Below are 95,980 nucleotides of genomic sequence, written 5' to 3'. Positions count from 1 at the left end.
ACTGTAAAATCAACGTTTCGCGCTTCAAACTTCGCTGCGTCTGCAGCAGAGAGGCCGAACTATACCCACCTCCCAAATACTCGTCAACACCCACACCGCAAAATTCCAACCCAAAAACGCTAAACCCCTGTTTTTAAACGCATCAGCCAACTCACCCCTTTTGCATCCCCCGCAAACTCCCCGATTGCATCACGTATTCAAACAGGCGGCATTCCAGCGCTCCGTTGAATAATGGCGTGCGGTGCGATCACGATATCGGGGATTAGCGATGGCACGGAGACCACGCTTGGCATTACCGGAAGACAATCCGGTTATTTGGATTCTTTTGAATAATCCTGGCGGTAAAGCTCGTAATAGGTCGTGGTGGAATACAGGACGCCATCGCACACCAACTGGTACTGTGGCACCGGATTACGGGCCACGACCGTAGTGTCAGGTTGCGTATCGTGAATGCTGCACGACTGGTAACTGGAATCTGCCTGAAACAGCTGCAAACCATGCGTTCGGGCAAATTCATCCAGTGCAGCTCGATCACCGGACTGAGTCAGTTCGGCAAATTGCTGGTACAGTGCCTCGTCATCCGGGACAGGTGGTACATTCTCGGTCGGCGCCATCTCAAGTCCTTATCTGCATTAGTAGTCAATGATCAAGCTTTCCGTATTGCTCGCCAATGTAGCCGATTTCCCGCCGGATTGGCTGGAGAAAATGTCGTTTTCGGCATCCAGTCAGCAACGCTTGGCGCAACTGAGCCAACCGCATCGACGCGTGCAATTTATGCTTGGACGCTGGCTGATGGCACAAGCGGCAGACTGTTCACCAGAGGAGGTCGCGGAAGGGGCGCATTTCCCATGTTTTGCTGAACAAGCACAATGGCAAGCCAGCATTTCGCACAGCGGGGATTATGTTGCAGTGCTTGTGAGCCACGGATTCCGTTGCGGGCTGGATATTGAGCATCCGCAACGTCAGCGTGACTGGCCTGCACTGGCCGAGAGAGCCTTTTCCTGCAAGGAAACCTGCTGGATCGCCGAAGCCCCGCCCGCAGAACAGAGTGAACGTTTTCAGCGTATCTGGACCTTGCGCGAGGCGGCATTCAAAGCGGGATTGGTGCCCGGCGTCGTCGGGGAAAAGGTGATGTTCGACCCGGCCACCGGCACGGGCCCTCAAGACTTGTGCTGGCAGTATCTGCGCCAAGGAAACTTGCACGTGTCGGCCGTAGCCAGCCAACCGTTCCAGCTCAATATCCGGCCAATCAGACCGCCACACACATAAATGCAGTTCAGTGTTCTGCGCCCGGAGCAACCCAATGCTGCTTGACCCAGCGCAAGCCATAAATCAGCCCACCACCCAGCCAGATCCAATGCGACCAGACCGGCCAGCCATTGCGCCAGAGATCCACTGCCAGCAAACAGCTTGCGATCAGCACAAAACGCCCGAGCCGATACTGCGCTTCGCTGATCTTTCCTGCAGGCACGATCAGATTTTCTGCCTGATCGACCGTGGCAACCGACAGATCCGCCACATTCACCCTGAATGCCCCTGCCAGCGCCAAACGCGTTTCTGCTGAAGCCTTGCCTTCGGCCTCAACGCGCTGGACGGTGCGCAAACTTACTCCAGCAGCCGTGGCCAGATGCTCTTGCGACCACGCCGTGGCTTCGCGCATTTGTCTTACTTGCGTAGCATTCATATTGATGTCATCCATGACTTACCTCCCTTTATCAGACACGCTTGAAGCGTGGCCGAGCCAGGCAGGGAAGATGATGCCAAACAGCCGTCAAATGGCCGCCAACAACATGCCATCAACGATTCATCAACCAGAACACGCCGGCAATTGTCTTGGAATCGGTAATTTCATTGGCCAGAATGCCTGCCTTCAAGGTATCGAGCGACATGGGCACAATTTCGAGAAATTCCTCCTCATCACGGTTAGGTTGGCCTGCGGTCAACCCTCGCGCCAGGAAGAGGTGGATCACTTCGCTCGAATAACTGATCAGCGGGTGGAATACACCCAGATATTCCCACTCCACTGCACTGTAGCCGGTTTCCTCCAGCAGCTCGCGCTTGCCACAAGTTAGCGGATCTTCGCCCGGATCAAGCTTGCCGGCCGGAAACTCAACGAAGACCTGATGCAGGGGATAGCGATACTGGCGCTCCATCAGCAGGCGACCATCATCCAGTACCGGGATCACCATCACAGCGCCCGGATGCTCGACATATTCGCGCTTGGCCAGCTCGCCATCAGGCAAGCTGACCGTATCACAGTTGATTTTCAGCAGATGGCCTTCGAAAACGCGCTGGCCACTTACCTTGGTTTCAATCAGGTGCGTATCTTTTTCAGGAGATGTCATAGTTTTATGGGCGTGGTGTGCCAGATACGTTCGGCGTATTCGCGAATCGTGCGATCCGATGAAAAACGCCCGATGCCGGCCACATTGAAAATGGCTTTTTGGTCCCAGAGCTCGCTGCGACGATACAGCGCATCAACCTTGCCTTGCGCGGCCACGTAATCTTCGTAATCCGCAAGCAACTGGTAATAATCGCCCCAGTTTACCAGCACATCGTAAATCACCCGGTAGCGTTCCGGATCTTGCGGCGTAAAGTAGCCGGTGGCGATCTGGGTCAGCACTTCATGCAGTTCAGGATTTGCCTCATAGATAGCGCGCGAGTTGTAACCTTCGCGACGCAGGCGTTCGACATCTTCGGCTCGGTTGCCGAAAATAAAGATGTTATCCAACCCGACCGCTTCAGCAATTTCGACATTGGCACCATCCCAGGTACCGATCGTCAGCGCCCCGTTCAGGGCGAATTTCATATTGCCGGTGCCGGAAGCTTCAGTGCCAGCCGTGGAAATCTGCTCGGAAAGATCCGCCGCCGGAATGATGATCTCGGCCAGACTCACACTGTAGTTCGGGACAAACACCACCTTGAGCTTGTTGCCGATGCGTGGATCATTGTTGATCTTGAGCGCGACATCATTGATCAGATGAATGATGGTCTTGGCCATGCGGTAGGCCGAGGCCGACTTGCCGGCAAATATCACCACACGCGGCACCCAGTCGGCGCCCGGTTTTTTCAGAATGCGGTTGTAACGCGTGATCACATGCAGCACATTGAGCAATTGCCGCTTGTATTCGTGGATACGCTTGACCTGCACATCGAACAAGGCATTCGGATCGATGTAGCAACCCAATGTTTTGGCCACGTACTGCGACAGGCGCTCCTTGTTGGCCAGCTTGGCGGCACGGAACTCGGAAACAAATTGCGGGAAATCGGCATAACCGCGCAGCTCCGCCAACTCCTCAAGATTCACGCGCCAGGTCGTACCGATGGTCTTGTCAATCAGCGCGGATAGCGGCGGATTGGCAACAGCCAGCCAGCGACGCGGAGTAATGCCGTTGGTTACATTGGTAAAACGTTCCGGCCACAGCCGGTAAAAATCGGCAAATACCGACTGTTTCATGATTTCCGAATGCAGCGCCGATACGCCATTGATGGTATGGCTGACCACCACAGCCAGCCAGGCCATGCGCACCTTGCGCTCGCCGGATTCATCGATCAGCGAGACCCGGCGCATCAATTCCGTATCACCCGGGAATTTCTGGGCGGCTTCCTTGAGGAAAAGCTCATTGATATCGAAGATGATTTTCAGATGACGTGGCAACAGTCGCCCGATCATACCGACCGGCCAGGTTTCCAGGGCTTCGCTCATCAGCGTATGGTTGGTGTAACTGAAAATTCGTTGTGCCTGCGCCCACGCATCGGCAAAACTGAGCTGGTAGTCATCCATCAGGATGCGTATCAGCTCGGGCACAGCCAATACCGGATGGGTATCATTCAGGTGCAAGGCTATTTTTTCAGGCAGCAGATCCAGTGTGTCGTGGCTCAGGAAATAGCGGTGCAGGATGTCTTGCAAGCTGGCAGAGACAAAGAAATACTCCTGGCGCAGGCGCAATTCCTTGCCGTGATAGGTGGAATCATCCGGATACAGCACGCGAGACACGTTCTCGGACTGGTTCTTTTCTTCTACCGCAGCGAAATAATCACCCTGGTTGAATTTGCCCAGATTGATTTCCCGACTGGCACGCGCAGACCACAAGCGCAAGGTATTCGCCACCCCGTTCTGGTAGCCGGGAATGATGTAGTCATAGGCCACTGCCCGGGTTTCATGCGTATCAACCCAAGTTGCCTTATCGCCCTGGTATTCGAGCCGGCCGCCAAAGCGAATCTGGTAATGCACCTCATCCCGCGGAAATTCCTGCACATTCAGGGAGGAAAGCCAATAATCAGGGGTTTCGACCTGTTGGCCATCGATAATGTTCTGCTTGAACATGCCATAGTCATAACGGATGCCATACCCCATACCCGGGATCCCCTGCGCCGCCATGGAGTCCAGAAAACAAGCAGCCAGACGCCCCAAGCCTCCATTTCCCAGTGCGGCATCCGGCTCTGAACCAATGATTTCTTCCAGAGAAATACCCATCTGGTCCAGCGCGGTGCGTACCGGCTCATACAGGTTGAGCGAGATCAGGGCATTGGATAATGCCCGCCCCATCAGGAATTCCATCGACAGGTAATACACGCGACGACCATCCTGCGAGTAGCCGGCACGCGTGGATTTCATCCATTGCTCAACCATGCGGTCACGCACAGCCAGAAACGTGGCGTTGAACCAATCCTTGTTCTGCGCAACCGCTGGTGTCTTGCCTATCGAGAATGCCAACTTGTCGGCAATCGATTCGCGCAAGGCGTCAACTTCATTCTCGGGGGAGTGGAATACGAACGAAAAAGACATGTTGGCATCTCCGGTTAGGTTCTACAGGCCTCGATACAACGACACATACTGTCGTGCCGCCACCTCCCAGCCATAATCCTGTTGCATGCCGTGGCTACGTACGGCTTTCCAGTCTTTGGGACGTGCCCATAGCGCAAACGCACGACGTACTGCCAGCGTGAAGCCGTCGACGCTGAATTCATCGAACACCATGCCGCTGGCCTTGCCTTCAGCCAAATTTTCCAGGCTGCAATCGACTACTGTATCCGCCAGACCACCGACACGGCGCACCAGCGGCAAAGCTCCATATTTCAGGCCATAGAGCTGCGTCAATCCACAAGGCTCGTAGCGACTGGGCACCATGATCACATCGCAACCGGCCATGATCTGATGGGCAAAGCCCTCGTCATACCCGATCCTGACGGCGACGTTAGCCGGATCAGCTACCGCGGCATCACGGAAGGAATTCTCCATCCAGGCATCGCCACTACCCAGCACAACGACTTGTCCGCCTCGCGCCGTAATCTCACCCAGGCCAGCCAGAATCAGGTGCAGCCCCTTTTGCTCAGTGAGACGACTCACCACGGCAAACAGCGGCTTGTTATCGCTGACTTCCAGCCCGGTCATATTTTGCAGTGCGGCCTTGCACTGAACCTTGCCCTCCATTCTGACCGGCGAATATGACGCGGCAATGGCGGTATCTATCGCAGGATTCCATACCGCGTCATCCACACCATTGAGAATACCGGACAGAAAAGCACCGCGCTCTCGCAACAGGCCATCCAAACCGCAGCCCTGTTCATGCGTTGTGATTTCACGCGCATAGCTGGGAGATACCGTTGTAATGCGATCAGCATAAAAGATGCCAGCTTTCATGAAGTTCAGCTGGCCATGGTATTCCAGGCCATGCAGGCTGAAGAAATCAGCCGGCAAACCCAGTCCATCAAAGCAACGCGCCGGAAACACACCCTGATACGCCAGGTTGTGAATCGTGAATATCGACGGCACCTTGCGTCCCTGTGCGGCCAGATAAGCTGGTGCAAGACCGGCGTGCCAGTCATGACCATGCACCACTTCGGATCGCCACCAGCCATCCACGCCATCGGCCAGTTGTGCCGCCATCCAGCCAAGCAAGGCAAAACGCAGATGATTGTCGGCATAGGGATGCTGCTGGGCATCGTGATAGGGGTTGCCGGGGCGGTCATACAATTGCGGCGCATCGATCACATACAGCGCAACACCGGCGTCAGTGTGACCAAACAACAAACGCGCCGGGCCGGCAAAGGTCTGAAACTGCGCCACTTCACCGGCTTGGCGCAGGCCTGCCAGCACCGAAGGAAAGCCCGGCAGCAGCACGCGCGTATCGCATCCCTGGCCATTGAGTGCCAGCGGCAAGGCACCCGCCACATCTGCCAGGCCACCGGTTTTCAGCAAGGGGAACAGTTCGGCACAAACGTGGAGAATACGCATGAAAGCTCCGGAAACAAAAAACGAACGAGCATTACGATAGCACCCGTTCGTTTCAATTGCGAAAAAGCATCAATTACGCTTGCAGTTTTTTCAACATGTCCGGCGTGATCAGCACGATGCCGCCTTCACTGCGCTCAAAACGGCGGCCGTCTTCTTCGGCATTTTCACCGACAACCATCCCAGGCGGAATTTCGCAGCCGCGATCAATCACGCAACGCCGCAAGCGGCTGCCCCGGCCGACCGTCACGCCCGGCATGATGACGGCGGAATCGATGGTGCAGAACGAATCGATGCGTACCTTGGAGAACAAGACAGAATTGATCACCAGCGAACCGCAGACAATGCAACCGCCGGATACCAGCGAATTCAGCGTCATGCCGTGCGAGCCATTGATATCCTGCACGAACTTGGCCGGCGGCAACTGCTCCTGGTGCGTCCAGATCGGCCAGTTCTTGTCATACAGATCCAACTCCGGGGTAACGGAGGCCAGATCAAGGTTGGCAGCCCAATAGGCATCGATGGTACCGACATCGCGCCAGTACGCTGGCGCATTGGGGCCGCTCGAAACGCAGGAAAGGCCAAACGGGTGGGCGTAGACCTTGTCCTCAGACACGGCCTTCGGTATCAGATCCTTGCCAAAATCATGGCTGGATTTTTCATCGGCGATATCCTCATCCAGCAGACGGTACAGGTAATCCGCGTTGAAAACGTAAATACCCATCGAGGCAAGCGCGATATCCGGCTTGCCCGGCATGGCCGGCGGATCAGCCGGCTTTTCGACAAAGGCAGTCACCTTGCGGTTTTCATCGATCGCCATCACACCAAAACCGGTGGCATCCATGCGCGGCACTTCGATGCAGCCCACGGTGCATTCACCGCCGGATTCGACATGATCCAGCAACATGCGCGAATAATCCTGCTTATAGATATGATCACCCGCCAGGATCACGACATATTCCGGCTCGTAGCTACGGATAATGTCCATGTTCTGATAGACCGCATCGGCAGTACCACGATACCAGTGTTCTTCATCCACCCGTTGCTGTGCGGGTAGCAGATCGATGAATTCGTTGGATTCGCTGCGCAGAAACGACCAGCCACGCTGCAAGTGGCGCAACAGGGAATGCGATTTGTACTGTGTGATGACGCCAATACGGCGAATGCCAGAATTGATGCAGTTTGATAGCGCAAAATCCACAATTCGGAACTTGCCGCCAAAGTAGACTGCTGGCTTGGCCCGGTTATCGGTCAATGCTTTCAGGCGACTGCCGCGCCCGCCTGCCAACACCAGCGCCACAGTACGTTTCGGCAACTGGCGTGCCAACATCAAATCATCCATGCTTCCTCTCCTTTGCGTGTTTCTCCCTTCAAAGAGTAACAGCTCGGATGGGATTTTGCCGAACTCGCGGCAAAAACATGGCGAAAGTGTGGTTATTCTTCCTTCCAGCTGGATGCGAAGCGCATCTCGGCCTGCTTCAGATGGCGATGCATGGCCGTGCGTGCGGCCTTGGCATCCCGCCGCTTGACTGCTTCGAGAATTTCTCGATGCTCCAGGATGGAACGTTGCCAGACTGTTTCCGTATGGAAATGCTTTTCCAGGCGCATGTATACCGCTTGCTCCCGCGGCATCCACAACGCCTGCACCGCAAGCAGCAAGGCGCTGTTGCCGGAAGCTTCAGCCAATCCGAAATGGAAACGCCGATCATGTACCACATGCATCGGGTCATCGGCCGAACAGCAAACCATATCGCCCAATGCTTTGGAAAGTTCGGCCAATTGTTCAGCCGTGGCATGCTTGGCTGCCAGCGCGGCAACATCCGGCTCGATCAAATCGCGCGCAAACAGGACTTCGAACGGACCGGGCGTGATGGTGACCCCACCTGCCACCGGGGCTGGAACTTCCGTTACTGCAGACACCACCGCGCGCTCCAGCACAAATACACCGGCACCACCGCGAATTTCCACCCAGCCTTCAACTTCCAGTGCGATCAATGCTTCACGCACCGTAGGCCGGCTGACGTTCAATTTCTCGGCCAGCACTCTTTCCGCCGGCAGGCGTGAGCCGGGCGGATACTCGCCGGAATCGATCAGACGGCTGATCTGATCGGCAATCTGGCGATAAAGGCGACGGTTATCAATCGATTCAATGGGCATACGTAGTCTGTCGGCGGTAAGCGTGGGCGAAGTTTACTCTTCCAGTTCCTGCCAACTGGAAACAAAACGTGTCTTGATGTTCTTGAGGTGACGCTGCATCACCGTCCGGGCAGCCTTGGCGTCGCCCCGCTTGATGGCTTCAAGGATTTCGCGATGTTCGATGATTGCGCGCTGCCAGATCGATTCATTATGGAAATGATCCTGCAAGCGCAGATAGAGAGGATCGGTACGCATCGACCACAAGGTATCGACGGTTTGCACCAGTGCGCCATTGCCGGTGGCCTCTGCCAGGAAATGATGGAAACGCCGGTCGTATTCGACATTCATCGGATCACTGGCCGAACAGCACACCATCTCGCCCAAGGCTTGCGCCATGGCGGCAATATGTTCGGGCGTAGCATTTTTGGCGGCAAGCGCTGCAACGTCCGGTTCGATCAGATCTCGCGCATACAATACTTCAAACGGGCCCGGCGGCGGCAGGTTGCTGGCGGCCTGGCCGGATGGTGCGTGCTCGCTGATGACCGACGGCTCCGAGCGCTCCAGCACAAACACCCCAGTACCGCCACGGATATCCACCCAGCCTTCGACTTCGAGTGCAATCAGCGCTTCGCGCACAGTCGGACGGCTCACATTGAGCTGGGCGGCCAGCGTTCTTTCAGGTGGCAGACGACTGCCAGGCTTGTATTCGCCGGATTCGATCAACTGCGAAATCTGCTCGGCAATCAAGCGATACAGTCGGCGGTTATCAACAGATTCTATGGGCATGGCGCACCGTTACCTCGTCGTTATTATCCATGGAAGGCCAATTCCCCATGCAAGCCGGCTGCAGCGGCTATCCTTGCAAACAATTTGGCCTTATGGTCTTACCAGATCAACTGGTATATGAGGTGATCATAGCGACACATGCGCTAAAAAAAAACATGTACATGCATTTTTACATTGTGACCGGTAAACAAATCGGCTTGGCCATCTGGATGTGAGGTGTGAGGTGTGAGGTGTGAGGGGATGTTCGAGGATTTTGATCCTCGAACATCCCGGGCGACAGAAGCAGGGCGTCAGGCAATCACATCCGGGCCGCTGCGGCCGGTACGTTCGCCGATACCGGCAAGCTCACGCGCAATGGCCACCAGGCCAGCCAGTTTCTCCTGCACCGGCACGACATGACCGGCTGGGTCTGCTTCGAACCATTCCAGATACACACGCAAGGTAGCACCCTCCGTACCGGTGCCGGACAAGCGATACACCACGCGCGCGCCATTGTCGAAAATTACCCGGATACCCTGCTGGCGTGAAACCGATCCATCCACCGGATCGTCATAGGCAAAATCATCGGCCTTGGCCACCATCAGCCCATTGAGCGTTTGTCCAGCCAGGGAATCCACACGCTCGCGTAGCGCCTGCATCAAGGCATTGGCAATTCCGGTATCGAGTGCTTCGTAATCATGACGGCTGTAGTAATGACGGCCAAAACGCTGCCAGTGCGCCTGCACGATCTCTTCCACGCGCTTACCCGTGGCAGCCAGCAGATTGAGCCAGAACAGCACCGCCCAGACACCATCCTTTTCCCGCACATGGTTGGAACCAGAGCCATAGGATTCCTCGCCACACAGCGTGGCCCGGCCAGCATCGAGCAGATTGCCAAAGAATTTCCAGCCGGTCGGCGTTTCATAACACGGCACACCCAAGGCCTTGGCCACGGCATCGGCAGCACAGGAAGTCGGCATCGAGCGTGCAATGCCGCTGATACCGCTCTTGTAAGCAGGAATCAGCGTGGCCTGCGCAGCCATGATGGCAAGGCTGTCCGAGGGAGAGACCAGGAAATTGCGGCCGACGATCATGTTGCGGTCGGCATCTCCATCGCTGGCAGCGCCAAACTCGGGTGCATCAGGCGCCGCCATGGCTGCAATCAGATCTGTGGCATGGGCCGGATTCGGATCGGGATGGTGCCCGCCGAAATCCTCCAGCGGCACGGCATTGACCACGCTGCCGGCCGGCGCACCGAGCAAGTCTTCCAAAATATGCTTGGCATACGGCCCGGAAGCCGCCGACATTGCATCGAAATGGATGCGATGTCCTTGGGCAAACCAGGCACGGATCGCATCGAAATCAAAGATCTGCTGCATCAGTTCGGCATAATCAGCCACCGGATCGATGACATCGATCTGCATGCCGTCCAGCGTGTAGCGACCACACACATCGAGCAGGATATCCGCCGCATCACTGATGCGGTATTCCTGCATTTGCTGGGTAGCCGCAAAAATTGCATCGGTGATTTTTTCCGGAGCCGGGCCACCGTTGCTGATGTTGTACTTGATGCCAAAATCGCCATCCGGCCCGCCCGGGTTATGCGAGGCGGACAGGATAATGCCGCCGGTGGCGGCATGTTTGCGAATCACACAACTCGCCGCCGGGGTCGAGAGCAAACCGCCCTGCCCGACCAGCACGTGCGCCACGCCGTTGGCGGCTGCCATTTTCAGGATGGTCTGCACGGCCACGCGGTTGTAAAAGCGCCCATCCCCGCCCAACACCAGCACCCCGCCTTGCAGCGCCGGGACAGTAGCAAAAATCGACTGGACAAAGTTTTCCAGATAATGCGGCTGCTGGAAGACAGTAACCTTCTTGCGCAAGCCCGACGTGCCGGGTTTCTGGCCGGCGATCGGCGCGGTTGAAATAGTCAGAACGGTCATTTACCTGCTCTCTCTCGTTTTTTTCATAATGAGTGGTACAGCCTTCGAATTATTGGCCAATGCCTGCCGATCCGCCAAACAAAGCACGGTCACACTGCGCGCGGATGCAACAAAATCCTCGCATCCTTGCGCTGGATCATCGGCACTGGTCAGCCGCAAACGCCAATCGCCCTGCGGCAGATGGAAATGCACCTGATGTGCGGAGGCATTCACCAGCAGCAACCAGCTGCCGCCGAGCCTGATCATCAAGGCCTTGCCAGCCGGATCATTCCAGTCATGGGGCTCCAGCACAGTACCGGATGGATTCAGCCACACCACATCGGCCACACCCGCCGCATCGGCCTTGCCATGCCACCATTGATCCAGATTAAGCACGGGTATCGCGCGTCGAATTGCCAGCAACTCGGCCACAAAATGCGTCAATTCGGTGTCCGCCGCGGCCCAGTCCAGCCAACTGATGGCATTGTCCTGGCAATAGGCATTGTTGTTGCCCTGTTGTGACTGGCCGATTTCATCACCGGCCAGCAGCATCGGCGTGCCCTGCGCCAGCAACAGACTGGCCAGCAAGGCCCGGCGCACATGGCGGCGCAACAGCTTGACATGCGGATCGCTCGTCGGACCCTCTTCACCGCAGTTCCAGCTCAGGTTATGACTATGGCCATCGCGGTTATGCTCACCGTTGGCCAGATTGTGCTTGTGGTTGTAGCTGGCCAGATCCGCCAAAGTGAAACCGTCATGCGCGGTCAGGAAATTGATCGAGGCAGCCGGCGTACGGCCGGCTTGTTCAAAACAATCAGACGATGCGGCAAAACGGCGGGCGAACTGGGCCCGGCTGGCACCATCATGCAACCAGAATCGACGCAACGTATCGCGGAACTGATCATTCCATTCGCTCCAGCCTGCGGAGAATCGGCCAATCTGATAACCGCCGGGGCCGATATCCCACGGTTCGGCAATCAGTTTGCAGCCGGCCAGCAATGGATCCTGCTCGATAGCCGCGAATAGCGCGGCAGCCGGGTCAAAGCCGTGCAAAGTCCGCCCCAGGGTCACGGCCAGGTCAAAGCGGAAGCCATCGACATGGCATTCGCCCACCCAGTAGCGCAGGCTGTCCATCACCAGTTGCACTACGCGCGGATGCGCAAGATTCAACGCATTGCCACAGCCGGTCCAGTTTTCATATTCACCAGCAGCGGTGCGCGCGTAGTACACGGCATTGTCGATGCCGCGCAATGACAGGGTTGGCCCCTCTTCATCGCTCTCGGCGCTGTGGTTGAACACCACATCCAGGATCACCTCGATGCCGGCGGCATGCAGGGCTTTGACCATCTCCCGGAATTCGGACAAGGGCGTGGTGCCGGCACGACCGGACCAGTACCGCGCTTCCGGGGCGAACCAGGCAATCGGGTTGTAGCCCCAATAGTTGCGCAGCCCCAGGCGCTGCAGGCGCGGCTCGTCCACAAAGGCAAAAACGGGCAGCAATTCCAGCGTGGTAATACCCAGCTGTTGCAGGTGTGCCAGCATGGCCGGATGCGCCAGTGCGGCATAGCTGCCGCGCAGGTCTTCCGGGATAGCCGGATGCAGGCGCGTCAAACCTTTGACATGCGCTTCGTAGAGGACTGTCCGCGCCCACGGAATACGCGGCAGCACATCGCCTTGCCAGTCGAAGGGCTCGTCGATCACCCGAGCCTTGGGCGCCTGCGCGGCATTGTCAGCATGCGAAGGTAGATGAGGCGCAGCCGGATCGAATCCGTAGTGAACTACATCATCGTGAAACGCTCCGACCAGCGCACGCGCACAGGGGTCGAGCAGCAGCTTGGCCGGATTGAAGCGGTGCCCGCGCGCAAGGTCATACGGGCCATGCACCCGGTAGCCATAGATCAGGCCGGGCTGCGCGCCGGGCAGGTAGCCATGCCAGACCCCAGCCGTTTGCGCATTCAGGGAAAGTCGCTGCAATTCCTGCCGACCTTCGGCATCGAACAGGCACAGCGTCACAGCCTCGGCATGCAGGGAAAACAGGGCAAAGTTGATCCCCTGTCCATCGAAATGCGCGCCCAGTGGATACGGTTTTCCGGGAAGCAGGGTATTTGCCATATCGACCTCAATCAATCGGATGCCGCAGCGCCAGCGATTTGCGCATGCGGCGCAAACCATACGCCACGAAACCAGCCACGAGCGGAATGGCAATGCCGGTGACCAGCTCCGGCTCGACATGCACGCCGGCCACCTTGATACCCTTGGCCGCATAACCCACCAGCCCGACGGTGTAGTAGGTAATCGCTGCCACCGAGAGCCCTTCCACCGTTTCCTGCAAACGCAGCTGCAGATGCGCGCGCCGGTTCATGGAGGCCAGCACTTGCTGGTTCTGCTTTTCGCGCGACACATCGACGCGCGTGCGCAACAGGGCCGAGGCACGGCTGACGCGTTTGGCCAGAATGCGCTGACTGCGGGCGACCGATTCGCAGGTCTCCATGGCCGGATGCAGACGCCGCTCCATGAACTCCGAGAAAGGCTGCGTGCCGGGAATGCGCAATTCACGCAGTTCGCGAATCCGCCGCTGCACGATTTCAAAATAGGCGCGCGCGGCGGAAAAACGCGAATCAGTGCGCGAGAGCGCGCTTTCGATCCTGGCCGCCAGTTGCGTAAGCCGATCCAGCAGCATGGGTTCGTCATCCTGGCGCGCATCGGGCATGGCGGTCGTCAATTCGGTCAGTTCCTGATCGGTCAGGGATAATTCAGGCTGCAAGCTCTTGGCGAGCGGCAAGGTCAGGCAGGCCATCATGCGGTAGGTATCGACTTCGAGCAGGCGATGCAGCATGCGGCCGGACTGGCGCGGCCCCATCTGTTTGCTGACCAGTACATAGCGCGAACATCCATCCGGGTGGATGCGGTAGTCGGTATAGGCCAGCCCGGCACCGTCGGCCAGTTGTGCGCCGATCAGATCGTTGCCGGCAAAGTAGCGACTGGCCAGCACTTCGACATCAGCCGGCAGATCTGCTTCCTTGCGCACCACTGCTTCAACAGCCAGCAATACATTGCGCGGCAACTGGCCCAACCAGTCGGCCGGCATCAGGTTACGCGGCGAATCGGTAAACGGCTCGTTCTCATCCTGATCCCGAATCCAGGCCAGTGTCGAAAATTCGCCATGGCGCGACCAGCGGAAACGCAGCTGCGGCCACAATTCGCAATCGAACTGAACCATGCCCGCTTGCGGCGGATCGCAATCGAAATGCGCGCATAACTGGCCCAGCAACCAGATTTCCTGCTCGGCACTCAGATTGCGGTTGAGGTAAACGAGATAGCTGACGGCACACGGCGCTGGTAAGGGCAGAAACGGGCGCGCCAGAATGACCTCATTGAGCTCGTGGCGCAGGGGATGATCGACCAGCATGGCGGTTGGGTTCGTCATTGTGATCCTCCGGTAAGAAGCTGCCCAAGGAGACCATGAGCAGGCTCTAAGAGCATGATCACCAGATCATACCTGCCTCTGTACCAGACTGCGCATCAGCGAGAATGTGTATTGTTACACTCGGCAATCCATCGGATTGCAACAATCCACCATGACGGCTACATGCGCTCCAGCCGCGGGGTTTCTTCTTGTTCGGACGGGGTTTGCATATGCCAGGGACCATAGCGCATCTCACCCACGGACATGGTCATCATCTTGCCAAAGCCCACCGCCACCAAGACCACCAGCAGCACCGTCAGGCCGACGGCAATGACCTGGTGCACCGTGGAGTTCGGCGGATTCGGGGGTCCGTATTCATTGCTGCCCTTGCTGCCAGGCCAGACCAGCAGTACCAGCCAGATCAACCAGCCAATAAAGGGGACGAAGCTGAGCAGCACCAGCCAGCCGCTGTAACCCATATCGTGCAGGCGCTGTACGGAATAACGGAAACCATAGAACATGCTGGCCAGGAAAAGCAGGCCAAGCGGAATGATGGCCAAGAAAGCAAAGGTGTCGCTGAACATGTTCGACATCATGGAACCCGCCATCATCGATCCCACCAGCAGCAGCACCGCCACGATCAGAAGGGCATACAGGGCCAGACCATAAATGCAATAGCGCATCCGGTTGAGCCGGCCGGAGAAGCTCAAGCCGAAGATGCCGGGCAGAGCCTCTTCCTCTGACTGGGGATACGTGGGTGCTGTCACCTTCTTGGCCTGAGGCGGCACGGGCTGCGGCGCGTCGCGCAATACAGCCTGGGCCGCCGCGTAACGCGGCATATCGACACCGCACTCGCGGCAGAGCGTTCGCTTGGGCTGCTTCGCCCCGCACTGCGGGCACACCATCTGCTCGAATTCTACCGGCGTTGCTGCCGGCTCCTTCAGGTCTGCGGCGGCAGACACCGAGGCAACGGCTTCATCCTCGACGTCGACACACAAGCCGGTCTTGGCCAGATAGTCGAGGTAGGCAGCCAGCCTGGATTCGGGCAAACCGCGCTTGATGACGACCGACCCACCCAGGAACAAACCTTCCACCTGCTGGGCAGACAGTTTCAGGGCATCCGGCAGGCCGGCCTTGACCTCCTGCAGGCTGCGACCGGGCTGCAACACCCCGTTGAACACCAGCCTGACTGTCTTCTCCTCAGACATTTTCTTTCCCGTGATTGACAAAGAACCGAATCCTAACCGAGTGGTTGCAGATACACCACCGCCAGCGGCGGCAAAGTCAGGCCCAATGAATGGCCATGCCCATGGCGTGCCAGCGCTTCACTGTGCAGTTCAGTATTGCCGGCATTGCTGCCGCCGTACCAGTTCGAGTCGGTGTTGAGAATCTCCCGATAGCTGCCGGCTTGCGGCACGCCAATGCGATAGTTGTGGCGAACCACGGGGGTGAAGTTGCACACCACCACCACGAACTGGCCGTTGTTGTCATAGCGAACAAAGCTCAGGATGGAATTATCGTGATCGTCCGGCTGGATCCACTGGAAGCCGCGCGGTTCGACATCCGCCTGATACAGGGCAGGCGTGCGCTGATAGAGATGGTTCAGATCCTTCACCAGCGTTTGCACGCCCTTGTGCCAGCCGATTTCGGTCAGGTGCCAATCCAGGCTTTCGTTGTGGTTCCACTCGCGTCCCTGTGCGAATTCACCGCCCATGAACAACAGCTTCTTGCCGGGGAAGGCCCACATGAAAGCGTAATAGGCACGCAGATTGGCAAACTGCTGCCAGGTATCGCCCGGCATGCGCGACAGGAGCGAACCCTTGCCGTGCACAACTTCGTCATGCGAGAGCGGCAGTACAAAGTTTTCCGAATAGGCATAGAGCATGCCGAAGGTGAGCTTGTTATGGTGATACTTGCGATGCACCGGATCCTGATGCATGTATTCGAGCGTATCGTGCATCCAGCCCATGTTCCACTTGTAGTGAAAACCCAGCCCACCCATGAACGGCGGCCGGCTCACCGACGGAAAAGCGGTCGATTCCTCCGCCAGCGTGATCGCCTCGGGGCGCTCGATGCCGACGATCTCGTTCATGCGGCGCAGGAAATCGATGGCTTCCAGATTTTCACGCCCACCGAACTCGTTCGGAATCCACTCGCCTTCCTTGCGTGAATAATCGCGGTACAGCATGGAGGCCACGGCATCGACACGCAAACCGTCCACGCCATAGCGCTCGATCCAGTAAAGCGCATTGCCAACCAGATAATTGCTCACCTCATTGCGACCGAAGTTGTAGATCAGCGTGTTCCAGTCCTGATGAAAACCTTCGCGCGGATCGGCATGTTCGAACAGATGCGTACCATCGAAATGCGCAAGGCCGTGCGCATCGGAGGGGAAATGTCCTGGCACCCAATCCAGGATCACGCCCAGCCCGGCCTCGTGCGCTTTGTCGACGAAATAGCGGAAATCCTCCGGACTGCCGAAACGCGAGGTCGGCGCATAGATGCCCAGTGGCTGATAGCCCCACGAACCGTCGAACGGATGCTCATTGATCGGCAGCAGTTCCAGATGGGTGAAGCCCATGTCACACGCGTACGGCACCAGCTCGTCGGCCAGTTCGTGCCAGCTCAGCCAGCGGTTAGCTTCATCGGGCTTGCGTCGCCACGATGCCAGATGCACTTCATAGATACTCACCGGTGCATCCAGGGCATTGGCCTTTTTCCGCACCGCATTTGAAGAAACGATAGGCGGGAGATGTGCCACTTTCGACGCCGTACCCGGGCGCAATTCGGCAGCCAATCCGTACGGGTCGGATTTAAGCTGGATCTGGCCATTGGCATCCAGAATCTCGAATTTGTACAGCGCACCCTCGGTTACACTGGGCAGAAAGATTTCCCATACGCCGCACTCACGCCGCGCACGCATCGGAAAACGCCGGCCATCCCAGCAACAGAAATCTCCCACGACCGACACCCGGCGCGCATTGGGCGCCCACACGGCGAAACGTACGCCGGCAATGCCTGCCATCTCGCACGGATGCGCGCCCATGCGCTCGAACGGCCGGTAGTGCGTACCTTCCGCCAGCAACCAGACATCCAGCTCGCCCAGCACCGGCGGAAAGCGGTAAGGATCGTCGATTTCCACATCCCAATCGCCCCAACGCACGCCCAGGCGATAATTCAGGCAGCTGGTTTGCGCCGGCAAGGTGCCTGCAAAAAAACCGCGCGCATCGATACGCGCCAGCTCGGCCAGTTCGCGCCCATCGTGCAACACGACACAGCGCTCGGCATTGGGCAGAAATGCGCGTACAACCTGGCGACTGCCTTCCTTGTGCAAGCCAAGAATGGAAAATGGATCGCCGTGGCGACCCTCGCAAATGGCAGATACCGCTTCATTGAACGTGGAGAAAGGCATGAAGAACTCGCGCAAGAGACAGACAACACCAGTATGGCATAAACCCGCCCAATTCATTAGGCGGCGCAAAGCGCCTATCCACGCGCAGACCAGACAGTGAAGTCATGCACCACAAAAAAGCAGTCACTCCCACCACAAACCCAAAACGGTGCACCCGGATATCACACAAGGGATTTCCAGAATGAATGCCGTGCGTATTCGGAGGTGGCGCGGGCTGCCACATTACAACTTTGATTGAAGCTGGCACGCCAATTGCTGAACCGGGCACATGAATCCGAATCTGCTTGCCAACGCCGCCATGAAGGCCAAATCGCAATCCTCCTGTCCGTTGGCTTTCCCTGCGCCAGATGACCAAGCGGCTACCACACCTCACTCCGTGGCCTTTGGCGATTATCAACTGACCAGTCATTTCCAGCCGATCTATGGTCTGTCTGCGCAACGCCCGATTGGCTATGAAGCGCTGCTGCGCCCGCTGGCAGTCGATGGCACGCCGATCTCGCCCCTGGAGTTGCTCAACAGCTACGATGGCAGCCGACGCCAACAACTTGATCGGCTTTGCCACCACTTGCACATCAGCAATTTTCAGCACTTCCCGGATGAAGATGGCTGGCTGTTTCTGAACATGACCCCGGAAGTTTTCCTGCAGGCCAAGAGCATTCGCAACGAGGAATCGCTGGGTCGCATGCTGGGGACACTCGATTTTTCGCCACACCGGCTGGTCATCGAAGTACTGGAAGAGTCGGTCAAGAATCAGCAGGAATTTGAATCTGCCGTGGCATTTTTCCGCGAGATGGGTTGCCTGATCGCGCTGGATGACTTTGGTGCCGGCAGCTCCAACTTTGACCGGGTCTGGAAAATCCGGCCGCAGATCGTCAAGCTTGATCGCAATCTGATCGTCCAGGCCGCCGAGCAGAAACGTATCCGCCGCCTGCTGCCCCAGATCGTATCGCTGCTGCACGAAGCCGGCGCCATGGTACTGGCCGAAGGCGTCGAAACCGAGGAACAGGGCTATATCGCCCTGGATTCCGATATCGATTTTGTGCAGGGCTACTTGCTGGGGCGCCCTCAATCCCGTCTGGCCCAGCGCGGCAATGCCGAAATGGTGATCGACGACTTGTGGACCAGTTTCGAAACACGCATGAAGCAGGATCGCACCCAGCACAAGCAGGCGCTGGCACCCTACCTGAACGCGATCGGCTACGCTGCAGTGCTGCTGTCTGCCGGACGCAGCCTGGCTGAAGCCAGTGCCTCCTTTCTCGAACTGCCGCTGTCGGACTTCAGTTATCTGCTAGACCAGCATGGCAGACAGGTCGGGCTCAATCATTGGGCGCCGCACGCCACGCCGAATATCGACCCGCGACTGGCCCCACTGGCCGACACACGTGGCTCGCGCTGGTCCCGCCGCCCATACTTCAGGCGTGCCGTGGAGAATTTCGGCAAGGCTCAGGTCACACGTCCTTACTTGTCGTCCTCCAGCGCCGATCTATGCGTGACGGTTTCTGCCAGTTTCAAGCTCAATAGCAAGGTTCACGTTGTCTGCGGAGACGTACGCATTCCGCAACACCTGCTCGACTAGTCAAATCTTCCTGAACCATCACGGCAGTAAGGTTTTCCACCAAGTTGACACCAGAGATCAGCTCGCACTGATATATGGCACGATTTCTGCTGACAACACACTGCGCGCACCAAACTCAAAAAGACTTGCACCAATAATAAGCAGAGGGAAAAAATGGCTTTGAAAAGCGACTTGATGGACCTATCCAGCGAAGAGCGCAGTTGGCTTCCCTGGTTTGGCAAAACAGGCAAAATCGCGATGCGTTGGACTACCCGGCTCAACCGTCGGCGTTATCCATGGCTGGAAAATGCGTTCGAGGGCATTGCCCAGACCCGCGTCAAACTGCTCACGGATTGGGCCAACCAGCAATGGGCCCATCTTGACGGCTTTTCTCAGGCTTTGCCCGGCACCGATCAATTGGGCAATGACTGGCTATCCGCCCGGCTCAAGATCTGCCGCGATGCATCCGAATTGTTCGTACTCAACGCCGAAGGCAAGGTGCTGGCCTCCAGCTACCCGGCCCATGTTGGCAAAACCGATATCCCGTCGCGCGTGGTGGAGGCCGCCCGCAAGCAACGCTTCCTGTACGGCCCGTTCATCGACCCGCTGACCCAGCAGATCGGCCCGAGCACCTCCAACTTCCATGATGCCGTGACCCTGCTGTTCCTGCTGCCGGTGATGCGCGCCAACCAGTTGGCCGCCATCCTGTGCGCTCGCGTACCGAATGACGTGGTGGGTGATCTGATCCAGCGCGAAGGTGGCCATGTCTTCCATGAATCGGGCGACAACTATCTGTTCATGGCCAAGCCGGTGTTCGACCCCGCCATCCAGCCGGGCGTGGCGCTATCGCGCTCACGTTTTGAAGATCGTTCATTCTCGCTGGGCGACAACCTCAAGGATGGCGTGCACACCGATTTCGGTATGGTGCGCGTGCAGAACCATACCGAGCTTGAACTGGTCTTTACCGATCCAGCCACCCGCCAGCTGCATCCGGGCGTACGCGAAACTATCCGCAAGGGTCACAACCTGTATGTGAAATACCCCGGCTATTCCGACTACCGCCATATTCCGGTGATCGGCAAGGGGGTCACCTTCCAGCTACCGGGCTCGCCCGATACCTGGGGCATGATGTGCGAAGCTGATCTGGAAGAGGTCTACCGCGCGCGACCAACCAGTTATCGCGCCAGCAAGGCCTTGCTGCTGGCGGATCTGACAACGCTGGCAATAACAGCCGGATTCTGCTTTGCACTTGATCTGAGCGGACCACAAACCCTGCTGACCGTGGCCGGCAGCCTGGCCTTCACAGCCATCCTGTTCCATCGCCTGTACCTCAATCCGCTGTCTGCCCGTCTTAACGAGACGGCCCGCACGGTACAGACCGTGGCCGAAGGGGGCGGCAACCTGTCGATCCGCCTGCCCCGACCTAGCGAGCATCGCGATGAAATCACCGCTACGGCGCAGTGGATCAACAGCCTCATCGACAATATGGAAGGTCTGGTCGGGCGCGTGATCCGTATCAATGGCGATGTCAGTGGCGCCAATCAGGCGCAGATGCATGCCAGCGCCACCACGCGTACTCGCGCGCAGGAAGTACTGGATTCGATGCAGCACATTCTCGATTCGCTGGAAGAGCAGATGCTGGAAATCAATACGGCATCGTTGCAAGCCAACAACATGCGCGCCGATCTCGCGCGCACCTTTGCCGGCGCGCAAAAACAGTTCGAGGATCTGCAAGGCATGACCGGCACCATCCGCGAGCGCATCACCCATTCGGCCACAACCATTGGCGAATTGCAGCAGCGCACCACCGAAATCGACCAGATCGTGCTGGTGATCAAGGAAATTGCCGACCAGACCAACCTGCTCGCGCTCAATGCCGCAATCGAAGCCGCACGTGCGGGCGAATCCGGCAGGGGGTTTGCCGTGGTGGCCGATGAAGTGCGCAAGCTGGCCGAGCGCACCCGCAATGCCACGATGCAGATCGGCGGCATGATCGAAGGCGTGCAAGAACAGGCCGATCGTGCCGTCACCGCCATGCAAAGCGGCATGGGCGAACTGGAAGCCGGTCTGAAGCTGGCAGTGGAAAGCGCATCGGATCGCAGCGGCACTGAATCCATGGTGAACAATATCCTGGCCACGATCCAGCATATTGCGGCATCCAGCAACGCCCACAGCGAGCGCATCCGCTCGGTCGCCGGTACGGCCGAAACCATGCGTCATGCGCTCGACAGTTCCGAACATAGCCTGGCCGAAACCGCTGCCGCCGTGCATCAACTCGATGGTCTGGCGGCACAGTTCAAGGTCGCCGCTGCCCAGTAGCACCCATGACCCGAACAGCGCCCTGGCAACATCAGCCTGGCGCTGTTCGAGCCAACGTAAAGATGTCTCACCCCGAGCATGGCATTCCCGAGTAAAATAACGGGTTTTACAGGGAATGCCATAGCTGCCATGTTCGCCCGCCTGCGTGAAAACATTCGCGTGGTCTTCGACCGCGATCCTGCCGCCCGCTCGACGCTGGAGGTATTGATCTGCTATCCCGGCTTTCACGCGCTGACCCTGCACCTCGTTTCTCATGGCCTGTGGAAGCGAAACTGGAAGCTGATGGCGCGTTTTGTCTCGCATCTCTCGCGTTTTCTCACCGGTATCGAAATCCATCCGGGAGCCACCATCGGCCGCCGTGTCTTTATCGACCATGGCATGGGCGTCGTGATCGGCGAAACCGCCGAAATCGGCGATGACTGCACGCTGTACCATGGCGTGACGCTGGGTGGCACCTCGTGGAAAGCCGGCAAACGCCACCCGACGCTGGAGCCTGGCGTCATCATCGGGGCCGGCGCCAAGGTACTCGGCCCGATCACCCTGCATGCCGGCAGCAAGGTCGGTTCCAATGCCGTGGTGGTCAAGGATGTACCGGCCGGCGCCACCGCTGTCGGCATCCCGGCACGCATTCTCGACAGCGAATCGGAACAGGTGCGCGAACAGAAAGCCGAGCGGCTCGGCTTTTCCGCCTACGGCATCTCCAGCGACATGAACGATCCGATGGTCAAGGCCATCCATGGCCTGCTCGATCACTCGGTCACGGCGGACAAGCGCATCGAATTGATCCTGGCCAAGCTCGAGCAGTTGGGCGTGAACTGCGAGGAAGAACGTGCCACGGCCGACAAGTTTGATCCCAACTATCTGAACAAGATTGTCGATTGATTTTCCCTTGCTCGACACGGGCAATAGTTGACTAAATAATCAGGCCTTTTAGTTGACTAAAACACTAGGATATTTTACGATCAGCTCAGATCGAAACGAAGCAAGGAAAGAATCATGCGCCTCACCACCAAAGGTCGTTTTGCTGTGACTGCCATGCTGGATCTGGCAATGCGCACCCAGGGCGGCCCGGTTACGCTGGCTGGGATCAGCGAACGCCAGGGCATTTCGTTATCCTATCTGGAACAACTGTTCGGCAAGCTGCGCCGGCGCAATCTGGTGGATTCGGTGCGCGGCCCTGGTGGCGGTTACTGCCTGGCCCGCCCGATCAACGAAATCACCGTTGCCGACATCGTCGTGGCCGTCGATGAACCACTCGACGCCACGCAATGTGCCGGCGGCCACAACTGCCACGACGAGCAGACCTGCATGACGCACGATCTGTGGGAAGGCTTGAACAACGCCATATATCAATACCTGGAGTCGGTGACGCTATCGCAACTGATCGAGCACTTCGAAGCACGTCAACGCGGCGAAAACGTCATCCAGTTCGAACAACGCATCGGCCGCATCACCGAGGCGGCAGCGCGCGTCAATGCCCATTGAAAAAGGTAAGCCCATGAGCAAGATGCCCATCTATCTTGATTACTCGGCCACGACACCGGTCGATCCGCGCGCGGCGGAGAAAATGATTCCCTGGCTGACCGAACACTTTGGCAATCCGGCCTCGCGCTCGCATGCCTATGGCTGGGAAGCCGAAGCTGCCGTGGAAGAGGCCCGCGAACAGGTTGCCCGCCTGGTCAACTGCGATGCCAAGGAAATTGTCTGGACCAGTGGTGCCACCGAATCCAACAATCTGGCCCTCAAGGGCGCGGCGCATTTCTATCAGAGCAAGGGACGCCACATCATCACGGTCAAGACCGAGCACAAGGCCGTGCTTGATACCGTACGCGAACTGGAACGCCAAGGCTTTGAAGCCACCTATCTGGACGTGCAGGAAAATGGCCTGCTTGATCTGGACGTACTCAAGGCTGCCATCCGCCCGGATACCATCATTATCTCGGTGATGGCGGTCAACAATGAAATCGGCGTAATTCAGGATATCGCAGCCATTGGCGATTTGTGCCGTGAACGCGGCATCATCTTCCACGTTGATGCTGCGCAGGCTACCGGCAAGATGCCGATCGACCTGGCCACGCTCAAGGTCGATCTGATGAGTTTCTCCGCGCACAAGACCTACGGCCCCAAGGGCATTGGTGCGCTGTATATCCGCCGCAAGCCGCGCGTGCGCCTGGAAGCGCAGATGCATGGCGGTGGCCATGAGCGTGGTTTCCGCTCCGGTACGCTGGCCACGCACCAGATCATTGGCATGGGCGAGGCCTTCCGCATCGCCCGCGAAGAAATGGCCAGCGAGAACGAACGCATCCGCATGCTGCGCGATCGCCTGAGAGATGGCCTGGCCGATATCGAGGAAGTGCATTTCAACGGCGACATGCAACAGCGTGTGGTACACAACCTGAACGTGAGCTTCAACTTCGTCGAAGGCGAATCGCTGATCATGGCACTGAAGGAGCTGGCGGTGTCCAGCGGCTCCGCCTGTACCTCGGCCAGCCTGGAACCTTCCTATGTATTGCGCGCACTTGGCCGCTCGGATGAACTGGCGCACTCATCGATCCGCTTCTCGATCGGACGTTTCACCACCGAAGCCGATATCGATTTCGCAGTGAAACTGATCCACGAAAAGATCGGCAAATTGCGCGAACTCTCGCCGCTGTGGGAGATGTACAAGGATGGTGTGGATATCGGCAGCGTGCAATGGGCGGCGCATTAAAGACTGTGAACACGTGGGACAGTGGACAGGTGAACGAGTAAACCCTTGTTCACAGCGGCGAAGCCGCTGACCTGTTCACTCGTTCACTGGCGACTGAAAGGAGCAAAAAATGGCATACAGCGAAAAAGTACTCGATCACTATGAACATCCGCGCAACGTCGGTTCGTTCGAAAAGGGTGACGATTCGGTAGGGACCGGCATGGTTGGCGCACCGGCATGTGGTGATGTCATGAAATTGCAGATCAAGGTTGGCGAAGATGGCGTGATTGAAGATGCCAAATTCAAGACCTACGGTTGCGGCTCGGCCATTGCCTCCTCCTCGCTCGTTACCGAGTGGGTCAAGGGCAAGACGCTGGACGAAGCGCTTGCGATCAAGAACACCCAGATCGCCGAAGAGCTGGCCTTGCCACCGGTCAAGATCCACTGCTCGATTCTGGCCGAAGATGCGATCAAGGCCGCAGTTACGGATTACAAGACAAAGCACAAGTAAACCTGGGAGTAGAGAGTAGGGAGTGGTAAGGGGAAACACCCTCGACTCCCCACTCCCCACTCCCCACTCTCTGGGGTTAACAATGGCACTGACACTGAGCGAAAAAGCCGCTGCCCATATCAGCAATTTCCTGACCAAGCGCGGCAAAGGCGTTGGCATTCGACTGGGCGTGAAAACTTCCGGCTGTTCCGGCATGGCCTACAAGCTGGAATTTGTTGATGAGCTGAATCCGGAAGATGTCGTATTTGAAAGCCATGGCGTCAAGATCATCACTGACGAAAAATCGCTTGCCTGGCTTGACGGCACCGAACTCGACTATGCGAAGGAAGGCCTGAACGAAGGCTTCAAGTTCCACAACCCCAACGTCAAGAACGAATGCGGGTGCGGGGAAAGCTTTAACGTCTGAACTGCGGTGAACCAGTGAATAAGTGAACATGTGAACGAGTCAGATCACATTCCACAAATTCACGCGTTCACCTGTTCACTACTTCACTTTGTTCACTGCCTTCGCCATGATCGACTTCACCCAAAACCACTTTGCCCTGTTTGGCCTCGCGCAGACTTTCACGCAGGACGTGCGCGATATCGAGGCACGTTATCGTGTGCTGGTAGCCGAGTGTCATCCTGATCGCAGTGCCGCCGGTGATGAAGCAGCCAAGCGCTTGGCGCTGCAGGCTTCCACGCAGGTCAACGAGGCTTGGCAAACCCTGAAAAATCCGCTGGCCCGTGCACGCTACCTGCTCAAGCTCAATGGCGTCGATACGCAGGAGGAAACCAATACGGCGATGCCGATTGATTTCCTCATGAACCAGATGCAGTGGCGCGAAGCCATTGAAGAAGCAAAGACCAGTCAGAATCTGGATCGGCTGGAGGAATTGAGCCGCGAGTTGCGTGCCGAGATCCATGCTTTCGAAGATAATCTGGGCGCATTGATCGACACCGAACGCAATTTCCCTGAAGCCGCGCTGGCGGTGCGCAAGCTGCGCTTTCTGGAAAAGCTGGAAGAAGAAATCAGCGATGCGATTGAACAGGTAATGTTTTAGGCGAGGCATGAAGCACTGGTGCATGCAGCGACTGCTGTGCACCAACGCATCACACCTCACCCCTAACCCCTCACGCCTCACACAAAATGGCCCTATTACAAATCTCCGAACCTGGCATGTTCGCCGCCCCCCATCAGCACCGCCTCGCTGTCGGCATCGACCTGGGCACGACCAATTCGCTGGTGGCCACCGTACGTAGCGGCACCACCGTTGTTCTGGGCGATGAAGAAGGCCACAGCCTGCTGCCTTCCGTGGTGCATTACGCGGCCGATGGCACCGCCACGGTCGGCCATGCCGCGCAGGCACGGCAAAATCGCGATCCGGCCAACACCATTGTTTCGGTCAAACGCTTCATGGGACGCGGTTTACAGGATATTGCCGATCTGGCCTCACCCTACCGCTTTGTCGAAGCGCCGGGCATGCTGCAGATCCGTACCGCTGCTGGCGTGAAGAGCCCGGTTGAAGTCTCGGCCGATATTCTGCGCACGTTGAAAATCCGGGCAGAAGAATCCCTCGGTGGCGAACTCGTCGGCGCGGTGATCACCGTGCCCGCCTACTTCGACGATGCGCAACGCCAGGCCACCAAGGATGCAGCCAAACTGGCCGGCCTTAATGTGCTGCGCCTGCTGAACGAACCGACCGCCGCAGCCATTGCCTACGGGCTCGACAACGGCGCCGAAGGCACTTACGTCATTTACGATCTGGGCGGCGGGACCTTCGATGTCTCCATCCTGGAACTCACGCGCGGCGTATTCGAAGTGCGTTCCACCTCGGGCGATACCCAGCTCGGCGGCGATGACTTCGACCACCGCCTGTATTGCTGGATTCTGGAAAAAGCCGGACTCTCCGGGCTCAACGACCAGGATGCCCGTCTGCTGCTGACCCACGCACGTGAAGCCAAGGAAGCGCTGACAGAACACAATTCGACGCGCGTTTCGGCCATTCTTTCCGATGGCCGTGCTGTCGATCTGGAAATTCCGGCGCATTGCTTCCACACCATGACTGCGCATCTGGTTCAGAAAACCATCCTGCCGGTACGCAAAGCATTGCGCGATGCCAAGCTGGCAGTGGAAGACATCAAGGGTGTGGTGCTGGTAGGCGGCGCCACGCGCATGCCGCATATCCGCAAGGCCGTGGCCGACTTCTTCAAGATGGAACCGCTGACCAACCTCGACCCGGACAAGGTGGTCGCGCTGGGTGCGGCGATGCAGGCCAATGTGCTGGCCGGCAACCGTGGCGAGGATGACTGGCTGCTGCTTGATGTGATCCCGCTTTCGCTTGGCCTGGAAACCATGGGGGGACTGGTCGAGAAGATCATCCCGCGCAACAGCACCATTCCGACCGCACGCGCGCAGGAATTCACCACATTCAAGGAAGGCCAGACCGCCATGGCCTTCCATGTACTGCAAGGCGAGCGCGAGCTGGTCAGTGACTGTCGCTCGCTGGCGCGCTTCGAGCTGCGCGGCATTCCACCCATGGCAGCCGGCGCGGCACGCATCCGCGTTACCTTCCAGGTCGATGCCGATGGTCTGCTTTCAGTCTCGGCACAGGAACAATCGACCGGCATTGAATCGCATATCGTCGTCAAGCCAAGCTACGGGCTATCGGACGAGGACATTACCCGCATGCTGACCGACTCGATGCAGCATGCCGAGGATGACAAGCTGGCGCGCAAACTGGCTGAGGCACGCGTGGAAGCGGAGAGCATCCTGAACGCCATCAACAGCGCCCTGGCCGTCGATGGCGACCTGCTCAACACCGACGAACGCGCTGCAATCGACCAAGCCGTCGCCGCACTGCAGACCGTTGCAGGCACTGACGATGCGGATGCCATTGCTGCCGCGACTGAAGCCCTGAACCATGCCAGCAGCGAATTTGCCGCCCGGCGCATGGACAAGGCGGTGCAGACCGGCCTGGCCGGACATAAAGTGGAAGAAATCGGCTGAAAGGAACCTGTGATGCCACAAATCGTTGTCCTGCCCCATGCCACCCTATGCCCGAACGGTGCGGTTATTGAAGCGCAAACGGGCGAACTGGTGATCGATGCCTTGCTGGAAAACGGTATCGAGATCGAACATGCCTGCGAAAAATCGTGCGCCTGTACCACCTGTCACGTGATCGTGCGCGAAGGTTTTGACAGCCTGAACGAGGCAGATGAACTTGAAGATGACCAGCTCGACAAAGCCTGGGGGCTGGAGGCCACCTCACGACTTTCCTGCCAGACCGTAGTCGGCAGCGAAGATCTGGTGATCGAGCTGCCCAAGTACACGATCAATCTCGCACGAGAACATCACTGAAACCGGGAATGGGGAGTCGTAAATGGGGAATGGGCAAACCACTCCCAACCCTCCATCCCACGATAGCCGGAGATAACCCATGAAATGGACTGATTCCCGCCTCATTGCCATTGAACTTTCCGAGGCACACCCGGAAGTCGACCCGAAAACCATCAACTTCGTGGACCTGATGAAATGGGTCATTGCACTGCCCGATTTCAACGACGATCCCAAGCACTGCGGCGAGAAAATCCTGGAAGCCATTCAACTGGCCTGGATGGATGAAGCCGAGTAACTGCCGGATATGATTGGCTCGCCCCAAAACAAAGCCCGTCAATGCAAGTCGACGGGCTTTTTGCTGCTCGGCAGAATTACTTGGGAGCTGGCGTCGAAGCCTGAGGCGCCCACCCGCCGCGCGGACCAGGCCCGTAACCGCGACCATCCGGACCGGAACCACGACCGCCGCGCATCATGCCTTGCTTGCCTTGGCGCTTGGCTTGGCGCTCTTCCACGCTGATCTTGCCATCCTTGTTGGTATCCATGGCATCAAAGCGCTCCTGCGCATACTTCATATGCTGCTCACGTGTCATTTCCACCGGCATGCCTGCGCCAGGACCCATGCCACGACCTTTGCGGTTGGCAGCACGTTCTTCGCTGGTGATCTTGCCATCCTTGTTGGCATCCAGCGCATTGAAGCGATCTTCGGCAAACTTCATGTGCTGCGCGCGCGTCACTTCCGCCGGCATCGACGCACCGGGGCCCATGCCGCGTCCTTTACGCTGGGTTGCACGTTCATCGGCGGTAATCTTGCCATCCTTGTTGGTATCCAGCGCATTGAAGCGGTCTTCCGCATATTTCATGTGCTGTTCCTTGGTCATTTCCTGCTGGTTGAAACGCGGTGCCGAGGCAGGGCCTGCGGCAATGGCTGGATAGGCCAGCGCCACAGCGGCAGAAATCAGCAAGGTTTTGATGAGCGTGTTCATGGTCATACTCCTTTACAATCCGTGTTTTCCAATTTGCTTGAATCGTTTATCGCGCGATTGAGCAATTAACGCCGATGCCATGGAAGCGGTTGACACGGCTGCCCATTTTTTTGAAAAGGAATACCGATGACTTTTGCCGAAACACTCGCCAGCCTGCCCGCCATCGACCATCTGGCAGCCATTGAACTACTGGATCGCAACGAGGTGCTGGCACGCATCGAAAACAAACCGGGCCAGGCTGGCAGCCTGCGCGTCTATCACGCGCTCTACCAGGAATTCGGTGCCATTGATGCGCTAGCGGCGGATAAAGGATTGCGCCTGTATGGCGAACACACGGCCGACGCCATCACTAATCCGGGCAAGCATCCGAATATCGACCGATTGATTGCATTGGCAGAAGGAGGCCAACCGTTGGCGGTACGGCTGATCCAGAACGATTGATCAGACCCATTGAGGTTTCAAGAAGTCGTCATTCCGGCGCAGGCCGGAATCCAGGATGGATTGCCTGGGCCCCGGCCTGCGCCGGGGTGACGAGCTAGAACCTGTCCAAAACATGACAAGGCCGGATCAATAGAGTCTACCTAGGCATGATCTGAATCGGAAACCAGCGGTCATAGGCCAGATTGTAGAAAAACGCGTAGATCACGTAGAAAACCACGAAGCCGATATCCAGCAGCAAGGCATCAATCAAGCCCATCGCAAGCGTATGGGCAATCACCGGCAGGGTCAGCAGCAGCAGGCCCAGCTCAAAACACACCGCGTGCAGCATCCGCTCCATGTACGTCTTTTCCAGCCTGCCCAGCCACGACAGCATCAGTCTGTCGACCCAGAGGTTGTACAGGTAATTCCAGGCGGTTGCCGCTATGGAAATGGCAATGCCCACCACACCCATATGCGCCATATCGCTGCCGGTGATCCAGCTTGCCAGCGGAATGCACAACAGCAAGCCAATCACCTCAAAGCCGATGGCATGGCGTATTCGATCAGAACCGGTTCTCACGGAAATAGCCTTCAAGCAGATTATTCAGCCTGCAATCTACCACCCTGATAAGATGAAAGTTAGTTAAACATCATCACTAAAACAGATAGATGAACCTCTCTCTCGAACAGCTCCGCACCCTGCATGCCGTAGCGCAAACCGGATCTTTCTCTGCGGCCGCCAGGAAGCTGGGCAAGGTGCAATCGGCCATCAGCACCACCATGGCCAATCTGGAGATCGACCTTGGCCTGACCCTGTTCGACCGCAGCGGGCATACCCCCAGGCTGACCGCAGCCGGGGAACGGATTCTTCAGGAAGCCAGGCAAGTCCTGGCGCAATGCGCGCATATCGAAACACTGGCAGCAGAACTGGCCGGAGGATGTGAACCCGCGCTGACGCTGGCGGTTGACGATGCCGCCCAGCTCCCCTGGCTTGCACCGGTGCTGCACGCATTTTCCGACCAATTCCCGACCGTTGAACTGGAGTTGCTTTTTCCGCACATGGGCGATCTATGCAGCATGCTGGTATCGGGCAGAGCGCATCTCGGCATTGGCTACCACCTTGGCCAATACCCCGCCGATATTCACCGTCAGCAACTGACCCGGGTCTGTTTTCCAGTTGTGGTATCCGTTACCCACCCGCTGGCGTCCCTGCCCGCGCCCACGTTGGTCGATCTGCGGCAATCACGCCAGATTCTGATTACCAACCGCCAGGGCGAAAAAGACCTCGACCGCTTCCGCCATGCGCGTGATGTCTGGTGGGTGGAAGGTGATCAGGGTGTGCTGGATCTGGTCAAGCGTGGTTTCGGCTGGGCAGCCGTGCCGGAATTTCTGCTGCCCGACAGTCTCGAAAACGGGGAAATCATGATCTTGCCCATCGACCTGCCCGGCACCGGCTCAGGTTTTGAACTTGAACTGCTGCACTCGCGCAACCTGGCCTTGGGAAAGGCGGGGCGCTGGCTCAGGCAAGTATTGCTGGATAACTGGCAACCAGCATCCACCCCGGACTCTGCCATGCGGCATATGGGCCACGCACGGTAACGGCGACGTTGCGCGCGCCCAAATAACAAAACCCGCAGCATTCAAGACTGCGGGTTTTGTTTCGAGAAGCCACAGTATGATCAATTTTGCGGCAATGGCTTCTTCGGCGGCAGGAACAGGGCTGCAATCTGCTGCGGACGCTTGGCCAGCGTGGCGCGTGGCGTTTCGATGCGAACTTCCCCCATCAGGGCCGCGCCTGGCGTGGCACGCCCAACCGGAGGCAAGGGATGCGTGCCGGGAGAGAAACCAGGCACCGGCACCAGCTGCAGATCCTTCTTGATCAGCTTCTTGATGGCATCGAAATACTTGTCGTCTTCCGGCGTCACAAAGGAAATCGCCACACCGGAGGCACCGGCACGGCCGGTGCGACCAATGCGGTGCACGTAGTCTTCGGCATTGTGCGGCAGATCGTAGTTGACTACGAACGGCAGATCGGTAATGTCCAGCCCGCGCGCAGCCACGTCGGTAGCTACCAGGATCGGCAGTTTGCCTTCCTTGAACTGTGCCATGATATCCAGTCGGGCCGACTGCAGGCGGTCGCCGTGAATGGCCTCAACGCTAAAGCGATCGCGCTTGAGATCGCGCGCCAGTTGATCGGCGCCCTGCTTGGTGCGGCAGAACACGATGACCTGCGACATGGCATGCGTGCGGATCAGGTGTGCGAGCAGTGCTTTTTTCTTGAAGCTCTCGACCGGGTGCAATTCCTGCAGGACCGACTCATTGGTCGAATTCTGCCGCGCCACCTCGATGGTTTCCGGGCTCTTGAGGAAATCGTTCGCCAGTTTCTTGATTTCCGGCGAGAAAGTCGCAGAGAACAGCAGGGTCTGCTTGCGCCCGGTCAGCAATGCCATGATGCGCAGGATATCGGGCATGAAGCCCATGTCCAGCATGCGATCAGCCTCGTCGAGCACCAGCATTTCGACCGAACCCAGCGCCACGGTCTTTTGCTGCACATGATCCAGCAGGCGTCCAGGCGTTGCCACCAGCACTTCCACCCCGCTGCGCAAGGTTTTCACCTGATCGTCCATGCCCACGCCGCCGAATACCACGGCTGAGCGCAGCGGCAGGTATTTGCTGTAGGCGGTGACATTGGCGAACACCTGATCCGCCAGCTCGCGGGTCGGGGTCAGAATCAGGGCACGGACCGGGTGGCGGGCTGGTGAAACGCTGGTATTGGCTTGCGGAGCGAGACGGGTGAGGATCGGCAAGGTAAATGCAGCGGTCTTGCCAGTGCCGGTCTGCGCTGCACCCAGCACATCACGACCATTCAAAACGACCGGGATCGCCTTGGCCTGAATCGGGGTAGGATTTTCATAGCCTTGTTCGGCTACCGCCTTGAGCACTTGCGGGTCGAGCCCAAGTTCGGCAAAACTCATGTTCATTCAATTCCTTGCATAAAAAAACAGTTCGCAGTCATGTCGACGCGAAAGCAGCAGATTCTACACTAACGCAGCAGCCACCCATACCATAAATCCAGCCGGGCGGCACCCTTCCAGCACCGCAAGCGCGGCCCGCAGCCAGTCTCGTGCGCCGGGCGCGGCTGCAATCGGCTAAACTAGCGCAATTGTTGCCTGTGAGTATTACCGATGTTCGACCAAGCCGCTCAAAGCCTTTTCACCGTGCGCGATCTGCTGCGTTTTTCCATCAGCCGCTTTCGCGAAGCCGGGCTACATTTTGGCCATGGCTGCACCAATGCGCGTGACGAAGCCGCTTACCTGATTCTGCACACCCTGCATCTGCCGCATGATGAACTTGAGCCCTTCCTGGATGCGCGCTTGCTGCCGCAGGAAATTCGGGCGGTGCTGGATGTGATCCATGAACGGGTACATACCCGCAAGCCTGCAGCCTATCTCACGCATGAGGCTTGGCTGGGCGATTACCGCTTCTATGTGGACGAGCGTGTGATCGTGCCGCGTTCGTTCATCGCCGAGATTATGCTCAACGATGGGTTGGCACCGTGGATCGAATACCCAGAACTGGTTCATCGCGCGCTCGACCTGTGCACCGGCTCGGGCTGCCTGGCCATTCTGGCGGCAGAACACTTCCCCGATGCAGAAGTCGATGCCGTGGATATCTCGCACGATGCGCTCGATGTGGCGCAGATCAACGTGGGCGAGTACGGGCTGAAATCACGCGTTCGCCTGCTGCAGTCCGATGTATTCACTGCGGTCGAAGACGAAACCTATGACCTGATCATCTCCAACCCGCCCTATGTCGACGCGCCTTCGGTCGCCGAACTGCCGCAGGAATACCTGCACGAACCGGAAGAATCATTGGGTAGCGGCGAGGATGGGCTGGATGTCACCCGCGTGATCCTGGAACGCGCCACCGATTTTCTCAATCCGTTCGGTGTGCTGGTGGTAGAGATCGGCCACAACCGCGAAGTGCTGGAAGAGAACTACCCGCAACTTCCGTTCGTGTGGCTGGATACGGCATCTGGCGACGGATTTGTCTTCCTCTTGACGCGAGAAATGCTGGAAGAGGCAGGCTTCTAAGAAATTTGTTCAGCGCCTGGATGGCGGCCTGTTGCAACAGGCCCCCTCCTTAGCCAGCAAATTATCCCGGATGTTCACATCCTGAAACTGGTACCAGCGCACACGCATGCGCCAAAGCCGGCCATCCGGGCAAATGTTGGCCAATGCTGCGGCAATCGCAGCAAACTGGATCTGCCGCACATCGTAAACCACGACCCAGCATGCACCGGAATCCGGCCTGAACGCCAGTACCCCCGGCACGCTACGCAAAGCTTGCGGATCCGGTGCCCCGCGCAGGCTGAGGGTACGCTGCTTGCGCCAGAGTGCCTGGCCAGGCTCGGGGCAAGCCATCACAAACGTCTGCCGCTCAGCTTCTGCACCACCGTCATCAGCTCGTCGATGGCCGCATCGCCATTGCCATCCTGCATCGCGCGCGCCACACAGCCGTGCGCGTGGTTATGCAACAGCTGCATGGCCACGCCGTCGAGTGCGGACTTGATGGCGGCGACCTGCGTCAGGACATCCACGCAATAGCGGTCCGCCTCGATCATGCGCGTTACGCCAGCAACCTGGCCCTCGATACGGTTCAGGCGTGCGATCAGCTTGCGCTTATCCGGCTGCACCACGCTCTTGCCCTCGGGCAAGTCCTGCGGATGGCAGCATTCAGGCGATGTCATAGCCGGCATCCTCGATGGCGGACTTGAATGCGGCCTCTCCGGTCTGGGCCGGATCGAAACGGATGGTCGCCGCGCTTTCTTCCTTGCTCACATTGACCGACTCCACGCCAGGCAAGGCGCCAAGCACGTTCGTCAGGGTGCGCACACAGCCCATGCAGGAAATGCCGCCGATTTTCAGGGTGATTGTTTCCATGATGTCTTTCCTCTCAAAAAAATTATTTACTTCAAACCGCGCCAGCGACGCAACAACAGTGAATTGCTCACCACCGACACCGAACTCATCGCCATGGCCGCACCGGCAATCACCGGATTGAGCATGCCAAGCGCTGCCAGCGGAATACCGAGCACGTTATAGATAAAGGCAAAAAACAGGTTCTGGCGGATTTTGCCCAAGGTCGCGCGCGACAGGCTGACCGCATCGACCAGGGCGCGCAAATCGCTGTGCATCAGTGTGACATCCGCAGCTTCGATCGCCACATCGCTGCCCGCGCCCATGGCGAAGCTGACATCGGCAGCCGCCAGTGCCGGGGCATCGTTGACGCCGTCGCCAGCCATGGCCACGAACTTGCCCTCGCGCTTCAATTGCTGCACGAAGGCTGCCTTGTCCTGCGGCAACACCTGCGCCCGGAAGCGCTCGACCCCGGCCTCTTTGGCAATCGCCTGTGCCGTGGCTGCATTATCGCCGGTCATCATCACCACCTCGACACCCATGGCACGCAAGCGTTTGACCGCAGCGGCCGAACTTGGACGAATCGCATCGGCAATCGCAATCAGGCCTATCAATTGGCCATTGCGCGCCACGCCGGCAAGCGTTCTGCCCTGCACCGCCTGCACCTGGATGCGTGCTTCCTGCTCAGAAGTCAGGGAGGCCACCCAAGCCGGCACGCCCACGCGCAATTCCTGGGCATCAACCACGCCGCTGACGCCTTGGCCAGCCGTAACGGCAAACTGTGAAACCGTCAGCAGCGGTTGGCCGTTGGCTGCCTGCAAAATGGCGCGCGCCAGCGGATGCTCCGACCCCTGCTCCAGGCTGGCGGCCAGTTGCAGCAGGCGCTCGACGGATTCATCGGCCAGCGCTTCCACCTCGACCACGGCCGGCTTGCCTTCGGTCAGCGTGCCGGTTTTATCCACCACCAGCACATCGATTTTTTCCGCGTGCTCCAGCGCCGCCGCATTGCGGAACAACACGCCATGCTGCGCACCGCGCCCGATACCGACCATCACCGCCGTCGGCGTGGCCAGCCCCAGTGCACACGGACAGGCGATCACCAGCACCGAGACGGCACTGATCACGCTCATCGTAAAATCCCCCGCCAGCCACCAGGTCAGGCCAAAAGTCAGCACGCTGATCGCAACCACCACCGGCACAAACACGCCGGAAATCTGGTCTGCCAGGCGCTGGATCGGGGCTTTCGAACCTTGTGCTGCCGCTACCAGCCGCACGATCTCGGCCAGTTGGGTCTGGCTGCCGACGCTGGTGGCGCGGCATTTGAGCATGCCGTCCTGGTTGCGCGTGGCGGCATAGACCTGGCTGCCGGCCTGCTTTTCCACCGGCAGGCTTTCGCCGGTGAGCATGCTTTCATCCACGGCGGCCTGGCCTTCGATCACTTCGCCATCGACCGGAATGCTCTCGCCATGGCGCACGATCACAATGTCGCCGACCTTGAGCGCGGTGATCGGCACCTCGCGCACTTCGCCATCCTGCTCGATGCGTGCCGTTTTCGGCTGCAGCTTCATCAATTCGGCAATCGCGCTGGAGGTCTTGCCTTTGGCACGTGCCTCCAGCCACTTGCCCAGGATCACCAGCGTGATCACGGCGGCACCGGCTTCGAAGTAGACATGCTGATCATGCCAGCCCGCCCAGGTCACCACGGCACTGAGGCCATACGCCATGCTGGTGCCAAGCGCCACCAGCACATCCATATTGGCTGCGCCGCCGCGCAGGCTCTTCCAGGCACCACGATAGAAACGCGCCCCGGCCCAGAACTGTACCGGCGTGGCCAACAGCCACTGCAACCAGCGCGGCAGCAATTCGGCATGACCATCCAGACTGAACATGCCCGCCATCAGCGGCAGAGTCAGCACAGCCGCAATGACAAAGTGCGTGCGTTCGCGCAGCATCTGCGCCGCCTTGTCAGCCGCATCATCGCGTGCATCCTGCTCCACGTGCGCCGAATAGCCGGCTTTCTCGACCACGGCAATCAATGCATCGGATGTCCACATGCCGGCCGGGAACGTGACTTCAGCCGATTCGGTGGCAAAATTCACCGCAGCGGATACTCCGGACTGTTTGTTCAGGACTTTCTCGATGCGCGCCGCACATGCGGCGCAGGTCATGCCACCCAACCCCAGACGGATTGTACTTTCCGGCACGGTGTAGCCGGTTTTTTGCACGGTTTCGATGACCTTATCCAGCGAAGATTGCGCCGGATCGATCTGTACGCGCGCCGTTTCGATAGCAAGATTCACAGTGGCCTGCACACCCGGCAACTTGTTCAATTGCTTTTCAATCCGGCTGGCGCACGCCGCGCAGGTCATCCCGCCAATTGGCAGGTTAACTTCAGAAATGCTAGCCATGATGAACTCCTTGTCTCATACCCACCAGGGGTATATTATACCTATACAGGGTATTTTAAAAGAGGTTGAATGACCGTCAATCCGCCCTGCAAACTGTGAATCGAAAGGAGATCAATCATGAGCTGCTGCTCCAACCACGGCCCTGGCCACGACAAAAATGGACGAGGTGCGCCCCTATTCTGGATTGCACTGATCGGACTGGGTGGAATTTTGGTATATTTGAATTGGAACTCGCTGGCTGGATTCTTGCCTTATCTTTTACTGCTGGCCTGCCCGCTGATGCATTTCTTCATGCATAGATCGCATCACGGCAAACAGTCGGAACCGGATCAAAGCAAACCTTCGTCGGCACCGCATGATTCGGATGGAAAATAATGCCAACCCAGTTAACGAAATTTTACTTACTGATGCTATGATCGCGCCATGATTGCTCGACGCTTGCTTATTCTTTTGCTGATGTGGCTGGTACCGCTATATCCGGTACTGGCAGGTGCTGCTCCGCACCTGCAAGCTGCGGCACATGAAAAGCATGTGGTGACAATGACCATGGAAATGCACGCTGCACACGATTGTTGTGATATGGCCTCGCCAGATCAGCACTCACTGAATGGCGATCAAGGATGTGAGACTGGACAGTGCATTGCACACTGCGCAATTTCACTCGTATCTGTCGAGATCCGGACCCCTGCCCGCATGGACTATGTCTATGCAAACTCCGGCATTGCGCCGCTTTACAGCATCACGCAATCCCCCCCAGCCAGACCCCCTTCATTTCTGTAACCGCTTCATTACCCGGTTTCCTGCGTGAGCCCAATGCTTCAGTGCCCTTTGCGGCATGACTGTGCATGGTTCACGACCCCATACAGATTTGAAGGAGTCAACATGAACAAGACTCTCGCCTTGCTGGCGTTTGCCGTCATCGGCACGACCGGCGCAGGTTTCGCGCTCGCACAAACATCTGGCGAAGCCAGCGAAAAAACTCACCCGCACCATGCCAGCCCGGCAGCCACTGCCAACAAGCCCATGTCGGCAGATATGCCTGCAGGCATGTCCCCTATGCACCCCATGCATGGCCACATGATGCAGATGCACCAGCACATGATGACGATGCATGCCCAGATGCACCCCAACGGCCAGATGGGGCAAATCGGTGACATGCCCTGTATCGAAGATGCCGAAGCCAAACCCGAAACCAGGTAATCCAGGCAGTCCGAGCACGCTCATCGCAGCCCTGCTGTGATGCGTGCCCGGCAGCATGAGCACCCGCGAGCAACTGGACGGAAAGGATTTCGGCGCAGGCCTGCTGCAGGACACCACCCTGCCTGGGCAGGACTGTGACAGCGCGTACCGACATCAGCCCGGATCCGTCTCGCCTCAAGAGAGGAATCGATCATGAGCCCCATCGCAAAAATACTGACGGCAAGCCTGCTGCTTGCCAGCACCACTACGTTCGCCGCTACACCCGTCATTCTTTACAAAAGCCCGCAATGCGGCTGCTGCGAAGAGTACATCCGCTATCTGTCCGCCCACGATTTTGCGGTCAATGCCACCAATATCCCGAACATGGACGGCATCAAGAAAAGCTTCGGCTCGGACAAGCTGGCCAGTTGCCACACCATGATCATCGGTGGTTATACCGTGGAAGGTCATGTGCCGGTTTCGGCCATCCAAAAGCTGCTCAAGACCAAGCCCAAGATCGCCGGCATCAGCGTGCCGGGCATGCCTGGCAACTCGCCGGGCATGGGGCCGGAAGTCAAGGGCACGCTCAAGGTCTACCAGATCGTCAAAAACCAGACGGGTGAGCCCCGCCTGTTTTCGATCGAATAGGAGGCAGCATGAAACCACCAATCACCAAGCTGCTCGGCCTGGCCGCGCTTTCGTTGGCCATGCTCGCCCATGCCGACACGCCACCTGCAGGATTCGGCAACTCGCTCGATGAATTGTTGAGCTGGGCCGAAACGCGCAGCCCGATGGTCAACGCCATGCGTTTCGAGACTCAGGCGCGCCAGCAGCAGATCACCATGGCCGGCGCGCTGGAAGACCCGATGTTCAAGGCCGAATGGATGGGTATCGACAAGAACAATCCGACCGTGGCACCGGCACGCGTGGGAGAGATGCAGTACACGCTCTCGCAGGCGCTGCCCTTGTGGGGCAAGCGCGATCTGCAAGCCAGCGCTGCGCAGTCTCTTGCAGAAGCTGCCGTTCAGACGACTGCCGGCACCCGCGCCCAGTTGCGCACCGACATCCGGCAAGCCTATGCCCAGTGGTATCGAGCCCTGCAAAGCCTGCGGATCAACCGGCAACAGGCCGATCTGCTGCGCACGATGGAATTGTCGGCCAGCCAGCGCTACGCCGTTGGCCGGGCCGAACAGGCCGAGGCACTGCGCCTGCAGATGGAGCTCTCCATGCTCGCCAACGAGGCGCTGGTGCTGCAAAACGCTGGTGAACAGGCCAAGGCCGCACTGTCTGCCTGGCTCAATGTCAGCCCGAATGAGCTGACCGGCCTGCCTGAAAAACTGCCTGCTATCACACCAGCGCAAGATATCCATCGCTGGCTGGATGAGGCACGAAGTCAAAACCCGGAACTGGCTGCTGCACGCAAGGAAATCGAAGCCGCGCGCACGCGTGCCGATCTGGCGCGTCTCAACAGCCTGCCGGGCGTGAATGTCGGTCTTTCTGCCCGGCAGATGGGCAACAAGGTCACCAGCTACGGGCTGATGCTCGAGTTCAGCATTCCACTGCAACAGGGCGCCAAAAGCGCCGAGAAGAATGAAGCCGCGTCCATGCTGATGAAGGCACAGGCCGATGAGCAAACCCGTCTGCGCATGATCGAGCGCGACATCCACCAGATGAGTGCGATGTCCGATACCGCGCAGCGTCAGCTCGAACTGCTCGACAAAACCCTGTTGCCGCAGGCCGAACTCACCTTGCAATCGTCGCTGGCCGCGTATTCGGCCGGACGTGGCGAATTCGCCGCCCTGCTCGAATCCCAGCAGCAGATCCGCACCCTGCGCCAGATGCGCCTGATGGCCGAAGTCGATGCGTTCACGGCATCGAGCGGCCTGCAAAGAATGACCGGAGACCAATAACATGAACAAACCGATCCCCCTCACCGCGACTACCCTCACGGCTGCCACGCTCGTCGCCATCCTTCTCGCCGGCGGCGGCTACTGGCTGGGCCAGCGCCAGACCGGCGCCCACGATACCCAGGCTGCTGCCCCGACTGCTGAAAAGAAGATCCTCTATTACCGCAACCCGATGGGCTTGCCCGATACCTCGCCCGTGCCCAAGAAAGACAGCATGGGCATGGACTACATCCCGGTCTATGAGGGCGAGGAAGCAGGCGGCGCGCCGGCCGGCCAGGACAAGATCCTGTTCTATCGCAACCCGATGGGCCTGCCGGATACCTCGCCGGTGCCGAAGAAAGACGAAATGGGCATGGATTACATTCCGGTCTACGAGAGCGAAGTGGTCGGGCCGAACTTCGTACGCATCACCCCGGAAAAAATCCAGCGCCTGGGCGTGAAGACCGCTGCCGTGACCATGCAGGAAGTCGGCCGTAGCGTGCGCGCGGTGGGCCAGATCGAAATCGACGAGCGCGCGGTCGTCACCGTTTCGCCACGCTTCGAGGGCTGGATCGAAAAACTTTCAGCCAGCGCGGTGGGTGATACCGTGGCACGCGGCCAGGTGCTGTTCGAAGCCTATAGCCCTGACATTTACGCCGCGCAGCAGGAGTACCGGCTGGCAGTACAAGGCGCGGCTACGCTCGCCAGCGCCAGCAGCGATGCACGTCAGGGTGTCGGCCGACTGACAGAGAACAGCCTGTTGCGCCTGAAGCAATGGGAGGTGCCAGGCAGTGAAATCTCCCGCCTGCAACAAGGCGGCGAGCCGCGCCGCACCGTGGCTTACCATGCGCCGGCCTCCGGCATCGTGCTGGAAAAAATGGCCATCCGCGGCGCCCGCTTCATGCCGGGCGAGGCCTTGTTCCGCATCGCCGATCTGTCGCGCGTCTGGCTGCAGCTCGACATCGCCGAGCAGGACCTGTCCGCCGCCAAGGTTGGCAATTCGGTAAAGGTCACGCTCGATGCGTATCCGGGCGAAACCTTCAATGGCAAGGTTGATTTCGTCTATCCGACACTGAACACCGAGACCCGCACCGCCAAGGTCAGGGTGATCCTGGCCAACCCCGGCAACAAGCTGAAGCCGGGCCTGTATGCCCAGGCCGAACTGGCCGGCAAATCCAGCGGCAAGACGCTTGTGGTGCCCGATTCCGCGGTGATCGATTCGGGCAAGCGCCAGATTGTGCTGGTGAGCCTGGGTGAAGGTCGATTCGAAGCCCGCGAGATCAAAACCGGACAGCGTGGCAATGGGCTGATCGCAGTAGAAAGCGGGCTGGGTGAAGGCGAACAGGTGGTCACGACCGCCAACTTCCTGATCGATGCCGAGAGCAACCTCAAGGCAGCCGTTTCCGGCATGAGCAGTACCGATCAGTCGACCAAGCCTGCCACGCAAGCCGAACCGGCATCTGCCGCTGGACACGAGGGCCACTGACCATGCTTGAGAAAATCATTGATTGGTCGCTCAGAAACCGTTTTCTGGTGCTGCTGCTGACCGGCATCCTGATCCTGGGCGGCATCTGGGCGGTGAAAAATACCCCGCTCGATGCGCTGCCTGATTTATCTGATACCCAGGTCATCGTTTACACCGAATACAGCGGCCAGGGGCCACAGGTGGTCGAGGACCAGGTTACCTATCCGCTGGTCACGGCGATGCTGTCGGTACCGAAGGCCAAGGTGGTACGCGGCTTCTCGTTCTTCGGCGCCTCGTTCGTTTACGTGATCTTCGAGGATGATGTCGATCTCTACTGGGCGCGTTCGCGCGTGCTGGAATACCTGAACACCGTGGCCGGCAAGCTGCCCAAGGGCGTGGCGCCCAGCCTCGGTCCGGATGCCACCGGCGTGGGCTGGGTTTACCAGTACGCATTGATGTCGGAAAAACACGATCTGGCCGAGCAACGCACGGTGCAGGACTGGTTCCTGCGCTACCAGCTGACCAAGGCGCAGGGCGTGGCGGAAGTCGCCGGCATCGGCGGCTTTATCAAGCAGTATCAGGTCACGGTCGACCCAGTGAAGCTGCGCGCTTATGGCATACCGCTGATGCAGGTGAGCGAAGCGATCAGCCGCAGCAACCAGGACGTGGGCGGACGCGTGATCGAGATGGCCGAAACCGAGTACATGGTGCGCGGCAAGGGCTATCTGCGCGGCGCGGACGACCTGCGCCAGATCGTACTGAAAGCGAAGGACGGCACGCCGGTCTTGCTGCAGGATGTGGCACGGGTGGAGATCGGTGCAGATGAACGGCGTGGCATCGCCGAGCTCAACGGCGGGGGCGAAGCGGTTGGCGGCATCGTCATGGCGCGGGTGGGCGAGAATGCGCTCAACGTCATCGATCATGTAAAAACCAAGCTGACCGAACTGCAAGCGGCCCTGCCCGCCGGGCTGTCGGTGGTGCCGGTTTACGACCGATCCGAACTGATCGACCGCGCCATTGAAACGCTGAAAGGCACGCTGCTCGAAGAAAGCCTGATCGTGGCACTGGTCTGCGGCATCTTCCTGCTGCATGCCCGCAGTGCGCTGGTCGCGATCCTGACTTTGCCGCTCGGGGTGCTGTTCGCCTTCATCTGCATGCGTGCATTGAACGTCAGCGCCAACATCATGAGCCTGGGCGGCATCGCGATTGCGGTGGGTGCGATGGTCGATGCCGCGATCGTGATGATCGAAAATGCACACAAGCATATCGAGCGTGCGCCACCCGGCGCAGACCGGATCAAGATCATGTTCGAAGCCTGCCGCGAAGTTGGCCCGGCACTGTTCTTCTCGCTCTTGATCATCACCGTATCGTTCCTGCCGGTATTCACGCTGGAATCGCAGGAAGGCCGCATGTTCTCGCCGCTGGCCTTCACCAAGACTTTCGCGATGGCCGGCGCAGCATTGCTTTCCATCACGCTGGTACCGGTGCTGATGCTGATCTTTGTGCGCGGCAAGATCCTGCCCGAGCACAAGAACCCGGTAAACCGCTTCCTGATCTGGGCCTATCGGCCGTTCATCCATGCGGTACTGGGGCGCAAGAAAACCACAGTGGCGATTGCCATGGTTGTCATGCTGGCCAGTCTGTGGCCGCTGTCGCGGCTGGGCAGCGAATTCATGCCGGTACTCAACGAAGGCTCGCTGCTCTACATGCCGGCCTCGCTGCCGGGCATGTCGGTGACCAAGGCAGCCGAGGTGATGCAGACGCAGAACAAGATCATCAAGAGCTTCCCGGAAGTGGCCACCGTGTTCGGCAAGGCAGGACGCGCCAATTCGGCCACCGACCCGGCCCCGCTCGAGATGTTCGAGACGGTGATCAACCTCAAGCCGGAAAGCGAATGGCGGCCGGGAATGACCATCGACAAGCTGATTGATGAACTGGATAAAGCCGTGCAGATTCCGGGCGTGTCGAATGCCTGGACCATGCCGATCAAGGCACGACTCGACATGCTTTCCACCGGCATCCGTACGCCGATCGGCATCAAGGTATTCGGGCGCGATCTGACCGAGATCGAACGCACCGCGCGCGAGATCGAAGCCGTGGTCAAGGCCGTTCCCGGCACCACCAGTGCGTTTGCCGAACGCCTGACCGGCGGTTTCTACCTGACCATCGAGCCCGACCGCAGCAAGCTTGCACGCTATGGCCTGCAGGTTTCCGATGTGCAGGATGTGATCGCCTCGGCACTCGGTGGCGAAATGGTGACGACCACGGTGGAAGGGCGCGAGCGCTTTGGCGTATCGGTGCGCTACCCGCGCGAATTGCGCCACGACCCGCAGGCCATCGCCCGCGAAGTATTGGTGCCTGCCATGGGTGGTGCGGCGATGATTCCGCTCGGGCAACTGGCCGACATCCGTATCGAGAAAGGCACGCCAGGCATCCGCACCGAAAACGGCCTGCTGTCGGCCTACATCTATGTGGACATCCACGGCCGCGATGTCGGCAGTTACGTGAACGATGCGCGCCAGGCCGTGGCCAGCCAGGTGAAGTTCACACCCGGCTACTATGCAGTGTGGAGCGGCCAGTTCGAGTACATGGAACGCGCCAAGGAAAAGCTCAAGATCGTGGTTCCAGCCACGCTGGCGATCATCTTCCTGCTGCTGTACCTCAACTTCCGGCGCATGACCGAAACGCTGATCGTGATGCTCTCGGTACCGTTCTCGCTGGTCGGCGGAGTCTGGCTGCTGTGGGCACTTGGCTACAACCTCTCGGTCGCCGTGGGCGTCGGCTTTATCGCACTGGCCGGCGTGGCAGCGGAAACCGGCGTGGTGATGCTGATCTACCTCGACCATGCCTGGGAAGCCATCCGCAAGCAACGCGAGCAGGAAGGAACTCGCGCCACGGCCGCCGATCTCTATGCTGCAATCATCGAAGGCGCAGTCGAGCGCGTACGACCGAAGATGATGACCGTGGTAGCGATCATGGCCGGCCTGTTGCCGATCATGTGGAGCAGCGGCACCGGCTCGGAAGTAATGCGCCGCATCGCCGCGCCGATGGTCGGCGGCATGGTGTCATCGACGATCCTGACACTCCTGGTGATCCCGGCGATCTATGCCTGGGTAAAGCAGCGTCAATTGAAAGACTGATTTTTTCGCGGCATCGTGCCGCACTTTTTGAAGGAGCTGGAAAATGAAAAACTGGATGCAAACCGCAGCACTGGCTGCCCTGTTGAGCGTACCTGCCATCGTGATCGCCGCCAATGTGCAGAAAGCGCAGGGCACCGGCGTGATCAAGGCTATTGATGCCAAATCGGTCACGATCGCGCATGAGGCGATTCCCGCGCTGAAATGGTCGGCCATGACCATGCCCTTCCCTCTGGCCAATCCGGATCTGGCCAAGGGCCTGAGCAGCGGACAGAAAGTGGTGTTCGATGTCGAGATGGAAGGCAGCAAGTACCGCATCACGGCAATCAGCCCGGCCAAGTAACAGCGGATCATCTGCCAGAAACGGAGAACCTGATCACGCGCCTGCTTCGCAGTCGTGATCAGGGTTCCTGCACTACCCATAACCTGCCGGCGGTCTCTCGCGACAGCCGGTGAACGGGGCTTAACTGATTTCTAGCTGCCCCATCATGCCCTGCCCTTCGTGCTCCAGGATATGGCAGTGGAACATGCGTATCCCGCGATGATGCTGGACGGTTTTGATCCGCAGTGTTTCATACGGCCGCAAATTCACCGTATCGTGCAAGGCGCGGTATGGCATCGCCTCTTGCCGGCCTTCGCGGCTTGAATCCAGCACCACGAATTGCGTGCCATGCAGATGGAACGGGTGATCCATGTGGGAATTGTTGAAAATTTCCCACATTTCCACGTCACCGACCCTGCTGGTCAGATCAATGCGCTGCATATCGAAGGTCTTGCCGTTGACGAGAAAACTCATGGCATGCCGGCCATCCGCCATGCTCATGGTTTCGCTGAATTCAACCTTCCTGGTGGCAACTTCCTGGCCATAATCGGGCACCTTGCGCAGCGTGGCAGGAATAGCGGGAAGCGGGCCTGGCGTGAAATCGAGCCATGCCAGCGTGCGCTCCACCTCCGGCCCTGTGGCAGCCATTTTTGCCCGATCGTAGATCAGGGCCTTGAGCTCGACTTGCGCAGCCTGACCATTACCGACAAGGATTTCGATGCGTTGCCCTGGCACCAGCAGGACTTCATCGAGCACTTGCGGGCGCTCGATCAGGCCGCCATCGGTAGCGACCAGCACCAGTTGCTGCCCGGGAATCGCCAGCCGCAAATAGCGGGCGCTGCAGGCATTCCAGATGCGCAAGCGCTGGCGCCCGGCGATGCTGAGCCGCGGTTCACGCTGCCCGTTGACGAGCACGAACTGGCCCTCGCGCCCATCCATCCAGTCGGATTCGGTGTTGTCCGGGATCATGGCCTCAGCATCCAGCTTCAGATCCGAAATCATCAGGTGCTGTTCGGCAAACGCCGCCAGTGGATCTATCTTGGCGCGCACGATGAATGCGCCAGCCAAGCCGCGGTAGACCTGTTCCGGCGTATCGCCATGCGGGTGCGGGTGATACCAGTAAGTGCCGGCGCTGCCTTCGGGCAGCGTGAAGCGGTACACGCGCTCGCTCCCCGCGGGTACGGCATCCTGCGGGTTGCCATCCTGATCGGGCGGCACCGGCAGGCCATGCCAGTGAATGGTCGAGGCCTGCTTGAGCTGGTTGATGAAGCGAATCTCCACCTGTGTGCCTTCGAGCACATCGATCAGCGGCCCCGGTACCTGTCCGTTGTAGAGCCAGAACGGCGTTTTTCTGCCCGGCACCAGTTCCAGCACATGCTCGGCCGCGCGCAATTCCGCCTGGAACACGCCGGCCTGGGATGCGGTATTGCGCAGCAGCCCAAGGGGCAGGTGCGCCTTGCCGGCCGGCAGGGCAGATTCCGGCAATAGCGGCACCTCGGCCGCCACCTTCAGCGGCATGGCAGACGAAGAGTGCGCCATGTCATGCCCCATTGAGGCAAGATTCCCCCAACTGCTGCGCGTTCCGATCCAGGCCGCCAGACCCAGCCCCCCCGTTACGGCGGCCCCGGCAATGAAATTGCGACGATTCATCACTCTCTCCTCTCGGCCCAAGCAATGGTCATTGGATGGCCAGATGGGGTACATAGTTCTCATCCATCCTCGTGGCCGACTTCTTTATTGCGACTGAAAACCTATTTGATCTCCAGCCGCACCTGTTCAGCCGGTTTGCCGGCCAGTGCAAACTTGACAATCGATTTGGCCCCGGATGCCGCATTGAAGGTGCCGTGTGCCATCAGGGCATTGCCTTGGCCGGCCTGCAGCTTGGCGGTCGTCTTGCTGGTGCCAGACAGCAGCGTGATTTCCCCGCTGGCACCGCGCGTATCCAGGGGTTTGTCGGAATGGTCAGTCAGATAGACCATGACCATTCCAGGTGACACCACCAGCTCGATCCGGTTGCCGGATTTCGCCTCCACCATCGTTCCGCCATACTTGGGCTGCAGGGTGCCATCGGCAAACGCCAGACCGGCGGCACAGGTCAATAAAGTAGCGATCAAGATCTTTTTCATGTTTTTTCCTCGGTGAATGCCCCGAATCCGTGTCCGGGGCGGGTGTCATCAAAAAACTTCGGCGCTGCGGTCTTGCAGCAAGACTTGCAGCGGTTTCTCGCCAAACAGCCAGAACATCAGCGGCGTCAGCAGCGAATCGAGCAGGGTCGAGCTGATCAATCCGCCAAAAATCACCACGGCAACCGGATGCAGGATTTCCTTGCCCGGCGCCTCGGCAGCAAACAGCAACGGCACCAGTGCCAGCGCGGCAGTCAGTGCCGTCATCAGTACCGGCGTCAGCCGCTCCAGCGATCCGCGCACGATCATCTGCTGGCTGAAGGTTTCCCCTTCGAACTTGCACAGATTGATGTAGTGACTGATCTTCAGAATGCCGTTGCGCGTGGCGATGCCGGTGAGCGTGATAAAGCCGACCAGCGAAGCCACCGACAGGGAAATGTCGGCCAGCCACATCGCAATGACACTGCCAATCAGTGCCATCGGGATATTGCCCATGATGATCGCGGCCAGCTTCACCGACTGGTAGCGGTTGTAAAGCACCATGAAGATCAGGGCGAGCGAGACCAGCGACAGCCCGCCGATCAGGCGGGTTGCCTGTTCCTGCGCTTCGAACTGGCCCTCGATGCTGATGAAATACCCCTCAGGCAGATGCAGGGCCGCCACGGTCTGGCGAATCTGCCCCACGATCCGGGCCATGTCCGAGCCATCGGTGTTGGCCGAGATCACAATACGGCGCCGGCTGTTTTCGCGCCCGATCTGGTTGGGACCATCGGATTCTTCGATCGTGGCGACCTGGGAAAGCGGAATCCGGCCATGCGGCGTGGCGATCAGGATATTGCCCAGGCCCTGAACATCGCGCGCACTGTCAGGCAGGCGTACCACCAGATTGAAGCGCTTGTTGCCATCGACGATCTGCGCCACGGTATCCCCTTCGGTCAGGGTTTCCAGCGTCTGGAGCAAGGAGCCAGGCGAGATGCCATACTGCGCCGCCCGGTCATAATCGAGCCGGACCTTGATCTGGGGAATCAGGACCTGTTTCTCGATCTGCAGATCGGTTATGCCGGGGATGCGGGACAGTTGTCCGTGCAAATCGGCGGCCTGGCTGCGCAGGGTATCCAGATCGTCGCCGAAGACCTTCAGCGCAATCTGCGCGCGCACCCCCGAGAGCAAATGATCCAGCCGGTGCGAGATCGGCTGGCCGACGGTGGTAGTCGCGGGCAAAGCAGCCAGGCGCGTGCGGATATCCGCCATCACCACGTCCCTGCTGCGCTCGGACGGTTTCAGATCGACATCGATCTCGCTCGAATGCACACCCTCGGCATGCTCATCCAGCTCGGCGCGACCGGTACGCCGCCCCACGCTTTTTACTTCCGGCACCTGCAGCAACAACGATTCGGCCAGGGCACCGACGCGGTTGGATTCCTCAAGCGAAGTTCCCGGGTTGAGCATCATGCTGATCGTCAGCGTTCCCTCGTTGAAAGCCGGCAAGAATGCCCGGGGAAAGAACGGCACGGTGGCCACGGTGGCAATCAGCATCAGCACGGCGCCGCCCAACACCAACCTCGCCCGGCTGAACGAGGCCCGCAGGATGCGTTCATCCCAATGCTTGAGCCAGCGCACGAATCTCGAATCGCCATGCTCGATCTGCTTCATGCGGGGCAGCATGAAATAGCACAGCACCGGTGTCACGGTCAGCGCCACCAGCAGGCTCGACAGGATAGAGGTGATATAGGCCACGCCCAGCGGTGCAAACAGGCGTCCTTCGATACCGGGCAGCGCAAACAAGGGAACGAACACCAGCACCACCACGAGCGTCGCGACCACGACACCGGAACGAACCTCGTTGCAGGCCGCTGCGATCACCCGGATGATGTCGACGATGCCTTGCGGCTTGTGCTGCTTCAGGCGCCGCAGGACGTTTTCGACATCGACCAGTGCATCGTCGACCAGCTCACCGATCGCGATCGCCAGCCCGCCCAGCGTCATCACATTGATCGACAGCCCCATGCCATGGAACACCAGCGCCGTGATGGCCAGCGACAGCGGAATGGCGGTGAGCGAAATCAGCGTGGTTCGCACGTTCATCAGGAACAGGAACAGGATGACCGCGACCATGATGGCGCCATCGCGCAGCGCCTCCTGCACATTGCCGATCGAAGCCTGGATGAAATCCGCCTGCCGGAACGAGATTTCCGGATGGGAGACGCCAGGCGGCAATGATTTGGTCAGACTCGCGAGTGCCACCTCGATCTGGCCGGTCAGTTTCACCGAATCTGCGCCCGGCTGCTTCTGGACGCTGACGATGACGGCTGGTTTGGTAGCGAACCCGGCATCACCGCGCTTGAACGAAGCGGCGAATTTCACGTCGGCCAGTTGCTTGAGCAGGATCGGCTGGCCTTGTGCATCGCGCACGGCCAGATTTTGCAGGTCCTCCAGCCGCGTCGTCCGCCCCAGATTGCGGATCAGGTATTCGCGGGCATTCTGCTCCAGAAACCCGCCGCTGGTGTTGCTGGAAAACGCGCGCAGGGTCGATTCGAGATCTTCAAAGCTGACGCCCAGCCGGGCCATCATCGCCGTATCCGGCTCGACGCGGAACTGGCGCACCTCGCCACCGATCGGGATCACCTGCGCCACGCCCGGAATCGACAGCAGTCGCGGACGCAGCACGAAATCAGCATATTCGCGCACCGCCATCGGGCTGACCTTGGCCGGATCGGCCGGCAGGGCAATCAGCATGATTTCCCCCATGACCGAGGAGATCGGCCCCATGGCGGGGCTGACACCTTCGGGCAATTGCTCCTTCACCTCGGATAATCGCTCCGCCACCAGCTGGCGGTTGCGATAGATGTCGGTTCCCCATGCGAATTCGGCGTAGACGATGGAAAGTCCGACGCCGGAGACCGAGCGCACCCGGGTAACGCCGGGCATGCCATTGAGCGCGGTTTCCAGCGGAAAGGAAACCAGTTGCTCGACTTCTTCCGGTGCCATGCCGCCCGCTTCCGTCATCACGGTCACGGTCGGCTTGTTCAGATCCGGAAACACATCCACCGGCATGCGAGAAGCCGTGATGGCGCCGTAGACCATGAGGATCAGGGCGAAGGCCAGCACGAACAAGCGGCTTTTCAGGCTGGTATTGACGATCCAACTGAACATGATCGTCTCCTCAGCGAATCTGGTTGATCAGGGCAGCGCTGCTGATCACGATGCGCTGACCGCTCTTCAACCCCTGTGCCACCACCTGCGCGCCATCCACACTGCTGACCTGCACGGCAACAGGGCGGAAGATTTCTGCACGCTCATGCACCCAGACCACGTTCTCGTTGGCGCTGTTTTTCACGATCGCGGAAGTAGGCAGCGGCACACCGGTCAGGGTCTGGTCCGTCTGGGCAATGACCTTGACCGTCTGGCCCAATGCCAGCGGCATATCCGCGCCCTGTACCCGGAACAGCAGGGGAAGCGCACCTTCCCGCAGCGAGGCCGCACCGCCGAGGTAGACCAAGCGCGTCTTCGAACCAGCCAGTGAGGCCCCGCTCAGGCCCCGAACCAGCTGTGGATCGTAGGCCAGCGCTTCGATCATCATCCGGGCCGGATCAACGATCTCGAACAAGACCTCCCTCGCCTCGACCACCTGGCCATTGACCACATTGTTCGCGGCAATCACGCCACTCACCGGCGCACGCAAGGCTTCACGCGCGTTACCAGTGGCAAGCGCCTGGTAACGCCCCTGCAAGGCGGCAATTTCGGCCTCGGCCGCATCGATTTCCTTGCCCGGCACCGTTCCGGACAGGGATTTCAGCCGCACCAACTGTTTTTCCGCCAACTGAAGCCGGGCCTGCACTTCGCGCTGTTCGGCCTGCGCACTGGCGCGCTCCAGGCTGGAAATCGCCGGCTGCACATAGGCCAGCACATCGCCCTTGCGCACCTTGGCCCCGACATGCGGCAGCCCTCTCGCAGCGGATTCGATCCGACCGGACTGCATGGCCTGCACGCGCCCGCCTGAATCGGGGTCCATCACCACATGGCCGTTCAGCTCAAGCGTACGCGCAACGGTTTTTTCCTCTGCCAGCAAGGTCCGGATTTCGAGACGCCGTTGCACCGTTTTGGGTATGAACACCCGGCCATCCGGCAAGCGGTTCGGTTTGTCCGCCGTCACGATTTCGGCTGTCTGTGCCGCGCCATGGTCTTCATCGCCATGTGCCCAGGCGGATGCAATGGATAACAGCAGCAAACCGCCAATCAATAATTTCTTTTTCATGTAAGGAATTCCTTCAACGCGCGGGTTTGCGACGCAAGCGCACAAGGGCTACGCCAACCGCAGCCAGAATGCTTATCAGGCCGGCGAACCATGGCCAGCTGATGCGAAATGGCCAGGACTGAACCGCTGCATCCGGGGCAGGCGCCTGAACAAGCAAGGTGGTTTCGATCAGATCGGCCGCATCGCCTGCGGTCACGGTGAAGATCAGCGGGTAGGTTCCGGGGCGGGAAAACCGGGGGTCCTCCACGCGATAGGTACCGTGCTCCACGGGACTGGCGGTGGCTTTCCAGTCATCGCTTTCTACCTCCACGCTGGCACCGCCGACGGGCTGGTTGCTGGCGTAATCATCAAGATAGATAAGCAATTGTCCGTTTTGCGGGGAGACCACCAGCTCGAACAGTTCGGTATGCGCCTCGGCCCGTGGGCTGGCCGCGGTGACGGCAACGGGTTCGGCACTGGCGCCGTGATCCTCGTCACCATGGGCAAACACCCATGCCGGCAAGATCAGCAGCAAAAGAATGGGGCGAATCATGGCAGGACTCCCACAGCCTGGTGGTAACGGGAAACGGCACGAGAAGATTCGAGCCGGGCACGGGTGACGGACAATCTGGCGCTGGCCAGATCCGATTCGGCGCGCAGGCGGGCCGGCAAATCGAGCTGCCCGGCGCGGAAAGCCTTATCGACCCAGGCAAAGCTTTGTTCCGCGATCTGGAGGTTTTCCTGCTGGATCTCGACGGCCTGCCTGCTTTGCGCGAGTTCTGCCTGGGCGGTTGCAATGGCGGCAGCCTGTTTGCGCTGCATCTGCTCGAACAGCAGTTGCGCCTCGGCCAGTTCCGCATTGGCAGCAGTGATACGCGGCTGGTTGCGCGCTGCCGAGCCAAACGGAATTTTCAGGGAGAGCCTGGCAAGGTTCTGGTACGGCTCGCCATGCTGGCCGCGTTCACGCGTCAGGGTAAGGCCGATTTCCGGAGCATCACGCGTATCCTTGCCGGCCAGGCCCAATCGCGCCTGTGCCGCCACGGCAGCGGCGCCAAGACTGGTCAGGGCCGGATGGGCATCGAGTCCGTCGGCACTGACCTGCGTGAGGGTTTCAGGCTGATCGGGCACCGCCGCACCTTTTGCGAGCGCATTGAACTGCTGGCGGGAAATCTGCAGCGCTGTCTGCGCGCGCAGCGCTTCCAGCCGGGCCTGTGCCACGCTGGCGCGTGCCTGGTTCAGATCAAGCGGAGCCAGATCGCCCGAGGCAACCCGGCGCTGCACATCGCTTTCCAGTTGCCAGGATTCGCCAAGCTTGAGCTGTGCTGCTTCCAGCTCGGCTTCAGCCAATCGTACCTCCCACCACGCTTCGCGCAACTCGCCCGCGAGTTGCCAGCGCTCCAGCGCAAATCGCCCGATACCGGCTTCCTGCTCGCTGCGAGCCACGATTTGCGTCTGTTCGCGCTGACCCCACAACCAGAGCGGAAAGCTGATTTCAGCCTCCCATTCGCGAGCGCCTTGTCTGGCATCGATCTGATCGCTGCGACCAGACAGGCTCAGCGCGGGGGGATTGGGCAGCCATGCCTGGCTGGCTGCCATCTGTGCGTCGAATTGTGCGAGCCGGGCGGACTGTGCCTGATTTGACCAGGCATGATCGAGGGCCTCCCTGAGCGTGGCCGCAGACACGGGAGATGACACCCCCCATGCCATGACGGCCAGCCCCAGGCCAAGCCCCCTGAAAAACAGGGAAAACATGAAAACCTCACTGCAAAAATGAAAAAGGAAAGCGCGCGACAGCCACGCAATCCAGCGCAATGAGGCTTAGATCAATCAGGAAAATGAACGATGAGCATCAATCGCGCCGGATCAGGCGCGGGCTCTGGGAGGCTGCTCCGGGGGAGCGCGGGGATGATCATTCGGGAACATGGCATCAGTCACCGACCATCTGGATACACTCCAGACGACTTCGGGCTGCCTGTATTCATCCACGGGCACGCCATTGACTGAATTGCAGGATTTGCCGGTATCGGCATGCGCGGTATCCACAGCCTTGTGCACATGCAATTCCACGCCACCGAACCAGTCACGATGCTCATGGACAATATCGTGTCCGGCAGATTTGCTTGTCTGTGTCTGCGCCAGCGTTGCAGAAATATGCGCGACCGCTGCCATGCCGGCATGCAGCGGCAGCAGGCAGATCAGGATCACAAGGAAAAAACGGCGCAGGCAATTCATGGTGCCGTGATTCTAGCATGGCGATAAGAATCATTCGCACCATTCAACCAGATATCGATCACCGGTTCACCGCGATTGCTGTCTATTCAAACAACACCAGCGCCACCGCGCGCCTGCCCTCGCCCACCAGCGCATTGAAGGTGCGGCACAATGCGCCGACATCCATCACTTCCATGCCGATGCGCGCATCGGTCAGATCGCGGCTCAGGGCAGGATGCGGAAAGCGGATGCGGCTGCCGGTGGCCAGCAGCACCAGCTCGGGTTGCTGCGCCAGTACCAGGGAAAAATCCTCGCGCCGCAGATCATCGAACGCGGCTGGTCGCCAGTTGCCAACGGATTGCGCAGACACCAGCAAGCTGCCGTGGTAAGTCTCGCCGTTGATCTTCACCCAGTCTGCGCCATAGCCGCTGAACTGGTTGATCCCTGGGTATTTGTCTGCAACAAGCTTCATCGTGGTCTCGGTGTTTTTCGTTTCCCACATTTTACCGTGTTAAAACCACTGTTATCCCGCCAAATCCGGCTGATTGGTGGTTTTCTCGGCGCGATCTTTCGTTAGAATACGAGGTTCCCCTAACAAAACCGCGCCCGAGGCGCAGAGCGCATCATGGAATCCATGATTCACAAATCCCACAAACTTCACAACGTCTGCTACGACATTCGCGGCCCGGTGCTCGAACGCGCGAAGCAGATGGAAGAAGAAGGCCATCGCATCATCAAGCTCAACACCGGCAACCCCAAGGTGTTCGGCTTCGATGCGCCCGAAGAAATCACGCAGGACATGATCCGCAACATGGCGGACGCGGCGGCGTATGTGGATTCCAAGGGGATCTTCCCCGCGCGCAAGGCGGTGATGCACTACACGCAGGAAAAGAAGATCGCCGATGTCACGGTCGAGGACATCTACCTTGGCAACGGTGTTTCCGAGCTGATCGTGCTGGCGATGCAGGCGCTGCTCAACAATGGCGACGAAGTGCTGGTTCCGGCGCCGGATTACCCGCTGTGGACAGCGGCCGTGAACCTGGCCGGCGGCAAGGCACGCCATTACATCTGCGACGAAGCCAACGGCTGGCTGCCGGCGCTGGATGACATTCGCGCCAAGATCAGCGACAAGACCCGCGCACTGGTGGTGATCAACCCGAACAACCCGACTGGCGCGGTGTATCCGGTCGAAGTGCTGAAGGAACTGGTCGAGATCGCACGCCAGCACAAGCTGATCATCTATGCCGACGAAATTTACGACAAGATTCTGTACGACGGCACCACACATACCTCGATGGCATCGCTCGCGGACGACATCCTGTTCGTGACCTTCAACGGGCTGTCGAAGAACTACCGTGCCTGTGGCTACCGCGCCGGCTGGATGGTGGTATCGGGCAACAAGAAGGTCGCGCGCGACTATATCGAAGGGCTGAACCTGCTGTCGTCCATGCGCATGTGCTCGAACGTGCCGGCACAGTATGCGATCCAGACCGCGCTGGGCGGCTATCAGTCGATCAACGATCTGGTCAGGCCGGGCGGGCGGCTCACGCGCCAGCGCGATCTGGCCTGGAATGCGCTGACCAGCATGCCCGGCGTGACCTGCGTGAAGCCGCAAGGCACGCTCTACATGTTCCCGCGCTTTGATCCGAAGATGTACCCGATCAAGGATGACCAGCAGTTCGTGCTGGAATTGCTCGAAGAAGAGCGCGTATTGCTGGTGCAGGGTACCGGCTTCAACTGGGCACAACCCGATCATGTGCGCGTGGTCTTTTTGCCCAATACCGACGATCTGGACGAAGTGATGCAACGCATTGCCCGCTTCCTTGACCGCTATCGAAAACGTTACGCTTAACGCGCATCAAACAGGAAATTGAAATGATGAAACCCATCAATGTTGGCCTGTGTGGCACAGGAGTGGTTGGCGGCGGTACTGCCGTCGTATTGAAACGCAACGCCGAAGAAATCGCCCGCCGCGCTGGTCGCCCCATCGTGATCACCATGGCCGCCACCCGCGAACTCGGTCGTGCCCGCGAGCTGTGTGGCGCAGATGTTGTCATCACCGATAACGCCATGGATGTTGTCAACAATCCCGACATCGACATCGTGGTCGAATTGATCGGCGGCACCACCATCGCCAAGGAAATCGTCTTCAAGGCGATCGAGAACGGCAAGCACGTCGTCACCGCCAACAAGAAGCTGCTGGCCGAATATGGCAACGAGATCTTTGCAGCCGCCCAAGCCAAAGGCGTAACGGTAGCCTTCGAAGCCGCCGTCGCGGGTGGCATCCCGATCATCAAGGCGCTGCGCGAAGGCCTGACTGCCAACAAGATCGAATGGGTGGCCGGCATCATCAACGGCACCAGCAACTTCATCCTGACTGAAATGCGCGACAAGGGCCTGGCCTTTGCCGATGTATTGAAGGAAGCACAGCGCCTCGGCTATGCCGAAGCTGACCCGACCTTTGACATCGAAGGCCATGATGCCGCTCACAAACTCACCATCATGAGCGCGATTGCCTTCGGCATCCCGGTACAGTTCGACAAGGCCTATCTCGAAGGCATTTCCAAGCTCGATGCCCAGGATATCCAGTACGCACAGGAACTCGGCTACCGCATCAAGCTGCTCGGCATCACTCGCCGCAAGGAAGCTGGCATCGAGTTGCGCGTGCACCCGACGCTGATCCCGGCCAAGCGCCTGATTGCCAATGTTGATGGCGTGATGAACGCCGTGCTGGTCAAGGGCGATGCCGTCGGTGCGACCATGTACTACGGCGCCGGCGCCGGTGCCGAGCCGACCGCTTCTGCCGTGATCGCTGATCTGGTTGATGTCACCCGTCTGGCCACCGCCGACCCGGAAAACCGCGTACCACACTTGGCCTTCCAGCCGAGCAAGATCGCCAACCTGCCGATCCTGCCGATCGACGAAGTCGAGACCTGCTACTACCTGCGCATGAACACGCAGGACAAGCCGGGCGTGCTGGCCGACATCACCCGCATCTTTGCCGATGCCGGCATCTCGGTTGATTCGATGCTGCAAAAGCCGGCGGCGGACAACCGCGCCGACATCATCATCCTCACGCATGTGGCCGTGGAAAAGAACGTAAACAGCGCGCTGGCCAAGATCGAAGCACTCGATTCGGTCAACGGCAAGGTGGTGAAACTGCGCCTGGAACATCTGCAATAACGTACAACGTGTAGGTTGGGCTGAGCATCGCGAAGCCCAACATTGGATTTCCACCCCTGTTGGGCTTCATTGCATTTAGCCCAACCTGACAAATGTCAAAGAAATGAAATACATCTCCACCCGTGGCGGGATGCCGCCGAAGTCCTTCTGTGAAATCCTGCTGGGTGGCCTGGCGCCCGATGGCGGGCTGACGATTGCCGAATCGTATCCGCAGCTCAGCACCGCCGATCTCACTGAGATGGCCACACTCAACTACCGCGATCTCGCCTTCAAGGTGATCTCGCCTTTCGTCGACGACATCCCGGCCGCCGATCTGAAGGCGCTGATCGACAAGACCTACACCCCTGCCGTCTACTGCAACGGCCGCGCTGATTCCGATCTGGAAGCGATCACGCCGGTGCGTGAACTTGAACCGGGTCTCTTCATTCAGGAACTCTCGAACGGCCCGACGCTGGCGTTCAAGGATATGGCGATGCAGTTGCTCGGCAACCTGTTCGAGTACGTGCTGGCGCGTGAAGGCCGCGAAATCAACATCGTTGGCGCAACCTCTGGCGACACCGGCTCGGCCGCCGAATACGCCATGCGCGGCAAAAAGGGCGTGAATGTGTTCATGCTCTCGCCGCACGGCAAGATGAGCCCGTTCCAGCGCGCGCAGATGATGAGCCTGATGGACGCCAATATCTTCAATCTGGCGATCACCTCGATGTTCGACGATTGCCAGGACATCGTGAAAGCGATCAACAACGACGCCGAATTCAAAGCCAAGTACAAGGTCGGCGCGGTCAACTCGATCAACTGGGGCCGTGTGATCGCCCAGGTCGTGTACTACTTCAAGGGCTATTTTGCTGTCGCGAAGAAAGTCGGCGATCCGGTCGATTTCGTCGTGCCATCCGGCAACTTCGGCAATGTTTGCGCCGGGCATATCGCGCGCCAGATGGGCCTGCCGATCCGCCGTCTGGTGGTGGCAACCAACGAAAACGACGTGCTCGACGAGTTTTTCCGCACCGGCAGCTACCGTCCGCGCGGTCTCGCGGAAACCTTCGAGACCTCCAGCCCAAGCATGGACATCACCAAGGCCTCGAACCTGGAACGCTTCGTGTTCGATCTGGTCGGGCGCGATGGTGCCAAGCTCGCTGATCTCTGGAAGGCCGTCGACAAGGGTCCGGGCTTCCAGTTGTCCGAGGCTGACACGCAGCGCATGAGCGCTGAGTTCGGCTTTGTTTCGACCAGAAGCACGCATGCTGATCGGCTGGCCAGCATCCGCGAAGTGTTCGAGAAATACGGCGTGATGATCGACACACACACTGCCGATGGTTACAAGGGTGCCAAAGAAGTTCGCGAAGCCGGCGTGCCGGTGGTCATTCTGGAAACCGCCCTGCCGATCAAGTTTGAAGCCACCGTGCGCGAGGCGCTGGGCCGCGATCCGGATCGCCCGGTCAGCTTTGCCGGCCTGGAAGACAAACCGCAGCGCTGCGAAGTACTGCCGGCCGATGCCGAAGCCGTGAAAGCATTCATCCGCAAGCAGCTGGATTGATCCTCGCTACAGCCAAATACAACAAGGGCGGCCAACTGGCCGCCCTTGTTCATTTGTTAGGCTCTGTTGACATTTGATTAATTTTTACGCGGCTGGGGTATTTTGCTCCAGTACAAGGCATTTCCCAGGCCGCGGTACGGGTACCGCAAGTGGGAAATAACGCCGTAATGGAACAAAAGACCCAGCCGCCCGAAGGGCAAGTCCGCCAATCTTGCCAGATGCTTTGTCGCCAATGCTCGCAATACACCAGTATTGCTTGCGCCTGACTTCTCGCCCCAGCAAGTTGGCGGGCTTGCGTAAAAAACAATCAAACGTCAACAGAGCCTAATCTGGATTGGATTGCGGTTACGTCACTGCGCCATGCGCTGCAAATTGTCGATAACCGACATGCTGGCTTTTTCCATCGCTTCGACATGGCGCAGCATCGCCACCATATCGCCTTGCTGGCGCGCTTCCAGCGCGGCAATGCCGTAACGGTGCACATCGGTATGCGGAACTTCCATTTCACGGAAACCCTGATGCTGACTGAAATGCTGCCGGCCCTCGCCCTCGTAGTACCACTTGCCCAGCCGGCAATCCTTGTGCGATGGCACCTGGTCCGCGCGCATGGCTTGCAAGCCGAACAGTGCCAGGTAAATGCGGAACTTGAACACCAGATGGTCGACCTTGGCCACCTCGATGAAGCTCTTGAGCGCGCCGCCGCTGATCACACGCTCCATCTTGCGTGACAGATCCATCAGCAATTGCATTTCTTCCGTGGCCTTGCTGCCGCGCGTACTGAAATCGTCGGCGGTTCGCGAGAGCAGCTCCATCGCTTCCTTGGCCGATGACGATGTACCGCGGATGCTGCCCACCAGTCGATCGATATCCTTGGTGGCATTGGCCGTGCGCTCGGCCAGCTTGCGTACTTCATCTGCCACCACGGCAAAACCACGCCCGGCCTCGCCGGCACGCGCGGCTTCGATGGCGGCATTGAGCGCCAGCAGGTTGGTCTGCTCGGCAATTTCATGAATCAGTTGCACGATGGAACCGATTTCACCGGCCTGCTGCGCCAGCGTATCGACTTCCCTCGCGGTAACTGATGAGCTTTCCGCCAACACATGCAGGCTGGAGGCAATCTCCGTGGTGGTTTGCCCACTGGCAATCGAAACCTCCGCAGCCCTGACTGCCTGAACTTTTTCTTCATTGAGCAAGCACGCCATCTGGCCCAGGCTGCCCTGTGACTCTTCCAGCGTCTGGCTGAATAGCGCCAGGTTGCGCAATACCGCGCGCAGGTTGTCGCATTCCGTATCTTTCTGTGTCGCCAATTGTTGTTGACGATCCAGCTCGGCCCGCACGGCTGCCAGCTCGCTGGCCTGCACCTGCTCTTTTTCCCTGGCCGCTGCCAATTCATTTTCGAGCGCAAGCAAGCGCTTTCTGGTTTTCCCGAACATGTGTCCCCCTTGATTTTATGGATATGTATTGAACTACCAGCGCATGGTTTTCCGGACACCAGCGCCGCAAGAGATTATCCGGTTCCCGACATTTGTACGAGACTGCGATGCGCGCAACCCACAAAAAAACGCGAGCCCAAAGACTCGCGTTGCTTCGATCAAGCCATCCGGTCAGTGGCTACAGCCGCAGCCACCGCCATCATGGCCTTTGCCGCCACAACATTCATGATCCTCGTCGTGCGCATGACCATGGCCTTCGCCACCGCAGCCACAACCGCCGTCACCATGGCCACCACAGCACTCGTGATCGTCATCATGCGCATGGTGGTGTCCGCCGCAACAACCGCCACCGGCCAGCAGTTCTTCCACCTCGCCGGCCTGCAGGGCCTGCAGGGCCTGGGCTACGGTTTCAGCTTCGGTGGCAAACACCTGGATGCCTTGCGCTGAAAATGCGCGCAGGACTTGCGGATGCATGTCCGCACACAAGACAGCATCGATGGCAATCGGCTCCTCGTCCGCCTCTTGCTCGGTCTCGCCATCACGCGAGAACGTGCGATGCTCGCCGCTGGCCAGGTTGTAGATCAGGATATGTTCAGCAGCCGTGAAATCCGGTTGCAACAGGGCATCCAGCCCCTGGGGGCCGGTAACGGGTATGCAGATCTTCATGAATTGTCCTTGGTAAGCGTGAACTTGGGCTGGCAGTCTTCTATCGTTTCATCAGCCGGGCCGATACGCAGCGCCTTGCCGTTGAGCAGGGCATCGGCCAGCTTGCGGTGGGCACTGTTGAGAATATTGCCGATGGTCTGGCGGGATACGCCCATTTTCTCGGCAGCCTCAACCTGATACAGGCCATCCAGATCCGCCAGCCGTATGGCTTCAAGCTCATCGAGCCCCAGCACGATCTCTTCCAGATCACGTAGCGGGATGCCAATCGGCTTGAAATAGCGAGCGGCCGGCGTGCTGCTGATGCGGCGACATTTGATCGGGCGCGCCATGGAAGACTCCTTGATTGATAAACGCATTACCGCGCAAAGGCGGCATTATAGGGCAGCAATTGTCGTGCCATCATCAGGTCAAACCAGAATGCATTTGGCATGCGGCACAGTGCATCTCATGGCGGCATCCCCTACAATCCGGACTCGTCTTTTCATCGACCCGCATCGAGGAATTATTGCATGTACGCACTTGCCATCATCCGTTTTCGCAAACCACTGGAACAAGTCCTGCCTGTCGTGGATGCCCACCGCGCCTATCTTGGCTCTTTGAAGGAAAAGGGGCTGCTGCTTGCCTCCGGCCCGCTGGACCCTCGCAATGGCGGCGCGTTGCTGCTGCGCGTACCCGACGATGCCGTGGACAGCACGTTGGATGCGGTACGCGACAATGATCCTTATGTGCTGAACAACGTCGCGCAGTATGAACTGCTGCCGTGGAATCCGGTACTGGGCAAAGACGGGCTGGATCAGCTCTGATCAATGCCAAACCGGCAACGGCTGTCACGTTGTATGGGCGCTGACAGCCGTTTTGCTACTGAGAGCGGATTTATCAGGATTTCGATGCTCCGTCGGTATCCGGACACTCACAGGCATCCTGACAAGTATTCGGCCCGTTGACCACAAACCCCTCCTCGTTTTCCTTGCGCACATAATCGATCTCCAGCCCTTCGCAGTAGACGAGATGGCTGGTCTGCACAATCAGGCGCAAGCCTTCCATGCTGAAAGTCACTTCGCTGTCAGCCAGCTCATCGGCAAACTCCAGCCAGTAGGACATGCCGGAACAGCCGGAAAGACTGACACACAAGCGCACACCGATCCCCCTGCCGCGCGCGCGCAGTGCTGCCAAGGCAGCGCCAATTGCCGCCGGTGTCATCCGAATACCCATGCTCTCTCCATTTTACCGATACCGGAATACCGGCTTATTTGTAGCATATGCTATTATAATGGCAAGCATAAGCCAATAAAAACACTCAACCCAATCATGCAAATCTGCTTTTCCATCCTCGATGCCGACAGCGAAATCCTGCAGATGCCCAATCATTTTGGCGAATCCGCGCATTTCCTGCTGATCGACAGCACAAGCGGCGAAACCAGTATCCACCCTGCCAGCGACCTGCCATGCCGTGGTCCCTGTCGCTGCTACACCCCGGCCCGACAAAAACAAACATTTGGCGCCGTAATCTGTCGCGCCATCGGCCACCTCGAACTGCGGTACTGGCAAAGCCAGGGCATCCCGGTCTACCTGACTCAGGAAAGCTCACCGTTCGCCGCCCTGCAACACTGGCGGGAAAACCAGCTGCAGCCCGCTCGGCGCAGCATCTGCTTCAAGGGCCGGCGCAAGTCGGCCCAAACATCAATTGAAGCGCGACACATTGTACCGGCTCATGCCGACACCACACACATCAGCCAATCATCAGCCAGGATCAGCCCCTGATTTTTTGCCAGCGCCTGTCAACCATACCGGTGGCAGCGGCGTTATTCGCGCAGATACCTGCCGCACATCCACCGCTAATCGGACCAAACTGGGTTTATCCAGTTATTTTTCGACCAAACAATATACATATATACGTAATGTAATAAATGAAAATGAAACCGATTACCCTCAAGGAGCCAATCATGAACAAGCTGCTCGTCATTGCCGCGTTGTCTTTCACCTGCGCGACCAGTTTTGCCGCCGACCCGTTCACGGATGCCGCCCAAAAAGCCTACGCCCCCTACCGCGCTGCGCTATTCAAGACCAACAGCAATTCGCAGGCAGAAGCACAACAAGCCATGCAGCAGGCACAGCAAGGCTGGATTCAAATCGTCGGCCAGTTTTCCGCAAAGGCGCCGGCCCCCTATGACCGTGATGCGGGCTTTGCAGCCACGCTGAACGAGGTGGCCAAGGTTTACGAACAGGCAGCAACAGAGGTCAGCAAGGGCCAGTTGACCGCGGCGCACGAAACGCTGGAAAAGGTGCGCGATCTTTTGGCCGACCTGCGGCACCGCAACCAGGTGATTGTCTACAGTGACCACATGAATGCCTATCACGCCGAGATGGAGCACCTGCTCAACAACGGCGAAGCCTTGCTGGCCCAGCCCAACGGCATGCAAAAAATGACGGCCCAGGTCGGCGTACTCGCTTACCTGAGCGAGAAACTCACGAGTGAAGCCCCGGCCGAGTACCTCAAGAACGAAGAATTCACGGCATTGGCCAAGGCACAGAAGCAATCGGTCGACGATCTGCAAACCGCGCTGCTGGCCCAGGATGCCACGCGGGTGAAGGAAGCCATCGGGAAACTGAAAGGCCCGTATTCCCGGATGTTTCTCAAATTTGGCTAATCCGCCGAGCAATACAGAAAACCACTACGTATAACGAAAACAAATACCCAGAGGAGTGCGCATCATGCCGCTGATCGAGGCGAAAGCCGTTACCAAGAATTACCGCATGGGGGATGTCGATATCCCCGCGCTGAAAGGCGTGGATTTCAGCATCAGCGAAGGCGCCTTTGCCGCCTTTGTCGGGCCTTCGGGCAGCGGGAAATCCACCATCCTGAACCTGCTTGGCTGCCTGGACCACCCGACCAGCGGCGAGCTGCGCGTGTATGACACCGATATTTCCAGACTCAGCCGCTCTGAGGCGGCGGCATTTCGCGGCGAGCATCTGGGCTTCATCTTCCAGGATTTCAATCTGGTGCCTGTGCTCACCGCGTATGAAAACGTCGAATACCCGCTCTTGATGCTGCAGGGCTGGCCGGCGGAAAAACGCCGCGAACGTGTGACGGCCATGCTGGAAGCCGTAGGCATGAAAGAGCAGATGCACAAGCGCCCGGATCAGATGTCGGGCGGGCAGAAGCAGCGCGTGGCGGTGGCGCGCGCACTGGTCGCCTCGCCCAAACTGGTGCTGGCCGACGAACCGACTGCCAACCTCGACCACGACACCGCCTACCGCATCCTCGACCTGATGAAGAAGATGCGCGACGAGCTCGGCACCACCTTCATCTTCTCCACGCATGATCCGAAAATCATGCAGGAAGCCGAAATCACCTTCACGCTCGAAGACGGCAAGCTGGCTGCGCAAGGAGTGCAATCATGATCTCGATCCTCAAGCTCTCCGCACGCAACCTGATGCGCTATCGCCGCCGTACCCTGCTGACCGCATTGCTGATCATGTTCGGCGTGGTGGCGCTGCTGCTGTTCGTTTCCGCCGCGACTTCGTTCAAGCAATACATGGTCGGCAACATTACCGACAGCATGCTCGCGCACCTGCAGGTGCACAAGAAAGGCTATACCGCCGCCATCGAAAACCTGCCGCTGACGCAAAACCTGCAAAGCGGGGCGATTGCCAAGATCGAGGACGTGCTCAAGGCCGAACCGAGTGTCACCGCCTACTCCAAGCGCATCAAGCTCGGCGCGATGTTCAGCAACTTCACCGAGAACACCAGCATCCGGCTCAACGGCATCGATCCGGTCACCGAGGATGCCACCGTGCCGGCGCTGCGCAGCCGTATCTCCGAAGGCAAGAAGGATGGCGCACTGGTCGAGCCTGGCCACATCCTGGTGCCGGTGCTGCTGGCACGCGGCATGAAGGTGAAAGTGGGCGATACCGTGGTGCTGGTCGCCACCAACGCCGCAGGCTCGGTCAACGGCAAGAATTTCGTCGTCAGCGGCATCCTGGAACAGGTCACCGGGCCGGGCGGGCGCGATGGTTATATCCACGAAGCGGACGCGCGCGAACTCTTGCGCATGGAAAAGCCGGAAGTCATGGAAATCGCCGTGCGCCTGAAAAATCTCGATCTGATGCCTGAAGTACAGGAGCGGCTGGCCACCACGCTGGGCGAAATCAAGAACAAGGAAGACAAGCCGGTCACCGAACTGCATACCTGGGAGCAACTCTCGCCGTTTGCCACCATCGTCAAGATGATCGACCTGATGACGCTGTTCATCCGCATCATGCTGGTTTCGATCGTACTGGTCAGCGTACTGAACGTGATGCTGATGGCAGTCTACGAGCGCATCCGCGAAATCGGCACGCTGTCGGCCATCGGCACCCAGCCGGGCAAGATCATGGCTATGTTCATGGGTGAAGGGCTGCTGCTGGGCCTGGTCGGCGCCATCGCCGGCATTGCCATCAGCTACGGCCTGACCCTGATCCTGCACACCTGGCCAGTCTCGTTTGCCTACGGGCGCGATTTCGTGGTGCTCAAGCCGGTGCTCTCTGCCGTGGAGGTGGGCTGGGTGCTGATCGCCGCCATGCTGGTATCGGCACTGGCCAGCCTGCAACCCGCCTGGCGTGCCGCGCGCATGGATCCGATTCAGGCACTTCGCCACGTTTGAACAAGGAAACGCATCATGAACCCGTTACGCAAACTGTTGCTGGCTGCGGCCTTGCTGCTGCCTCTCGCCGCCCAGGCCGCGCTTGATGGCAAGGCCATCCTGGAAAAGGTAGACCGCAATCTGGAGCCGGAATCGTATGAATCCTACCGCAAGCTGATCAATATCGAACCCAGCGGCGCCAGGAAGGAATTCATCGTCTACACGGTCAAAAAGGGCCGCGACAAGGTCGCCACGCTGTTCCTCTCGCCCGCCAGCGACAAGGGGCGCAGCACGCTGCGTCAGGGCGAAAACATGTGGCTCTATATCCCCAACGTCGGCAAGCCGGTGCGCATCACCAGCCTGCAATCGGTCACGGGCGGCATTTTCAACAACGCCGACATCATGCGCGTGGATTACAGCGAGGAATACAACGTCGAATCCATCGAGGAACAGGGCGACACCTATCTACTCACGCTGAAAGCCAAGACCGGCAACGTGGCCTACGACAAGCTCAAGATGAAGGTCGACAAGAAACTGATGCTGCCACTGGAAATCGAGGCGTTTGCGGCCAGCGGCATGCTGATCAAGACACTGCACTTCAAGGATGTAAAAGACTTTGGCGGCGGCATCAAGCGCCCGGCCACGGTCGAAACCGACAGCCCGCTCTACAAGGGATACCAGTCGATCATGCTCTATTCCGGCCTGAAAAAGCGTGACGTGCCGGACGAAGTATTCACGCAAGGCTTCATGTCGCGCATGGAGGAATTGCGCAAATGAAAACCAGGCAACCGCATCATTAACCCGACGACTGGTGATGCTGTAGGTCGGAATTCATTCCGACATTGATGCCTGCTGTCGGGTTAAAACCCGACCTGCAACTTCATGTTTTTTGCATGAGGAATCCAATGGACTTCAGGATCGGATTAATAACTCTGCTGCTGGCAGCCGCTCTGCCCGCTGCGGCAGAGGAATTCACCTTTGACGCCAGCGAGTTCGAAAAGAAAACCTTTGAATTCGGCGGTTATTTCGAAGCCAAGCAGGAAGCGCTGAACCTGCGCCCGGACCGCTCTGCCTACTCGCTGACCTACCCTGATGAGGGCAAGCGTGACTGGCTAGGGCGCAGCACCGGCACGCTGGAGCTGACCGGCAAGCTGAATCTGGATCAGGTCGTAGCCGATGTGCGCATGCGCGCGCTGTACGCCAAGGATGCGTTCGAGATCGATCGTGAATACGACAAGGTCATGGAAGGCGGCCTGCGCTGGAGCCCGCAGCAGGGCTTGTCGTTCGATGCCGGCAAACGCGTGATGCGCTGGGGCAAGGGCTATGCCTGGAGCCCGGTCGGCATTGTCGAGCGCGCCAAGGATCCATCCGATCCGCAAGCCGCGCGCGAGGGCTATACCATGGCCAGCATGGACTGGACCCGCAGCCTGGATGGCCCCATCAGCACGGTCGGTTTCACTTCGCTGATTGTGCCGGCCAAGGACAAGATCAACAGCGATTTCGGCAAAACCGACCACACCAACCCCGCTGCCAAGCTCTACATGCTGGCCTGGGATACCGATATCGATGTGATGTGGCTGGGCAAGGGTTCCAAGCCGCAAAGCTTCGGTGTGGATTTCTCGCGCAATCTGGGCACCAATCTGGAAATTCATGGCGAATGGGCGCGCATGGCCGATGTCACGCGCAGCCATGTGGATGCCAGCGGCAAGGTCACAAGTCAGCGCGAAAACATCAACAGCTTCCTGCTGGGCCTGCGCTACCTGACCGAGAGCGAAGTGACCTGGATCGCCGAGTACTACCGTAATGGCAACGGCTACAGCGCTTCGCAACTGGACGATTACTACAACTTTGCCGACACCGCAGTAGCGGCGGGTACTTCATCTTCGCTGTTCACCAAGGCCAAGAATCTGGCGCAATCCGGTTATGCGCGCTCCAACCCCGGTCGTGATTACCTCTATCTGCGCGCCAGCGTGAGCGAGCCTTTCGACTGGCTATACACCACCACCGCGCTGACCACGATGGTGAACCTGAACGATGGCAGCTTCCAGATCACGCCCGAGATCAGCTATACCGGCTTCACCAATATGGAAATCCGTGCGCGCGCCATTTTCCTGAGCAAGCAGCGCCATACGGATTTTGGCGAGAAACTCTCTGGCCAGCGCTTCGAGGTTTATGCGCGCTATTTTTTCTGAAAATGCCGCTTGAACCATCACATTCCGCTCCCCCAACAACCGGCCATTGCCTCGACATCGATCAGCCCATATCTGTTACCTTTGCGAAGAGCGAACCGGCGCGGTCAGCGCCGGCAGACACACCATTCGTTAACCGTTTTCGTAGAGGTCATGTATGGAAAGCACCGTGTGGACACCCGATCAACAGCGCTACGATGCCATGCCTTATCGCCGACTCGGGCGCAGTGGCCTGCAATTGCCCCTGCTCTCGCTCGGCCTGTGGCAAAACTTCGGCCAGAACGCCGACCCGGCCAATGCCCGTAACCTGTTGTTGCGCGCCTTTGACCTCGGCATCACCCATTTCGATCTGGCCAACAACTATGGTCCGCCACCCGGCGCTGCCGAAACCTTTTTTGGCCAGGTCATCACGGGCGATCTGGCGGCTTATCGCGACGAACTGATCATTTCGACCAAGGCAGGTTATCGCATGTGGCCTGGCCCGTATGGTGTCGATGGTTCGCGCAAGTACCTGCTGGCCAGCCTGGATCAAAGTCTCAAGCGCATGCAGCTTGATTATGTCGATATTTTCTATTCGCACCGTTTCGATCCGGAAACGCCGCTGGAAGAAACCATGGGCGCACTGGCCAGTGCGGTAAAACAGGGCAAGGCGCTCTACGCCGGCATTTCGTCCTATTCCGCCACCAAAACCCGTGAAGCATCGGCCCTGTTGAAAGCAATGGGCGTACCGTGCGTGATTCACCAGCCTTCCTACTCCATGCTCAATCGCTGGGTTGAGGCCGACTTGTTCGGTGCGATTGAGGATGAAGGTATCGGCTGCATCGTTTTTTCCCCGCTGGCACAAGGACTGCTAACCGGCAAATATCTCGGCGGCATTCCGGCCGATTCGCGCAAGGCCAAGGGTGCGCCGTCCTTCCGCGAGAACTTCCTGGAAGAAGCGACACTGGACAAGATCCGCAAACTGGCCGACATTGCCGAACGCCGCGGCCAGACGCTTGCCCAGATGGCACTAGCCTGGGTCTTGCGTGATCCGCGTGTGACATCTGCCCTGATTGGCGCCAGCCGTATCAGCCAACTGGAAGAAAATGTCGCAGCATTGTCCAATCTTTCATTTTCGGCGGAAGAACTGGCCGAGATCGACCAATGGGCCAGCGATGCCGGATTGAATATCTGGGCAGCGTCCAGCACGGCAGGCTAGACTCGCACATAGGGCAGGCAGTCGCCTGCTTGCCCTTTCCCGCAACTCCCATATACACCGAAATTGCCATGCTCGACATTCTGGCCATTACCGGCCCGATCTACCTGACCATTGCTGCCGGCTATCTGGCCGTACGCCTTGATCTGTTTGCCAAGGCCGACATGCAAGTCCTCGGCCGATTCGTGCTGAATCTGGCGCTGCCCTGCATGATTTTCGGAGCCATCGCCAGCCGTGATCTGCACGATATCCTTCACCCCGCCTACCTGTTCGCCTATGCCGCCGGCTCGCTACTGGTACTGGGATTCGGCTTTTTCTGGTCACGCACGCTGCAACGGGAAAGTTTTGCCGCCAGTACGCTGAATGCCATGGGCATGTCCTGTGCAAACAGCGGCTACGTCGGTTTTCCAATCCTGCTGCTGACCCTGCCCAGCGTCGCCGCCACGGCACTGGCCCTCAATGTCGTCATTGAAAACATCCTGATCCTGCCCTTGTTGCTGGTTTTGGCCGAACATGGCCAGAACGGCAACCAGCCGTGGTATCGCACCTTGGCGCAGTGTTTCAAGCGGCTGATCACGAATCCGTTGGTGATCGCGCTGATGGCTGGCATGCTGGTATCGCTCTTCAGTTTTAAATTGCCTGAACCACTGACGCGCACGACCACGTTGTTTGCACAGGCCAGCAGCGCAATCTCGCTGTTCGTGATCGGCGGCACGCTCACAGGCCTTTCGCTGCAAGGGCTGGCGCGGAAAATCAGCCCGATCATTGCCGGCAAGCTGCTGCTGCATCCACTCGCCGTCGGGCTGTGCCTGTGGTTCGGCTTGCAGATTGGCCTGCCCTCGCAGGATAAGACGCTGCAACTGGCAGCCCTGCTGTCTGCCGCCATGCCGATGATGGGCATCTACCCGATCCTGGCGCAGCGCTATGGTCTGGAAAATATTGCAGCCGCCGCTTCGCTGGGCGCCACCCTTATTTCCTTCTTTACCCTGAGCGCCGCCATCTGGGGCGTGACCCATTTTGCCGGCTTCGCTGCCTGATCCTGTTCCTGCGGCGAGGAGCAGTTGCCACGTTTTGCACAGCGCGGTACGCAAAAAATTTATAATTCCGTAGTTTTGTGCATCCCGATCCGGGTAAAAGGCTTCACGTGGCTACCATCCAAGATGTTGCAAGGCATGCAGGTGTTTCGGTCAGCACCATCTCCAACGCCCTGAACGGTCGCACCGACCGCATGCGCAAGGAAACGCTCGAGCGCATCCTGCAGGCCATTGAAATTCTCAATTACCGCCCGAGTGCTGCCGCACGGCAACTGAAAACCGGTCACGCGCCGGTGCTGGGCCTGCTGGTTCCATCGATCACCAACCCCATGTACGCCGTGCTGGCGCAGGAAATCGAGACCATCGCCAAAAAGGAATATGGTTACCGAATCCTGCTTGGAAACACTTACCGGCAACAGGAAGAAGAAAAACTGTTTCTGGACGATCTGCTTTCGCACGGGGTGAAGGGCGTGATCGTAGTGTCGTCACTGGCAGAACAGAGCCACTTTCAGGAAGCCACCCAGCGCGGGCTGACATTGGTCAACTACGATTGCCGTACACTGGAAGGCAGCACGGACAAGCCCGCTGCCGACAATATCTATATGGACAACGTAGAGGCCGGCCACATGGCGGCCTGCCACCTGCTGGCATCCGGCTGCCAGCGCATTGCCTTTGCCACGGCCAGCGGCAGGACCATCAGCCGGCGCGACAAGATCGAAGGATTTCTGGCAGCCGCCCGGGAAGCCGGCTTGGCTACGCAGGCACAGGTGATCGAAGGTCGGGCCAAGACGGCCTATGGAGATGCAGAACTGGCCGAATTGGGAATTCAGCTGGCCAAGGAAATTGCCGCCATGCCCGCCCGTCCGGATGGAGTGGTTGCCATCAACGATATGGTTGCCATCGGCCTGATGGCCGGCTTGCGCCAGTGTGCGCTGCGCGTGCCCGAGGATATTTCGGTGATCGGCATTGATGATATCCCGCTGGCCGCACTGGTCAGCCCCGCGCTGACCTCGGTACAACCGCCCTTCCGCGAGATGGCCAGGGTCATGGTTACCCGCCTGATGGCCAGATTGGCCAACCCGGCGCTCCCCACGGAAGACTTCATTTTCGAGCCGCAACTGGTACGACGGGAATCGGTGCGCAATCCATCCGCCTGAAAACCTGTTCTGACGACTGCCCAGCCAAAACCTTCGCACGGAAAGCGTGCGGAAAGGCTATCTCCAGCAGATCAGGCATTGGCCGCCATGGGGGAGCATGGCGCATTGCTGGCGATACGGGCAGCAGACAGGCGTTTCTTGGCCCGCTTGAGGTGATTTTGCATGGTGATTCTGGCCAGATCGGCATCGCGGCTCTTCACGGCCACAAATATCTCACGGTGTTCCATGATCGAAGCCTGCCATTCCGGGAATGACTGCGGCAGATCCTGCAGGGCGGTATAGTCCGGGGCGGTACGAAACCCCCACAGGGTTTCCGTTGCCAGATACAAGGCACTGTTGCCGCTGGCTTCGGCCAGGCACAGATGGAACTGCCGATCGAACACCAGATGCGCCGGATCATCCGCCGCACAGCAGATCATTTTGGCCAGCGCACTCTGCATTCTTTCCAGGTGCACGCTCTGCGCATTCTTGGCCGCCAGCGCCGCCACTTCCGGCTCGATCAGGTCGCGCCCCTGAAAAACCTCGAATGCGCCCGGCGCAGGTGTATTGCAGGCAAGCACACTCACGGTTGCCGGCTGGCGCGGCTCGCGCACGTAGACCCCCGAGCCTCCGCGGATTTCGATGCGATCCTCGGTTTCCAGCACGATCAGGGCCTCGCGGATCGAGGCACGACTGACCTTGAACAATTCCGCCAGTACACGCTCTGCCGGCAAGCGCTCGCCCGGCTGGTAATGCCCGGAGTCGATACGCCGCACTATCTCTCCGGCAACCTTTCGATAAACTCTTGTAGTATCAACAACTTCCAGCGACATGGCATTCAACCCTGACATGCAAAAAAACGACGATTATCTGGTGGCAGCGAGGATGGCCGGCGAGCAGATCGCCTGGCTGTCGCGGTAGGCTTTTTCCAGCCGTTTTTTCGCAAGCAAGCGCTCGGGAATCTGCCCTCCCTTGCGAAACACCCAGTCGATATCGGTTTCGGTGGCTTTGCGCAGCACATGAATGCCGTTATAGAGTCCGACTTCGGTCAGGATGATCGCCCGCGCAGAATCCATATCCCTGGCCTCGCGAATACAACATCCCATACCCGTTTCTGCGTAAAACACTTCCATTGCTCACCTTTGCCCGACCTGACTCATCCGCATCCATGCACAGGGCATTACCAGCCCCGGCCTTTGACGCATTGTGGCCAAGCACGGCCAGGGTCGAACATGGGCACACGCCCAACAAATCAACAGGAAACCGGGACTTTTTTATGGGTCAATCAGATACGCGTCGGCGCTGAGCGAAGGTGCGTGAGCATGCCGAGACCCTGCAGGGATCAGGTCGTGGCGCGCTCGATAAGCGTGAAACCGACATCAACCACCGATGCTGCCGACGGCCGGCCTTCGATGCGGGCCAGCAAGGCGCTGGCAGCCAGCTCCCCGAGCTTGCGCTTGTCGACATGCACGGTGGATAGTGCCGGGAAAAGGTGTTCGGAAAACTCGAAATCGCCAAATCCCATTACCGCCAGCCTGGCGGGTACATCCAGACCGCGCCTGATCGCTTCGGTCATCACACCCTGCGCCAGCAAATCCGAGCTGCACACCACCACATCGAATTCCTTGCCGGTATCGAGCAGCTCCTGCAAGCCACGCCGACCGGATGCCAGCGTGGTTGGCGTCGGCAGCATGCATTGCGCCACTTCATGGATACCGCGCTGATGCAGCACATCCAGTACCCCCTGGTTTCGCACCCGCGCACGCTGATCATCGGCACTTACCAGGCCAAAGCGGCGATAGCCCTTCTCCAGCAGGTAGCGGCCGATTTCATTGCCGATTTTTTCATGTGAAAAACCAACCAGCATATCGATCGGCGTCGGTGTCAGATCCCAGGTCTCCACCACCGGAATCGAAGCGGACAGCAGTTTCTTGCGCAATGTCTGGGTGTGGTTGATACCGGTCAGGATGATGCCGTCCGGGCGCCGGCTCAGGATGGCTGATACCAGTTCATCTTCGCGATCGGCCGAGTAGTTGGAAAAACTCAATAGCAACTGGTAGCCATGCGCGGCCAATTCGTCACCCATGCCCTGCACGGTATCGGCAAACATGGCGTTGTAGAGTTGCGGCACGATCGCCGCCACCAGTTTGCTGCGGCGCGAAGCCAGCCCCCCTGCCAGGGCATTCGGGATATAGCCGGTCCGCTCGACCGCTTCGCGCACTTTGGCAACAGTCTCCGGCCGCACCAGCTCCGGGTTGTTCAGGGCACGCGATACGGTGATCGGCGAAAGACCTGCCACCTTTGCAACATCCTTGAGTGTGACACTGTTAGGCCAGTTGCCACCACTCTTGGCTGTTGACATGCTTTTTTTGCTGGATTGGGAAGTCGGCATAAATTATCAATCACCACGAGAGTCTGGTTGCGCACATGCACTCCAGGATATCAGCGAGCCCAACATCCAAAAATGATTGCGCAACCATTTTATCAGGAATATAGTTGCCATCAGCAATATCTGCCAGTGTCCGTTTGGGTAATATCGCAGACGGGCAGCCAGTTTCGCGCTGATTTTCATACTGAAAGCCATGGGGGTCTTTGGTTGGAAAGGCGAAGCTGGCGCTGGAGAGGACAGATATTGCCCCGATTTGACTTGTGCTGATGCCATAAAATGATTGCGCAACCATACCGCATGATAATAAGGCATCTGCACATACGGCAACATCCGCCGGGCAGAGCAAAATCCATCCGGAAACATTTCATTCAACACTGGAGGAGAGAAACAAAATGTCCAGTCTCCCTGCTTCGGCCGCAACGAAGCCGCTCTACATCAAAGTGCACGACAGCGACAATGTCGCGATCATCGTCAATTCCAACGGCCTGCCCGCCGGCAGTATTTTTCCCTGCGGCCTGGTTCTGAAGGAACACGTTCCACAAGGCCACAAGGTATCGCTGCAACCGATCGCCGAGGGTGAAGCCATCATCCGTTACGGCGAAGTCATCGGCTATGCCGAAAAGAACATTGAACAAGGCAGTTGGATCGAAGAATCGCTGGTACGCCTGCCCGATGCGCCGCCACTGGAAACCCTGCCGCTGGCCAACAAGGTGCCGGCTTCACTGCCACCGCTGGAAGGCTACACGTTCGAGGGCTACCGCAACGCCGACGGCACGGTTGGCACCAAGAACATGCTGGCCATCACCCAGACCGTGCAATGTGTCGCTGGCGTGGTCGATTTCGTGGTCAAACGCCTCAAGGCAGAAATCCTGCCCAAATACCCCAATGTGGATGGCATCGTTGGCCTGAACCATATCTACGGTTGTGGCGTGGCCATCAATGCGCCAGCCGCCGTGGTACCGATTCGCACCATCCACAATCTGGCGCTGAACCCGAACTTCGGCAATGAAGTGATGGTCATCAGCCTGGGCTGCGAAAAACTTCCGCCGGATCGCCTGCTGAACGAGGGCGGCATCCCGATCAAGGTGGTCAGCGATGACGTGATCTGCCTGCAGGATGAAAAATTCGTCGGTTTCATGCCGATGGTCGAAGCCATCATGAAGCAGGCCGAAGTGCATCTGGCCAAGCTCAACCAGCGCAAGCGCGAGACCTGTCCGGCCTCCGACCTGATCGTCGGCCTGCAGTGCGGTGGCAGCGATGCGTTCTCCGGTGTCACCGCCAACCCGGCCGTCGGCTATGCCGCCGACCTGCTGGTGCGTGCCGGTGCCTCGGTCATGTTCTCGGAAGTAACTGAAGTGCGCGATGCCATCCATCTGCTCACGCCGCGCTGTGCCGATGAAGAAGTCGGAAAAGCCCTGCTGCGCGAAATGGCCTGGTACGACGACTACCTGGATCGCGGTCAGACCAACCGCGCGGCCAACACCACGCCCGGCAACAAGAAGGGCGGTCTGGCCAACATCGTGGAAAAGGCAATGGGTTCGATCGCCAAATCAGGCACCAGCGCGATTGTGGATGTGATTTCGCCCGGAGAGAAAATCCGCAAGAAGGGCCTGACCTACGCCGCCACGCCGGCCAGCGATTTCGTCTGCGGTACCCAGCAACTGGCTTCGGGCATGACCATCCAGGTCTTCACCACCGGTCGTGGCACACCGTACGGTCTGGAAGCCGCACCGGTGATCAAGGTCGCCACCCGCCGCGATCTGGCCGCACGCTGGCATGACCTGATGGAAGTCGATGCCGGCACCATCGCCACCGGCGAAGAAACGATCGAACAAGTGGGCTGGAAGATTTTCAACCTGATTCTGGATGTGGCCAGCGGCCGCAAAAAGACCTGGGCCGACCAATGGGGGCTGTTCAACTCGCTGGCGGTCTTCAACCCGGCACCGGTGACCTGATAAAACTTACGTCGTATCAACAAAACCAAGCCCCGCACTGGAGTTTCTCTACTGCGGGGCTTTTCATTCATAAGATGTAATTTTATTTTTAGATATTACTTATATTAATTGTAATTTAATTACCCCTGCCAATCTCAATATGCAAGACAATGAAATTCAACGTCATTAACACCCCATTTCAGGTCAATCGCACATCAACAACCCCATAGGGCAGGCGTAACTTTGAATTGGCATCCCAGTCGATACCTTTCAAAAGGAGGAGTAAATGTCTGCAAAAACCACAAAATCCACACTGGCCAATCCTATCCGTCGCAACATCCTGCTGGGCAGCATGGCGGCGGCTGCGTCCAGCGTAGCTTTTGCCGGTAAACAATTCGGCACCATCCTCAATCAGCGTTACCCGGATCCGGCTGTATTCATTCTGGACCCAAGCTTTGCCAAATACCGCATCTATAGCAGCAGCGTGGAAAAGCTCGCCACCGGCATGCGCTGGGCAGAAGGCCCGGCCTACTTCCCGGAAAACGGCGGCTATGTGCTGATGAGCGATATCCCGAACAACCGCATCATGAAATACAGCGAAAAGGATGGAAGCTTTACCGTCTTCCGCGATCCAGCCAATTGGTCCAACGGCAACGTGCGCGATCGTCAGGGACGCCTGATCACCTGCGAGCACTCGGTCACGCGCCGTGTTACCCGCACAGAAAAGAACGGGAAAATCACCGTTCTGGCCGACAATTACAACGGCAAAAAGCTGAATGCACCCAACGATATCGTCGTCAAATCCGATGACACCATCTGGTTCACCGATCCGCTGTTTGGCATCAATGGCGAATGGGAAGGCTTCAAGGCCAAACCGGAGCAGGAAACCACCAACGTCTATCGCATCGGCAAGGATGGCAAGCTCACCGCCGTGATCACCGATCTGGTCAACCCGAACGGACTAGCGTTCTCACCCGATGAAAAAAAACTGTATGTCGTGGAATGGAAAGGCACCCCCAACCGCAGCATCTGGAGCTACGACGTGAATGCCGATGGCACCGTCGCCAACAAGACCAAGGTGATCGATGCCGCCGACTATGGTGCGCTGGATGGTTTCAAGGTCGACCGCGATGGCAATCTGTGGTGCGGTTACGGCAGCAACGGCGCACTGCAATCCGAACCGGTCGACGTCAACGGCCGCAAGGTGTTCGAACTCAAGGGCAAATCGGAAGATCTGGATGGCGTGATGGTATTCAACCCGCAAGGCAAGGCCATCGGCTTTATCAAGCTGCCGGAGCGTTGCGCCAATCTGTGTTTTGGCGGCCCCAAGAATAACCGCCTGTACATGGCCAGCTGCCACTCGCTCTACGCGCTGTATGTGGAAACACACGGAGCAGTATAAATAACTGCACCTGATATTTTCTGCATGACACACCCATGAAAACGGCCTGTTGCACACATGCAGCAGGCCGTTTTATTTTCATAACTGCTCCGATTATTTCTTGCGCGGCTGCCATTCCCTTGCGAGGTTCATGGCTGCCTCGATCTGGGCGGGGGTCATCTTTTTCTCGGCATTGGCGCGATTGCGCTCGGCATACGGCTCGCGATTCAATTCAGCCAGGTGGAACCATTTATACGCCTGCACCACATCGGGTTTGACCCCCTGCCCGCGTGCATACATCAAGCCCAGATTGAACTGCGCGCGCGGAAAATCCTGTTCGGCCGCTTTGCGATACCAATTGACTGCAGCCACTTCATCGCGCTCGACGCCATACGCTTCTTCATAGGCCTGCCCCAGATTGAACTGCGCCCAGGGCAAACCCTTGTCGGCCGCCTTGCGATACCAACCGATGGCTGTTGTCTGATCCTGCTTCACCCCCTGTCCCAGGGCATACATCACCCCGAGATTGAACTGGGCATAGATGTCGCCGGCATCGGCAGCGGCACGGAATTCCTGCAAGGCTTGCGTGTACTCGCCACGGCCATAGGCAACCACCCCTTCATTCAATCCAGCCTGTGCCTGGCAGGCTACCGACAACAGCAGGCAGGCCAGCAGTTTGCTTATTGCATTTCTTTTCATTTTCCACTCCATATTTCAACCATCTTAGGCTCTGTTGACGTTTGATTAATTTTTACGCGGCTGGGGTATTTTGCTCCAGTACAAGGCATTTCCCAGGCCGCGGTACGGGTACCGCAAGTGGGAAATAACGCCGTAATGGAGCAAAAGACCCAGCCGCCCGAAGGGCAAGTCCGCCAATCTTGCCGGATGCGTTGTCGCCAATGCTCGCATACACCAGTATTGCTGGCGCTTAGCTTCTCGCCCCGGCAAGTTGGCGGGCTTGCGTAAAAAACAATCAAACGTCAACAGAGCCTAGAACCTGCTCACGATCTGTCGCGAGAAGCCGTCAGCGGGGTGAAGAGCAGCGCAAAAACCGGAATGTACAAGCAGTACATGAGGACGCCCCGAAGGAAGCACCTTTTGGTTGTTTTGAGCAGCGCATGATCCCCGATCACGACTTCGCAGCAAGATCGTGAACAGGTTCTTACCAACGTACCGGCTCGGCGACAAGCTCGACGCCGAACCTGGTTTTGACATCCGCGCGCACGGCTTCGGCCAGGCGTTGCACATCCTGCCCGGTCGCCCCGCCGTGATTGACCAGCACCAGTGCCTGTTTTTCATACATGCCGACCGGCCCCAGCCGCCTTCCTTTCCAGCCGGCCTGTTCGATCAGCCAGCCGGCTGCCAGCTTGAAGCGGCCGTCGGGCTGAGGATAGGACACCAGTGCCGGATCATCCTGCAACAGGCGCGCGCGCGTAGCGCTATCCACGATCGGGTTATGAAAGAAACTGCCGGCATTGCCCAGTACAGCCGGGTCAGGCAATTTGCGCTGACGTATTTCGCATATCACCTGCGCAATGGCAGCGGGCGTGGTCGGCAATGCCTGTGCAGCAAGCTCGCGCGCGATTTCGCCATAGGCGATATTGGGCTGCCAGCGCTTGGGCAAGCGAAATATCACTTCGGTGATCAACCATTTGCCCGCTTCTTTACGCTTGAAAATGCTGTCGCGATAGGCAAAACGGCACTCGGCATTGGCAAACACGCGCAATTGCCCGGTTTGCAGATGCATGGCGCGCAACTCGAACAGGCAATCCTTGGCTTCCACGCCATAAGCGCCGATATTCTGTACCGGTGCCGCGCCGGCAGTACCCGGAATCAGGGCAAGATTTTCCAGCCCTCCCCAGCCGTTTGCCAGTGTCCACATGACCAAGCCATGCCAATCCTCACCCGCCCCTGCCGCGACATACCAGGCATCGGCATCCTCGCGCACAAGCTGCTTGCCTGGAATCTCCACCTTGAGCACCAGCGCCTGCAGGTCATCCTCCAGCCAGAGATTGCTGCCACCGCCCAGCACCCGTCGCGGCAAATGCACCAGGGTGGGGTCTGTCAGCAAGGCATGTAATTCATCCTCGTTTCGGATGCGTGCCAGATGGCTGGCGCGTGCCGGCAGCCCGAGGGTATTGAAAGGCTGCAATTCGACATTGGTTTCCAGGGACGGCATGTGAAGTCAGTACGGAGGCAAGAGAGGTGCCATTATCCTCCATATGGCGGCCCGGCTGGTATGGCTTCATTCGGAATCAGGGGCGATTGCCCAGATTCCAGCGGGCACAGTACCACTTGGTCTGTGGTTTCTGCGGATCGCCCAGACCAACCAGCACACTGCCGCTTTTCGATAGAAAACGCGGATAGGGGCCGGCCAGCTCGGTAAAGGTTACGCCCTGCCGGGTCTCGATTTTTTTACGCACATCGTCGACAGGTGCCTCGATCAGCACCCCGACCATGAGTGCGGTCGATTCCGGCAGGCTGGTAAATGCTTCCTTGATCTGGTTACCGGCCAGTTCGGCCCCTTCGGCCTTGTACCACTCGGCCTCGCCCCAGGTACGCAACGCCGGGCCCAGATAGGTCGAAAAATAACTGCGCCAGTACACCGCAGACCATTCCACCCGACACATCAGCGCGGCTTCCATCCGGTCGGAAAAATGCGAAGGAATCGCGGCTTGCAGCGGGCGGATACATGCCAGCATCAGACATAAACATCCCAGCCACCGTTGCATATCACCATCCTATTCAAGGCTTTGCCCATCGATCCTGTTGGTAGTGCAGGTCTTTTGCACACTACCCGGTACAGGCAGATTGTACGAGACTAGGTTATCATGCACTTTTCGTACTCTATTACTGTCAAATGGAAATTCCGATACTGCTGGGCCTGATCCTGCTCAATGGACTGTTTGCGATGTCTGAAATTGCGCTGGTCACGGCCCGAAAAGTCCGCCTTGCCAAACTCGCCGAAAATGGCGACGCAGCCGCCGCTGCCGCAATCAAGCTGGGAGAAGACCCCACCAGCTTTCTCTCCACCATCCAGGTTGGCATTACTTCCATCGCAATCCTGAGCGGTATCTTCGGTGAAGCCGCGCTTGCTCCAATTGTTGCAGCCTGGTTGAGCGGGATAGGCCTGACCGAAACCGTCACCGACTTGCTTGCAACCGGATTGGTTGTCTGCTTTGTGACGTTCTTCTCGATTGTGCTGGGAGAACTGGTACCCAAACGCATTGGCCAGATGTACCCCGAAACCATTGCGCGCATGGTATCCAAGCCGGTGCAGATGCTCTCGCTGATTTCGCGCCCGTTCGTGTTCCTGCTGGTATTTTCCACCGCAAGCATCCTGCGCCTGCTGGGCATTCGTGCCAGCACCGAGCCCAGCGTCACCGAGGACGAAATCCACGCAATGCTGGAAGAAGGTTCGGAAGCCGGCGTGATCGAAGAGCAGGAACACGCCATGGTGCGCAATGTGTTTCGCCTGGATGACCGGCAAATCGCTTCGCTGATGATTCCGCGTTCGGAAATGGTCTACATCGATCTGGACGAACCGCTGGAAAACAATCTGGCACGGGTCATGGAAGCCTCCTACAACCGTTTTCCGGTCTGTCGCGGCGGGCTTACCAATATTCTTGGCATTCTCAGCACCAAGGACATCTTGCAGCAGGTACTGAAAGGCACGGCCGTCGATCTTGCAGCCCAGATCAAGCCAGCAGTATTCGTACCGGAAACCCTGACCGGCATGGAATTGCTCGAACAGATTCGCGCTTCCAGCGTGGAAATGGTGTTTGTGGTGGACGAATACGGCGAAGTGCTTGGCCTGGCCACCCTGCAGGACGTTCTGGAAGTGCTGACCGGCGAATTCACCCCGACCAATCAGGAAGATGCCTGGGCAATCCAGCGGGAAGACAAATCCTGGCTGCTGGATGGCCTGATTCCGGTACCGGAACTGAAAGACTTGCTCAAACTCGACAGCGTGCCCGAAGAAGACAAGGGGCGTTACCATACGCTGAGCGGCATGATGATGCTGCTGTTGGGACGCCTGCCGCAAACGAGCGATCATGCCGAGTGGCAGGGCTGGCGTTTTGAAGTTGTCGATATGGACGGCAAACGCGTGGACAAGGTACTGGTTTCCGAAGTCATCGCGCCGGAAGACATGGAATCCGAATCACCTGAATCCTGATTTCCCCCTACAGGAAGACCTTGCATTGCACGCAGGGTTTGCCATTCCAGAAAAACGGGCAGCCTCAGGCTGCCCGTTTGTTATTGATCAGCGCCATGTATCGACCGGATCAACCGCTGTTGCGCAGTCCGGCTGCCACCCCATTGATGGTCAGATGCACCGCATGCTGCACTTCTTCGCTGGCATCGCCAGCCCGCAGACGCTTGAGCAGATCCACCTGCAGGTTGTTGAGCGTATCCAGATACGGCAAGCGGTTGATCAGTGCGCGCTGCAGGACCGGGTTATCCGCCAGGAGCGAAGGATTGCCGGTAATCGCCAGCACAGCATCCTGGGTCTTTTGCCATTCCTGACGGATGCGGCCGAAGATGCGGTTCGCCACCGACTGATCCTGCACCAGATCGGCATAGCGCCTTGCGATCTCGATATCCGACTTGGCCAGCACCATTTCCATGTTCGAAATGGTCGAACGGAAGAACGGCCATTCGCGATAGAACTCGCGCAGGGTGGCCAGCCCATCCTCGCCGGATTGTTCCAGGTATTCGCTGATCGCGGTGCCGAAGCCAAACCAGCCCGGCAACATCAGGCGACACTGCGACCAGGAAAATACCCAGGGAATCGCACGCAGGTCGGCGATCGAATTGGTGCTCTTGCGCGCAGACGGACGCGAGCCGATGTTGAGATTGGGAATCTCGTTGATCGGGGTGGCTTCGCGGAAATAGGTAATGAAATCCGGGGTGGCATAAACCAGATCACGATAGGCCTGATAAGCACGCAACGACAACTGCTCCAGCAGCGCGTGGCGTTCCGGCGTATCGAGCGATTTCACTTCCTCGGACGGGAAGCTCGCCTCCAGCGTGGCGGCAACCAGGATTTCCAGGTTGCGCCGCCCAACTTCGCGGTCGGCGTATTTGGATGCGATCACCTCGCCCTGTTCGGTGATACGGATCTGGCCATTCACGGTACCGGCCGGCTGCGCCAGAATCGCATCATAGGCCGGGCCGCCACCGCGACCGACCGTGCCGCCGCGACCATGGAACAGGCGCATCTTGATACCTGCTTCCTCGAAAATCTGCACCAGCGTCATTTCCGCCTTGTACAGCTCCCAGTTGGAGGTCAGGTACCCGCCATCCTTGTTCGAATCCGAATAGCCGAGCATCACCTCCTGCACCTTGTCGCGGCAGGCCAGCATCTGGCGCCACTGCGGCAGGGCGAACAGCTCGGTCATGATCTTGCCGCAACCGCGCAAGTCGCCGATGGTTTCGAACAGCGGGATGATATTGATGCGGCTGCGCGGCTGCGGCGTGATCTGCACCAGCCCGACTTCATTCATCAGCACCGCCACTTCGAGCAGATCGGACACCGAATTGCAGTTGGAAATGATGTAGTTCGGCAGCACGGCATCGCCATAGCGATCCTGGATTTCGCGTGCGGCGCGGAAGATATCGAGTTCCTTGCGGGTCTCCTCGCTGTAGTTCAGATCCGGGCAGAACAGGGGCCGTGGGCTGACCAACTCGCGCAGCAGCACGATACGGCGCGAAGCCTCGTCCAGCGCCATGTAGTCTTCCAGGCCAGCCTTGTCGAACAGCTCGGCGATGATCTTCTCGTGCATGCCCGAATACTGGCGCATATCCACCGGCGCCATATGGAAGCCAAAGATGCTGACTGCACGCTGCAACTGGCGCAAACGGCCATTGGCCAGCTTTTCCGCACCATGCGCCTTGAGCGACTGGGCGATGATCGCCAGATCATCGGACAACTCACGCGCATTGGCATACGGCGCCACGTCGAATTCCTGATGCAAGCGATGATGGTAGGTACCGATCTTCACTGCGGTCGCAAAGATGCGCACCCGCACTGCGCTCACGGCCAGGCGATAGGGCTCTTCGATCCGGCGCTCCAGATCCGCATCGCGCGGGGCCTGTTCCGCCAAGCGCATCAGCGATTGGTCCACCTGGACGAGGCGCACCGACATCGACAGTTCGTTTTCCAGCTTCAAACACTGCTGATAGTAATAATCCAGCACCACGCCAGCCTGGCGCGATACCGCGTGCCGCAACACATCGGCGGTCACGAACGGATTGCCATCGCGATCGCCACCGATCCAGCTGCCCACCTGAATGAAATCCGGTAACACGATGTCTGAATCCATCATGGTCGAGATGCGATCTTCCAGATCGATGCACAGACGCGGCAATTCCGGCAGGAAGGTCTTGCGGAAATACGCCACGCCATTTTCGATTTCATCGCGCACGGTCAGCTTGGAAACGCGGATTTCACGCGTTTGCCACAACGCCTGCAGCGCACATTCCAAGGCGGCCTGGTTTTCAGCCTTCTCTTCCGGCGTCATGCGCGTGCGATCGCGTTCGATCAGCAACTCGGATACCTCGCGGTTCCAGTCCAGCATGGTCTTGCGTTTGACTTCAGTCGGATGCGCGGTCAACACCGGTGCGATCAGGGTTTCACTCAGCAAGTCGAGCATGTCGCGCGCACTCACCCCCCGCGCGGTCAGATCGGCGATGGCCGCCTCGATGCTGCCAACCTGCGGCGCGCCTTCATTCATGCGCAGGATGCGATGCCGGCGGTTGTGATGCATGTCTTCAGCGATGTTCGACAAATGCGAGAAATAACTGAATGCACGTACCACGGCGATGGCAGTCGGTACATCCAGTGCGGAGAGCGATTGCGCAAGCTCGGCACCGGCATGGGCTTCGCCCTGCACATAGGACAGCGCCAGCGCGCGAATCGATTCGATCTGCTCGGCCGTGGCATTGCCGGCTTGTTCACGAATGGTGTTGGCCAGCAATTGCGCCAGCAATTCAATATCCTGCTGCAGCGGCAGGTCGGTATCAGCCAGTGAGTCGAAATCAGCCATGTCGGTTCCGCAGTGTATGTATGTGTTATTTATTGGGGAAAACCCTTTGATTCTAACCAAGAATTGCTCTCGTTTGACCCTCTTCTACCAGTTATTTGTTACGCAGCTCACCACAACAGCAATGCCATCAGCGCCAGCAGCCCGGCAATCAGCCCGAGCCAGGCATTGCGCCGTTTCTGCTCACGCAACAATCCTTCATAGCCCCTGAGCAGAATCGGCAGTGGATCACGATTGATCAGCTCATTGAGGCGTCGTGGCAGGCTCGGCAGCATGGCAGCCCATTGCGGCGCTTCGCGCTGCAGGTTTTTCAATACCCCGCGCCAGCCTATCTGCTCGTTCATCCAGCGCTCGAGAAACGGCTTGGCGGTTTGCCACAGATCGAGTTCGGGATCAAGCTGGCGCCCCAGCCCTTCGATATTGAGCAGGGTCTTTTGCAGCAACACCAGCTGCGGCTGGATTTCAACATTGAAGCGGCGCGAGACATCAAACAAGCGCATCAGCACCATGCCAAACGAAATCTGCGCCAGTGGCTTGTTGAAAAAGGGTTCGCACACGGTGCGCACGGCCGAGGCCAGCGCTTCGGGGCGGGTATCGGCCGGCACCCAGCCGCATTCGATGTGTGCCGTAGCCACGCGCAGGTAATCGCGATTGAAGAACGCGAGGAAATTGATGGCGAGATACTGTTTGTCGAACTCGGACAGCGTACCGACGATGCCGAAATCCAGCGCGATGTATTGCCCCTGTGGCGTCACGAAAATATTGCCCGGATGCATGTCGGCATGAAAGAAACCATGCTGGAAAACCTGGGTAAAGAATATCTCGACGCCATTTTTGGCGAGCTGCGGCAAATCCACCCCGGCAGATCGCAGCGCCTCGACCTGGCTGACCGGCAGCCCTTCCATCCACTCCAGCACCAGCACTTCGCGTGCGCAGTAATCGTAGAACACCTCGGGCACGAGCAGAATGTCTGAGCCGGCAAAATTGCGGCGCAATTGCGAGGCATTGGCAGCCTCGAACATCAGATCAAGTTCGTCATGCAGGTATTTGTCGAATTCGGCCACGACTTCGCGCGGCCGCAGGCGGCGGCCATCGGCAAACAGTTTTTCCACCCATACGGCCAGGATGCGCAGCAAGGCCAGATCGCTCTCGATCACCGGCAGGATGTCCGGGCGCAACACCTTGACCGCCACACGCCGGCCATTATGCAACTCGGCGTAATGCACCTGCGCCACCGAAGCAGAGGCAACCGGTTCGCGCTCGAAGCGGGCAAACAATTCCCCGATCGGGCGATGCAGTTGTTTTTCGATCACGGCCACAGCAACGTCAGCCGGAAACGGCGGTACACGATCCTGCAACTTGGCCAGCTCATCGGCCAGATCCTGCGGCAACAAGTCGCGCCGGGTCGAGAGCACCTGCCCGAACTTCACGAAGATCGGCCCCAGCGCCTCCAGCGCCAGGCGCAAGCGCTGCGCACGCGGCGCCTGCAACCGGCGCCAGCACATGAGTGCGCGTACCAGCGGGCGCACGATCCGGAAGCGTTCATGACCCAGCAGGAATTCATCCAGACCATACTGGGCCACTACGCGCAGAATCTTGAACAGACGGAAGATATGCATGACGAGGGAAAATGACGAGATGCCCCGATTATCGCAACTTTCGGCCGGACGTGGGCGCCGGCATACGATGACATCTCAATCCGCAACCATGCTGTAGCAGTTACGCCCTTTGGCCTTGGCTGCATACATGGCCCGATCGGCCTGCTTGAGCAGCAGCAAGTCATTTTCGGCATCCTGCGGATAGAACGCGATACCGACACTGGCAGAGATGAAAGTATCCTGTCCTTCAATCATGAACGGCATGGCCAGAATGCGGGTAATGGCCATAGCCACGCTCACGGCACGTTCGCGGTCGCGCATGTCCGCCAGGATCGCCGTGAATTCGTCTCCGCCCAGACGGGCAACCGTATCGGTTTCACGCAGGCAGCTGCGGATACGCTCACCGGCCTCGATCAGCAGCTGATCACCACAATCATGGCCAAAGGCATCGTTGACTTCCTTGAAGTGATCGAGATCGATAAAGAACAGCGCCAAGTTCTGTCCAGCACGCGCAGCCTTCTTGATTTCATGCTGCAAACGATCGCGGAACAGGCGTCGGTTGGGCAAGCCGGTCAGCATGTCGTAATTGGCCTGGCGCCAGATCAGCTCGTCGGAGCGCTTGCGCTCGGTGATGTCGGAAAACAGTGCAAATCGCCACTGTACTTCGCCTTTGTGATTGCGCAGGGTATTCACCGTCATCCACAACGCGATTTCCTGGCCATCCTTGCAGCAGTTCCAGATCTCGCCCTCCCAGTGGCCATATTCTTCCACCGCCTGCCAGAGTGAGCGATACAGCGATGGTGCATTGCGGGCCGAGCCCAGTTCGCTCGGATCGTGGCCAATCACATCTTCGGCTTCATAACCCAGCAAGGCCGTAAAAGCCGGATTGACGGAAATGATGCGGTTCTGCGCATCCACCACCAGAATACCTTCGCTGCATGCTTCAAAAATGGAAGCGGCCAGGCGCAGGCGGGTTTCCAGCTCCTTGCGTTCGGTCGTGTCGATCAGCGTCATGAGCAGGCCACTGATGCCGCCACCGGGCAAACGCATCGGCGCGATCTGGCTGATGGTCCACACCTGTTTGCCATCCGGCCAGACGTAGCGGTATTCCACCGAACTCACCACGCCATAAGACAATGACTGGGAACGGGCCTGCCGCACCTTGGCCAGATCATCCGGATGAATATGGTGCCACCAGCCGTCATCGAGTGCGTCGCTCGCCCCGATGCCGGCGATGTCGGTGAATTTGTGATTGGTATAGACACAACGCCCGCGAGCATCCATTTCCAGCACGCCGACCGACGTGGCATTGAGCAAAGTCCGGTAATGTCCCTGGCAATTCTGCAAGGAACCCTCTATCCGGCAACGATCGGAAATATCGAGCCATTCCGGCAGCAGGTAGCGCACCTCGCCCGCCTGATCTCGGACTGGACGCAGCGTAAAATCCACCTCCAGCATTTCCCCGCAAACGGCAAGATGCGTAGCCGGAAAACCGCTGGCCAGCCCCTGCTGTGCCAGCATGACGGCTTCACGGATTTGGGCTTGCAGCGCCGCATCATGCTGCCACCACAGGGTCTCCCAGAAATAATGCCCCTGCACATCCGCAAGCGTGGCCCCGATCACATTCAAGGCAGCCTGATTGGCATCCAGCACACGGCCATCCGGATCGAGCATGCCCAGGAAGATCAGCGACGAATCGAATACGGCATTGAACTTGAGCTCGGCATCATGCAGGGCCTGCAAGATCATGCGCGCACCCACCAGATGCCGGATTCCCAGACGCCGGCAAAAATCTTCTTCAGTCAGAATGCCTTGCGCCAAACCGTTGGCATCGGTGACCAGCAAGATGCCCTGCGAGGATTCAACCAGACAATGCAATGCTGCCTGCCAGTCCGCTCCGGCAGGCAATGCCGGCAGCGCAAGCAGGCCAAGCTGACCAACGCGCATGGTCGGATCCATCCCCTGCTGCCAGGCATTCAGCATGTTTGAGGACGTCAAAATCCCGACGGGCTTTTGCCCATCAAGTACAACCAGCCGCTCCACATGCGTCTGCGTGAGCAGCGCACTGGCATCGGCCAGCGTATCACTGACATCCAGACTGGGAACCGGCGGATGAGCCAGCTCCAGCAAGCTCGGGAATTGCAGCACGATAACCTCCCGGCCGACCCGACGACCAAACCTTACTCTTTCACCTTACGACAAGGCCTGACTGATTGCATTCGACTAAAAAAGCAAAGGGCCGACGAACGTCAGCCCTTGCATGATTGGAGAATCACGACTCCACAATCTATTCCGGCGCACCTTCGGCATCGGTCAGCTTCGCCTCAGTCAGCCGCTTTTCTATGCGCTTGTGGTTCCATACCGAAGCGATCAGGAAAGCCACGCCCAGCAGCATCAGGCCCACCGCAATCGGCCGGCTGAACAGGATATGCCAATCGCCGCCGGAAACCACCATGGAGCGGCGCAGATTGGATTCCGCCATCGGCCCCAGAATCAGCGCCAGCAGGATCGGCGAGAGCGGATAGTGATAGCGCTGCATCAGATAGCCGATCACGCCAAAGCCGATGGTCAGATACACGTCAAACACGTTTTGGCGCATGGCATACGAGCCCACCAGCGACAACACGAAAATGATCGGGATCAGGATTTCCTTCTGCACGCCGATGATACGGGCAAAGAATCGTACGCCCACAGCGCCGACGATCAGCATCGCGATATTGGCGATGATCATTGAGGCAAATACGTTGTACACAACATCCAGATGCTCCTTGTACAACAATGGGCCGGGCTGCAATCCCTGGATCACGAACGCGCCCAGCAGTACCGCCGTCACCGCATCGCCAGGAACCCCCAGCGACAGCAGCGGAATCATCGCACCGCCGGAACAGGCGTTATTAGAGGATTCGGTCGCAGCCACCCCTTCCACCAGCCCGGTACCGAATTTTTCCGGATGCCTGGATGAACGCTTGGCCTCGGCATAGGAAACGAAAGCTGCGATATCCCCACCCGCACCCGGCACCGCACCGACACCGGTACCGATCAGGCTGGACTTGATGATATTGGGCAGAGAAGTCTTGATATCAGCCCAGCTTGGAAAATACTGGCCGATTTTTGCCTTGATACGCTCGGTCACCCCCATCTTTTCGATATTGGAAAACAACTCCGCCACCGCAAACAGACCGATCAGGGTCGGAATGAATGAAGGACCTTCCATCAGATCCATCTGGCCGAAAATAAAACGCGGAAATCCGGAAATCGGGTCCATGCCGATCGTGGCCAGCAAAAGTCCGAAGAATCCGGACATGATGCCCTTGACGATGGAAGTACCAGAGATCGAAATGATCACCGACAGCCCAAACAGGGCCAGGGCAAAGTATTCGACATAGCTGAATTCCAGTGCGACACCTGCCACGAACGGCGACAGGAAAGTCATGATCAGCGCGCCGATCATGCCGCCACAAAACGAGGCAAACAGCGCCATGGCAAGCGCACGCCCGGCCTCACCACGCTGCCCCATCGGGTAGCCTTCCAGCACAGTAGCTGCAGCAGCCGGGGTTCCGGGAGTACGCAAAAGAATCGCCGAAATCGACCCGCCATACATGCCGCCGCAATAAATCCCGAGCAGCATGGCCAGACTCTCGATCGGCGGCCGTCCAAACGTAAACGGCACCAGAAGCGCCACACCCATGGTGGCGGTCAAGCCCGGCAGGGCACCAATTGTGATTCCGCCCGTCACGCCCATGAATACTGCCAGCATCACATGCCAGTCGAACAGAACATTGCCAAAACTGTGCAGAAACAATCCGTAATCCATGATTCAAGCTTCCTGAAAATGTCTATGCGGCATGCGCGATTACAGCCAGGCACTCAATACACCCATTGGCATGGAAAGCTTGAGCAATTTGGCAAAGACCAGCCATACCCCGAACGTCGTGCCGAGCGAAGTGCCAAGAACGAGCAAAGGCTGGCGTTTACCGAGCAGCAGCATGATGCCCGCCACGAGCAAAAGGGTGCCGATCGGGTAACCCAAGGGATCGAGCAGTGCGGTATACAGAATGATGGCAAGCAGTGAAACCAGCGCGCGTTGTATGCCTTGATCGCGCAGGCGAATCGGCTCGGCCGCACCCTTGCTTTTGCCCAGCAAGGCATAGATGATCAGGATGCCACTGAAAATGATCAGGCCCGTGGCCAACAATTCAGGGAAGAATGCCGGACCAATCTTCATGATATGGTCCTCAGGCATGTTGCTACCCTCATAAATGACGTAGGCACCCAGGGCAATGCCCAACCCTCCGCCGATCAAATCTGCGATCTTCACGATTCCCCCTGCTTTGCATGTTGTTGGTTTGGCTACTGAGAACCTGTTCACGATCTTGCTGCGAAGCCATGATCGTGAACAAGCTCTGAGAAATTGTTCTGCGAAAACACGATGAGGCAAGCCACTGACTTGCCTCATCGTTTGTCGGCTTAAGGCTTACTTCTTGGCCAGACCGATACTCTTCATTACAGCGGAAACATCGGCGTAGTTCTGTGCCAGAAATTTGCCGAAGTCATCGGCACCCAGATAGGCCGGGTTGAGCGAAGTCTTCTTCAGGAAATCCTGGAATTCCGGTGTTTCCATCGCCTTCTTGAAGGAATCGGCCAGCTTGGCCTTCACGTCAGCCGGTACACCCTTGGGCACGCCCAGGCCACGCCAGGTATGGAACTGCACATCCACGCCCTGCTCCTTGAAGGTCGGCACATTCGGGAAGATTTCATCGCGCTTGCTGTCCATCACGCCCAGAACCTTGAGATTTCCGGCCTGCACCTGTGCCCGGACTTCCGGAATCGATACCGCAACCGCCTTCAGGTGACCACCTACCAGCGCGGTTACCGCTGGCGCAGCGCCATCGAACGGCACATGCTTGACCTGGATACCGGTCTTGTCAGCCACCAGACCAGCGGCAATATGCCAGACCGAGCCGGGAGCCGAGTTGCCAATGGTAATTTCGCCCGGATGTGCCTTGGCGTATTCCACGAACTCCTTCACCGTGTTGTAGGGCGCATCCTTTTTGACAGTCAGTGCGGCAGGATCGGCATTCACCCGCATCAGCGGATCAAATGCCTTGTAATCAAACGGGATCAGGCCTTGTGGCGGCAGAGAGTTAAGTTCGAAGGTAATCATGCCGACGGTGTACCCGTCCGGCTTGGCTGCACGGATGGCGTTGTGGCCAATGGCACCGGCACCGCCAGTCTGGTTGACGACCGTCACCGTCTGGCCCAGGAATTTTTCGGCTTCCTTGGCCAAGGCACGCAACAGCACATCGGTACCACCACCCGGAGCCCATGGGCAAATTACGGTAATCGGCTTGCTGGGAAATCCCGTTTCGGCCAGAGTCGGCACAGCGGTCAGGCCAATTGCAGTTGCAAGCATGCCAAGCAGCAGATTTCTGCGTTTCATCGATCAAACTCCTCTTCTTCGCCTTGTTTTAAAGGGCGCGAACTACAACCACCGGGGAGGGAAATCAGCCATAGTCCGCGCACTGCCTTGCACTGTAGGAGTTTACAGCGCCAATGGCAAGCCAGAATCTAGGTAATGTTGTCAGACCAATACAATTACAAATAAGCATGTATTCTCGAGAAAAATCCCACTATTATCGACAATCCACCTCAAGAAACACTTCAATCGGGTAAAAAAATGCCGCCAGATTGATCTCATGGCGGCAATTGGTCAGATCAGTTTGCAGGAAATGTATTTTCCGGATGGGTTACTCCAAGCGTGCCAGTCGCTTTTCCAGCCGGGCAATGTCATCGCGCAAGCCATCGACCTGTACCAGCCAGCGTTCAACTTCCTCCTGCCTTGGCAATAGCAATGCCTCATCCCGCCAGTATTCGGCATAGCTCTGTAGCAGGCGGCCACTCAAGGCCGCAGGAATGCTGCCCGCCTTGCCAGCCAGGCGAACCAGGCGGTGCGCTACGGCATCCCCCAGCCAGGTCGACAACTCTTCTTCCGCATCCCAGTTCAGATCCGCGAGCGCATGTCCGACCTTGCCGCCAAGCTCGTCATCGCCATGCAATATGATCCGGCGTGCCGCGGCAGCGGGGTCATTGGCACGCAAGGCAAAAAAGGCCAGCGGCAGCTGCAGGGTGGCCTCCGGCGGTGCAACCGTTTCACCAAGCCGGCCATCATCGGTCAGCACCAGTGTAGCCTTGAACAGCGGCGTTTCAATGCGGACATTGCGGCCGGCCATTTGCGCCAAAGCCGCACGTGCCTGTGGCGAATGGGCCAAGGCACGATTGAGCAGCACGGCGAGCATCACAGCTTGACGCCCTTGTGCAGCGCCACAACGCCGGCACTCAGGTTGAAATATTCAACGCGGCTGAATCCGGCATCGCCCATCATCTGCTTCAAGGTTTCCTGATCCGGGTGCATGCGGATCGATTCAGCCAGGTACTGGTAGGATTCGGCATCATCGGTCACCAGCTTGCCCATGAAGGGCAGCACCTTGAACGAATACAGGTCATAGGCCGGCTTGAGCGGCGCCCAGACCTTGGAAAATTCCAGCACCAGCAAACGCCCGCCCGGCTTGAGCACACGCTGCATTTCCTTGAGCGCCAGATCCTTGTGCGTCATGTTGCGCAAGCCAAACGCCACCGAAACGATATCGAAATAATTGTCGGGGAATGGCAGTTTTTCCGCATCGCACTGCGCCACCGGCAAAACCCGCCCCTCGTCGAGCAGGCGATCGCGCCCCACGCTCAGCATCGAACTGTTGATGTCCGTCAGCCAGACTTCACCGCCAGGCCCGACCTTTTCCGAAAAGGCGCGCGAAAGATCGCCGGTTCCGCCGGCAATATCCAGCACGCGATTGCCCGGGCGCACGCCGCTGATTTCAATCGTAAAAAACTTCCAGATGCGATGCAGGCCTGCCGACATCAGGTCATTCATCACATCGTATTTTTGCGCCACGGAATGGAAAACATCCGCAACCTTCTGCGCCTTTTCGCCTTCCTTGACGGTCTTGAATCCAAAATGGGTGGTTGAATCGCTCATGATGCCTTCCTTGCTTCGCGCGAAGCGCCTGCGGCCTGCAATCGCGCCAGATAATCCTGCCAGTTATGCGACTGCTGGCGGCCAAGTTCGTAGAGATAATCCCAGGAATAGATGCCCGAATCGTGGCCATCACTGAAGACCAGGCGAACCGCATAGTGGCCGACCGGCTCGATAGCCAAAACATTGACATTGCGCTTGCCGACCTGCAGCACCTCCTGGCCCGGGCCATGGCCGCGCACTTCGGCGGACGGGCTGAACACACGCAAATACTCGCACGGCAAGACAAACTGCTTGCCATCCGAATAGCTCAGACTCACCTCACGCGCAGTCTGATCCAGCGCAATCTCGGTCGGTACGGGGGTATTTTCGGATAAACCAGCCATCACATCATCCGGGTTGGGGAAACACAGAACATGATAGCAGGGCGAGGCCCGGGCGGGAGACTACCAGCCCATCAAGCGCTCGCCATGCTGCTTGAGCCAGTCACGCCGCACAGGCCAATCCGGGCAATATTTTTCGACAATGGCCCAGAAACGCGAAGAGTGATTGAGCTCGGCCAGATGCGCAAGCTCGTGGATCACCACATAGTCGATCACGGCCGCTGGCGCCTGCATCAGGCGCCAGTTCAGGCGCAATCCCCCTGCCGCCGAGCAACTGCCCCAGCGTCCGCGTGCCGACGACAGTGCCAGACGACGGGGGATCAAGGCCATGCGTTCGCTCCAGTGCGCCACACGCTCGCTGAAATGAATGCGCGCCGCGCGCTGGTAGAAGCGCGTCAGGGCCAAGGTCAGTGCATCCGGTGCATCGTTGGCGGCAAGAAACAGGTTCTCGCCGTCCAGGCGCGTGCGGGCACTGCCAGCCTGCAGCCGTTTGTGCTCGCCCAGCCAAAGCACAGGCGCGCCATGCGCCAATCCCTGCGGCGCAGGTTGCGATGCCTGTTGCGCGAGCTTGCTCAAAATCCATGGAAGTTTTTGCCGGATGGCTCGCTCTGCCTCACGCTCGGGCAAGCGCAGCGGCAAGGTGACAACCAGGCCATCCCGGGTAATTTTCAGCCCGATGCTGCGACGCTCACTGCGCTTGAGCCGATACGCCAGCGTCAGCTCATCCAGCCGCAGCGCGCGTGAAATCATGACTGTGCGTTGCGAGGGTAATGCGGGCCGCGTACTTCGATCTTGTCCATTTCTGCCTCGATCCAGCTTTCCACTTCCGCCGTGATCTCATGCGGGGTGCGGCCAGCCGTTTCGATTGGCTTGCCGATCACTACCGTGATCTCTCCTGGCCATTTCAGGAAGGAATTGCGCGGCCAGAATTCGCCGGAATTGAGTGCCACCGGCACGATAGGAATGCCGACATCCACGGCCAGGCGCGCGCCACCATGTTTGTACTGGCCGCGCTTGCCCGGCGCCACGCGCGTACCTTCGGGGAAAATCACGATCCAGAAACCTTTGGCGACACGATCACGGCCCTGCTCCATCAGCAGCTTCTGTGCGCTGGCGCGGTTACTGCGATCAATTGCAATCGGCGACAAGGTTGCCAGCGCCCAACCAAAGAACGGCAACTTGAGCAACTCGCGCTTGAGCACCCAGACCTGCGGCGGGAACAGCACCTGCAGCGCCATGGTCTCCCAGGCCGACTGGTGCTTGCACATGATCATGGCCGGCCCTTGCGGGATGTTTTCCTGGCCGATCACGCGATAACCCAGGCCGCAGGTCAGCTTGAGCCACGGAATCATGAATTTGGCCCAGCGCGAAATCACCGCATAACGGAACAGGGGCGGCAGTGGACGAATCAGGATACCTGCGAGGGTAAACAGCGGCGTGACCAGAATGATCGCCAACCAGAAAAATACGGAACGTAACCAGATCATTGCGGTGTTTGACCCTTGTCGGCCTCGCGAGCCAGCAGGAAAGCCGCCACGGCGGCCAGGTTGTTGAAAATCAGCGTATTGGCCGGCAAGCCGCCCTTGGCCTCGGTTTCGCGGCCTTTGCCGGTGCGCACCAGAATCGGCAAGCCATCGACGACCGCCACGGCTTCCAGATCACGCTTTGAATCCCCGACCATGATCAGTTGCATGGTGTTCATGCGGTAACGGCGTGCAATTTCGCGCAGCAGGCCCGGCTTGGGCTTGCGGCAGTCACACTCGTCCTGCGGGGCGTGCGGGCAGAAAAAAACCGCGCTGATATGGCCGCCGGCATTGGCCACGGCACGATGCATCTTGGCATGAATGCGGTTGAGCATTTCAAACGTGATCATGCCACGCCCCACCGCCGACTGATTGGATGCCACCACAATGGTCCAGCCCGCCCGCGATAATTCGGCGATGGCCTCCAGGCTGCCTGTAATGGGCTGCCATTCCTCGGGTGACTTGATGTAGTCAGGACTGTCTTCGTTGATCACACCATCGCGATCGAGCACCAGCAATTTCATCGTCATGCTCCAGGTCCGGCACGAAAAGCATCCGGACAGTTCCGAAACCTCGGAAACTGCCCGGCACACATCATGACAGGAACGTTATTCAGCCAGCAGCGAGAGCTCTGCCACGCGATTCATCAGATCAGCCAACGCAGCCAGCAGCGCCAAGCGGTTGCCGCGCACTGCCAGGTCATCAGCCATAACCATCACCGAATCGAAGAAGGCATCGACTGGCGCCTTGAAAGCTGCCAGCGCCTTGAGCGCACCGGTGAAATCGCCCGACTTGAGCAGGCTTTCCACATGAGGCGCCAACTGCACGTACTGGACATGCAAGGCAGTCTCGGCCGCCTCGGCCAACAGTGCAGTATCGATGGCGGGAATAGCACCATCAACCTTCTTCAGGATATTGCGGATACGCTTGTTCGCTGCGACCAGCGCAGTCGCTTCCGGCAAGGCCTTGAACGCGGCCACGGCCGACAGACGCACCAGCACGTCATCCAGCCGCTTGGGCCGGTGTGAAAGTACGGCATCGATATCGGCCATCGGATAATCGGCCGCCAGATAGTTTTTCAGGCGCTCGATCATGAAATCAAACACGCCCTCGACCGTCCCTTCCTTGATCACGCCCGCCGGGAAAGTGGCGGCAGTGGCCATCAGCAGCGAATGCAGGTCCAGCGGCAAGCCGAGCAGCATGCGCAGCACGCCCAGCGCGGCACGGCGCAGCGCAAACGGATCCTTGTCGCCAGTCGGGATCAGGCCAATGCCGTAGATACCAACGATGGTTTCCAGCTTGTCGGCCAGCGCCACGGCTGTCGCCACCGGGCCCACCGGCAGGCTATCGCCGGCAAAGCGCGGGTGGTAATGACCTTCGATCGCCACCGCCACCTCTTCAGCCTCGCCATCGTGGCGGGCATAGTACATGCCCATGATGCCCTGCAACTCGGGGAATTCGCCCACCATGTCGGTCAGCAGGTCGGCCTTGGCCAGGAAAGCAGCACGCTCGGCCAGGGCCTTGGCAGCACCCAGCGCCGGGCCGATTTCACCAGCCAGTTTTTGCAGGCGCTGCACACGCTCCAATTGCGAACCGATCTTGTTGTGGTAAACCACGAGACCCAGCTTGGCTACGCGGCCTTCCAGCGGTGTTTTCTGATCCTGTTCGAAGAAGAACTTGGCATCGCTCAAACGCGCACGCAGCACGCGGGCATTGCCCTGGATGATGTGCGACGGGTCAGCGGTTTCCAGATTGGATACCACCAGGAACTTGGGCAACAGCTTGCCGGCTTCATCCAGCAACGGGAAATATTTCTGGTGCTGCTGCATGGAAAGGATCAGGCATTCCTGCGGCACCTTGAGGAAGTCGGCACTGAATTCGCCCACATAAACCACCGGCCATTCGACCAGTGCAGTCACTTCATCCAGCAGACCTTCCGAAGGGGCAATGCGCGCATTCTGCGCCTCGGCAGCAGCAGCCAGCTGTTCCTCGATCAGATGACGGCGACCGGCAAAATTGGCCACCACCCGGCCCTGTTCGTAGAGCTTGCCGGCATATTCATCAGCGTGGGCGAGCGTGATCTCGCCTTGCGACAGGAAGCGGTGGCCGAGCGTGGTACGGCCGGCCTCCAAATGCAGCACACGGGCA

General features: G+C 58.7%; 88 protein-coding genes and 2 pseudogenes (1 of these 90 cut by a window edge). 38 read left to right on the top strand and 52 right to left on the bottom strand.

Annotated elements, in window-relative coordinates:
- Positions 1-311 precede the first annotated feature (311 nt).
- On the bottom strand, positions 312-614 hold the full coding sequence (locus AC0KVQ_RS01410) for a hypothetical protein (RefSeq protein ID WP_473419309.1): 303 nt from the start codon (positions 612-614) through the stop codon (positions 312-314).
- A 28-nt stretch (positions 615-642) separates the two neighbouring features.
- Between AC0KVQ_RS01410 and AC0KVQ_RS01405 the strand changes: the two genes are divergently transcribed.
- Complete coding sequence (locus AC0KVQ_RS01405; protein WP_473419308.1) at positions 643-1,269, top strand: 4'-phosphopantetheinyl transferase family protein; 627 nt, start codon at positions 643-645, stop codon at positions 1,267-1,269.
- 7 nt (positions 1,270-1,276) lie between these two features.
- Here the strand turns inward: AC0KVQ_RS01405 and AC0KVQ_RS01400 are convergent, their stop codons facing one another.
- The 12 genes and pseudogenes from AC0KVQ_RS01400 to glgB form a co-directional block, all read right to left on the bottom strand.
- Positions 1,277-1,699, bottom strand: coding sequence for a helix-turn-helix domain-containing protein (locus tag AC0KVQ_RS01400; RefSeq protein WP_473419307.1), 423 nt, complete (start codon positions 1,697-1,699; stop codon positions 1,277-1,279).
- 97 nt (positions 1,700-1,796) lie between these two features.
- Positions 1,797-2,345: an NUDIX domain-containing protein gene (locus AC0KVQ_RS01395; protein ID WP_473419306.1), complete on the bottom strand. Its 549-nt coding sequence runs from the start codon at positions 2,343-2,345 to the stop codon at positions 1,797-1,799.
- Entirely contained in the window at positions 2,342-4,789 is a 2,448-nt protein-coding gene (locus tag AC0KVQ_RS01390; RefSeq protein WP_473419305.1) for a glycogen/starch/alpha-glucan phosphorylase, read from the bottom strand. The genes AC0KVQ_RS01395 and AC0KVQ_RS01390 overlap by 4 nt, the downstream gene beginning before the upstream one ends.
- Before the next feature lie 21 nt (positions 4,790-4,810).
- Complete coding sequence (gene glgA, locus AC0KVQ_RS01385) at positions 4,811-6,238, bottom strand: glycogen synthase GlgA (protein WP_473419304.1); 1,428 nt, start codon at positions 6,236-6,238, stop codon at positions 4,811-4,813.
- 73 nt (positions 6,239-6,311) lie between these two features.
- The gene (gene glgC, locus AC0KVQ_RS01380) at positions 6,312-7,577 is read right to left on the bottom strand and encodes a glucose-1-phosphate adenylyltransferase (RefSeq protein WP_473419303.1); all 1,266 of its coding nucleotides are present in this window, start codon (positions 7,575-7,577) and stop codon (positions 6,312-6,314) included.
- Between the two features lie 92 nt (positions 7,578-7,669).
- Positions 7,670-8,392: a FadR/GntR family transcriptional regulator gene (locus AC0KVQ_RS01375; protein ID WP_473419302.1), complete on the bottom strand. Its 723-nt coding sequence runs from the start codon at positions 8,390-8,392 to the stop codon at positions 7,670-7,672.
- 33 nt (positions 8,393-8,425) lie between these two features.
- The gene (locus AC0KVQ_RS01370) at positions 8,426-9,157 is read right to left on the bottom strand and encodes a FadR/GntR family transcriptional regulator (protein WP_473419301.1); all 732 of its coding nucleotides are present in this window, start codon (positions 9,155-9,157) and stop codon (positions 8,426-8,428) included.
- 290 nt (positions 9,158-9,447) lie between these two features.
- Positions 9,448-11,079: an alpha-D-glucose phosphate-specific phosphoglucomutase gene (locus AC0KVQ_RS01365; RefSeq protein WP_473419300.1), complete on the bottom strand. Its 1,632-nt coding sequence runs from the start codon at positions 11,077-11,079 to the stop codon at positions 9,448-9,450.
- On the bottom strand, positions 11,080-13,170 hold the full coding sequence (gene glgX, locus AC0KVQ_RS01360; protein ID WP_473419299.1) for a glycogen debranching protein GlgX: 2,091 nt from the start codon (positions 13,168-13,170) through the stop codon (positions 11,080-11,082).
- A 7-nt stretch (positions 13,171-13,177) separates the two neighbouring features.
- Positions 13,178-14,485, bottom strand: a complete 1,308-nt coding sequence (locus AC0KVQ_RS01355) for a DUF3422 family protein (protein WP_473419298.1) — start codon at positions 14,483-14,485, stop codon at positions 13,178-13,180.
- A gap of 158 nt (positions 14,486-14,643) precedes the next feature.
- Complete coding sequence (locus tag AC0KVQ_RS01350; protein ID WP_473419297.1) at positions 14,644-15,672, bottom strand: DUF805 domain-containing protein; 1,029 nt, start codon at positions 15,670-15,672, stop codon at positions 14,644-14,646.
- A gap of 32 nt (positions 15,673-15,704) precedes the next feature.
- Positions 15,705-17,855: pseudogene (glgB, locus tag AC0KVQ_RS01345) on the bottom strand (1,4-alpha-glucan branching protein GlgB); the annotation flags it as partial.
- Between the two features lie 289 nt (positions 17,856-18,144).
- Between glgB and AC0KVQ_RS01340 the strand changes: the two are divergent.
- The 11 genes from AC0KVQ_RS01340 (at position 18,145) to iscX (ending at position 28,564) form a co-directional block, all read left to right on the top strand.
- Positions 18,145-19,452: an EAL domain-containing protein gene (locus AC0KVQ_RS01340; protein ID WP_473419296.1), complete on the top strand. Its 1,308-nt coding sequence runs from the start codon at positions 18,145-18,147 to the stop codon at positions 19,450-19,452.
- A gap of 153 nt (positions 19,453-19,605) precedes the next feature.
- Positions 19,606-21,750, top strand: coding sequence for a methyl-accepting chemotaxis protein (locus tag AC0KVQ_RS01335; protein WP_473419295.1), 2,145 nt, complete (start codon positions 19,606-19,608; stop codon positions 21,748-21,750).
- A 129-nt stretch (positions 21,751-21,879) separates the two neighbouring features.
- Positions 21,880-22,632, top strand: a complete 753-nt coding sequence (cysE, locus tag AC0KVQ_RS01330) for a serine O-acetyltransferase (protein ID WP_473419294.1) — start codon at positions 21,880-21,882, stop codon at positions 22,630-22,632.
- 114 nt (positions 22,633-22,746) lie between these two features.
- Complete coding sequence (gene iscR, locus AC0KVQ_RS01325) at positions 22,747-23,235, top strand: Fe-S cluster assembly transcriptional regulator IscR (RefSeq protein ID WP_473419293.1); 489 nt, start codon at positions 22,747-22,749, stop codon at positions 23,233-23,235.
- 13 nt (positions 23,236-23,248) lie between these two features.
- Positions 23,249-24,460, top strand: a complete 1,212-nt coding sequence (locus AC0KVQ_RS01320; RefSeq protein ID WP_473419292.1) for an IscS subfamily cysteine desulfurase — start codon at positions 23,249-23,251, stop codon at positions 24,458-24,460.
- 109 nt (positions 24,461-24,569) lie between these two features.
- Entirely contained in the window at positions 24,570-24,950 is a 381-nt protein-coding gene (gene iscU, locus AC0KVQ_RS01315; protein ID WP_473419291.1) for a Fe-S cluster assembly scaffold IscU, read from the top strand.
- An 82-nt stretch (positions 24,951-25,032) separates the two neighbouring features.
- Positions 25,033-25,356, top strand: coding sequence for an iron-sulfur cluster assembly protein IscA (gene iscA, locus AC0KVQ_RS01310; RefSeq protein WP_473419290.1), 324 nt, complete (start codon positions 25,033-25,035; stop codon positions 25,354-25,356).
- Positions 25,357-25,462: 106 nt separating this feature from the next.
- Complete coding sequence (gene hscB, locus AC0KVQ_RS01305; protein ID WP_473419289.1) at positions 25,463-25,993, top strand: Fe-S protein assembly co-chaperone HscB; 531 nt, start codon at positions 25,463-25,465, stop codon at positions 25,991-25,993.
- 86 nt (positions 25,994-26,079) lie between these two features.
- A complete protein-coding gene (gene hscA / locus AC0KVQ_RS01300; protein ID WP_473419288.1) occupies positions 26,080-27,939 on the top strand; it encodes a Fe-S protein assembly chaperone HscA in 1,860 nt (619 codons plus the stop codon).
- Positions 27,940-27,951: 12 nt separating this feature from the next.
- The gene (gene fdx, locus AC0KVQ_RS01295; RefSeq protein WP_473419287.1) at positions 27,952-28,290 is read left to right on the top strand and encodes an ISC system 2Fe-2S type ferredoxin; all 339 of its coding nucleotides are present in this window, start codon (positions 27,952-27,954) and stop codon (positions 28,288-28,290) included.
- 79 nt (positions 28,291-28,369) lie between these two features.
- Positions 28,370-28,564, top strand: a complete 195-nt coding sequence (gene iscX / locus AC0KVQ_RS01290) for a Fe-S cluster assembly protein IscX (protein WP_473419286.1) — start codon at positions 28,370-28,372, stop codon at positions 28,562-28,564.
- A 76-nt stretch (positions 28,565-28,640) separates the two neighbouring features.
- Here iscX and AC0KVQ_RS01285 read toward each other — a convergent pair whose 3' ends face one another.
- Complete coding sequence (locus tag AC0KVQ_RS01285) at positions 28,641-29,252, bottom strand: EF-hand domain-containing protein (protein WP_473419285.1); 612 nt, start codon at positions 29,250-29,252, stop codon at positions 28,641-28,643.
- Positions 29,253-29,378: 126 nt separating this feature from the next.
- On the opposite strand from AC0KVQ_RS01285, the gene AC0KVQ_RS01280 reads away from it, so the two are divergent.
- Positions 29,379-29,693, top strand: a complete 315-nt coding sequence (locus tag AC0KVQ_RS01280) for a DUF2322 family protein (protein WP_473419284.1) — start codon at positions 29,379-29,381, stop codon at positions 29,691-29,693.
- Between the two features lie 136 nt (positions 29,694-29,829).
- Here AC0KVQ_RS01280 and AC0KVQ_RS01275 read toward each other — a convergent pair whose 3' ends face one another.
- Positions 29,830-30,252 (bottom strand): PACE efflux transporter, encoded by a 423-nt coding sequence (locus tag AC0KVQ_RS01275; RefSeq protein WP_473419283.1) that lies wholly within the window; start codon positions 30,250-30,252, stop codon positions 29,830-29,832.
- Positions 30,253-30,341: 89 nt separating this feature from the next.
- On the opposite strand from AC0KVQ_RS01275, the gene AC0KVQ_RS01270 reads away from it, so the two are divergent.
- A complete protein-coding gene (locus AC0KVQ_RS01270; RefSeq protein ID WP_473419282.1) occupies positions 30,342-31,271 on the top strand; it encodes a LysR family transcriptional regulator in 930 nt (309 codons plus the stop codon).
- Positions 31,272-31,351: 80 nt separating this feature from the next.
- Here the strand turns inward: AC0KVQ_RS01270 and AC0KVQ_RS01265 are convergent, their stop codons facing one another.
- Positions 31,352-32,647 (bottom strand): DEAD/DEAH box helicase, encoded by a 1,296-nt coding sequence (locus tag AC0KVQ_RS01265; protein ID WP_473419281.1) that lies wholly within the window; start codon positions 32,645-32,647, stop codon positions 31,352-31,354.
- A gap of 210 nt (positions 32,648-32,857) precedes the next feature.
- On the opposite strand from AC0KVQ_RS01265, the gene prmB reads away from it, so the two are divergent.
- The gene (gene prmB / locus AC0KVQ_RS01260) at positions 32,858-33,766 is read left to right on the top strand and encodes a 50S ribosomal protein L3 N(5)-glutamine methyltransferase (protein WP_473419280.1); all 909 of its coding nucleotides are present in this window, start codon (positions 32,858-32,860) and stop codon (positions 33,764-33,766) included.
- Between the two features lie 9 nt (positions 33,767-33,775).
- Here prmB and AC0KVQ_RS01255 read toward each other — a convergent pair whose 3' ends face one another.
- From AC0KVQ_RS01255 to AC0KVQ_RS01240, 4 genes are read right to left on the bottom strand one after another with little or no spacing between them, the layout of a single operon-like run.
- Positions 33,776-34,096: a hypothetical protein gene (locus AC0KVQ_RS01255; protein WP_473419279.1), complete on the bottom strand. Its 321-nt coding sequence runs from the start codon at positions 34,094-34,096 to the stop codon at positions 33,776-33,778.
- On the bottom strand, positions 34,096-34,422 hold the full coding sequence (locus tag AC0KVQ_RS01250) for a metal-sensitive transcriptional regulator (protein WP_473419278.1): 327 nt from the start codon (positions 34,420-34,422) through the stop codon (positions 34,096-34,098). The genes AC0KVQ_RS01255 and AC0KVQ_RS01250 overlap by 1 nt, the downstream gene beginning before the upstream one ends.
- On the bottom strand, positions 34,409-34,615 hold the full coding sequence (locus AC0KVQ_RS01245; protein ID WP_473419277.1) for a heavy-metal-associated domain-containing protein: 207 nt from the start codon (positions 34,613-34,615) through the stop codon (positions 34,409-34,411). Before AC0KVQ_RS01245 ends, AC0KVQ_RS01250 begins: the two co-directional genes overlap by 14 nt.
- 26 nt (positions 34,616-34,641) lie before the next feature.
- Positions 34,642-36,999, bottom strand: a complete 2,358-nt coding sequence (locus AC0KVQ_RS01240; RefSeq protein ID WP_473419276.1) for a heavy metal translocating P-type ATPase — start codon at positions 36,997-36,999, stop codon at positions 34,642-34,644.
- Between the two features lie 117 nt (positions 37,000-37,116).
- On the opposite strand from AC0KVQ_RS01240, the gene AC0KVQ_RS01235 reads away from it, so the two are divergent.
- The 7 genes from AC0KVQ_RS01235 to AC0KVQ_RS01205 all read left to right on the top strand — a co-directional run bounded on the left by AC0KVQ_RS01235 (position 37,117) and on the right by AC0KVQ_RS01205 (position 45,009).
- Positions 37,117-37,374: a DUF2933 domain-containing protein gene (locus tag AC0KVQ_RS01235; RefSeq protein ID WP_473419275.1), complete on the top strand. Its 258-nt coding sequence runs from the start codon at positions 37,117-37,119 to the stop codon at positions 37,372-37,374.
- A 507-nt stretch (positions 37,375-37,881) separates the two neighbouring features.
- Entirely contained in the window at positions 37,882-38,199 is a 318-nt protein-coding gene (locus AC0KVQ_RS01230; RefSeq protein WP_473419274.1) for a hypothetical protein, read from the top strand.
- A 192-nt stretch (positions 38,200-38,391) separates the two neighbouring features.
- On the top strand, positions 38,392-38,826 hold the full coding sequence (locus tag AC0KVQ_RS01225; protein WP_473419273.1) for a DUF411 domain-containing protein: 435 nt from the start codon (positions 38,392-38,394) through the stop codon (positions 38,824-38,826).
- Between the two features lie 8 nt (positions 38,827-38,834).
- Positions 38,835-40,088 carry a TolC family protein gene (locus tag AC0KVQ_RS01220; RefSeq protein ID WP_473419272.1) on the top strand — a complete coding sequence of 418 codons (1,254 nt, stop codon included), beginning with the start codon at positions 38,835-38,837 and terminating at the stop codon, positions 40,086-40,088.
- Between the two features lies 1 nt (position 40,089).
- Positions 40,090-41,550 (top strand): efflux RND transporter periplasmic adaptor subunit, encoded by a 1,461-nt coding sequence (locus tag AC0KVQ_RS01215; RefSeq protein ID WP_473419271.1) that lies wholly within the window; start codon positions 40,090-40,092, stop codon positions 41,548-41,550.
- Between the two features lie 2 nt (positions 41,551-41,552).
- Positions 41,553-44,669 carry an efflux RND transporter permease subunit gene (locus tag AC0KVQ_RS01210; RefSeq protein WP_473419270.1) on the top strand — a complete coding sequence of 1,039 codons (3,117 nt, stop codon included), beginning with the start codon at positions 41,553-41,555 and terminating at the stop codon, positions 44,667-44,669.
- A gap of 43 nt (positions 44,670-44,712) precedes the next feature.
- On the top strand, positions 44,713-45,009 hold the full coding sequence (locus tag AC0KVQ_RS01205; protein ID WP_473419269.1) for a copper-binding protein: 297 nt from the start codon (positions 44,713-44,715) through the stop codon (positions 45,007-45,009).
- Positions 45,010-45,129: 120 nt separating this feature from the next.
- On the opposite strand, the gene AC0KVQ_RS01200 is transcribed toward AC0KVQ_RS01205, so the two are convergent.
- The 8 genes from AC0KVQ_RS01200 to AC0KVQ_RS01165 form a co-directional block, all read right to left on the bottom strand.
- On the bottom strand, positions 45,130-46,638 hold the full coding sequence (locus AC0KVQ_RS01200; RefSeq protein ID WP_473419268.1) for a multicopper oxidase family protein: 1,509 nt from the start codon (positions 46,636-46,638) through the stop codon (positions 45,130-45,132).
- 101 nt (positions 46,639-46,739) lie between these two features.
- Positions 46,740-47,114: a hypothetical protein gene (locus AC0KVQ_RS01195; RefSeq protein ID WP_473419267.1), complete on the bottom strand. Its 375-nt coding sequence runs from the start codon at positions 47,112-47,114 to the stop codon at positions 46,740-46,742.
- 48 nt (positions 47,115-47,162) lie between these two features.
- A complete protein-coding gene (locus AC0KVQ_RS01190; protein WP_473419266.1) occupies positions 47,163-50,264 on the bottom strand; it encodes an efflux RND transporter permease subunit in 3,102 nt (1,033 codons plus the stop codon).
- 10 nt (positions 50,265-50,274) lie between these two features.
- Positions 50,275-51,366, bottom strand: coding sequence for an efflux RND transporter periplasmic adaptor subunit (locus tag AC0KVQ_RS01185; protein ID WP_473419265.1), 1,092 nt, complete (start codon positions 51,364-51,366; stop codon positions 50,275-50,277).
- A 13-nt stretch (positions 51,367-51,379) separates the two neighbouring features.
- Positions 51,380-51,898, bottom strand: coding sequence for a hypothetical protein (locus AC0KVQ_RS01180; protein WP_473419264.1), 519 nt, complete (start codon positions 51,896-51,898; stop codon positions 51,380-51,382).
- Entirely contained in the window at positions 51,895-53,097 is a 1,203-nt protein-coding gene (locus AC0KVQ_RS01175) for a TolC family protein (RefSeq protein ID WP_473419263.1), read from the bottom strand. Before AC0KVQ_RS01175 ends, AC0KVQ_RS01180 begins: the two co-directional genes overlap by 4 nt.
- A 111-nt stretch (positions 53,098-53,208) precedes the next feature.
- Positions 53,209-53,577 carry a hypothetical protein gene (locus AC0KVQ_RS01170; protein ID WP_473419262.1) on the bottom strand — a complete coding sequence of 123 codons (369 nt, stop codon included), beginning with the start codon at positions 53,575-53,577 and terminating at the stop codon, positions 53,209-53,211.
- Between the two features lie 82 nt (positions 53,578-53,659).
- On the bottom strand, positions 53,660-54,028 hold the full coding sequence (locus tag AC0KVQ_RS01165; RefSeq protein ID WP_473419261.1) for an Mth938-like domain-containing protein: 369 nt from the start codon (positions 54,026-54,028) through the stop codon (positions 53,660-53,662).
- Between the two features lie 153 nt (positions 54,029-54,181).
- On the opposite strand from AC0KVQ_RS01165, the gene AC0KVQ_RS01160 reads away from it, so the two are divergent.
- From AC0KVQ_RS01160 to thrC, 3 genes are all read left to right on the top strand, one after another.
- Positions 54,182-55,408 carry a pyridoxal phosphate-dependent aminotransferase gene (locus AC0KVQ_RS01160; protein WP_473419260.1) on the top strand — a complete coding sequence of 409 codons (1,227 nt, stop codon included), beginning with the start codon at positions 54,182-54,184 and terminating at the stop codon, positions 55,406-55,408.
- A gap of 26 nt (positions 55,409-55,434) precedes the next feature.
- A complete protein-coding gene (locus AC0KVQ_RS01155; protein ID WP_473419318.1) occupies positions 55,435-56,739 on the top strand; it encodes a homoserine dehydrogenase in 1,305 nt (434 codons plus the stop codon).
- A 103-nt stretch (positions 56,740-56,842) separates the two neighbouring features.
- Positions 56,843-58,273 carry a threonine synthase gene (gene thrC, locus AC0KVQ_RS01150; protein WP_473419259.1) on the top strand — a complete coding sequence of 477 codons (1,431 nt, stop codon included), beginning with the start codon at positions 56,843-56,845 and terminating at the stop codon, positions 58,271-58,273.
- A 350-nt stretch (positions 58,274-58,623) separates the two neighbouring features.
- Here thrC and AC0KVQ_RS01145 read toward each other — a convergent pair whose 3' ends face one another.
- From AC0KVQ_RS01145 to AC0KVQ_RS01130, 4 genes and pseudogenes are all read right to left on the bottom strand, one after another.
- Positions 58,624-58,992 (bottom strand): CZB domain-containing protein, encoded by a 369-nt coding sequence (locus AC0KVQ_RS01145; protein WP_473419317.1) that lies wholly within the window; start codon positions 58,990-58,992, stop codon positions 58,624-58,626.
- 51 nt (positions 58,993-59,043) lie between these two features.
- Positions 59,044-59,289: pseudogene (locus AC0KVQ_RS01140) on the bottom strand (methyl-accepting chemotaxis protein); the annotation flags it as partial.
- Between the two features lie 588 nt (positions 59,290-59,877).
- Entirely contained in the window at positions 59,878-60,372 is a 495-nt protein-coding gene (locus tag AC0KVQ_RS01135; protein WP_473419258.1) for a NifB/NifX family molybdenum-iron cluster-binding protein, read from the bottom strand.
- Positions 60,369-60,701 carry a DUF134 domain-containing protein gene (locus AC0KVQ_RS01130; RefSeq protein WP_473419257.1) on the bottom strand — a complete coding sequence of 111 codons (333 nt, stop codon included), beginning with the start codon at positions 60,699-60,701 and terminating at the stop codon, positions 60,369-60,371. The genes AC0KVQ_RS01135 and AC0KVQ_RS01130 overlap by 4 nt, the downstream gene beginning before the upstream one ends.
- Before the next feature lie 180 nt (positions 60,702-60,881).
- Here AC0KVQ_RS01130 and AC0KVQ_RS01125 point away from each other — a divergent pair, with 180 nt between their 5' ends.
- The gene (locus AC0KVQ_RS01125) at positions 60,882-61,175 is read left to right on the top strand and encodes a YciI family protein (protein ID WP_473419256.1); all 294 of its coding nucleotides are present in this window, start codon (positions 60,882-60,884) and stop codon (positions 61,173-61,175) included.
- Positions 61,176-61,248: 73 nt separating this feature from the next.
- On the opposite strand, the gene AC0KVQ_RS01120 is transcribed toward AC0KVQ_RS01125, so the two are convergent.
- Entirely contained in the window at positions 61,249-61,584 is a 336-nt protein-coding gene (locus AC0KVQ_RS01120) for a HesB/IscA family protein (protein ID WP_473419255.1), read from the bottom strand.
- A 96-nt stretch (positions 61,585-61,680) separates the two neighbouring features.
- On the opposite strand from AC0KVQ_RS01120, the gene AC0KVQ_RS01115 reads away from it, so the two are divergent.
- The 9 genes from AC0KVQ_RS01115 (at position 61,681) to AC0KVQ_RS01075 (ending at position 70,569) form a co-directional block, all read left to right on the top strand.
- On the top strand, positions 61,681-62,133 hold the full coding sequence (locus tag AC0KVQ_RS01115) for a NifB/NifX family molybdenum-iron cluster-binding protein (protein ID WP_473419254.1): 453 nt from the start codon (positions 61,681-61,683) through the stop codon (positions 62,131-62,133).
- Between the two features lie 182 nt (positions 62,134-62,315).
- Positions 62,316-63,020, top strand: coding sequence for a hypothetical protein (locus tag AC0KVQ_RS01110; RefSeq protein ID WP_473419253.1), 705 nt, complete (start codon positions 62,316-62,318; stop codon positions 63,018-63,020).
- Between the two features lie 64 nt (positions 63,021-63,084).
- Positions 63,085-63,774: an ABC transporter ATP-binding protein gene (locus AC0KVQ_RS01105; RefSeq protein ID WP_473419252.1), complete on the top strand. Its 690-nt coding sequence runs from the start codon at positions 63,085-63,087 to the stop codon at positions 63,772-63,774.
- Positions 63,771-65,015, top strand: coding sequence for an ABC transporter permease (locus AC0KVQ_RS01100; protein WP_473419251.1), 1,245 nt, complete (start codon positions 63,771-63,773; stop codon positions 65,013-65,015). The genes AC0KVQ_RS01105 and AC0KVQ_RS01100 overlap by 4 nt, the downstream gene beginning before the upstream one ends.
- Positions 65,016-65,030: 15 nt before the next feature.
- On the top strand, positions 65,031-65,771 hold the full coding sequence (locus AC0KVQ_RS01095; protein WP_473419250.1) for an outer membrane lipoprotein-sorting protein: 741 nt from the start codon (positions 65,031-65,033) through the stop codon (positions 65,769-65,771).
- 128 nt (positions 65,772-65,899) lie between these two features.
- Positions 65,900-67,186 (top strand): hypothetical protein, encoded by a 1,287-nt coding sequence (locus AC0KVQ_RS01090; protein ID WP_473419249.1) that lies wholly within the window; start codon positions 65,900-65,902, stop codon positions 67,184-67,186.
- A gap of 154 nt (positions 67,187-67,340) precedes the next feature.
- Positions 67,341-68,381 (top strand): L-glyceraldehyde 3-phosphate reductase, encoded by a 1,041-nt coding sequence (gene mgrA, locus AC0KVQ_RS01085; RefSeq protein WP_473419248.1) that lies wholly within the window; start codon positions 67,341-67,343, stop codon positions 68,379-68,381.
- A gap of 68 nt (positions 68,382-68,449) precedes the next feature.
- A complete protein-coding gene (locus AC0KVQ_RS01080; RefSeq protein WP_473419247.1) occupies positions 68,450-69,415 on the top strand; it encodes an AEC family transporter in 966 nt (321 codons plus the stop codon).
- Between the two features lie 107 nt (positions 69,416-69,522).
- Positions 69,523-70,569 carry a LacI family DNA-binding transcriptional regulator gene (locus tag AC0KVQ_RS01075; protein ID WP_473419246.1) on the top strand — a complete coding sequence of 349 codons (1,047 nt, stop codon included), beginning with the start codon at positions 69,523-69,525 and terminating at the stop codon, positions 70,567-70,569.
- A 71-nt stretch (positions 70,570-70,640) separates the two neighbouring features.
- On the opposite strand, the gene AC0KVQ_RS01070 is transcribed toward AC0KVQ_RS01075, so the two are convergent.
- From AC0KVQ_RS01070 to AC0KVQ_RS01060, 3 genes are all read right to left on the bottom strand, one after another.
- The gene (locus AC0KVQ_RS01070; protein WP_473419245.1) at positions 70,641-71,381 is read right to left on the bottom strand and encodes a FadR/GntR family transcriptional regulator; all 741 of its coding nucleotides are present in this window, start codon (positions 71,379-71,381) and stop codon (positions 70,641-70,643) included.
- 33 nt (positions 71,382-71,414) lie between these two features.
- Positions 71,415-71,681: a hypothetical protein gene (locus tag AC0KVQ_RS01065; RefSeq protein WP_473419244.1), complete on the bottom strand. Its 267-nt coding sequence runs from the start codon at positions 71,679-71,681 to the stop codon at positions 71,415-71,417.
- A gap of 209 nt (positions 71,682-71,890) precedes the next feature.
- Positions 71,891-72,910 (bottom strand): LacI family DNA-binding transcriptional regulator, encoded by a 1,020-nt coding sequence (locus tag AC0KVQ_RS01060; protein ID WP_473419243.1) that lies wholly within the window; start codon positions 72,908-72,910, stop codon positions 71,891-71,893.
- A gap of 419 nt (positions 72,911-73,329) precedes the next feature.
- Between AC0KVQ_RS01060 and garD the strand changes: the two genes are divergently transcribed.
- Together garD and AC0KVQ_RS01050 are read left to right on the top strand one after the other, a co-directional pair.
- On the top strand, positions 73,330-74,892 hold the full coding sequence (garD, locus tag AC0KVQ_RS01055; protein ID WP_473419242.1) for a galactarate dehydratase: 1,563 nt from the start codon (positions 73,330-73,332) through the stop codon (positions 74,890-74,892).
- Positions 74,893-75,157: 265 nt separating this feature from the next.
- Positions 75,158-76,273, top strand: coding sequence for an SMP-30/gluconolactonase/LRE family protein (locus AC0KVQ_RS01050; RefSeq protein WP_473419241.1), 1,116 nt, complete (start codon positions 75,158-75,160; stop codon positions 76,271-76,273).
- Positions 76,274-76,366: 93 nt separating this feature from the next.
- On the opposite strand, the gene AC0KVQ_RS01045 is transcribed toward AC0KVQ_RS01050, so the two are convergent.
- The 3 genes from AC0KVQ_RS01045 to AC0KVQ_RS01035 all read right to left on the bottom strand — a co-directional run bounded on the left by AC0KVQ_RS01045 (position 76,367) and on the right by AC0KVQ_RS01035 (position 78,984).
- Positions 76,367-76,951: a tetratricopeptide repeat protein gene (locus tag AC0KVQ_RS01045; RefSeq protein WP_473419240.1), complete on the bottom strand. Its 585-nt coding sequence runs from the start codon at positions 76,949-76,951 to the stop codon at positions 76,367-76,369.
- Positions 76,952-77,414: 463 nt separating this feature from the next.
- The gene (murB, locus tag AC0KVQ_RS01040; RefSeq protein ID WP_473419239.1) at positions 77,415-78,431 is read right to left on the bottom strand and encodes a UDP-N-acetylmuramate dehydrogenase; all 1,017 of its coding nucleotides are present in this window, start codon (positions 78,429-78,431) and stop codon (positions 77,415-77,417) included.
- Between the two features lie 76 nt (positions 78,432-78,507).
- Entirely contained in the window at positions 78,508-78,984 is a 477-nt protein-coding gene (locus AC0KVQ_RS01035) for a hypothetical protein (RefSeq protein WP_473419238.1), read from the bottom strand.
- A 128-nt stretch (positions 78,985-79,112) separates the two neighbouring features.
- On the opposite strand from AC0KVQ_RS01035, the gene AC0KVQ_RS01030 reads away from it, so the two are divergent.
- Positions 79,113-80,429, top strand: coding sequence for a hemolysin family protein (locus tag AC0KVQ_RS01030; protein ID WP_473419237.1), 1,317 nt, complete (start codon positions 79,113-79,115; stop codon positions 80,427-80,429).
- 109 nt (positions 80,430-80,538) lie between these two features.
- Here the strand turns inward: AC0KVQ_RS01030 and ppc are convergent, their stop codons facing one another.
- The 13 genes from ppc to glyS form a co-directional block, all read right to left on the bottom strand.
- The gene (gene ppc, locus AC0KVQ_RS01025) at positions 80,539-83,301 is read right to left on the bottom strand and encodes a phosphoenolpyruvate carboxylase (RefSeq protein ID WP_473419236.1); all 2,763 of its coding nucleotides are present in this window, start codon (positions 83,299-83,301) and stop codon (positions 80,539-80,541) included.
- A gap of 107 nt (positions 83,302-83,408) precedes the next feature.
- Positions 83,409-84,917 (bottom strand): ubiquinone biosynthesis regulatory protein kinase UbiB, encoded by a 1,509-nt coding sequence (ubiB, locus tag AC0KVQ_RS01020; protein WP_473419235.1) that lies wholly within the window; start codon positions 84,915-84,917, stop codon positions 83,409-83,411.
- Between the two features lie 75 nt (positions 84,918-84,992).
- On the bottom strand, positions 84,993-87,044 hold the full coding sequence (locus tag AC0KVQ_RS01015; protein ID WP_473419234.1) for a diguanylate cyclase domain-containing protein: 2,052 nt from the start codon (positions 87,042-87,044) through the stop codon (positions 84,993-84,995).
- A gap of 139 nt (positions 87,045-87,183) precedes the next feature.
- Positions 87,184-88,710 carry a tripartite tricarboxylate transporter permease gene (locus AC0KVQ_RS01010; RefSeq protein ID WP_473419233.1) on the bottom strand — a complete coding sequence of 509 codons (1,527 nt, stop codon included), beginning with the start codon at positions 88,708-88,710 and terminating at the stop codon, positions 87,184-87,186.
- Between the two features lie 39 nt (positions 88,711-88,749).
- Complete coding sequence (locus AC0KVQ_RS01005; protein ID WP_473419232.1) at positions 88,750-89,214, bottom strand: tripartite tricarboxylate transporter TctB family protein; 465 nt, start codon at positions 89,212-89,214, stop codon at positions 88,750-88,752.
- Positions 89,215-89,370: 156 nt separating this feature from the next.
- Complete coding sequence (locus tag AC0KVQ_RS01000) at positions 89,371-90,336, bottom strand: Bug family tripartite tricarboxylate transporter substrate binding protein (RefSeq protein ID WP_473419231.1); 966 nt, start codon at positions 90,334-90,336, stop codon at positions 89,371-89,373.
- Positions 90,337-90,643: 307 nt separating this feature from the next.
- A complete protein-coding gene (locus AC0KVQ_RS00995; protein ID WP_473419230.1) occupies positions 90,644-91,195 on the bottom strand; it encodes a ubiquinone biosynthesis accessory factor UbiJ in 552 nt (183 codons plus the stop codon).
- The gene (gene ubiE, locus AC0KVQ_RS00990) at positions 91,192-91,929 is read right to left on the bottom strand and encodes a bifunctional demethylmenaquinone methyltransferase/2-methoxy-6-polyprenyl-1,4-benzoquinol methylase UbiE (protein WP_473419229.1); all 738 of its coding nucleotides are present in this window, start codon (positions 91,927-91,929) and stop codon (positions 91,192-91,194) included. The genes AC0KVQ_RS00995 and ubiE overlap by 4 nt, the downstream gene beginning before the upstream one ends.
- On the bottom strand, positions 91,926-92,312 hold the full coding sequence (locus AC0KVQ_RS00985; RefSeq protein ID WP_473419228.1) for a gamma-butyrobetaine hydroxylase family protein: 387 nt from the start codon (positions 92,310-92,312) through the stop codon (positions 91,926-91,928). Before AC0KVQ_RS00985 ends, ubiE begins: the two co-directional genes overlap by 4 nt.
- Before the next feature lie 60 nt (positions 92,313-92,372).
- Positions 92,373-93,059 carry a M48 family metallopeptidase gene (locus AC0KVQ_RS00980; protein WP_473419227.1) on the bottom strand — a complete coding sequence of 229 codons (687 nt, stop codon included), beginning with the start codon at positions 93,057-93,059 and terminating at the stop codon, positions 92,373-92,375.
- On the bottom strand, positions 93,056-93,796 hold the full coding sequence (locus AC0KVQ_RS00975) for a lysophospholipid acyltransferase family protein (RefSeq protein ID WP_473419226.1): 741 nt from the start codon (positions 93,794-93,796) through the stop codon (positions 93,056-93,058). The genes AC0KVQ_RS00980 and AC0KVQ_RS00975 overlap by 4 nt, the downstream gene beginning before the upstream one ends.
- Entirely contained in the window at positions 93,793-94,356 is a 564-nt protein-coding gene (gene gmhB / locus AC0KVQ_RS00970; protein WP_473419316.1) for a D-glycero-beta-D-manno-heptose 1,7-bisphosphate 7-phosphatase, read from the bottom strand. The genes AC0KVQ_RS00975 and gmhB overlap by 4 nt, the downstream gene beginning before the upstream one ends.
- Before the next feature lie 84 nt (positions 94,357-94,440).
- Positions 94,441-95,980 carry the 3' portion of a glycine--tRNA ligase subunit beta gene (gene glyS, locus AC0KVQ_RS00965; protein ID WP_473419225.1) on the bottom strand. It continues 521 nt past the right edge of the window, so only the last 1,540 of its 2,061 coding nucleotides appear in the window; its start codon lies off the right edge, out of view; the stop codon is at positions 94,441-94,443.

The sequence above is a fragment of the Formivibrio sp. oc-25 genome (assembly GCF_055810895.1).
Note: the sequence above shows the minus strand (reverse complement) of the source record. Positions and strands in the feature narration are given on the sequence as shown.

Coding starts and splice junctions, on each gene's coding strand:
- AC0KVQ_RS01405 (WP_473419308.1), top strand. CDS start 643: ATGATCAAGCTTTCCGTATTGCTCGCCAATGTAGCCGATTTCCCGCCG.
- AC0KVQ_RS01070 (WP_473419245.1), bottom strand. CDS start 71,381: ATGTCGCTGGAAGTTGTTGATACTACAAGAGTTTATCGAAAGGTTGCC.
- ppc (WP_473419236.1), bottom strand. CDS start 83,301: ATGGCTGATTTCGACTCACTGGCTGATACCGACCTGCCGCTGCAGCAG.
- AC0KVQ_RS01285 (WP_473419285.1), bottom strand. CDS start 29,252: ATGAACACGCTCATCAAAACCTTGCTGATTTCTGCCGCTGTGGCGCTG.
- AC0KVQ_RS01115 (WP_473419254.1), top strand. CDS start 61,681: ATGCAAATCTGCTTTTCCATCCTCGATGCCGACAGCGAAATCCTGCAG.
- AC0KVQ_RS01220 (WP_473419272.1), top strand. CDS start 38,835: ATGAAACCACCAATCACCAAGCTGCTCGGCCTGGCCGCGCTTTCGTTG.
- AC0KVQ_RS01095 (WP_473419250.1), top strand. CDS start 65,031: ATGAACCCGTTACGCAAACTGTTGCTGGCTGCGGCCTTGCTGCTGCCT.
- AC0KVQ_RS01035 (WP_473419238.1), bottom strand. CDS start 78,984: ATGCAACGGTGGCTGGGATGTTTATGTCTGATGCTGGCATGTATCCGC.
- AC0KVQ_RS01215 (WP_473419271.1), top strand. CDS start 40,090: ATGAACAAACCGATCCCCCTCACCGCGACTACCCTCACGGCTGCCACG.
- gmhB (WP_473419316.1), bottom strand. CDS start 94,356: ATGAAATTGCTGGTGCTCGATCGCGATGGTGTGATCAACGAAGACAGT.
- AC0KVQ_RS01175 (WP_473419263.1), bottom strand. CDS start 53,097: ATGTTTTCCCTGTTTTTCAGGGGGCTTGGCCTGGGGCTGGCCGTCATG.
- AC0KVQ_RS01225 (WP_473419273.1), top strand. CDS start 38,392: ATGAGCCCCATCGCAAAAATACTGACGGCAAGCCTGCTGCTTGCCAGC.
- AC0KVQ_RS01250 (WP_473419278.1), bottom strand. CDS start 34,422: ATGACATCGCCTGAATGCTGCCATCCGCAGGACTTGCCCGAGGGCAAG.
- AC0KVQ_RS01265 (WP_473419281.1), bottom strand. CDS start 32,647: ATGAGTTTTGCCGAACTTGGGCTCGACCCGCAAGTGCTCAAGGCGGTA.
- AC0KVQ_RS01200 (WP_473419268.1), bottom strand. CDS start 46,638: ATGAATCGTCGCAATTTCATTGCCGGGGCCGCCGTAACGGGGGGGCTG.
- AC0KVQ_RS00985 (WP_473419228.1), bottom strand. CDS start 92,312: ATGGCTGGTTTATCCGAAAATACCCCCGTACCGACCGAGATTGCGCTG.
- AC0KVQ_RS01355 (WP_473419298.1), bottom strand. CDS start 14,485: ATGACGAACCCAACCGCCATGCTGGTCGATCATCCCCTGCGCCACGAG.
- glgX (WP_473419299.1), bottom strand. CDS start 13,170: ATGGCAAATACCCTGCTTCCCGGAAAACCGTATCCACTGGGCGCGCAT.
- AC0KVQ_RS01340 (WP_473419296.1), top strand. CDS start 18,145: ATGAATCCGAATCTGCTTGCCAACGCCGCCATGAAGGCCAAATCGCAA.
- AC0KVQ_RS01410 (WP_473419309.1), bottom strand. CDS start 614: ATGGCGCCGACCGAGAATGTACCACCTGTCCCGGATGACGAGGCACTG.
- AC0KVQ_RS01320 (WP_473419292.1), top strand. CDS start 23,249: ATGAGCAAGATGCCCATCTATCTTGATTACTCGGCCACGACACCGGTC.
- AC0KVQ_RS01370 (WP_473419301.1), bottom strand. CDS start 9,157: ATGCCCATAGAATCTGTTGATAACCGCCGACTGTATCGCTTGATTGCC.
- AC0KVQ_RS01000 (WP_473419231.1), bottom strand. CDS start 90,336: ATGAAACGCAGAAATCTGCTGCTTGGCATGCTTGCAACTGCAATTGGC.
- thrC (WP_473419259.1), top strand. CDS start 56,843: ATGAAATACATCTCCACCCGTGGCGGGATGCCGCCGAAGTCCTTCTGT.
- AC0KVQ_RS01045 (WP_473419240.1), bottom strand. CDS start 76,951: ATGAAAAGAAATGCAATAAGCAAACTGCTGGCCTGCCTGCTGTTGTCG.
- AC0KVQ_RS01130 (WP_473419257.1), bottom strand. CDS start 60,701: ATGGCGCGCCCGATCAAATGTCGCCGCATCAGCAGCACGCCGGCCGCT.
- AC0KVQ_RS01165 (WP_473419261.1), bottom strand. CDS start 54,028: ATGAAGCTTGTTGCAGACAAATACCCAGGGATCAACCAGTTCAGCGGC.
- AC0KVQ_RS01255 (WP_473419279.1), bottom strand. CDS start 34,096: ATGGCTTGCCCCGAGCCTGGCCAGGCACTCTGGCGCAAGCAGCGTACC.
- AC0KVQ_RS01205 (WP_473419269.1), top strand. CDS start 44,713: ATGAAAAACTGGATGCAAACCGCAGCACTGGCTGCCCTGTTGAGCGTA.
- AC0KVQ_RS01375 (WP_473419302.1), bottom strand. CDS start 8,392: ATGCCCATTGAATCGATTGATAACCGTCGCCTTTATCGCCAGATTGCC.
- AC0KVQ_RS01235 (WP_473419275.1), top strand. CDS start 37,117: ATGAGCTGCTGCTCCAACCACGGCCCTGGCCACGACAAAAATGGACGA.
- AC0KVQ_RS01170 (WP_473419262.1), bottom strand. CDS start 53,577: ATGAATTGCCTGCGCCGTTTTTTCCTTGTGATCCTGATCTGCCTGCTG.
- AC0KVQ_RS00980 (WP_473419227.1), bottom strand. CDS start 93,059: ATGATTTCACGCGCGCTGCGGCTGGATGAGCTGACGCTGGCGTATCGG.
- AC0KVQ_RS01400 (WP_473419307.1), bottom strand. CDS start 1,699: ATGGATGACATCAATATGAATGCTACGCAAGTAAGACAAATGCGCGAA.
- AC0KVQ_RS01210 (WP_473419270.1), top strand. CDS start 41,553: ATGCTTGAGAAAATCATTGATTGGTCGCTCAGAAACCGTTTTCTGGTG.
- iscR (WP_473419293.1), top strand. CDS start 22,747: ATGCGCCTCACCACCAAAGGTCGTTTTGCTGTGACTGCCATGCTGGAT.
- AC0KVQ_RS01365 (WP_473419300.1), bottom strand. CDS start 11,079: ATGACCGTTCTGACTATTTCAACCGCGCCGATCGCCGGCCAGAAACCC.
- AC0KVQ_RS01155 (WP_473419318.1), top strand. CDS start 55,435: ATGAAACCCATCAATGTTGGCCTGTGTGGCACAGGAGTGGTTGGCGGC.
- AC0KVQ_RS01240 (WP_473419276.1), bottom strand. CDS start 36,999: ATGGCTAGCATTTCTGAAGTTAACCTGCCAATTGGCGGGATGACCTGC.
- AC0KVQ_RS01190 (WP_473419266.1), bottom strand. CDS start 50,264: ATGTTCAGTTGGATCGTCAATACCAGCCTGAAAAGCCGCTTGTTCGTG.
- garD (WP_473419242.1), top strand. CDS start 73,330: ATGTCCAGTCTCCCTGCTTCGGCCGCAACGAAGCCGCTCTACATCAAA.
- AC0KVQ_RS01135 (WP_473419258.1), bottom strand. CDS start 60,372: ATGAAGATCTGCATACCCGTTACCGGCCCCCAGGGGCTGGATGCCCTG.
- murB (WP_473419239.1), bottom strand. CDS start 78,431: ATGCCGTCCCTGGAAACCAATGTCGAATTGCAGCCTTTCAATACCCTC.
- ubiE (WP_473419229.1), bottom strand. CDS start 91,929: ATGAGCGATTCAACCACCCATTTTGGATTCAAGACCGTCAAGGAAGGC.
- AC0KVQ_RS01390 (WP_473419305.1), bottom strand. CDS start 4,789: ATGTCTTTTTCGTTCGTATTCCACTCCCCCGAGAATGAAGTTGACGCC.
- AC0KVQ_RS01280 (WP_473419284.1), top strand. CDS start 29,379: ATGACTTTTGCCGAAACACTCGCCAGCCTGCCCGCCATCGACCATCTG.
- AC0KVQ_RS01230 (WP_473419274.1), top strand. CDS start 37,882: ATGAACAAGACTCTCGCCTTGCTGGCGTTTGCCGTCATCGGCACGACC.
- AC0KVQ_RS01105 (WP_473419252.1), top strand. CDS start 63,085: ATGCCGCTGATCGAGGCGAAAGCCGTTACCAAGAATTACCGCATGGGG.
- AC0KVQ_RS01060 (WP_473419243.1), bottom strand. CDS start 72,910: ATGTCAACAGCCAAGAGTGGTGGCAACTGGCCTAACAGTGTCACACTC.
- hscB (WP_473419289.1), top strand. CDS start 25,463: ATGATCGACTTCACCCAAAACCACTTTGCCCTGTTTGGCCTCGCGCAG.
- AC0KVQ_RS01080 (WP_473419247.1), top strand. CDS start 68,450: ATGCTCGACATTCTGGCCATTACCGGCCCGATCTACCTGACCATTGCT.
- AC0KVQ_RS01145 (WP_473419317.1), bottom strand. CDS start 58,992: ATGGAGCGTGTGATCAGCGGCGGCGCGCTCAAGAGCTTCATCGAGGTG.
- prmB (WP_473419280.1), top strand. CDS start 32,858: ATGTTCGACCAAGCCGCTCAAAGCCTTTTCACCGTGCGCGATCTGCTG.
- AC0KVQ_RS01245 (WP_473419277.1), bottom strand. CDS start 34,615: ATGGAAACAATCACCCTGAAAATCGGCGGCATTTCCTGCATGGGCTGT.
- AC0KVQ_RS00975 (WP_473419226.1), bottom strand. CDS start 93,796: ATGATCTGGTTACGTTCCGTATTTTTCTGGTTGGCGATCATTCTGGTC.
- AC0KVQ_RS01335 (WP_473419295.1), top strand. CDS start 19,606: ATGGCTTTGAAAAGCGACTTGATGGACCTATCCAGCGAAGAGCGCAGT.
- AC0KVQ_RS01100 (WP_473419251.1), top strand. CDS start 63,771: ATGATCTCGATCCTCAAGCTCTCCGCACGCAACCTGATGCGCTATCGC.
- AC0KVQ_RS01120 (WP_473419255.1), bottom strand. CDS start 61,584: ATGGGTATTCGGATGACACCGGCGGCAATTGGCGCTGCCTTGGCAGCA.
- ubiB (WP_473419235.1), bottom strand. CDS start 84,917: ATGCATATCTTCCGTCTGTTCAAGATTCTGCGCGTAGTGGCCCAGTAT.
- AC0KVQ_RS01350 (WP_473419297.1), bottom strand. CDS start 15,672: ATGTCTGAGGAGAAGACAGTCAGGCTGGTGTTCAACGGGGTGTTGCAG.
- glgC (WP_473419303.1), bottom strand. CDS start 7,577: ATGGATGATTTGATGTTGGCACGCCAGTTGCCGAAACGTACTGTGGCG.
- AC0KVQ_RS01185 (WP_473419265.1), bottom strand. CDS start 51,366: ATGAAAAAGAAATTATTGATTGGCGGTTTGCTGCTGTTATCCATTGCA.
- AC0KVQ_RS01160 (WP_473419260.1), top strand. CDS start 54,182: ATGGAATCCATGATTCACAAATCCCACAAACTTCACAACGTCTGCTAC.
- AC0KVQ_RS01090 (WP_473419249.1), top strand. CDS start 65,900: ATGGACTTCAGGATCGGATTAATAACTCTGCTGCTGGCAGCCGCTCTG.
- AC0KVQ_RS01030 (WP_473419237.1), top strand. CDS start 79,113: ATGGAAATTCCGATACTGCTGGGCCTGATCCTGCTCAATGGACTGTTT.
- AC0KVQ_RS01065 (WP_473419244.1), bottom strand. CDS start 71,681: ATGGAAGTGTTTTACGCAGAAACGGGTATGGGATGTTGTATTCGCGAG.
- AC0KVQ_RS01050 (WP_473419241.1), top strand. CDS start 75,158: ATGTCTGCAAAAACCACAAAATCCACACTGGCCAATCCTATCCGTCGC.
- AC0KVQ_RS01270 (WP_473419282.1), top strand. CDS start 30,342: ATGAACCTCTCTCTCGAACAGCTCCGCACCCTGCATGCCGTAGCGCAA.
- AC0KVQ_RS01010 (WP_473419233.1), bottom strand. CDS start 88,710: ATGGATTACGGATTGTTTCTGCACAGTTTTGGCAATGTTCTGTTCGAC.
- AC0KVQ_RS01395 (WP_473419306.1), bottom strand. CDS start 2,345: ATGACATCTCCTGAAAAAGATACGCACCTGATTGAAACCAAGGTAAGT.
- AC0KVQ_RS01110 (WP_473419253.1), top strand. CDS start 62,316: ATGAACAAGCTGCTCGTCATTGCCGCGTTGTCTTTCACCTGCGCGACC.
- fdx (WP_473419287.1), top strand. CDS start 27,952: ATGCCACAAATCGTTGTCCTGCCCCATGCCACCCTATGCCCGAACGGT.
- glgA (WP_473419304.1), bottom strand. CDS start 6,238: ATGCGTATTCTCCACGTTTGTGCCGAACTGTTCCCCTTGCTGAAAACC.
- iscX (WP_473419286.1), top strand. CDS start 28,370: ATGAAATGGACTGATTCCCGCCTCATTGCCATTGAACTTTCCGAGGCA.
- AC0KVQ_RS01195 (WP_473419267.1), bottom strand. CDS start 47,114: ATGAAAAAGATCTTGATCGCTACTTTATTGACCTGTGCCGCCGGTCTG.
- mgrA (WP_473419248.1), top strand. CDS start 67,341: ATGGAAAGCACCGTGTGGACACCCGATCAACAGCGCTACGATGCCATG.
- iscA (WP_473419290.1), top strand. CDS start 25,033: ATGGCACTGACACTGAGCGAAAAAGCCGCTGCCCATATCAGCAATTTC.
- AC0KVQ_RS01125 (WP_473419256.1), top strand. CDS start 60,882: ATGTACGCACTTGCCATCATCCGTTTTCGCAAACCACTGGAACAAGTC.
- cysE (WP_473419294.1), top strand. CDS start 21,880: ATGTTCGCCCGCCTGCGTGAAAACATTCGCGTGGTCTTCGACCGCGAT.
- iscU (WP_473419291.1), top strand. CDS start 24,570: ATGGCATACAGCGAAAAAGTACTCGATCACTATGAACATCCGCGCAAC.
- hscA (WP_473419288.1), top strand. CDS start 26,080: ATGGCCCTATTACAAATCTCCGAACCTGGCATGTTCGCCGCCCCCCAT.
- AC0KVQ_RS01180 (WP_473419264.1), bottom strand. CDS start 51,898: ATGATTCGCCCCATTCTTTTGCTGCTGATCTTGCCGGCATGGGTGTTT.